Consider the following 115,343-nt stretch of genomic DNA (forward strand, 5'->3'; position numbering starts at 1 on the left):
GGCAGGTCGAAGCTCTGGCCGAGCAGCGCGGAGCCGACGACCCGGCCGTCCGCGCGCACGGGCGAGCCGTTGGCCCCGGAGTGGAACGCGGTCTGCGCCACGCCGAAGACGGCCAGCGGGTAGATCACGCCGGTGACCACCGTCAGCACCAGCAGCGCCCGGAAGGCCGCCCAGGTGACGCGCAGCGTGCCGCGCAGGGACTGCGAGGAGAGGGACATCGTTCGGTCACCGGATTCCGGGGATGAGGGTGATCAGCAGGTCGATCAGCTTGATGCCGAGGAACGGGGCGATCAGGCCGCCGACGCCGTAGATCGCGAGGTTGCGGCGGAGCATCCGGTCGGCGCTCATCGGGCGGTAGCGCACGCCGCGCAGCGCCAGCGGCACCAGGGCGACGATGATCAGCGCGTTGAAGATGATCGCCGACAGGATCGCGGACTGCGGGCTGTGCAGGTGCATGACGTTGAGCTTGTCCAGCCCCGGGTAGGCCACCGCGAACATCGCGGGGATGATCGCGAAGTACTTGGCCACGTCGTTGGCGATCGAGAACGTGGTCAGCGCGCCCCGGGTGATCAGCAACTGCTTGCCGATCTCGACGATCTCGATGAGCTTCGTCGGGTTGGAGTCCAGGTCGACCATGTTCCCGGCCTCCTTGGCGGCGGAGGTGCCGGTGTTCATCGCGACGCCGACGTCGGCCTGGGCCAGCGCGGGGGCGTCGTTGGTGCCGTCGCCGGTCATCGCGACCAGCTTGCCGCCCGCCTGCTCGCGCCGGATCAGCGCCATCTTGTCCTCGGGCGTGGCCTCGGCGAGGAAGTCGTCCACCCCGGCCTCGTCGGCGATGGCCTTGGCGGTGAGCGGGTTGTCACCGGTGATCATGACCGTGCGGATGCCCATCCTGCGCAGCTCGTCGAAGCGCTCGCGCATGCCCTCCTTGACCACGTCCTTGAGGTGGATCACGCCGAGCACCCGGGCACCGGAGGCGTCCTCGACGGCGACCAGCAGCGGGGTGCCGCCGGCCTGCGATATCTCGTCGGTGAGCCGCTGGGCGTCGGCCGGGACGGTGCCGCCGCGCTCGTGGACCCAGGCCACCACCGAGCCGGTGGCGCCCTTGCGGACCTTGCGGCCGTCCACGTCGACGCCGGACATCCGGGTCTGCGCGGTGAACGGCACCCACTCGGCGCCGGCCAGTTCGCCCTGGTGGCGCTCGCGCAGGCCGAACTTCTCCTTGGCCAGCACGACCACCGAGCGGCCCTCGGGCGTCTCGTCGGCGAGCGACGACATCTGCGCGGCGTCGGCCAGTTCCGCCGCCGTGGTGCCGGGCACCGGCACGAACGCGGCGGCCTGGCGGTTGCCGAGGGTGATGGTGCCGGTCTTGTCCAGCAGCAGCGTGGAGACGTCACCGGCGGCCTCGACCGCGCGGCCCGACATCGCCAGCACGTTGCGCTGCACCAGCCGGTCCATGCCCGCGATGCCGATCGCCGACAGCAGCGCGCCGATGGTGGTCGGGATCAGGCAGACCAGCAGCGCGACCAGCACGATCATCGTCTGCTCGGCGTGCGCGTAGATCGCGAACGGCTGGAGGGTGACCACGGCCAGCAGGAAGACCACGGTCAGCGAGGCCAGCAGGATGTTCAGCGCGATCTCGTTGGGCGTCTTCTGCCGGGCGGCGCCCTCCACCAGGCCGATCATGCGGTCGATGAAGGTCTCGCCGGGCCGGGTGGTGATCTTCACGACGATGCGGTCGGACAGCACCTTGGTGCCGCCGGTCACCGCCGAGCGGTCACCGCCCGACTCCCGGATGACCGGGGCGGACTCGCCGGTGATCGCCGACTCGTCGACGCTGGCGACGCCCTCGACGACGTCGCCGTCGCCCGGGATGACGTCGCCCGCCTCGCAGACGACCAGGTCGCCGATGCGCAGGTCGGTGCCGGGGACCTGCTCCTCCGCGTCGCCGACGAGGCGGCGGGCGACGGTGTCCGTCTTCGCCTTGCGCAGGGTGTCCGCCTGCGCCTTGCCGCGGCCCTCGGCGACCGCCTCGGCGAGGTTGGCGAAGATCACGGTGAGCCACAGCCAGACGGCGATGGCCCAGCCGAACCACTGGCCGGGAGTGTCGAAGGCGAAGACCGTGGTGAGGACCGAGCCGATCTCGACCACGAACATCACCGGGGACTTGACCATCACCCGGGGATCGAGCTTGCGCAGCGCGTCGGGCAGCGACCGCCACAGCTGGACGGGGTCGAACACCCCGGCGCCGACCCGGCCGGGCCCCTGGCCCTGGCCCGGGTTCCCGTCGCCTTGCGGGAGCTGGCTGCGTATCGGTGTCGCGGTTGTCATGACAGCCCCTCGGCAATCGGTCCGAGCGCCAACGCGGGGAAGTACGTCAGGCCGGTGATGATCAGGACCGCGCCCACCAGCAGTGCGGCGAACAGCGGCTTTTCGGTGCGCAGGGTGCCCGCGCCGACGGGCACCGGCTGCTGTTGGCCGAGCGAGCCGGCCAGCGCGAGGACGAACACCATGGGCAGGAAGCGCCCGAGCAGGGTCGCGATACCGGTCGTGGTGTTGAACCAGTCGGTGTTCGCGTTCAGCCCGGCGAAGGCGGATCCGTTGTTGTTGGCGGCCGAGGTGTACGCGTACAGCACCTCGGAGAAGCCGTGCGCGCCCGGGTTGAGCGCGGAGTGGACCGGCGTGGGCAGCGCCATCGCGATCGCGGTGAACACCAGCGCCACGGCAGGGGTGATGAGGATGTAGCAGGCCGCGAACTTGATCTCCCGGCCGCCGATCTTCTTGCCCAGGTACTCCGGCGTGCGGCCGACCATCAGGCCCGCGATGAACACCGCGATGACGGCCATGATCAGCATGCCGTACAGGCCGGAACCGGTGCCGCCGGGCGCGATCTCGCCCAGCATCATGCTCAGCAGCGTCAGCCCGCCGCCGAACGCGGTGAACGAGGAGTGGAAGGCGTCCACCGCGCCGGTCGACGTCAGCGTCGTACTCGTGGCGAACAACGAGGACGAACCGACGCCGAAGCGCTGCTCCTTGCCCTCCATCGCGGCGTGCGCGGCCTGGAGCGCGGCGCCCGGGTGGGCGTACTCCGTCCAGGACATCAGCACCACGAAGCCCAGCCAGATGATGCCCATCGCGGCGAGGATCGCGTAGCCCTGCTTGATGCTGCCGACCATCCGGCCGAAGGTGCGGGTCAGCGAGAACGGGATCACCAGGATCAGGAAGATCTCGAAGAGGTTGGTGAACGCGCTCGGGTTCTCGAACGGATGGGCCGAGTTGGCGTTGAAGAAGCCGCCGCCGTTGGTGCCCAGTTCCTTGATGGACTCCTGCGAGGCGACGCCGCCGACCGGCATGCCCTGGTGGGCGCCGGACAAGGTGGTGACGTCGTGCCAGTTGCCGAAGTTCTCGATCGCGCCGCACGCGACCAGCACGATCGCGGCGAGGAACGCCAGCGGCAACAGGATGCGGACCGTGGTGCGCACCAGGTCGGCCCAGAAGTTGCCCAGTTCACCGGTGCGGGAGCGGGCGAAGCCGCGGACCAGCGCGATGGCGACGGCGATGCCGACCGCGGCGGACACGAAGTTCTGCACGGCCAGGCCGCCGGTCTGCACGACGTGGCCCATCGTCGACTCACCCGAGTACGACTGCCAGTTGGTGTTCGTGACGAACGACGCGGCGGTGTTGAACGCCTGCTGCGGGGTGACGGCCGCGAAGCCGAGCGAGCCGGGCAGGTGGTTCTGCACCCGCTGCAACAGGTAGAGGAAGAGCACGCTCACCAGCGAGAAGGCGAGCACCCCGCGCAGGTAGGCGGGCCAGCGCATCTCGCGGTCCGGATCGGCACCGACGCAGCGGTAGATCCAGCGCTCGGCGCGCAGGTGCTCCTTGGACGAGTAGACGGCGGCCATGTAGTCGCCGAGCGGGCGGTACGCCAGGGCGAGCGCCACGATCAGCGCGAGGACCTGGAGGGCGTCTGCGGATATCGAGCTCATGCCGGCGCTCAGAACCTCTCCGGGAAGAGGAGGGCCAGCACCAGGTAGCCCAGCAGTGCGACGGCCACGATCAGGCCGACGAGGTTCTCCACGCTCACAGCCTGGTCACCCCCTTCGCGACGAGGGCCACGAGCGCGAAGACCGCGAGCGTGGTGAGGACGAAGGCCACATCGGCCATCTCGTGCTCCTGGATGGGTCGGGTTTCGGACACCATCGAGTGAAGCCGCCGCCGCGCGTCCCGCCGCCCGCGTTGACGCCTCCCTGACGGCCGGAGACGCGGCGTTGACGTGGCCCTTACGCGTCCGCCCCGAACGGCGCGCGAGCACGCGAAAAGGCCGGTGGCCGGAACCACGTTCGTGGTTCCGGCCACCGGCCTGAGAACTGAGTCGTACGGGGGCGTCGCCCCGAAGCCCGTTAGCGGACCTCGGTGATCTCCGGCCCCCGCCGCATCGGGTCGATGCCGTCGCTGAACTTGCCCGGGGCCTGCTGTTCCTGGGTCATGCCCTCGGGCATCATCTGCGCGTCGTCCGGCAGCTTGAGGACGACCGGGTCGCGCGGGGCCATCGGGGAGTCGCCCCGGGTGACCACGGTGTCGCGGAAGATCTGCTCCAGCACGCCCGCGGCCTGCGGCTGCACCGCGCCCTGGCCGGAGATCACCCCGCGCAGGAACCAGCGCGGCCCGTCGCAGCCCACGAAGCGGACCAGCTGGACCCCGCTGGAGCCGTCCGGCAGCTGCACCGGCACCTGGGCGCGCAGCTCCCAGCCGAGCGGGCCCTCGACCTCGTCGATCACGCCGCCCTGCTGGGTGATCCCGGTGGCGATCTCGTCGCGCACCTCGCCCCAGATGCCTTCGGACTTCGGCGCGGCGAACGCCTGCAGCTGGATCGCGCTGTCGCGCAGCACCACGGTCGCGGCGACGATCGCGTCACCGGCGACCTCGACCCGCAGCTCCATGCCCTCGACCCCGGGCACGTGCAGACCGCCGAGGTCCACACGGCCCTCGGCCGGGTCCTTCACCTCGCTGATGTCCCAGGGACCGTCGGGGCGCGGCGCGGGCGGGAGGTTGTAGCGGCGGGACTCGGTCCCGTCCGACTCGTCCGACGCTGCGTCGACGTCCTCAATCGTCTCGTCCGGGCCCGCGTCTTCGGCGAGCTCGTCGAGTGCGTCTTCGCGCTCCTTGCGACGACGGAACACGGTCACTGTCCTTCCCGGTCTGAGGCGACCGAAGCGTAGCCCTGCGTAGAACCGCTCGTACCGGCCGGCCGGCCGGTGACCGCGGCATGTCCCCCAGTGGAGCCGAAACCCCCCGTGGCCCTGGCGGAACCGGGCAGTTCCGCGACCTCGTGGAAACGGACCTTCTCGACCTGCTGGACGACCAGCTGGGCGATCCGGTCGAACCGCTCGAACCGCACGCTCTCGCGCGGATCCAGGTTGACCACAATCACCTTGATCTCTCCACGGTACCCGGCATCGACCGTCCCGGGCGTATTCACCATCGAGACGCCGCAGCGGGCGGCGAGGCCGGAGCGCGGGTGCACGAACGCCGCGTAGCCGTCCGGCAGCGCGATGGAGATGCCGGTGGGCAGCACGGTGCGCTCCCCCGGCGCGAGGTCGGCGGCCTCGGTGGTCACCAGGTCGAGTCCGGCGTCGCCGGGGTGCCCGTAGGAGGGGATCGGCACCTCGGGGTCGACCCGGTGGATCAGGACGTCGAGCGGGGCACGGGTCACGGGTTCACCTCGAAGGCGCGGGCCACCTTGACCTGGTCGGGGTCGGCGAGGGCGGCCTTGATCTCGTCGGGGCGGCCGTTCTTGGTGAAGTGCTCCAGCTTGACCTCGACGAACACCGCGTCGGCGCGCACCGCGACCGGCCCGTCGGGGCTGCCGATGCGGCCCTCGGCGGTGCAGTAGGCCTTGCGGCCCGCGACGGCCGTGCAGCGGGCCGCGAGGTGGAGCGTGGTGCCGACCGGGACCGGGCGTACGAAGTCGGTCTCCAGGCGGCCGGTGACGGCGATGATGCGCAGCAGCCAGTTGAGCGAGCCGAGCGTCTCGTCCAGCGCGGTGGCCAGCACGCCGCCGTGCGCGAGTCCCGGGGCACCCTGGTGGGCGGGCTGCACGGTGAACTCGGCGGTGACGGTGACGCCTTCCCCGGCGCGGGCCGCGAGGTGCAGGCCGTGCGGCTGGGTCTCGCCGCACCCGAAACACTGGTCGTAGTGCGCGCCGAGCAGCGTGCCCGGTGCGGGGGCCTCGGGATGACGCACGGGTGGGGCGGCGTCGGGGGGCGGCGTCAACGCCGGGCGTCCGGTGCCGCCGGATGCGGTAGCTCCACTCACGGCCCGAACCCTACCCTCCTGGGGATGCCCAACCCTTACCGTCCGTTCAGGGGATCGATTCCGGAGCGGCAGGCGTTGCCATCGCGGATCCTCGAACCGCCCGACCGGAGCGCGCCCATGAGCCCACAGTCCGTCGTCGTCACCGGTGCCAGCGGCACCACCGGGCAGGCCATCACCCTCGAACTGGCGCACGCCGGTTTCGACGTGATCGCCACCACCCGCACCGAGGAGAAGGCCGCGGCGCTGCGGCAGCGGGTCGCCGACACGGGTGCCTCGGTGCGCACCGTGCTGCTGGACGTGGCCGACCCGGTCTCCGCGGTGCGGGCGTTCACCGAGATCGCGACGTGGACGGACGGCGGGCCGTGGGCGGTCGTCAACAACGCGGGCTTCCCGCAGCCCGGGGCCGTCGAGGACGTCGACGACGAGCAGGTGCGGCGGCAGCTGGAGACCAACCTGGTGGCCCCGGCGCGGATCGCGCGGCTGGTGCTGCCGGCGATGCGCGAGCGGCGCGACGGCCGGATCGTCAACGTCTCGTCGGTGGCCGGGCGGGTGTCGATGCCGATGCTCGGCTGGTACTGCGCGAGCGAACGGGCGCTGGAGACGGTCACCGACGCGCTGCGGATGGAGTCGGCGCCGTTCGGCGTGAAGGTGTCGCTGGTCGAGCCGGGGTCGTACGGGTCGCTGCTGCGGCGCGGTTGCGCCCGGCTGCTGCCGGAGCTGCGGGGGTCCGCCTACCGGGCGCAGTACTCCGCGGTCGGCGAGGCCGCGCGGCGGTGCTCACGGCAGGCGGGGCCGCGTCCGGTGGCCCGTGCGGTGCTGCGGGCGCTCTCCGCCGCCCGGCCGATGCCGCGTTACCTGGTGGGCGGCGGCGCCCGGTCGACGGCCGCGCTGGACGCGGTGGCGCCGACGGTGGCGTCGGACTGGGCCAAGCAGCTGCTGACCGGGCTGCGCGAGGCACCGCCCCGGGTGGCCCGGGCGATGCGGCTGCCGACGCCCTGACGGGCCTCCACCGGAGGGTACGGCCCCGGACCGGGCGGCACAGGATGGCGTGCCAAGCTTGGAGCCATGGTTTCCTCGCAGCCTTACGACGAACGCCTCACCGTGCCCGGCTACTGGTGGGCGATGGCCGTGCTGTCGGGCTTCGGGTGCGCGCTGGTGGCCCTGCCGTTCGGCACGCTGCCGATCCTGGGCACGCTGGCGGGCTCGGTCGCCGTCTTCGGCGTGGTGCTCAGCTCGTACGGCTCCGAGCGCATCCGGGTCGTGCAGGGCTCGCTGGTCGCGGGCGACGCGAAGATCCCGCTGACGGCGCTGGGCGAGGCGGTCGTGCTGGACAAGTCCGAGGCGCAGGCCTGGCGCACCTACAAGGCGGACACCCGGGCGTTCATGCTGCTGCGCTCGTACGTGCCGACCGCGCTGAAGGTCGAGGTCGTCGATCCGCAGGACCCGACCCCGTACCTGTACCTGTCGACCCGCTCCCCCGAGCGGCTGGCGGCGGCGCTGGGCCGCGCGGCGGTCAAGGCGGCCTAGCGCCCGTGCGCGGGGCCGACAGGGCCTCGGGCGGTCAGGCGGAGGGCGGCAGCGCGTCCCAGGGGACGCGGCGGGTGCGCAGGTCCTCGCGGACCCGGCGGGCCAGCCGTCTGGTGTCGCGCCGGTTGAGGGCGGCGCCGACGCCGGCGCCGATCATGAACGGGGTGAGGGTCGGCAGGCTGCGCACGGTGCGGCGCAGCAGCCGCTGTCTGAGGCGTCGTTTCATCTGGCCGCTCAGTGCGGCGTCGACGCTGGACGGGCGGGTCACCTCGATCCCGCGTTCCTGGGTCCAGGCGCCGAGGTAGGCCACCGCCCGCGCTCTCGCGGTGCCCGGGGCGCGGACCCCGTAGACCTCGTGCAGCTCGGCGATGAGTTTGTACTCCACGGCGGCCACGGCGAGCGTCTCGGCGGCCAGCTCCGCCGTCATGGCCGGGGGGACCGGCAGCATCGCGGCGGCGCCGACGCCCGCGCCGACGGCGGCGGTGCCCGCCGTCGCGCCCGACACCAGCTTGTCCGCCAGTTCCTCCGGGTCGAGGCCGGGGAAGTGGCGGCGCAGCGTCTCCAGGTCGCGGACCGGGATACGCGGCGCCAGGTCGATCAGACGCTCGCTGACGGCCAGCAGACCGCCCAGAGCGCCGCCGGCCACCCTTCCGGCGCCGCCCTTGATCCTGCGCGCGAGCGAGGCCCACCGTTGCTGCTCCGTGGAGCCTCGCCCGTCGTCACGTACCTCTGGATCCGCCACAGCAGCCCACGGCGAGACAGTCAGGCCGCGCAGTCGCGGCAGATGGGCTGACCGTTCTTCTCCGCGGCCAGCTGGCTGCGGTGGTGCACCAGGAAGCAGCTCATGCAGGTGAACTCGTCGGCCTGGCGGGGCAGCACCCGTACCGACAGCTCCTCGTTGGAGAGGTCGGCGCCCGGCAGCTCCAGGCCCTCGGCCTGCTCGAACTCGTCGACGTCCACCGAGGAGGTGGACTTCTCGTTCCGCCGGGCCTTCAGTTCCTCGATGCTGTCTTCGTTGATGTCGTCATCGGTCTTGCGTGGCGTGTCGTAATCCGTTGCCATTGCCTCTCCCCCTCTGGGTGTCTGCGGTGTCTCCAGCGCACGTAACGCGCGAGGGGCCGGTCTTGTGCCCGACCCGAGGCGGAGATTTTGCCTCACATCAAGGCCTGTTACTCAATCGACACCCAACCGCACCCCCGAAGAGGTGATGGTGTCGGCCGTCCACCGGGGCTCTCGCGGGCCCCGATGGCACGCTTCAGTAGTGCCGTCCCCTGTACTTCCCGTGATCATGACCTGCGGAAACATGGATTTTTCGGCTTTTTCCGCAAGGGTCGCGATCACCGAGCGTACCCATGACCCAAATCGCATGTGCGATCGGTCACAGCACGGGAAATCCGGGGACACATCCTTCCTTTTCGCTCGAAGCGAACGTTTCTCCGAGTGCCCTCCGCACGCTTCGCGACGGTGAAGCGGCCCGGGTCGTGAGGCGTCTCACAGCGGGATGGCGACCCGCATGACGAGGCCGCCGCCCTCGCGCGGCTCGGCGGTGATCTGGCCGCCGTGCGCCCGGGCGACCGACCGCACGATGGACAGGCCCAGGCCCACGCCCTTGTCGCTGTTGGTGCGCTCGGTGCGCAGCCTGCGGAACGGTTCGAAGATGTTGTCCAGCTCGTACGCGGGCACCACCGGTCCGGTGTTGGACACCGTCAGCAGCGCCTGGCCGTCACCGGTGCCGGTGGAGACCTCCACCCAGCCGTCGGGGACGTTGTAGCGCACCGCGTTCTGCACGAGGTTGAGCGCGATCCGCTCCAGCAGCACGCCACTGCCCTGCACGACCGCCTCGCCGAGCCGGTCGTGGCGCAGCTCGACGCCCTTGGCCTGCGCCTCGGACCGCGTCTGGTCGACCGCCTGGGCGGCCGCCTCGGCCAGGTCGACCGGCTTGCGCTCGATCACCTCGTTGTCGCTGCGGGCCAGCAGCAGCAGGCCCTCCACCAGCTGCTCGCTGCGCAGGTTGGTCGCGAGCAGCGTCTTGCCGAGCTGCTGGAGGTCGGGCGAGGCCTCGGGGTCGGCGAGCTGGACCTCCAGCAGGGTGCGGTTGATCGCCAGCGGGGTGCGCAGCTCGTGCGAGGCGTTGGCGACGAACCGGCGCTGCGACTCGAACGACCGGTCGAGCCGGTCGAGCATGTCGTCGAAGGTGTCGGCCAGCTCCTTCAGCTCGTCGTCGGGCCCGTCCAGCTCGATGCGGCGGGACAGGTCGGAGCCGGCGACCGCGCGGGCGGTGCGGGTGATGCGCCCCAGCGGAGCGAGCACCCGCCCGGCCATCACGTAGCCGAAGGCGAACGCGACCACGGTCAGGCCGAGCAGCGCCAGCAGCGAGCGGCGCAGCAGTCCGTTGAGGGCGAGTTCGCGCTCCTGCTGCATGCAGGAGTTGAGCGCGTTGGTGAACGCGTCGGCGCTGCCCTGGACCGGCAGGTTGGGGCAGGCGTCGCTGGTCGCGGTGATCTGGCCTGCCTCCAGCCGGAACGGCAGCTGGGTGCCCTGGTGCATGGCCTCGGCGGCCAGCAGGTAGATGATCAGCAGCAGCACGACGCCCGCGATCAGGAACATGCCGCCGTACAGCACGGTCAGCCGGATGCGGATCGTCGGCCGCAGCCAGGGCACCGTCGGCTCGGGGGCGCGCGGGTCCCAGGTCGGCTTGGGCGGGGCGGCCGGCGCGTGGCCGGAGGAGTGGGAGACGGTCATCCGCGATCAGATCCGGTAACCCGAGCCGGGCACGGTCACGATGACCGCGGGCTCGCCGAGCTTGCGCCGCAGCGTCATGACGGTGACCCGCACGACGTTGGTGAACGGGTCGGTGTTCTCGTCCCAGGCCTTCTCCAGCAGCTGCTCGGCGGAGACCACCGACCCCTCGCTGCGCAGCAGCACCTCCAGCACCGCGAACTCCTTGGGCGCGAGGTGGATCTCCCGGCCGTCGCGGAAGACCTCGCGGCGGTTCGGGTCGAGCCGGATACCGGCCCGCTCCAGCACCGGGGGCAGCGGCGTGCTGGTGCGACGGCCCAGGGCGCGCACCCGGGCGGTCAGCTCGCTGAAGGCGAAGGGCTTGGGCAGGTAGTCGTCCGCGCCCAGCTCCAGGCCCTCGACGCGGTCGCTGACGTCGCCCGCGGCGGTCAACATCAGCACGCGGGTCGGCAGAGCGAGGCCGACGAGCTTGCGGCAGACCTCGTCGCCGTGCACCACGGGCAGGTCGCGGTCGAGGACGACGACGTCGTAGTCGTTGACCCCGATCCGCTCCAGGGCGGCGCCGCCGTCGTAGACGACATCGACGGCCATGGCCTCCCGGCGCAGGCCGGTGGCCACGGCATCGGCGAGCAGCTGCTCGTCCTCGACGACGAGTACGCGCACGTAGGTGGTCCTTCCACGAAAAATGCAGGCAGGTAGGTCTCCATCCTGCCTCGGATGCCCATAAAACACCGGTAAGCCCTTGTCCCGTACGCGAGGAACGACGGCCGGGGGAATCCGTCCCGTGAGATTTTTCGGTGTCCCGAGGTTTCCGCGTCCATGGGGTGGGGGAAGACGACTGCAACCCCGCGATCGCGCCTCATCTGCCGCGTGCTCCACACGCGTTCGCCGTGATCGCCCAGGACCCGCAGATCATCGACACCACCTTGTGCACCCGACGACGACGAGGGGGCGCCTCATGGACGCGTTCACAACCGGAATCATGCAGCGCATACGGAACGCTGAGTCGGACCTCAGCCGTGCCCGGGAGACGGGCGACGACTTCCTCGCCGAGGTCGAGCAGTCCGAGCTGGACGACCTGCGCCGCCTCGCCGCGGAGCACGGCGTCGAGGTCGCTCCCCGCGTCGCCTGACGCGGTTGCCTGAGGGGCGCGTACGCGCCCTTTCGCGTTTCCGGGCGGCCCCGGCTCGACGCCGGTTCGCGAACGCGGCAGCGCACGACAGGACAGCGCACGACGCACGCAGCACGGCGCCCCGGTCACCACTAGGTGACCGGGGCGCCGTGCTGCGTGCGCGGGACCGTTCGGACCGTTCAGTCGTGCCAGGCACCGAGGTCCTCCAGGAGGGCCTGGAGGGGCTCGAACAGGCCCGGGGAGCCGGCGACGGTCAGGTCGTCCCCGGCCGGGCTCCCGGGCCGTCCACCGGCCAGCGCGCCCGCCTCACGGGCGAAGAGCACGCCGGCCGCCCGGTCCCAGGGGTTGAGCCCGCGCTCGTAGTAGCCGTCCAGCCGTCCGCAGCCCACGTCGCACAGGTCGATCGCGGCCGAGCCCGCCCGCCGGATGTCGCGCACCTGCGGCAGCAGCTGCCGGGCCACCTCGGCCTGCGCCGCGCGCCGCTCGGTGAGGTAGCCGAAGCCGGTGCCGATCAGTGCCTGCGAGAAGTCCTGGGGCGCGGGACGGCACCGCGCGGCGCGATCGTTGACGAACGCGCCCCCGCCGCGCACCGCGTGGTACGTCTCCCCGCGCATCGGCGCCTCGACGACACCGGCCACCGCCACGCCGTCGCGTTCCGCGGCGATGCTCACCGACCAGGACGGCAGGCCGTAGAGGTAGTTGACGGTGCCGTCCAGCGGGTCGATCACCCAGCGCACGCCCGAGGTGCCCTCCCGGCTGGCGCCCTCCTCGCCGAGCAGGCCGTCGTCGGGGCGCACCTCGGCCAGGTAGCCGGTGATCAGCTTCTCGGCGGCGAGGTCCATCTCGGTCACCACGTCGATCGGGCTGGTCTTGGTGGCGGCCACCGTGAGGTCCTCGGGGCGGCCGTCGCGCAGCAGGGCGCCGGCGCGGCGGGCGGCCTCCAGCGCGACGTCGAGCAGCCGGCGGTCCAGTGCGTCGGTGTCGGTCACGGCGTCTCTCCTGGGTCGGTGTCGTACGGCATCGGGCGGGCCGAGGTCAGTCCCGGCCCGCGGCGGCCGGGCGGGGCGTGCGGGCCGGGCAGCAGCCGACCGGGCACACGTCGTGGCTGGGGCCCAGCGCGCCGAGCGCGCACCGGGCGACCGGCTCGCCGCGTTCGGCGGCGGCGCGCTCGGCGACCAGCTCGCGCACCGCGGCGGCGAACCGCGGGTCGGCGCCGACCGTGCCCGCGCGGGCGACCGGCAGGCCCAGCTCCGCGGCCTTGGCGGCGGCCTCGGTGTCGAGGTCGTACTTGACCTCCATGTGGTCGGAGACGAAGCCGATGGGCGCCATCACCACCGCGGGCGTCCCGGCGGCGTGTTCGGCCTCCAGGTGGTCGCAGATGTCCGGCTCCAGCCACGGGATGTGCGGGGCGCCGCTGCGGGACTGGTAGACGAGCTTCCACGGGTGGTCCACGCCGGTCGCCTCGCGCACCGCCTCCGCGATCACGGCGGCCACGTCCAGGTGCTCCGCGACGTAGGCGCCGCCGTCGCCGTGGCCCTCGACCGGCCCGGAGGTGTCGGCGGCGGAGGTCGGGATGGAGTGCGTGGTGAACGCGATGTGGGCACCGTCGCGCACGTCGGCGGGCAGCTCGGCGAGCGCGGCCAGCACCGTGTCGACCATCGGCAGCACGAAGCCGGGGTGGTTGAAGTAGTGCCGCAGCTTGTCGACTCGGGGCACCGGCAGGCCCTCGTCGGCCAGCGCGGCCAGCGCGTCGGCGAGGTTCTCGCGGTACTGGCGGCAGCCCGAGTAGGAGGCGTACGCGCTGGTGGCCAGGGTGAGCACCCGGCGGTGGCCGTCGCGCGCGACGGCGCGCAGGGTGTCGGTCAGGTAGGGCGCCCAGTTGCGGTTGCCCCAGTAGACCGGCAGGTCGAGCCCGTGCTTGGCGAAATCCTCGCGCAGCGCGTCCAGCAGCTCGCGGTTCTGCGCGTTGATCGGGCTGACGCCGCCGAACAGGAAGTAGTGCCGGCCGACCTCCTTGAGCCGCTCCCGCGGGATGCCGCGTCCGGCGGTGACGTTCTCCAGGAAGGGGACGACGTCGTCCGGGCCCTCGGGGCCGCCGAAGGAGAGCAGCAGCAGGGCGTCGTACGGGGTGGCGTCCACGGGGGCATCGAGCGCATCGGGCATGCCACCGATCCTGCCACCTGGCGCCCGGCCCCTCGCGCCGCCCTCCGCCGCGCGCCGCACCGGCCCGCCCGCGGCCCCCGCGGCGAAGGCCCGCGCGCCTGCGTGGCACCTCCGTCGTCGGGGCCCGTGCGCGTCCGTGGCGTGAACGGGCGCCGCCCGCGCGCAAATCGCTTGCCGCCCGACGACCGTAAGGTGTATCCAGCACGTACACGCCTTACGGCGTCGGTTCGTCGCCATCACCCCACCGCCTGAGCAGCTCACCCCTGCCCTGAAACCTGGAGCGCCCCGTGCTCGCCCCGTACCGCGCGATCTTCGCCGTCCCCGGCACCCGGGGGTTCTCGACGGCCGGACTGATCGGGCGGATGCCGCTGTCGATGCTGGGCATCGGGATCGTCACGATGATCTCCCAGGTCACCGGCCGCTACGAGCTGGCGGGCGGCCTGACCGCGACCCTGGCGCTCGCGGCCGCGGCGATCGGGCCGCAGGTCTCCCGGCTGGTCGACCGGTACGGGCAGCGGCGGGTGCTGCGCCCGGCCGCCGCGCTCACCGTGGCCGCGGTGGCCGCGCTGCTGGTGTGCGTGCGGCTCGGGGCGCCGGACTGGACGCTGTTCGGCTGCGCGGTGCTGGCCGGTGCGACGCCGAGCATGGGCTCGATGGTGCGCGCGCGTTGGGCCGTCCTCTACCAGGGCTCCCCCGCGCTGCACGCCGCGTACTCCTACGAGTCGGTGATGGACGAGGTCTGCTTCATCGTCGGCCCGATCGTCTCCATAGGCCTGAGCACCGCGTGGTTCCCCGAGGCCGGGCCGCTGCTGGCGGCCCTGTGCCTGGCCGTCGGCGTCTTCTGGCTCACCGCCCAGCGGGCCACCGAACCGGTGCCCCATTCCCTTGAGCACCACACCGGCGGCTCGGTGCTGCGCTCGGCGGGCCTGCGGGTGCTGGTCACCACGTTCACCTGCACCGGCGCCATCTTCGGCGGGGTCGACGTGGTGACAGTGGCGTTCGCGCAGGAACGCGGCCACAAGGCGGCGGCCAGCGTGGTGCTGGCGGTCTACGCGCTGGGCTCGTGCGCCGCCGGGATGGTCTTCGGGCTGGTCCGGCTGCGCGGCAGCGCACCGCGGCGCTTCGTGGTGGGGGTGTGCGCGATGGCCGTGAGTATGATCCCCCTCCAACTGGTCGGGAACCTGCCCGTCCTGGCCGTGGCGCTGTTCGTCGCGGGGCTGTCCGTGGCTCCCACGATGGTCACCACCATGGCGCTGGTCGAGCAGCTGGTGCCGCGCGCGAAGCTGACCGAGGGCATGACCTGGACGAGCACCGGGCTCGCGGTCGGCGTCGCCCTCGGGTCCTCCGCCGCCGGGTCGGTCGTGGACGCGGCCGGGGCGGCCGCGGGGTACGTGGTACCGGGCGCCGCCGGGGCTGCGGCCGCGGTGGTGGCGTTCCTCGGGTACCGCCGGCTGCGTCCGGCGCCTGAGCGGGAGGGACCGCAGGCAGATGAGCGCGACGAGCACGACCGGCGGGACGACTACGTGGCGTAACTGGGCGGGCAACGTGGCCGCCACGCCCCGGCGGGTGGTCACGCCCGCGTCGGTGGACGAACTGGCCGACGCGGTGCGCCGGGCCGCCGAGGACGGGCTGACCGCCAAGGCGGTGGGCACCGGCCACTCCTTCACGGCCGCCGCCGCGACCGAGGGGGTGCTGATACGTCCCGAGCGGCTGACCGCGATACGCGGGATCGACGCGGACGCGGGCACCGTCACCGTCGAGGCGGGCCTGCCGCTGCACCGGCTGAACCGGGCGCTGCACGCGGCGGGCCTGTCGCTCACCAACATGGGCGACATCATGGAGCAGACGGTGGCGGGCGCGACCAGCACCGGCACCCACGGCACCGGCCGTGACTCCGGTTCGCTCAGCGCCCAGATCACCGCGCTCGAACTCGTCACCGCCGACGGCTCGGTGCTCACCTGCTCCGCGCACGAGAACGCGGACGTCTTCGCCGCCGCCCGGCTCGGCATCGGCGCGCTCGGCGTGGTCGCCTCGCTCACCCTCGCCGTCGAGCCCGCGTTCCTGCTGACCGCGCGGGAGGAGCCGATGCCGTTCGCACGCGTCACCGAGGAGTTCGGCCGACTCGTCGCGGACAACGAGCACTTCGAGTTCTACTGGTTCCCGCACACCGGCAACTGCAACACCAAGCGCAACAACCGCAGCGCAGGCCCGGCGGCCCCGCTGCCCGCGCTGCGCGGCTGGCTCGACGACGAGCTGCTGTCCAACGGGGTCTTCCAGGCGGTCTGCGCGCTCGGCAAGGCGGTCCCCGCGGCCATCCCCGGCATCGCCCGGGTCTCCAGCCGCGCGCTGTCCGCCCGCACCTACACCGACACCGCCTACAAGGTCTTCACCAGCCCGCGCCGGGTGCGCTTCGTGGAGATGGAGTACGCGGTGCCGCGCGAGGCGGCGGTCCCCGCGCTGCGCGAGCTCAAGGCGATGGTCGAGCGGTCGGACCTGCGCATCAGCTTCCCCGTGGAGGTGCGCGTGGCGCCCGCGGACGACCTCACGCTGTCCACCGCCTCCGGCCGCGACTCGGCGTACATCGCGGTGCACATGTACCGCGGCTCGCGCTACCAGGAGTACTTCACCGCGGTCGAGCGGATCATGACCGCCCACCAGGGGCGGCCGCACTGGGGCAAGCTGCACACCCGCGACGCGGCGTACCTGGCCGGGGTCTACCCGCGCTTCGGCGAGTTCACCGCGCTGCGCGACCGGCTGGACCCGGCGCGGGTGTTCGGCAACGACTACCTGCGCCGGATCCTGGGCGACTGATCCGGGGTCCCGGGGGGGGCGGCCCGGCGTCAGTCCTGCGCGGACGCGGACGGGCCGCCCGCGGCTCCACCACCGGCCGCGCCCTGGCCCTGGGTCTGTCCCTTGCTCTGCCCCTGCCCCTGCCCCTGGTCCTGTCCCGATCCCTGGCTGCCCGAGGGGTCGGGTGACGGGCTCGGGCCGGTGCTTGCGCCGGTGGACGGACTCGGGTCCGGGCTCGGGTCGGAGGAGGACCCGCCGCGGCCGCCGCCGGAGCCGTCCGGTCCGTGCGACGCGCCGCCGTCCGTGCCGCCGCTGCCGCCGTCGTCCGTGCCGCCGCCGGTGGAGTCCTGGGACGGCTGGTGGCGCGGCGTGGTGTGCGAGGAGCCGCCGCCGTCGACCGCGCGGCTGAAGGTGGTGCCGCCCTTGCCGCCGTTCCCCCACCAGCTGGCCATCGAGCTTCCCGCGGCCAGCTCGATGCCGGTGACCAGCACCATGACGGCCACGAACAGCGTGCCCGCCGCCAGCAGGGGGCGCCGCCAGCCGCGCACCCGGGTGCCGTGCGTGGTCGCCTCGCCGTACTCGCCCAGGGTGGACGGCACGGCGGCGGCCGCCGGGTCGGGGGCGGGACCGGCGCCGCGCTGCGGGGCGCGGTCGTACGGGCGGGCGAGGGTGGACTCGCGCAGCTGCTCGCCGGTGCGGTGGAAGAAGTGCTGGAAGATCGCGCCGCCGGTGGTGGCCAGCACACTGACCACGGCGGCGCCCATGATGGTGCCGTAGACCCCCAGGAAGGAGGCGAGGTAGGCGGCCACCAGAGCGGCGGCGCCGCTGCCCGCGACCTGCGGCAGGCTCAGGTCGATACGCTTCTTGTCTGATTTGACCTCGTCACTCCGTTTACTCGACTGGGTACCCATTTCGGGCTTGCCATCCATCTCCGTCCCCCGGTAGGCGTACTTCTCCATCTTGCACAGAGATAAGACAGATGACCGAACGCGTCAGTTCCGGTTCTGGACGTTCTGTGAACATCGCCACCCGCGCGGGCGGTCACGGCCCGTGTCCGGCCGCCCAACTCCGCTGACGTCCCGCGACTTGGGCGGCGCGGTGCTCCACCCGAGTGGTCCGAATGGAGTACTGTGGCCAGCCCGGGCATCGGGTTTCCCGTCCGGCTGCCCGGAACCTGCCGGAGGGATCGAGACGGTGCCATGCGGCCCAACGCCGCCCAGCAGGACCGGAATTGGCAACATGCGTGACAGGGAGTGATGACTTTCGTCACTTTGAGTCGCGAAACAGGTAACCGTGCCATAACGGCGGGTCGGAGAAGGTCCCCGACACGCCGGGGAAGTCGGCAAGGTTGTGGCAGGCAGCAGTCGGGCAGGCCACACTCGTTCTTCGGGAGCAGCGACGCACGTGACGTCGGCAGGCACCACCCGGGAGGTCCCCATGCCCGATCTGCGTGTCGTGGCCGTCAGCAACGACGGCACACGACTGGTGCTCAAGGCTGCGGACAGCACGGAGTACACGCTTCCGATCGACGAACGCCTGCGTGCCGCCGTGCGCAACGACAGGGCGCGCCTCGGGCAGATCGAGATCGAGGTGGAGAGCCACCTCCGCCCCAGGGACATCCAGGCCCGGATACGAGCGGGTGCCTCCGCGGAAGAAGTAGCCCAGCTCGCCGGAATCCCGGTGGAGCGGGTGCGCCGGTTCGAGGGACCGGTGCTGGCCGAGCGGGCGTTCATGGCCGAGCGGGCCCGCAAGACGCCGGTACGGCGGCAGGGCGAGAGCACCGGACCGCAGCTGGGCGAGGCGGTGGCCGAGCGGCTGCTGCTGCGCGGCGCCGAGAAGGACAGCGCGCAGTGGGACTCCTGGCGGCGCGACGACGGCACCTGGGAGGTGCTGCTGGTCTACCGGGTCGCGGGCGAGCCGCACTCGGCGAGCTGGACCTACGACCCGCCGCGCCGTCTGGTGCAGGCGGTGGACGACGAGGCCCGCGCGCTGATCGGCGAGACCGCGCCGGAACAGCCCGAGCCCAGCTTCCCGTTCGTGCCGCGGATCGCCAGGCTGCCCAGGGACCGGCCGCTGGACCGTGCGATGGACCGCCAGCTGGACCGCCCGGAGCGGGTCGAACGCGGTGAGCGGACCGATGAGCGCGCCGAGCGCGTGGAGCGTGCCGAGGAGGACCGCGACTCGCTGACCAGCCTGCTGGAGGCGGTGCCGAGCTTCCGCGGCGACATGGTGGTGCCGTCGGCGCCCGCCCCCGAGCGGGAGACCCCGGCGGTGGCGGAGGACGACGAGGAGACCGAGGCCCAGGAAGCGGCGCCGCCCGCCCCGGCGGCCAGCGCGGGTGCCGGTTCCGCCTACGCGGACGTGCTGATGCCGCGTTCGGTGGCGGGCCACCGCGACCGCCTGGTCGGCACCACGGACCGGCAGGCCGAGGCGGACGGCGTCCGGCCGGGCCGCCGCGCCACGGTGCCGAGTTGGGACGAGATCGTCTTCGGCAGCAGGCGCAAGAAGGAGTAGCGCTCCGGCAGCGCTCCGCGAGGGGCGCTGACGACGGCGTTCCAGGAGGGGCGGGTCCGCACGGGTGCGGGCCCGCCCCTCCTGCCGTCAGCCCCGCGCCGCGCCGGTGGCGACCGGACGCGTGCCGCCGTGGGTCCACTCGCTCCACGAGCCCGCGTACAGCGCCGCCGGGACGCCCGCGATCGCCAGGGCCAGCACCTGCTGGGCCGCCGAGACGCCGGAGCCGCAGTAGACGCCGACCTCCGCGTCGGGGGTGGCGCCCAACGCCGTGAAGCGCTCGGTGAGTTCGGCGGCGGGCCGGAAGCGACCGTCGGCCGCCAGGTTCTCCGAGGTGGGCGCGCTGACCGCGCCGGGGATGTGGCCGGCGACCGGGTCGATGGGCTCCACCTCGCCCCGGTAGCGCTCCCCCGCGCGCGCGTCCAGCAGGAGCCCGCGCCGGGCGAGCGCGGCGGCCTGGTCGGCGTCGAGCAGCGGCACGGCGCCCGGCCGCGGGGTGAAGTCGCCGGGCTCGGCGGTCCGTTCGCCGGTCTCCGACTCGCCGTCCCAGGCGGCGAGTCCGCCGTCCAGCACCCGTACGTCCTCGTGCCCGGCCCAGCGCAGCATCCACCAGGCGCGGGCCGCCGCCCACCCCTTGTCGCCGTCGTAGACGACGACCGGCCGGTCGTCGCTCACTCCGGCCCGGCGCATCGCCTCGGCGAACACGGCGAGTTCGGGCAGCGGGTGGCGGCCCGAGGCGCCGGGCTCGCCCGCGAGTTCGGTGTCCAGGTCCACGTAGACCGCGCCGGGGATGTGCCCCGCCTCGTACTGCGGTCGTCCCGGAGGGCCGCCGAGCTGGTAGCGCACGTCGAGGACGGCGGGCCGCAGCGTCCGGAAAGCGTCGCTGCGGAACTCCGTTACGGAGATGATGGGATCCATGGCACTCATTGTGTCCCCAGTGCGCCCTACGGATCACGCCGTACGAGCAGGCACGGGAAAACCGGCTGTCCGGCTGATCGTCATCCCCCGTCAACGGCCGTGATGCGGACAGGACATGCCCAATCGGGCATTCTCCTTCCCTGGTGAGGCGAATCCGGCGCGGCCGGGGTCCGCCCCGCTCCCGGCGGTGCCACCATCGTCTCGGCCCGTCCGCCGCTCCATCCGTCGTGCCCCATCCGTCGTGCGAGGAGAGACAACCGACATGACCGAGGTTCCGGCCCGGCGTTCCCCGGGAGCGCCATGCTGGGTCAGTCTGCTGACGCGCAGCCTGCCGGTGGCGCAGGAGTTCTACAGCGGCCTGTTCGGCTGGGAGTTCCAGCACGGCCCGATGCACTTCGGGCCGTACGTACGTGCCGTGCTGGACGGCGAACTGGTCGCCGGGATCGGCGAGAACCCGGGGGGCCGCGCGCTGCCGGTGTCCTGGACGACGTACCTGTCCACCCTCGACGCCGACCACACCGCCGAGCTGGTCCGCGACTGCGGCGGCACGGTGGCCGTGGGTCCGCTGGACGCGGACGACGAGGCGGGCCGGATGGCGATCGCCATGGACCCCGAGGGCGCGGTGTTCGGCGTCTGGCAGCCGCTGACCCATCTCGGGGTGGGCGTGTGCGGCCGGCCGGGCACGCTGGGCTGGAACGAGCTGGTGACCCGGGAGACCACGGGCCTGGGCAAGTTCTACGCGGCGGTCTTCGGCTTCGAGCCGCAGCGGGCGGACGGCGTGGACGTCGACCACCTCACGCTGCGGCTCCAGGGCGTGCCGGTGGCCGGGGTGCGGGGTCTCGGCCGGGCGCTGCCGCGCGATCTGGGGGCGCACTGGATGACGTACTTCGAGGTGGACGACCCCGACGCGGCGGCGCGCCGGGCGGCGGAGCTGGGCGGGCGGGTGCTGAGCGGGCCCGAGGAGTCGGTGCGCGGCCGCACGGCCGTGGTCCGCGACCCGGAGGGCGCGGTCTTCGCGCTGCTGAGAACCAGACGCTGACGCGCGCGGCCCTCGGGTCCGCGGCCCGTCGCGGCGTTCACTTCTCCGGCAGGCCCGACACCGCGCTCACTTCTCCGGCAGCCCCGGCACCGCGTTCACTCCACCGGCAGGACGTCCGGGGAGAGCGCGGCGGCGCGGGCCGCGGCGGCGGTCATGCGGCGGGTGTGGTGGCGGCGGCACAGCACCTCGTAACCCACCTCGTGCTCGGCCTGGTTGACGTCCCCGACGACCACCTGGGCGCCCTCGACGACCATCCGGCCGCCGACCGTGCGGGCGTTGTGCGTGGCGCGGGCCCCGCACCAGCACAAGGCCTCGACCTGCAACACCTCGATGCGGTCGGCGAGTTCGACCAGGCGCTGCGAGCCGGGGAACAGCCGGGTGCGGAAGTCGGTGGTGATCCCGAACGCGAAGACGTCGATCTCCAGGTCGTCCACCACCCGGGCCAGCTGGTCGACCTGGTCGGGGGTGAAGAACTGCGCCTCGTCGGCGATGACGTAGTCGGCCCGGCCGCCGCCGGACAGGTGGGCCACCAGGTGGGCGTAGAAGTCGAAGCCGTCGGCCGCCTCGACGGCTTTGGTGAACAGGCCGAGCCGGGAGGACAGCACGCCCGAGCCCGCCCGGTCGTCGCGGGTGAAGATCATGCCGCGCAGGCCGCGCGCCGAGCGGTTGTGCTCGATCTGGAGCGCGAGGGTGCTCTTGCCGCAGTCCATGGTTCCGCAGAAGTAGACCAACTCGGACATGGGGCAGCCACGAGCCTTTCTGGACAGGGGAGTTGACGTGGGTCGCGCGGGCCGGGCGGCGGCCGTTGGCGTCAGGTGCGGACTTCCAGCAGCGGGACCAGCTGCTCGACCGGGGCGAGCGAACCGTGCAGGCCGACCATCGCGGACTCCCCCGGCTCACTGCGGGAGGCGATCACCGCGACCTCGTCGTGGGCGACGGCGACCACGTCGCCGATCCGGCCGAGCACCCGCTCGTCCACCCGCGGCCCGAACCACCCCGCGTCCACCGCCTGTTGACGGGTGGCGACCCACATCCGGTCGCCCAGCACCTCGCTCCACACCGCGTGCACGTCGGCCGCGGCGCCGGGCACCGCGTAGACGTGCCGGGCTCTCGCCTCGCCGCCGAGCAGCGCGACGCCCGCGCCCAGCTCCCAGTCGTCGTCGAAGTCGATCCGGTCCTCGGGCGCGATGTCGATCATGCCGTGGTCGGCGGTGACGTACAGGGCGGAACGCGGCGGCAGTTGCTCGGCCAGCCGCTCGGCGAACCGGTCCACCCGCATCAGCTGCCCGCGCCAGGCGTCGGAGTCCACTCCGTAGCGGTGGCCCATGCCGTCGAGTTCGCTGTAGTACGTGTAGACCAGCGCGCGGTCGTCCGCGCCGAGGCGCTCGGCGGCCAGGTCCATCCGCTCCTCGCCCGACAGCCTGCCGAAGAACGTGCCGCCGGACAGGGCGATCTTGGTGAGCGGGGTGTGCTCGAAGGCGGGCGCGGAGACCTGGCAGGTGGCCACGCCCGCCGCGTCGGCCAGCTGGAAGACGGTCGGGTAGGGCTGCCAGGCGTACGGGTCGGTGTACGGCTGCCAGCGCAGCTGGTTCATCAGCCGCCCCTCCCCCGGCACCGCGACCGTGTACCCGGCCAGGCCGTGCGCGCCGGGCGGCAGGCCGGTGCCGACCGAGGCGAGCGAGGTGGCGGTGGTGGACGGGAAGCCCGCGGTGAGCGGCTGCCCGGTGCCGCCCAGCGACCCGGCCAGCAGCGAGGTGAGGAACGGCGCCTCGTCGGGGTGGGCGCGCAGCAGCTCCCAGCCCATGCCGTCCACCAGGAAGACGCAGACCCGGTCGGCAGGCTCCAGGGCGAGCGCGGTGTCCGGCACGCCCGGCACGCCGAGACCGGCGGCGACCGAGGGCAGCAGGTCGGCGAGGGCGGCGGCGCCGTAGCGCGGAGCGGGCGCGGTGCGGATGTCCAGGGGCTCGGGGTCCTGGCCGTACCCGTGCCCGGCCGGGGCGGACGGACGGGTCATCAGCGCTGCGCCGGGGCGCTGGTGGTCGCCTCGGAGAGCGCCTGGGCGAACGCCAGCGTCTGGCGGACCGCCTCCTGGCCGTCGCCCGCCTCGCTGACCCGCAGCGACAGGTCGTCGGCGGTGGAGGAGCCGGTGTAGCCGTGGTCCGCCTCGCAGTTGGGGTCGCCGCAGGCGGCGGGCTCCAAGTCGAGGCGGCTGACGGCGCCCCAGCCGATGGTCAGCACGACCTCGCGGGGCAGCGTTCCCGGGGTGTACGCCTCCGGGTTGGCGACCACCCGGCTCACGACCACCGACGAGATCCGGCCGATCTTCACCGACTCGGTCGAGGTGGTGGCGTACGGGGTGGGCGAGGTGTCGTCGGCGCCCTGCTCGTCGGTGTGGCTGACGAGGAAGCGGGTCGGGGTGAGGACCAGCACGGTCACGTGCCGCCGGACCTCGTTGGCGTCGAAGGTGGTCTCCTGGTTGACGAGGTACGCCACCACCGCTTCCCCGCCGACCGAGGCCTCCACGGCCTCCGCCACGAGGGCCGGGTAGTAGCCGCTGCGCTCGATGGCCGCGCGCAGCCCCTGGGTCGTCGTACCGGTCTTCGCCATACGCACCATCTTAGTGTCGGACCGCCCGCTGCCGGTCCGGCGCGTCACAGCTCAGAGCGACGACAGCGCGCGGGGGCCGAGGTCGCTGCGGGCCGGGGGGTGCGCCAGCCGGACGGTGGCGCCGAGCACGGTGACCCCCTCGCGGGCCACCACCACGGGTTCCAGGGCGAGCGAGACGACCTCGGGCAGGTCGTCCACCAGCCGGGAGACCCGCAGCAGCAGGTCCTGCAGGGCGTCGGTGTCGGTGGGTTCCGAGCCACGCCAGCCGAACAGCAGCGGCGCCGCCTTGATCGAACGGATCAGCTCGGCGGCGTCCTTGTCGGTCGCGGGCACCAGCCGGTGCGCCACGTCGCCCAGCAGTTCGGAGGCGGCGCCGGCCAGGCCGAAGGAGAGCACGGCGCCCGCGCCCGGGTCGACCGCGGCGCGCACCACGGTGTCCACGCCGCGCGGCGCCATCGCCTGCACCACCGGCAGCACCTCCCGCGCCGGGCCCAGCCGCCGCGTCAACTCCTCGTACGCGCGCCGCAGTTCGGCCTCCGAGGCCAGGTCGAGGCGGACGCCGCCGAGATCGGCGCGGTGCCGCAGGTGCGGGGCGGTCGCCTTGAGCGCGACCGGGTAGCCCAGCCGTCCCGCGGCGTCGACGGCGGCGTCGGCGTCGGAGGCGGGCAGCGCGGTCAGCACCTCGACGCCGTACCGGCCGAGCAGCGCGCGGGCCGCCTCGTCGTCGAGGGTGACGCCCTGCCCGACCCCGTCGTGGCCCGCGTCCAGCAGCCGTTCCACGTCCTCGCGGGCGGCGTCGGGGTCGATGGGGTCGACGCCTTCGAACTCCGGCAGCAGTCCCGGCTCCCGGGCCGCCTCGCGCCAGGCCGCGTACCGCACCGCCTCCGCCAGCGCCTGCACCGCGCGTTCGGCGGCCGGGTAGGCGGGCAGCCGCACGGAGGCGCCCGCGTCCGCGTCGCCCGCCAGGCGGTGGGCGAGGCCGTCCAGGGTGAGGTGGACCACGACGACCGGCTTGGCGGCGCCCTCGGCGGCGGTCAGCAGCGCCCGCGCCAGCTGCGGGTCGTCGGCGGCGTCCGGGTCGGCGGCCGGGTCGCGGGCGGCCGACGCGCCGACCCGGGGGATGGCGGTGACCAGGACGGCGTCGACCTCGTCGTCGGCCAGCGCCGCGGTGAGGGCGGCGTGGAAGTCGGCCGGGGAGGCGGCGGTGGTCAGGTCGCGCGGCGGGGCGGGGCGCAGGCCCGCGGTGAGGGCGACGTCGTAGGCGATCAGGCCGAGCGACTCGGAGTTGCCGAGGATGGCGACCCGGCCGCCGGCCGGCAGCGGCTGGTGGGCCAGCAGCAGCCCGACGTCCAGCAGTTCGGTGACCGCGCCGACCCGGATGACGCCCGCCTGCCGGAACAGCGCGGAGACGGTGGCGTCCGGGATGCGGCTGATCGGCACGGTGTGGCCGGGCGGCAGGCTGCCGGAGTGCCGGGCGCCCTTGACCACGACGACGGGCTTCGCGGCGGCGGTGCGGCGGGCGAGCCGGGTGAACTTGCGCGGGTTGCCGATCGATTCGAGGTACATCAGCACGACGTCGGTGTGCGGGTCGTCGTGCCAGTACTGGAGGAGGTCGTTGCCGGAGACGTCGGCGCGGTTGCCCGCGGAGACGAAGGTGGAGACCCCGGCCAGGCCCGCGCCCCTGCGGTGCAGTCCGGACAGCAGGGCGATGCCGATCGCGCCGGACTGGGTGAACAGCCCGAGCCGTCCCGGGGCGGGTGTCTCCGGTGCCAGCGAGGCGTTCAGCCGCACGTCGGCGGCGGTGTTGAGGACGCCGAACGCGTTGGGGCCGAACACCCGCATCCCGTACGACCTGGCCTGGCGGACCAGGGCGCGCTGGCGGTCGCGGCCCTCGGGCCCGGACTCCGCGTAGCCGCTGGCGATCACCAGCAGGCCCTGGACGCCGTGCGTGCCGCAGTCCGCGACCGCGTCCGGCACCCGGTCGGCGGGGACGCACAGCACGGCGAGGTCGACCGGTTCACCGATCTCGCCGACCGAACGGCAGGCGGGCACCCCTTCGGGCTCCAGGCGGGCGGGCGGCGGGCCGAAGTGCGGGTTGACGGCGTGCACGGTGCCGGTGAACCCGGCGTCCAGCAGGTTGCGCAGGACGGTCCGGCCGACGCCGCCCTCGGCGCGGCCGGTACCGATGACGGCGACCGACCGCGGGGCGAGCAGCCGTTGCACTGAGCGGGCCTCGGCGCGCTGTTCGCGGGCACGCATCACGGCGACGGACGCCTCGGTGGGCTCCAGGTCGAGTTCGAGCCGCACGACGCCGTCGGTGAAGCTGCGGTGCGCGGTGTACCCGGCGTCGGTGAAGACCTTGATCATCTTGCGGTTGGCGGGCAGCACCTCGGCGTCGAAGTGCCGGATGCCGCGTTCGCGGGCGACGGCCGCGATGTGCTCCAGCAGGGTGGAGGCGACGCCCCGGCCCTGGTGGGCGTCCTGGACCAGGAACGCGACCTCGGCCCGGCCGCCCTCCTCGGTGGCAGGCGCGCCCCGCTCGTCGAGGCGGTCGTAGCGGACGGTGGCGATGAACTCCCCGCCCACGGTGGCCGCGAGCCCCACCCGGTCGACGTAGTCGTGGTGCGTGAAGCGGTGCACGTCGCGGTCGGACAGTCGCGGGTAGGGCGCGAAGAAGCGGTAGTACTTCGACTCGTCGGAGACCTGTTCGTAGAAGCTGACCAGGCGCCCCGCGTCGTCGGGGGTGATGGGACGGATGTGCGCGATGCCTCCGTCGCGCAGCACCACGTCGGCTTCCCAGTGGACCGGGTAGCTCACGGAGGTCTCCATGAGCGCAAGGGTAGGCCGCGCTCCCGGCCCCCGCCCCCACCGGCCGGTCGGGACGCGGCCCGTGCCGTGCGGCCGACCTACGCTGGGTGGACGGAGCGCTTCCGCGACCGTGATATGACTGGTCTAGACAACGTAAGGCATCGCAGAACTTCCAGAAGGGTCACCACCATGGCTGAGCGCCGCGTCAACGTCGGCTGGGCCGAGGGCCTGCACGCCCGCCCCGCGTCGATCTTCGTCCGCGCCGCGACCGCCGCCGGTGTGCCGGTGACGATCGCGAAGGCCGACGGGAACCCGGTCAACGCCGCCTCGATGCTGGCCGTGCTCAGCCTGGGCGCGACGGGCGGCGAGGAGATCGTGCTCGCCACGGACAGCGACGCCCCCGAGGCCGACGTGGCGCTCGACCGGCTGGCGAAGCTGGTGGCCGAGGGCCTGGAAGAGCTGCCCGAGACGGTCTGACCGGCACGCGGCCGACCGGCCCCTTCAGAAGCGCGAAGGCGGCGCCCCCTGGACGTGGGGGCGCCGCCTTCGTCCTTGTTCTGCCGGGCGGTCAGCCCTTGACGACGCTCACCGGGCCGATGCCCAGCGCCTCGACCGGCTCGCGGATCGCCGACGCGTCGCCGACCAGCACCACCACCAGCCGCTCCGGCGCGAAGGCGTTGACCACCGCGGCCGTCGCCTCGACGGTGCCGGTCGCCGCCAGCCGCTCGTACAGCCGCGCCTGGAAGTCGTCGGGCAGGTGCTGTTCGACCTGCTCGGCGAAGGTCGCCGCGACCGCGGCGGCCGTCTCGTACTTCAGCGGCGCGACGCCGACGAGGTTCTGCACCGCGACGTCGCGCTCCTCGTCGGTGAGCCCGCCCTCGGCGAGGGTGCGCAGCACCTTCCAGGCGTCCTCCAGCGCGGGCCCGGTGACCTCGGTGGCCACCGAACCGCTGATCGCCAGCAGCGACGCCCCCGTGCCGTCCGGCGCCGAGCGCAGCACCTGCGCGAAGGCCCGCACGCCGTACGTGTAGCCCTTCTCCTCGCGCAGCACCCGGTCGAGCCGCGAGGTGAGCGTGCCGCCCAGGCAGTAGGTGCCGAGCACCTGCGCGGGCCAGGCCGCGTCGTGCCGGTCGGGCCCGGTGCGGCCGATCAGCAGCTGGGTCTGCACCGCGCCCGGGCGGTCCACGATCACCACGCGCGCGGTGTCGTCGGCCACGATCGCCGGCACCGGCCGGGCCGCGCCCGCCTCGGCGGTCCAGGCGCCGAGCGTCTCGCCCAGCACCGCGGCCAGGTCGATCCCGGTCAGGTCGCCGACCACGACGACGGTGCCGGTGGAGGGCCGCACGTGGGCCTCGTAGAACGCGCGGACGGCGGCGGCGTCGATGCGGGCGACGGTCTCCTCGGTGCCCTGCCGGGGCCGCGACATGCGCGAGTCGGCCGGGAACAGCTCCTTCGACAGGGTGACGGCGGCCCGGCGCGCGGGGTTGGCCATCTCGTGCGGGATCTCGTCCAGCCGGTTGTTGACCAGCCGTTCGACCTCGTCGTCGGGGAACGCGGGGGCGCGCAGCGCGTCGGCGAGCAGCCCGAGCGCCTTGCCCAGCCGGGAGGCGGGCACCTCGAGCGACACCTCGACGCCCGGGTGGTCGGCGTGCGCGTCGAGCGTGGCGCCGCAGCGCTCCAGCTCGGCGGCGAACTCCTCGGCGGTCAGCGTGTCGGTGCCCTCGGAGAACGCCCGGGACATGATGGTGGCCACGCCGTCCAGGCCCTCGGGCTCGGCGTCCAGCGGCACGTCGAGCAGCACCTCGACGGCGACGACCTGCTGGCCGGGCCGGTGGCAGTGCAGCACGGTCAGGCCGTTGGCCAGGGTGGCGCGCTCGGGGGCGGGGAAGGCCCAGGGCTTGGGCTGCCCGGCCTGCGGACGCGGGTGCAGCGTCATCTCGGTGGCGGTCTCGGTCATCAGGCGTCCTCGCCCTCTTCCTCGATGGGGTCCACGACCGGCGCGTCCGGTTCCTCGCCCGCGGCGTCGCCGCCGGTCGGCTCGTAGACCAGCACGGCGCGGTTGTCGGGACGCAGCCGCCGCGCGGCCACCTCCCGTACCTCCTCGGGCGTGACCTTCAGGACCCGCTGGACGGCGGTGAGCGCCAGCTGCGGGTCGCCGAACAGCACGGCGAACCGGCACAGTTCGTCCGCCCGGCCGCCGACAGTCGCCAGCCGGTCGAGCCACTCGCGTTCCAACTGCGCCTGGGCGCGCTCCATTTCGGCGGGGGTCGGGCCCTGTTCGGCGAAGCGGGCCAGCTCCTCGTCGACCGCCGCCTCGATGGCCGTCACCTCGGCGCCGGAGGACGCCTTGACGTCCAGCCAGCCCATCGACGGCGCGCCCGTCAGCCGCAGCATGCCGAAGCCCGCGCCGACGGCCGTGCGGTCGCGCCGGACCAGGCGGTTGTGCAGCCGGGACGACTCGCCGCCGCCCAGCACCGTCAGCGCCAGGTCGGCGGCGTCGGCCTCGCGGGTGCCGTCCTGCGGCAGCCGGTAGGCGGCCATCAGCGCGCGCGAGGGCACGTCCTCCTCGACGACCTGGCGCAGTTCGCCGCCGATCACCTCGGGCAGCGAGCCGTCGCGCGGCGCGGGCTTGCCGTCGTGCCCGGGGATCGAGCCGAAGTACCGCTCCACCCACTCCAGCGTCCGCCGCGGGTCGATGTCGCCGACGACCGACAGCACCGCGTTGTTGGGCGCGTAGTACGTGCGGAAGAACGCCCGCGCGTCCTCCAGCGAGGCCGCGTCCAGGTCGGCCATCGAGCCGATCGGGGTGTGGTGGTACGGGTGGCCCTCGGGGTAGGCCATGGCGGTCAGCCGCTCGAACGCGGTGCCGTAGGGAACGTTGTCGTAGCGCTGGCGGCGCTCGTTCTTGACGACGTCGCGCTGGTTGTCCAGGCTCTCCAGGTCGAGCGCGGTGAGCAGGCTGCCCATCCGGTCGGCCTCCAGCCACAGGGCCAGTTCCAGCTGGTGGGCGGGCATGGTCTCGAAGTAGTTGGTGCGCTCGAAGCTCGTGGTGCCGTTGAGCGAGCCGCCCGCGCCCTGCACCAGCTCGAAGTGGCCGTTGCCGGACACCTGGGCGGAGCCCTGGAACATCAAGTGCTCGAAGAGGTGGGCGAGTCCGGTGCGGCCCGCCACCTCGTGGCGCGAGCCGACGTCGTACCAGAGGCATACCGCGGCGACCGGGGTCAGGTGATCCTCGGAGAGCACCACCCGCAGCCCGTTGGCGAGACGGTGCTCTGTCGCTGTCAGGCCGCCGGATCGTGCCTCCGGCGTGGCCGTGTGACCCATGGGCAAGCTGTCCTTCCGGTCGCGAAGTCGGTAGAAGGCCCACTCTAGGCAAGCGGAGGGCCACCTTGCGAAGTTCCTCCCCGCGGACACGGGTACGACGGGTCGAGGTCGGCACTGTCGGTGCGGCGGTCCACAATGGAGCCGGTCGGATCCCGGCGCCCGATCCGCGTCCCGTCCGGCCCCGCCCGCACCGCCGGTACTGTCCGTACTGTCCGCACCCCACGGTCCGTACCGCCCGTACCGCCCGTACTGTCCGCACCCTGTCCGTACCGTTCGTCCAAGGAGCAGCCGCGCGATGCCCCGCCGCAGCACGAAGACCCCGCCTCCCGACGACTTCGAGGAGCGCATCCTCGACATCGACGTCGTCGACGAGATGCAGCGCTCCTACCTGGAGTACGCCTACTCGGTCATCTACTCGCGCGCGCTGCCCGACGCCCGTGACGGCCTCAAGCCGGTGCAGCGCCGGATCATCTACCAGATGAACGAGATGGGCCTGCGCCCCGACCGCGGCTACGTCAAGTGCGCCCGCGTCGTCGGCGAGGTGATGGGCAAGCTGCACCCGCACGGCGACGCCTCGATCTACGACGCGCTGGTGCGCATGGCGCAGGGCTTCTCCATGCGCATCCCGATGGTCGACGGCCACGGCAACTTCGGCTCGCTGGGCAACGACGACCCGCCGGCGGCGATGCGGTACACCGAGTCGCGGATGGCGCCCGCCGCCATGCTGATGACCGACTCCATCGACGAGGACACCGTCGACTTCGCGCCGAACTACGACGGCCAGGAGCGCGAGCCGATCACGCTGCCCGCCGCGTTCCCCAACCTGCTGGTCAACGGCGCCTCCGGGATCGCGGTCGGCATGGCGACCAACATGGCGCCGCACAACCTCGGCGAGGTGATCGCGGCCGCCCGCCACCTGATCCGGTACCCCAACGCGGACCTCGACGCGCTGATGCGGCACATCCCCGGCCCCGACCTGCCCACCGGCGGCCGGATCGTCGGCCTGTCCGGCATCCGGGACGCCTACGAGACCGGGCGCGGCTCGTTCAAGATCCGCTCCACCGCGGTGATCGAGAACGTGACCGCCCGCCGCAAGGGCATCGTGGTCACCGAACTGCCCTTCACGGTCGGCCCGGAGAAGGTCATCTCCAAGATCAAGGACCTGGTCGGCGCCAAGAAGCTCCAGGGCATCGCGGACGTCAAGGACCTCACCGACCGCCAGCACGGCCTGCGCCTGGTCGTCGAGGTCAAGAACGGCTTCAACCCCGAAGCGGTCCTGGAGCAGTTGTACAAGCTGACGCCGATGGAGGAGTCCTTCGGCATCAACAACGTGGCGCTGGTGGACGGCCAGCCGCTCACGCTGGGGCTGAAGGAGCTGCTGGAGGTCTACGTCGACCACCGCTTCGACGTGGTGCGGCGGCGCAGCGAGTTCCGGCGGACCAAGCGCAGCGACCGGCTCCACCTGGTCGAGGGCCTGCTCGTGGCCCTGGTCGACATCGACGAGGTCATCCGCCTGATCCGCTCCAGCGAGAACTCCGCGCAGGCCAAGGAGCGCCTGATCGAACACTTCTCGCTGTCGGAGACGCAGACGCAGTACATCCTCGACACGCCGCTGCGCCGGCTGACGAAGTTCGACCGGCTGGAGCTGGAGTCCGAGCGCGACCGGCTGAACGCGGAGATCGCCGAGTTGACGCGGATCCTGGAATCGGACGCGGAGCTGCGCAAGCTGGTCTCCGGCGAACTGGCCGACGTGGCCAAGAAGTACGCGACGCCGCGACGCACCGTCCTGCTGGAGGCCGCGGGCACCCCGGTCGCCGCCGTGCCGCTGGAGGTCTCCGACGACCCGTGCCGGGTCCTGCTGTCGGCGACCGGGCTGCTGGCGCGCACCGTCACCGCGGAACTGCCGGACCCCGGCGCGGACGGCAAGCGCAGGAAGCACGACGTCGTGGTCTCGGCGGTGCCCGCGACCACCCGGGGTGACGTGGGCGTGGTGACGTCGGCGGGACGGCTGCTGCGGGTGACGGTGATCGACCTGCCCGCGCTGCCCGACACCGCCGCGGCGCCGAACCTCGCGGGCGGCGCGGCCGTCACCGAGTTCGTCTCGCTCGCCGACGACGAACGCGTGCTGGGCCTGTCGACGCTCGACGAGTCCTCGCCGGGCCTCGCGCTCGGCACCGAGCAGGGCGTGGTCAAGCGCGTGGTGCCCGACTTCCCGGCCAACAAGGACGAGTTCGAGGTCGTCTCGCTGCGCGAGGGCGACCAGGTGGTCGGCGCGGTCGAACTGCGCACCGGCGAGGAGGACCTCGTCTTCATCACCGACGACGCGCAACTGCTGCGCTACCCGGCGGGCCAGGTGCGGCCGCAGGGCCGTCCGGCGGGCGGCATGGCGGGCATCAAGCTCGCGGAGGGCGCCAAGGTGATCTCGTTCACCGCGGTCGACCCGGCGGCCGACGCGGTGGTGTTCACGGTGGCCCGCTCCGAGGAGACGCTGGACGGCGCGGCGCAGGCCGGGGCGAAGCTGACCCCGTTCGACCAGTACCCGCGCAAGGGCCGGGCCACCGGCGGCGTGCGCTGCCAGCGGTTCCTGCGCGGGGAAGCGGGGCTGGCGCTGGCCTGGGCGGGCGCGACTCCGGCACGGGCCTGCGACGCGAGCGGCTCCCCGGTGGAGCTGCCGGAGGCCGACCCGCGCCGCGACGGCTCGGGCCTGCCGCTGCCGAAGCCGGTCGCGACGGTCGCGGGACCCGCGTAGGGAGCGGTCGGCTTCGAGGAGCGGGGCGCGGTCGGGGCGGGTCGTCGGGGGGGCGGGTCATCCGGGCGGGCGGGTCGTCGGTGGGCGAGGCGGGCGCGACCGCCGGTCGGGTGACGCGAGGGGCGGGCGGGGCGCAGGTGAGATTAGGCTCACCTGTGTGAGCACGTGCGCAGCCTTCTCCCGCGACCTGGCGGAACCGCCTGCCGCGACCGCGTCCCCGGCCCGCACCTGGCTGCTGGTCGAGCAGCCGGGACCGTGGGGCGCGAAGGCGCTCACCGCCAGCCACCTGGGTCGACGGCTGGGCCGCGCCCTGGAGGACGCCGCGTCCGGCACCGGGGTGCGCGTCGCGCTGATCCGCCGCCCCGGGCCGCACGCCGACCACCACCGCCCGCGCCGCCGGGTCTACGCCTGCCACACCGTGCCCGGCGCGGGCTGGCTGCGCTCGGCGGAGCTCGCCGAGCCCGGTGAGCTGCTCGACCTGGACCTGACGCGGCTCGGCGCCGGTGCGCACGACGGCTTCGGCACGCCGTACGACGGGGAGCCGCTGGCCGCGGTGTGCACCAACGGCAAGCGCGACCGCTGCTGCGCGCTGCTCGGCCGCCCGCTCGCCGCCGAACTGGCCGCCGCCGGGCTCGGCGACATCTGGGAGGTCACCCACCTCGGCGGCCACCGCTTCTCGCCGACGATGCTGGTGCTGCCGTACGGGTACGCCTGGGCGCGGCAGGACGCGGCGTCCGCGAAGGGCGTACTGGAGGCGGTCCGCGACGGCCGGGTCGTGACCGACCGCTGCCGGGGCCGCTCCGCCTGGGAACGGCCGGGCCAGGCGGCCGAGTTGGCGGTGCGCGAGCTGACCGGCGAGGACCGCGCCGAGGCGCTGGACGTGCGGCGCTGCGTGGAGACGGCGTACGGGTGGAGCGCGTCGGTGGCCCACGTCGACGGACGCGTGTGGACCGCCGAGGTCGAGCGCCGGGCGGCCGGGTCCGCGCGCCCGGAGAGCTGCGGCGCGGTGCCCGGCAACCCGGCGCTGATGGCGGTGCGTTCGCTGCGCGCCGCCGACGTGCGGGTTCCCCCGCGTTAACGCGTCGGCGTCGCGGCCTTCGTGGACGTGCCGGCCTTCGTGGACGCCCCGGCCTTCGTGGCCTTCCTGACGAACGCGTCGGTGTAGGTCTTCGACACGTCGACGCTGTGTCCCTTGACCGTGGGGTCCCAGGCGGACAGCACGCCCAGCACGGTCCTCGGCCCGTCGGCGGGCATCAGGCCGGTCGGCGAGTACATGCCCTTCTCCTCGGCGAGCGCGGCGGTGTAGACGGCCTTGCCGACGCCCGCGTAGTAGGCGGCGGGCATCTTGTCGGTGATCTGCGCCGCGCTGTGCGACCGGATCCAGTGCAACGTGTCCACCAGGGCGTCGACGAGCTTCTGCACGACCTGCGGGTTCTTCTGCACGTACGCCGTCGTCAGGTACAGGCAGGACGCCGGGTAGGTGCCGCCGAGCGCGGCCCTGGTGCCCTGTGCGGTGCGCAGGTCCACCAGCGGCTTCGCCAGGCCCTCGCTCTCCAGCACGGAGATGGTCGGTTCCGTCGTCATGCCCGCGTCGATCTGCTTGTTGCGCATGGCGGCGACGAAGGTGGAACCGGCGCCGACGGCGACCGAGGTGGTGTCGGAGGGCTTCACGCCGTCCTTGGCGGCCAGGTACTCGGTGAGGAAGTTGGTGGACGAGCCGAGTCCGGTCACCCCGAGTTTCCTGCCCTTGAAGTCGGCGGGCGACCTGACGTCGGACGCCTCGTCGGAACGCACCATCTCCACCTCGCCGGGCGCCTGGAGCAGTTGCACCACGGACTCGATCGACTTGCCCTTGGACCGCAGGTCGATGGTGTGGTCGTAGAAGCCGACCACCGCGTCCTGCTGCCCGGCGAGCATGTCGGTCTCGGCGTCCACGCCGGCCGGTTCGTCGGACAGCACCGCGTCGATGCCCTGCGCCGTGAAGTAGCCCAGCCGCTGGGCCAGCATGAGCGGCAGGTAGATCTGCTTGTCGATACCGCCGACCATGATGCGCACGGTCGCCTCGCCCGAGGCGTTCTCGGGCGCGGTGCGCGCGCCGCCCCCGGCGCAGCCGGACAGACACAGGGCGAGAGCCGTACAACAGGCGGCGGCGAGACGGGACGTGCGGGCCACGGTGGGCCTCCTCGGAGGGTGGGCGGAGTGAACGGGGTTGTGGTGAGGGCACGTTCGCCGTACGCGGTCGGGCGCGCGGCGGGCGGTCACAGTCCGGTCGAGCCGGACAGCGCGGTGGGGCGCCAGCGCAGGACGCGCCGTTCGAAGCGGGTGATGAGGAACTCGGCGGCCAGCGCGAGGACGGCGATGACGAGGATGCCCGCGTAGACGCCGTCGGCGTTGAACTGGCCCTGCGCCTGCTGGATGAGCTGTCCGAGCCCGGCCTGTGCGCCCAGCACCTCGCCGACGATCGCGCCGATCAGGGCGAACCCGAACGCCGCGTGGAGCGAGGCGACGATCCAGGTCATCGCGGACGGCACCACGACCCGGCAGGTCACCTGCCACTCGGAGGCGCCCAGCACGCGGGCGTTGTCGATCAGGTTGCCGTCGACCTCGCGGGTGCCCTGGAAGGCGTTGAAGAAGACCGAGAAGAAGACCAGGACGACGGCGAGCGCGACCTTGCCGGAGGGCCCGAGGCCGAACCAGATGATGAACATCGACCCGAGCACGACCCGCGGCACGGCGTTGCCCGCCTTGATGAACGGCGCCATCACCTCGGCCAGCGCCCGCACCCGGCCGAGCGCCACGCCGAGCACCACGCCCGCGACCACGCCGATCACGAAGCCGAGGACCGTCTCCTGCATGGTGACGGCGATGTTGTGCCAGATCGATCCGGACGCCGTGCCGTGCTCGAACCAGGTCCTCAGCTGGCCGACGACGCCGGATGGCGATCCGTAGGTGAAGCTGTCCAACACCCCGCGTGAGGCGCCCAGTTGCCAGCCGCCGAGGACCAGGGCGACCAGGACGAACTGGACGCACAGCACGAGCAGCCCGCGCAGGCGGCGCCGGGACCTGGCGGCCCGCAGCAGTTCCGCCTCGGAGGGTTCGTCTGCGGGGACCTCGGCGGGCGCGGTGGCGAGTTCGGACATCAGTGCACCTCGGCGTCGTCGGAGGGAGTGGTGGCGGGCTCGGAAGGGGCGCTGAAACCGGTGGCGGTGGTGGCGGTCGCCGGGGAGGGAGTCGCGTCCTTCGTGGGTGCGCCCGGGTCCGCGCCCGCGCTGCGCGCGTAGGCGAGCCGCACCTCGTCGCGCAGGCTCGTCCAGATCCGCTCGTACAACGCGACGAAGCGCGCGTCGAAGCGGATCTCCTGGACCCGGCGCGGGCGGGGCAGATCGATGGTGAAGGTGTCCTTGACGGTGCCGGGGCCGACCGTGAGCACGACGACCTTGTCGGCGAGCGCGATCGCCTCCTCCAGGTCGTGGGTGACGAAGACGACCGCGGGGCGGGTCAGTTCCCACAGGCCGAGCAGCTCGTCCTGGACGATCTGCCGGGTCTGCACGTCCAGCGCCGAGAACGGCTCGTCCATGAGCAGGATCTCCGGCTCGTTGATCAGCGTCTGGGCGAGCGCGACGCGTTTGCGCATGCCGCCGGAGAGCTGGTGCGGCAGCCGGTCCTCGAAGCCGGACAGCCCGACGCGCCGCAGCCAGTCGCGGGCCCCGGCCACCGCGTCGCGCCGGGACACGCCCCGGAAGCGCGGCCCGGCGGCGACGTTGTCGAGCACCGTCCGCCACGGGAAGGCCGCGTCGGTCTGGAACATGAAGCCGACCCGCCGGTCCAGCGAGGTCACCGGCTCACCGTGCAGCAGCGTCCGTCCCGCGGAGGCCGCCTTCAGACCGGAGATGAGGGAGAGGGTGGTGGACTTGCCGCAGCCGGTCGGCCCGACGACGGCGCAGAACTCCCCCGGGGCGACCGTCATGTCCAGGTCGTGCAAGGCGGTGTGGACGCCGCCGGACGGCGTGCGGAACCGCTGGGTCACCCCTCGCAGCTCGATCGCGGGAACCGCGTCGGTCGTTGTCGCGTTCACTTGGGTAGCCGCCTCACGTCGTTCCTGTGTCGCCGTCGCCCCGCCGGTGGTCGTGACCGTTCCGGTGGTCGTGGCGAGTGACCGTAGGCGGCGGGGGCCGGGCCGACGAGGCTTGCGCGCGTTGCGCGGGTTCACCGCGTTCCCGCGGGTTCTGCTCGTTCTGCTCCCGGTCGCGGGGGTGGGCACGGCGGGCGCGGCCGTGCACAATCTGCCAATGCCCCTGCGCACCCCGGGCCGCGCGATGCCCTGGTCACGCGGCCGCAACCGCAAACCGTCGGGCGGCCGCAACCGCAAGCTGTCGGCCCGCATCCTCGCGGCCCAGCTGGCCATCCTCGGCCTGACGGGCGCGGTCGGCTTCGTCCTGCTCGCGTTGGCCCAACGCGCCCAGCTCGACCGGCAGTACGAGAACGAGGCGCTGGCCATCGCGTGGAGCACGGCCGCCGAGCCGCAGATCCGCGACGCGATGGAGTACGGCGGCGGAGGCGACGTGGTGCAGAGCGTGGCGGAACGCATCCGCAGGACCTCCGGCGCGTCCTACGTGGTGGTCACCGACCTCGACGGCATCCGCTACTCGCACCCGAATCCCCGGCTGCTGGGCAAGTCCGTCGGCACGCCGCTGGCCATCCTGGACGGCAAGCCGCACGTCGGCATCGACCACGGCACCCTGGGCCACGCCGCCAACGGCAAGGTCCCGCTGTACGGCCCGACGAACACCCTGGTCGGCGAGGTGTCCGTGGGCATCGAGGAGAGCCGGGTCTTCGGCCAACTGCGGAGCGAGCTCCCCGTTTTCGCCCTGTATGTGGGCATCTCCCTGGCGGTCGGCGTGGCCGCCTCCTCCTTGCTGGCGCGGCGGCTGAAGCGCTCCACGTTCGGCCTGGAGCTGGAGGAGATCACCGGGCTGCTCCAGGACCGCGAGGCGATGCTGCACGGCATCCGGGAAGGGGTGATCGGCTTCGACCGGCAGGAGCGGATCACCGTGATCAACGACGAGGCCCGGCGGCTGCTGAGCCTGGGCACCGCGCTGGGCACCCGGCTCGACGAGGCGCTGCCGGACGGACGGCTGCGGCGGGCGCTGGGCGGCCAACTGGCCGACGGCAGCGAGACCGGTGCCGACCTGACCGTGCTGACCGACCGCCACTGCCTGGCAGTCAACCGCCGCCCGGTGACCCTGCGCGGCCAGGAGCTGGGCGCGGTGGTGACCGTTCGCGACCGCACCGAACTGGTCGGCCTGCTGCGGGAGCTGGACTCGGTACGCGGCCTGACCGACGCCCTGCGCTCGCAGCAGCACGAGTTCTCCAACCGCATGCACACCCTGGCCGGGCTGCTGGAACTGGGCGAGTACGCGTCGGCCCTGGAGTTCGCGGTGGAATCGGCGGGCGCCGAACCCTCGCTGGCGGAGTCGGTGCGCGAACGCATCGGCAACCCGCTGATGGTCGGCCTGGTGATGGCCAAGACCACGGTGGCGGCGGAACGCGGCGTCCGGCTGGAGCTGACCGAGGACTCCCGGCTGAGCGAGGAACCGCCGCACCTGAACCGGCTGTTGACCATCGTCGGCAACCTGGTGGACAACGCGGTGGAGGCGGTCGCGTCGGGCGGCTCCACGGGCGCGTCGGCGGGCTCGGGTCCTGGCGGCGGCGCCTCGGGCGCCTCGGCGGGCGGTTCCGGTCCGGGTGAGGTGCGGCTGTCGTTGGTCGAGTCGGCCGCAGACGTGACGCTGACGGTCGCCGACAGCGGCCCCGGCGTTGCCGAGGCGGCGCGGGAGCGGATCTTCGAGGACGGCTGGTCGACGAGCCCCGATCGCGGGACCGTGCGGCGCGGCCTCGGGCTGGCCCTGGTGCACCGGCTGGTCCAACGGCACGGCGGCACGATCACGGTGAGCGAGGGGGCAGGAGCGGTGTTCACGGTGAGGCTGCCGGTGGCGGAGGGGGAGGCGGGGTCGCGGTCGGAGTCGGCGGGACCGGGGGCAGCGCGGTCGGAGGCGGCGGGGCCCCCGTCCGCGCGGGGCATGGTCGGGTCGGGGAGAGGGGCTGACCGATGACGACGGACGACGCGGCGCCGATCAGGACGCTGGTCGTCGAGGACGACTTCCGGGTGAGCGGCATCCACGCCGCGTATGTCAGCCGGGTCGCCGGTTTCGAGGTCGCCGGGCAGGCCGCGTCGGTCGCCGCCGCGCTCGCCGCGGTCCGCGAACTGAGCCCCGACCTGCTGCTGCTCGACGTCTACCTGCCGGACGGCTCCGGCCTGGACGTACTGCGGCGGCTGACCGACGAGGCGGGCGGAGGGCGTCCCGACGCCGTCATGACCACGGCCGCCCGGGACGTGGCCTCGGTCCGCTCGGCGATGCGGCTGGGCGCGGTCGGCTACCTGGTCAAGCCGTTCGGCTCGGCCGCCCTCGCCGAACGCCTGGGCGCCTACCGGGATCTGCGCCGCCGGATGGACGCGCTGGAACCGGGGGCGGAGGCCGACCAGGCGGACGTGGACGCGCTGTTCAGCGCGGCGCGACCGGCCCCGCTGCCCGCGGTCCCGGCCAAGGGGCACTCCGCGCCGACCCTGGCACTGGTACGGGACGCGGTGCGGGCGGCGCGACGTGACCTGTCGGCGGCTGAGGTGGCCGAGGCGACCGGCGTCTCCCGGGCGACCGCGCAACGCTATCTGTCCTACCTGGTACGCGAGGGCCTGGCCCGCCTGGAACTGCGCTACGGCACGACCGGCCGCCCCGAACACCGGTACCGCGCCGGGGCCTGACCACCCTCGGCGCGCGGCGGTGCGTCACACCGCGCCCGCGCCGGTCAGCGACCGCACCTCCAGCTCCGCGTACCGCCCGGCGTCGGCCCGCTCACCGGGCAGCACGGTGCCCAGCCAGCCCGCCAGGAAGCCCAGCGGGATGGAGACGACGCCCGGGTTCTGCAACGGGAACCAGTGGAAGTCCGCGCCGGGGAAGATCGCCCCCGGCGTCCCCGACACGACCGGCGAGAAGACCACCAACACGACTGCGGGGACCAGTCCTCCATAGATCGCCCAGACCGTGCCCCGGGTGGTGAACCGGCGCCAGAAGAGGGTGAACAGCAGAGCGGGCACGTTCGCCGAGGCGGCCACTGCGAAGGCCACGCCGACCACGACCGCGGTGTTCAGCCCCTGGGCGAACAGCGTCAGCACGATCGCGACCGCGCCGATCCCGACCGCCGCGAACCGTGCCACCCTGACCTCCTCGCGTCCGCCCGGCTCCGCCTCGCGACGCCGCAGCCCCGCGTAGAGGTCGTGCGCCACGAAGGCCGAGGAGGTCAGCGTCAGCCCGGCGACGACGGCGAGGATGGTGGCGAAGGCGATCGCCCCGACCACGGCGAACAGCACGGTGCCGCCGGTCGACCCGGACCCGCCGCCCAGGTCGAGGGCGAGCAGCGGTACGGCGGTGTTGCCCGCCGGATCCGACTCGCGCACCGCGTCCGAGCCGACGACGGCCGAAGCGCCCAGCCCCAGCACCATCGTCATCAGGTAGAACACCCCGATCAGCCCGACCGCCCACACCGCCGACCGGCGTGCCGCTCGCGCGGTCGGCACCGTGTAGAACCGCGCCAGGATGTGCGGCAGCCCCGCCGTCCCCAGCACCAGCGCGAGTCCGAGACTGACGAAGTCCAGCCGGTTGGTCCACGACCCGCCGTACTTCAACCCCGGCCGCAGATAGGCCGATCCGTGCCCGCTGCCGTCGGCCGCCGCGCGCAGCAGGTCGTTGACGTCACCGTGGAAGCGGAGCAACACCAGCACGGTGAGCGCCACGGTCCCGCCGAGCAGCAGCACCGCCTTCACGATCTGGATCCAGGTGGTGGCCCGCATCCCGCCGAACGCCACGTACACCACCATCAACGCGCCGACCCCGACCACGCTCCACGCCCTGGCGTATCCGCCCTGGTCGCCGAGGAGCAACGAGACCAGGCTGCCGGCGCCGACCATCTGCGCCACCAGGTAGAGCACCGCCACCGTGATCGACGAGGTCCCCGCCGCGATCCGCACCGGCCGCTCGCGCATCCGCGCCGACAGCACGTCGGCCAGCGTGAACCGACCGCAGTTGCGCACGAGTTCGGCCACCAGCATCAGCACCCCGAGCCAGGCGACCAGGAACCCGATCAGGTAGAGGATGCCGTCGTAGCCGTAGAGCGCGATGAGCCCGGAGACGCCCAGGAACGATCCCGCGGAGAGGTAGTCCCCGGAGATGGCGAAACCGTTCTCCATGGGCGAGAACATCCGTCCCCCGGAGAAGAACTCCTCCGAGTCGCTCCTACGGCGCCCCACCCACACCGTGATCGCCAACGTCACCACGACGAACACCGTGAACAGCGTCATCGCCAGCCCCTGGTGCTCCGTCGCCGACGCGGCCAACGGGTGTGCCGCGACCGCGCCGCCGCGCCCTGTCATCGGCGCGCCGCTCACCGGACCCGCTCCTGGGTGTCCCACCGCAGCTCCAGCGCCGCCCGGTCCCGCCGCAACCGCGCATGCCGCGCGTACGCCCACGTCAGCAGGAACGTCGTGCCGAACTGCGCCAGCCCCGCCACCATCGCCACGTTGACCGCGCCGTCCACCCGCCGCGCCATCAGCCCCGGCGCCATGGTCGCCGTCAACAGATACGCCAGGTACCAGACGAGGAACGCCGCCGACGCCGGGAACGCGAACCGCCGGTACCGCCTGCGCACCTCCCGGAACGCCTCCCCCGCCTGCACCTCCTGATAGACCCCGGTACGCTCCGGCGGTTCGGGACGCGGCGGTTCCTGCCACGGACCGACGTCGAGAGCCGCCGCCCAGGGGTCCTCCACCCCGAGCCGGGTCCCCCGCGCGCCGTCGTGAACGTCCACAGTGAATCTCCTTGAGCCGCACGCCGATCGGCCACTGGCCATGGGTTGGCCAGTGGCCATGTGCGCCCAAGAATGGACAGAACGGAACTGGCGTCTCACGCGGTTGCCGAAACGTTCACCCCATCAGGTGACGCCCTCCCGGAACCGGCCCGCCGCCGAGCCCGAGTCACTCCCCGCCGCTGCCCCGCGCCGGGTTGATCCCCTGCAGATAGGCGTACCGCACCGCCTGCGCCCGGTCCCGCACCCCGGTCTTCGCGAACAGGTTGTTGATGTGCGTCTTGACCGTCGCCCGGCTGACGTAGAGCCGCGCCGCGATCTCCGTGTTGGACAGCCCGTCCGCCACCAGCCCCAGCACTTCGGCCTCCCGCGCGGTCAGCCCGTCCGGCAACTCCGCCGCGTCAGGCTGCGGTTGGGCACCGGCCCCCGGCTCGGCAACGGCGCTCGCGTCGGCACGGACGCGCTCGGCGTCGGCACTCGCGGAGTCGGCGCTCCCGGAGTCGGCGGGGTCGGCCGCGCCCGTAGTGCCGGAGCCGCCGAACTGGCGCGCCTTCCGCCCGGTCGAGCCTCCGGCGTCCGCCGCGGACTCTGTCCAGCCGCCACCGCCGGGGTCGACGGACGCCGCGGTACCGAAGGACGCCCCCTGCTGCGACAACCGCTCCAGCAACCGCCGCTGCACCTGCGGCGAGAGCCCCGCCTGCCCGGCCACCACGTCCTCGATCGCCCGGAGGATCTCGTCGCTGCTCGCGTCCTTCGTCAGATAGCCGCGCGCCCCCGCCTGCAACGCCGGGAAGAGCGAGTCGTCGTCTCCGAACGTCGTCAGCACCACCACCTGCGTCCCAGGATGGTCCCTGCGAATCCGCCGGGTCGCCTCCGCCCCGTCGCACCTGGGCATCCGCAGGTCCATCAGCACCACGTCCGGCGCCGTCTCCGCCACCAGCCGCACCGCCTCCTCCCCGTCTCCCGCCGCCCCGACCACCTCCAGCCCGGGCAACAGCCCCAGCAGCGTCACGATGCCCTCGCGGACCACCGTCTGGTCGTCCGCCACCACCACCCGCACGACTCGCCCGCTCATCACGCCGGCACCCGCAGACGCACCACGAACCCCTCCTCGGCCGGTCCCGCCTCCAGCGTCCCGCCGAGCAACTCGGCGCGTTCACGCATTCCGAGCAGACCGTAACCCGCTCCGGAGGCGCTCAGTCCGTTATCCACAGGCTGACCGCCGAAGTCCCTCACCTCCAATTCCACCTCCCCCGGCAGATAGTCGAGCCGCACCGCCACCGTCGCTCCCGGCGCGTGCTTGCGCGCGTTGGTCATCGCCTCCTGCGCCACCCGTCGCACCGCGAACCCGGCCTCGGCGGGCAACTCCCTTCGCTCACCGTCGACACTCAGCCGCGCCCCTTCGGACTCCACCAGCTCCCGCAGGAACTCCTCCGCCGGCGTCATCTCCCCGCGCAGGGCGGACAGTGCCTGCCGCGTCTCGGCCAGCCCCTGCCGTGCCATCCGGCGGGCCGCGACCACCCGGTCGAGGACCTCCTCACGCTCTCCGCCGCGCTCGATGAGCAGTCGCGCGGCCTCCAGATGCACCATCTGCGCCGACAGGCTGTGCGCCAGCACGTCGTGGATCTCCCGCGCGATCCGTCCGCGCTCGCGCAACGCCGCCGACTCCGCCTCGGCGGCCCGCGCCGCCCGCTCCTGCGCCAGCATCCGCTGGGTGTTGCCCCGGGCCTCCGCGTCGAGCCGCATCACGTAGCCGACCAGGCAGATCCCCACGACGGACAGCCCCTTGTTGAGCCCGCTGTCCGTGTTTCCGACGATCACATAGGAGCCAAGGGTGCCCGCGGTGACCAGCGCGGCCGCGGCCAGGGGCAGTCGCTCGATCGCTATCACCGCGCAACCGCACCACAGCACCGTCGCCACGACCTCCGCCTGGGCAGACTTGGCCAGGTAGGCGGCGCCGATGAGCAGCGCCGCCATGGCGACCGACTGCCAGAGCCGATGCCCCAGCGTGTAGTGGATCAGCCCGTAGACGATGATTCCGGTGAGGAGCACGGCGGCGACCAGCATCAGCATCGACCACGTACCGGCCGTCTGCCGTTGGGTGACGGCGTCCCACACGAGGGCCGCCAGCACCGCCAACCGCATCAGCCAGGCCAGGCCGCGCTGCGTCGCGGACCGGCCCTGCTTCTCCAGCGCCTCCCGCGAGGGCCACTGCGTCCAGAAGCTCAGCCCCACGTAGGCACCCTTCGCTCCGACCATCGTCACGGTGCGGCCGTCGCACCGAACCCGACCGGCTCCAGCTCACGCGCCCGCCAGACGACCAGCCCGGTGCGTATCAGCAACGTCCCCGCCAGGGCGAGCATGGTCGCTCCCTCGCCCTGGTGCACCCCCATCATCGCGCCGACGGCCGCGAGACCGATGCGCAACGCGATGCCTCCGGCCCAGGCGGCGGCCGTGGCCTTGGTGCCCTTCGTCCACACCACGCCGTCCTGGTCGCGCCATATGCGGCTGGTGAACGCCCAGACGACACCCATGCCCACGCCTATCAGCAGCTCTCCGGCGAGCAGCCCCACGGAGACCGCCTGGTGGTGGGCGTCGACGATCCCGTGCTCCCGCAGCGCCAGATAGAGCAGCACGGCCGGGAGGATCCACAAGCTCCTACCGTCCTTGACGCGGCGGGGCCGGATCTGGCGCACGATCACCAGGGCGACGACCGCCACGATCACGACGATGTTGGCCAGACCGGACATGGGAGATGCCTCCGAACCGCGAAGAAGACCGATGGATCAAGAACCGATGGATCAAGGACCGTTGGGCGGCCGGCCCGTTGGCCCACCGAGACTGCTGGACCGTTGGCCCGCTGACCCATTGGACTGCCGACCCATTGGGCTGCCGACCCATTGGGCTGTCGGCCCGTTGGACTGCTGAGCCGTGGTGCCGCTGGGTCGCTGAACCACCGGACCACCGAACCGTGCTGCTGTCTTCGAAGCTACGGGCGCCGAGTCCCGGCCGGATCGGCGCCAGGGTGGAGCTTCGGGTGGAGATCCGTCTCCACCCTGGGGTGGAGAAGCCTGGCGATACGCGGACGTTCGAGCGGTCGACGTCCGGCGGGGGCAGGCGAGGGCTATGGCCTGTGACAGGGGCCATGGTCGGCGGGGGTGGCCTGCGGGTTGGAGGGCGCGGGCTGCAATCAGGCGGGCACGCGCCGCCACTGGGCGAGCGGCCGCCACGGGGCGGGCGGGGACGGATTTGTGATCCGTCGACGAGGAACGGGGGCCGCTCGGCGGCCGGGGCGCAGCCTTTCAGGCATCCCCCAGGCACCGCCCCCCGCCCTCGCGGACTCTCATGGGCACCGCCCTGCGGCTGTCCGGCTCCGTTCAGCCTCTCGCCCCCGGGAGCCGGCGCCCCGGAGCCGGACAGCCGCGAGGGCCGGGCGCCCCCCAAGGTCACGCGCCCTCGCCCCGTGGGACTGCTCCCCGGGGTCCGGCCGACGCCGGACCCCGGCTCTCACGCGTCGATGCGGGACCTGTCCAGCGTGGCCGCCGCGTTGGTGATGAACTCCTTGCGCGGGGCGACCTCGTTGCCCATCAGCAGGTCGAAGACGCGCTCCGCCGACTCCAGGTCGCTGATGTTGATCCGGCGCAGGGTGCGGTGCCTGGGGTCCATCGTGGTCTCCGCGAGCTGGTCGGCATCCATCTCACCGAGACCCTTGTAGCGCTGGATGCTGTCCTTGTAGCGGACGTTGCGGCGCTGGAGATCCAGCAGCGTCTGGCGCAGCTCGTTGTCGGAGTAGGTGTAGATGTACTTGTCCTGCCCCTTCTTGGGGTTGGTCAGCTCGATGCGGTGCAGCGGCGGCACCGCGGAGAAGACCCGCCCCTCCTCGACCATCGGCCGCATGTAGCGCTGGAAGAGGGTGAGCAGCAGGGTGCGGATGTGGGCGCCGTCCACATCCGCGTCGGCGAGGAAGATGACCTTGCCGTAGCGCGCCGCGTCGATGTCGAAGGTCCGGCCGGACCCGGCTCCTATGACCTGGATGATCGCACCGCACTCGGCGTTCTTGAGCATGTCCGAGATGGACGACTTCTGGACGTTGAGGATCTTGCCACGGATCGGCAGCAGCGCCTGGAACTCGGAGTTGCGGGCCACCTTCGCGGTGCCGAGCGCCGAGTCGCCCTCGACGATGAACAGCTCCGTGCGGTCGACGTCGTCGCTGCGGCAGTCGGCGAGCTTCGCCGGCAGCGACGACGACTCCAGGGCCGTCTTACGGCGCTGCGCCTCCTTGTGCTGCCGGGCGGCGATACGGGTGCGGGCGGCGGCGACGACCTTCTCCAGGACCGCGCGGGCCTGCTGCTTCTGGTCGCGCTTGGACGAGGTCAGGAACGCCTTCAGCTCCTTGGCCACCACGTTCGCCACGATCCGGGAGGCGGCCGAGGTGCCGAGGACCTCCTTGGTCTGGCCCTCGAACTGCGGCTCCGCGAGCCGCACGGTGACGACCGCCGTCAGTCCCTCGGTCGCGTCGTCCTTGGCGATGTCGTCCTCGGCGACGCGCAGCAGCTTGGTGGAGCGCAACACCTCGTTGAGGGTGCGGGTGAGGGAGCGCTCGAACCCGGCCACGTGGGTGCCGCCCTTGGGGGTGGCGATGATGTTCACGAAGGAGCGCAGGGTGGTGTCGTAGCCCGCGCCCCAGCGCAGCGCGATGTCGACGCCGAGGTCACGGGTGACCTCGGTCGGCGTCATGTGGCCACGCTCGTCGAGCACCGGCACGGTCTCCTTGAAGGTCCCCTCGCCCTGCAGCCGCACCACGTCGCTGAGCGGCTTGTCCGGCGCGAGGTACTCACAGAACTCGCCGATGCCGCCGTCGTAGTGGAAGACCTCCTCGGCGGGGCCCTCCTCGCCCACGGCCGCCCGCTCGTCGCGGACGACGATGGTCAGGCCCGGCACCAGGAAGGCGGTCTGGCGGGCCCGCTGGTGGAGGTTGTCCAGGGAGAGTCTGGCGTCCTTGAGGAAGATCTGCCGGTCGGCCCAGAAGCGCACCCGGGTGCCAGTGCGGGTCTTCGGCACCTTCTTGGCCTTGCGCAGCCCGCTCGTCGGGTCGAACGGCGCGTCCGGCCCCTGCTCGGTGAAGATCCCGGGCACCCCGCGCCGGAAGCTGATCGCGTGGGTGTGGCCGCCGCGGTCGACCTCGACGTCCAGGCGGGCGGAGAGCGCGTTGACGACGGAGGCGCCCACGCCGTGCAGACCGCCGGAGGCCGCGTACGAGCCGCCGCCGAACTTGCCGCCCGCGTGCAGCTTGGTCATCACGACCTCGACGCCGGACAGCCCGGTCTTCGGCTCCACGTCGACCGGGATGCCGCGGCCGTTGTCGCGGACCTCGACCGAGCTGTCGTCGTGCAGCAGCACCTCGATGCGGTCGCAGTAGCCGCCGAGGGCCTCGTCGACCGCGTTGTCGATGATCTCCCACACGCAGTGCATCAGGCCGCGGCTGTCGGTCGAGCCGATGTACATGCCGGGGCGCTTGCGGACCGCCTCCAGGCCTTCGAGGACGAGGAGGTGCCGCGCGGTGTAGTTGGAACCGTCGCGATCCGCGCCACTCAGCAGGGCGGTGGACGGCGCTGAAGTGTCGGCGGTCACGCGGGCGGCTCCTCGTACATCTCGTGCGGCGCGGTGCGTCTCGTGCATCGCGCCGTGCATCGCGGCAAGTCCTGGGTCCGGCCTGGGGTCGGCCGGGGGTCGGCGGCTGGCGGATCCGGGTCGTGCGTGCCGAAGTTCGCCGAGGAGAGGGTACCGATGCGTACGGCGGCGGCTTCGCCACGACCCGGTTTCGCCTCTCATGCTAGCCCCGACCGGACAGGTGTTCGATCCCTCGTCCGAGTGATAGCCACATCACGTTCCCAAAGAGGCATGAACCATTTAGGCTCCGGGCACGTCCTCACCAACAACCGGCAGCCAGCCGGGAGGCGGAAAATGGACGAAGTCCTACATAGACCCCCGAAAGCCACATCGAGACCTATTCGCCGCCAACCGGTAGCATCCGGCCTCCTCGGGCAGATTCTTCGAGGAAAAGCCACGAGCGGGAACGTTTTCGGCCTGGTTGGATGTTGACCCTGGTACGACAGCTCGTCGAGCTAGAGAAGAGGCGACGTGACTACTGTTCTGACCCCCGCAAGCCCGCTGACCGCGGCAGACCGCTGCGACCGCTGCGGCGCCCAGGCCTACCTGCGCGTCGTTCTCATCAGTGGTGGCGAGCTTCTCTTCTGCGCCCACCACGGGCGCAAGTTCGAGCCTGAACTGAAGAAGATCGCCGCGGAAATACAGGACGAGACCGGACGACTCACCGCCGCCCCTGCGGCAGTGGTCGAGGACTGATCCCGACACATCGCGAACAACGACGAGCTCGGACCGGCACCAGGCCGGAACGGAGCGGCCACCCCGCCGAGGGGTGGCCGTTTCGCGTTCCGCGTAATCACCTGGGGTGCATCGCCGAGCACGCAGGGTTTTTGTGACGTGCGGGACCAGCGGGAGCGAAGTGGGCGCTGATACGCGCCGGATGCCCGGCCCGCCCGGGCCTGCGCATGTGCGACCGCCGGGCCCGTCCGGGCGCGCCCACGTGTGATCGCCCGGCCCTCCCGAGCCTGCCGGTGTGCGGCCGCCCGCCGCTGTCGGCGCGCGCCCGCAGCCCACTGTCGGGGCGCCCACGCAGCTCGTTCCCGCGCGGCCGTGCCTGCCGGCCGCGGCGGACGCCGCTCCGCTCCCGGGAGCGTTCCCACGACACGCGGCGGAGCTGGTCTTCTCATCACGCGCGTCTACAGGAAGTGCGCGACCGAGCGCGCCATGGCCGAGACCCTGGTGTAGACGCCGGGATGCTGGGCCTCCCCGCATCCCGTTCCCCAGGACACCAGGCCGATGAGCCGGCCGTCGGCCACGAGCGGGCCGCCGCTGTCACCCTGGCAGGCGTCCCGGCCGCCTTGGTCGGCGCCCGCGCACACCATGGACGCGGGAACGTAGGTGCCCGCCGCGCTGCCCGGGTAGGCCTGGCGGCAACGGCTGTCGGGCAGCAACGTGACGTCGGCCTCCCGCAGCGTGCTCGCGTAGGCACCGTTGCCGGTCGTGTCGCCCCAGCCGTAGACCCGCGCGGTCTCCCCCTCGCGGTAGTCGGCCGTGTCGTCGGCGGCCGCGAGCGGGATCACGGGGTTGCCGGGCAGGGGCTGGGCGAGCTTGATCACGGCGATGTCCCCGGCGTTGGTCTCCGGGTCGTACGACGGGTTGATCCACACGTCCCGGATCGACACCTCGCGGCCCTCGTGGGTGCTCAGATCGGTCCGCCCGAACAGTACGCGCAAATCCTTCACGTCCCGCCAGTCCGTGCCCAGGACGTCGCGGCCGAAGCAGTGCGCCGCGGTGAGCACGACGTCCGGGGCCACCACGGCGCCGCCGCAGAACTGCCCCGAGCGGTCCGCGCCGAACCGTTCCTGGCTGGCCAGCGCCACCACGTAGGGGTGTTCCGCGGTACCGGTGGGACCGCCGCCGATGATGCCTTCGTGCGCGCCCCCTGACTGCTTGGCGACGGCGGGAGCTGCGGGCAGGGTGAGCGGCGCGGTCGCCGTCAGCAGCGCCAGCCCGCCCAGCAGTACGGCGGTCGCCCGAATTCGGGGTCTGATGCGCATACGGTCTCCTGACCTTCCGGAGCGGCTGGAACACTCAGCGTGGTCCACCCCGGCCGTACGCGCATCCGGAAGCCGGTCCCGTGCGGCAGCCGCGCACGCGACGGGCCCGGAACCCCACGAAGGAGGTTCCGGGCCCGAAGGACGGCACGTCGTCCGGCACCCGGCCGGCGTGCGCCGGACCGGGAAAGGCGCCGGTCAGTCCAGGTAGTCGCGCAGCACCTGGGAGCGGGACGGGTGGCGCAGCTTCGACATCGTCTTGGACTCGATCTGCCGGATGCGCTCACGGGTGACCCCGTAGACCTTGCCGATCTCGTCCAGCGTCTTGGGCTGGCCGTCGGTGAGGCCGAAGCGCATGGAGACCACGCCCGCCTCGCGCTCGGAGAGCGTGTCGAGGACGGAGTGCAGCTGCTCCTGCAACAGGGTGAAGCTGACCGCGTCGGCCGGGACGACCGCCTCGGAGTCCTCGATCAGGTCACCGAACTCGCTGTCGCCGTCCTCGCCGAGCGGGGTGTGCAGCGAGATCGGCTCGCGGCCGTACTTCTGGACCTCGATGACCTTCTCGGGGGTCATGTCGAGTTCCTTGGCCAGCTCCTCCGGGGTGGGCTCGCGGCCCAGGTCCTGGAGCATCTGACGCTGGACGCGGGCCAGCTTGTTGATGACCTCGACCATGTGCACCGGGATGCGGATGGTGCGGGCCTGGTCGGCCATGGCGCGGGTGATCGCCTGCCGGATCCACCAGGTGGCGTACGTGGAGAACTTGTAGCCCTTGGTGTAGTCGAACTTCTCGACCGCCCGGATCAGACCGAGGTTGCCCTCCTGGATCAGGTCCAGGAAAAGCATGCCGCGGCCGGTGTAGCGCTTGGCCAGCGAGACCACGAGGCGGAGGTTGGCCTCCAGCAGGTGGTTCTTGGCGCGGCGGCCGTCCTCGGCGATGATCTCCAGCTCGCGCTGGAGCTTGGGGGCGAGCTTCTCGGCGGCGGAGAGCTTGTCCTCGGCGAACAGACCGGCCTCGATGCGCTTGGCCAGCTCCACCTCCTGCTCGGCGTTGAGCAGGGGGACCTTGCCGATCTGCTTGAGGTAGTCCTTGACCGGGTCGGCGGTGGCGCCGGCCGCCGCGACCTGCTGCGCGGGGGCGTCGTCCTCGTCGTCGTCGGAGAGCACGAAGCCCTCGGACTCCGGCTGGTCGGGACCGGCCTCGCCGGGCTTGCCGGGAACCGCTGCCTCGTCGGCCAGCTCCTCGCCCTCGACGAGCTCGTCGTCGGACTTCTTGGCCGCGGTCTTCTTCGCCGCCGTCTTCTTGGCAACGGTCTTCTTGGCCACCGCCTTCTTCGCGGGAGCCTTCTTCACGGCCGCCTTGGTGACGGCCTCGTCAGCGCTGTCGGCTTCGATGGCGACCTCCGCGGGGGCCGGGGCGGCCGCGGTCTTGACGGTGGCGGTCTTCTTGATCGCGGTCGTCGAGGTGGCGACGGTCTTGGTGGCAGCACGCTTCGCCGGACTCTTGGCTGCGACGCTCTTACGGGTGCGCTTCGGCGCCTCAGCGGCACTGACCATCAGCGTCACACCCTCCTCGTCGAGGACCTGGTTGAGGCTGCGCAGGACGTTCTTCCACTGGGTTGCCGGAATCTGGTCCGCCTCGAAGGCCCGACGTACGTCGTCACCTGCGATCTGGCCCTGTGCCTTACCCCGCTCAATGAGCGCCATCAGAGACTCGGATTCGGTGATCTCCGGCGGGAGCGTACGGGATGTGCTGGCCGACACGAACAACCTCTCGGAACGATGGGAACGACTTCCGACCGCGCCTGCACTCGGCAAGGGCCGCCGGCCGCCGGCGGGGATGGACCGGCGGTAAGGGGCGGAATCGCTTGGCAACACAGCGACGGGGATGTCGTCCGTATTCCTTCTGCGGTACCACCGCTTAGGTCATCGCGCTCCCCCTGTCAGCGTTACGCGGGTCTTGCGTGGCCCGCGTCACACCGTAATCCAGCGTAAACCAGGCCCGTGGCTCCACCGCCCGGAAGCCCCCAACCGGCGCCGCACGGCGACGCCTTCCGCACCGCCGCCGACACGGCCCCGCCCCAACGCGACCGCCGCCGGGCCCCTGCGTCTCGTGGGCCCGGCGGCGGAACGGTACGTCGGGGCCGGATCCGCAGGGGCTCCGACCAGGAGGAGGGGCGGGGGGAGACGACGCCGAACGGAACCGAACGGAGTCGAACAGGTTGAACGGGTTGAACCATCCGAACAGGACCGAAACGGCACCGAAGGCAGACGAGCGGGTCCCACGCGTCGAACGCGGTCGGTCGACGAGCGGTCGACCGGGCGACGAACGAGGGCGCGGCGAGGCGGTGGTCAGTGCTCGCGGGGCGCGGGGACCACGTGGTCGACCTCGGGGTGCGCGGTGAGCAGCTGCCGCATCGCGGCCTCCGCCCCCGCGCCGTCCCCCGTGGCGAGCGCCTCGACGATGGACGCGTGCAGGCCGACCGCCGCCTCGGTCGGCCGGTCGCAGCCGGTGACCGGCCCGCCGGACACGTGGAGGGCGGAGGAGACGATGCCGGACAGGTGCTCCAGCATGCGGTTGCCGGTGACCTGGAGGACGATCGCGTGGAACTCGGCGTCCGCCCGCGAGAACGTCAGGGAGTCTCCCTGGGCGACGGCGTGCGCCATGATCTCCGCCATGTCGGCGAGACGCTGCTGCACGTCCTCGCGTCCGTGTCCGGCCGCGAGCCGGGCGGCCAGCGGCTCGATCGTCCAGCGCAGTTCGCACAGTTCGCGGCGCTGGTCGTCACGCTGCGGCCCGAACGCCCGCCACTCGATGATGTCGGGGTCGAGCAGGTTCCAGTCGCTCACCGGCCGGACCCTGGTGCCGACGTTGGGCCGGGCGCTGACCAGGCCCTTGGCCTCCAGCACCCGCAACGACTCCCGCACCACGGTACGGGAGACCTCGAAGCGCTGACCGATCTCCTCGGGAACGAGCGGGCGGTCGGCCCCGAGGTCACCGGAGACGATCATCTGGCCGAGCTGCTGGACGAGTTGGCCGTGCAGGCCACGGCCTCGGCTGCCGCTCGCGCGGCGGCCGACCCGGCCCATCTCCGTGTCCACTCCGTCCCAGTTGGGGGTTCCGGCGCGTTCGCTGCCAGGGGCGTCCGCGTACGGGTAGCGGTCGAGGTCGCCGGGCCCGGCGACGCCGGTGTCGGCGGAGCGGGCCGCGGTCATCATGGTGTGCGCAAGGGTACTCACGCATCATTTGTCGGCGATCCATCCGGCAGCCTTGAGGGCTTTGCTGAAAAGCACACGAAAGGGTGATCGCCCCTTCCTGCACAATTGACGCTTTATCGTAAGGAATCGTGCGAACTCAGGGGAGTTACGAACATCCGCAGCGCAACTTCGCACTCATGCGGTACTCAACGTCCGCGCAGCTCAAGGCCGACCTGACCGCTCGTCACCTCAACGCCCTTACGTGCGGCCGTTGTTGGCGATCGGACTCATTACTCACACCTCGGGACGCAGCATCGGCGGGTTGAGCAACGTCGCTCCGCCCGCCCGGAACAACTGTGCGGGACGCCCGCCTTGCCGCGTCGTCGTGCCGCCCGTCGGCACCAGGAAGCCGGGCGTCCCGGTCACCTTCCGATGGAAGTTGCGCGGATCCAGAGCGACTCCCCACACCGCCTCGTACACCCTGCGCAGCTCCCCCACGGTGAACTCCGCCGGGCAGAAGGCTGTTGCCAGCGACGAGTACTCGATCTTGGACCGGGCGCGCTCCACGCCGTCGGCGAGGATGCGCGCGTGGTCGAAGGCGAGCGGCGCCGACTGCTCGGGCTGCAACAGGTCGTCGATGGGCGCCCATCGCGCGCCACTCGCGTCTCCCCCGGCCCGCGGCGCGGGCAGGTCGGGCGCGAGCACCAGGTGCGCGACGCTGACCACCCTCATCCTCGGATCACGATCCGGGTCGCCGTAGGTGGCGAGCTGTTCGAGGTGCGCGCCGTTGCTGCCGCCGTACGGGCCCGGCGTCCCGGCGGGGGACGTCCCCGCGGACTGCTGGGCGCGCAGCCCGGTCTCCTCCGCCAACTCCCGTGCGGCGGCCTCCGCGAGATTCTCGTCGGTCCTGACGAACCCGCCCGGCAGCGCCCACTGCCCCTGGTACGGGGACTCCCCTCGGCGAACGGCGAGCGCGCACAGCGCGTGCCTGCGCACGGTGAGCACGACCAGGTCGACGGTGACAGCGAAGGGGGGATGGGCCGACGGGTCGTAGGGCGACATGGCGTGATCATAGTCGTCTGCCTGACGATAAACAGCGTGTTCCCCAGCACGTGCGGCGTGGCGATGCTCGCATGGTCGGCCTGGGTCTGGCGGCGGTCCCCGGAGGGGGCGCGGGGTGAGGCCGGGGTGGTGTCGAGGTGGGTGCAGGCGTGCGGCCGAGGTGGGGTCGGCGTGCGGCGAGGTGGGCATGACGGGGGCCGGGGGTAGGCGGCCGGAAGTAGGCGAGGTGGGTCCGGAGGCAGGCAGGCCGGACCCTGGGGCGGGCTGGTGGGAGGTAGGGCGGGGCGGAGGGGGAGGCAAAGGCCGGCCGGGGCGGACAGGGCGGAGCCGCATGCAGGCTGACTGAGGCGGACGGGGTCGCGCGGGCATCGGAGCGGGCGATTACGGTGCCAGGGCGCGTGTCGCCGCCGACGCACGCCCGACACGACCGTTCGGCACCAGGCCCAGAAGGAGATCGATGGCCGTCCACCGCCAGCCGGGAACCGTCCTGACCGACCACACCTTCAGCGTTCCGCTCGACCACCGCGATCCCGCCGGGGAACACATCGAGGTCTACGCCCGCGAGGTGGTCGCCACGGGCCGCGAACACGACGAGCTGCCTTGGCTCCTGTACCTGCAAGGCGGCCCGGGCGGGCGGTCTCCCCGACCGGTGGGACGTGACTCCTGGCTGCGCCGAGCGCTCGACGACTACCGCGTGCTCCTGCTCGACCAGCGCGGCACCGGGCGCTCCGCCCCGGCGAACCGGCAGACGCTGCCCCGGCGAGGTGACGTCGCCGCGCAGGCTGCGTACCTCGCGCACTTCAGAGCCGACTCCATCGTCGCCGACTGCGAGCTGATCAGGCGTCAACTCCTCGGCGAGGAGGGCCGCTGGTCGGTGCTCGGGCAGAGCTTCGGCGGCTTCTGCTCCCTGACCTACCTGTCGTTCGCCCCGCAAGGGCTGCGCGAGGTGTTCATCACCGGCGGCCTCGCCGGACTGGACCGGGACGCGGAGCAGGTGTACCGGGCGGCCTACCCGCGCGTGGAATGCAAGAACCGCCGCCACTACGAACGCTACCCCGAGGACATCGCGACCGCTCGGGCGGTCACCGAGCATCTTCGCAAGCGCGAAGTGCGTTTGCCGAACGGCGGCTTGCTCACCCCGGCCGCCGTCCAGTCGCTCGGCATGCTGCTGGGACGCGGCAGCGGTTCGCACACCCTGCACTATCTGCTGGAGGACGCCTTCCTCCGTGGACCGGGTGGCCGCGAACTCTCCGACACCTTCCTGGCCGACGTCCACAACCACCTGTCGTTCGCCTCCAACCCCCTCTACGCGGTCCTGCACGAGTCGATCTACGGGCAGCGTTCGGTCTCCACCCGTGGCACGGGGTGGTCCGCCGATACCGTGCGCGCCGAATTCCCTCGCTTCGACGCGGACGAGGCCTTGTCCAGCGGCGAACCGGTGCTCTTCACCGGGGAGATGATCTACCCCTGGATGTTCACCACCGACCCCGCGCTCGAACCCCTGCGGGAGGTGGCTCACGCGCTGGCCGAGCGGGAGGAGTGGCCCGACCTGTACGACGTCGGTCAGTTGGGGCGCAACGAGGTCCCGGTGGCCGCTGCCGTCTACCACGACGACATGTACGTCGACACCGCGCACTCGCTCGAAACGGCCGCCTCGGTCCGGGGTCTGCGGACGTGGGTGACGGACGAGTTCGAGCACGACGGCCTGCACGTCAGCGACGGCCGCGTCCTGGATCGGCTGATCCGGCTGGCGCGGGGAGAGGCGTAGGCACGGCGGCCTCAGGCACCCGAGGAGTCGGCGCAGGCACGATCGCCTCGGATGTCTGAGAAGCCGGTGCTGGCGATGTTCCCTGCCCGTACGGCGTCCGCGGCTTTCGGATGCCCGATGGTCCCTGACCGAACGGCGTCCACGGCCGTCGGATGCCGTAGGGGCGGGTCGGCTCGGATTCATTCGCGATCGCCTCCTGTCGGTGGCACCGGGGAACGGCGCGTGCGGATCCGGCTGCGGGAGCGCGCCGTCGCCGCAGGCCGCGTCGCGCTGTCCGGCCTGCCCTTCGGGGCTGTGCCCGCACCGCCCCCACGCCGCTGGACGACGATGCGCTCGAGACGCTTGCCGCGTTCCTCACGCAGGCACCGGCGCAGCGGTTCGGGGTCGAGGCCTCGGTTGCAGGCCTGGTGGAGCAGCCGGGCGAAGGTGTAGTCCGGGTCGGCGTCGAGTGCCCGCCCGAACGCGAGACGGGCGGCGGGCTGGTCGCCGGTCGCCCACGAGACCCAGCCCGCAAGGGTCAGCGGCGCGGCGGCGTGACCGTCGTAGGGTGCGACGCAACGGCGTGCCAGGGCCCGCCAAAGGCGCAGCGCGGGGACCGCTTCCGTGCCCTCCATCCACTCCGCCGCCCGGTCACGGGTATCGCGGTCCTGCAAACCGACGATGATCGTCGCGGCCTCGTCGTCGCCGAGCAGTGCGTCGTCCTCGGTGTCGCTGGTCGCGTCCTCTCCGCGGGCCGGCGCAGCACGGAAGCGCTCCAGCGCCGCGCCGGCCAAGGCCAGCGTCTCGTCACGCACCGTCTCGCAGTCGGCGTCCCGCAGCATCCTGGGCACCAGATGGGAGTACGAGTCGTCGAACGCGCGCACCTGCGCGACCGCCCTCGTGCCGTCGAGTGGCGCGAGGCGGGCTGTCATCTCCCGGAGCGAACCACGCACCGTGATACCCGCGTACGCCGCGGCCGCCGCCAGCACCGAGGTGCCGCCCCGGCTGATCGGGGTGCCCTCCGGCGGACAGCACGTCTCGTCCGGGCAGCAGTAGGACCACCACCGGCCCGCCGAGACGCACAGCGCCTCGAGCACCGGCACGTCGAGTGCGCCACACGCCACCCGTAGATGCTGGGCCAGGGGGCGCAGCCGTTCCATGGCGGCGTGCGGGGCCTCGCCGTTCCTCGGATCCTGGCAGAGGAAGACGGCGATGCCTTCGGGGCGGCCCCGACGCGCACCGCTGTGCAGCGCGCTGTCCGCGAGTTGGGCCGCCAGATGCGGCCACTCCCCCTCCTGCGCCGGGATGCCCACCCTCAACCGGTCGCCGAATCGCCCCTGCGAACCGTGCAGAGCGACCAGCACGATGCTGTCGTCCGGGTGGAAGCCCAGAAGAAAGGGCAACGCCTCCGCGAGATCCGCCGGGCCGCGCAGGGTGACGCGTGGTTCCTCGCGAGGGACGACGGCCGCTTCCCGCAGGCGTCGGGGGGACTTGCCGGAGGAGCCTACGGGGTCCGGGGAGACGGAGTTCGGTGAGACGGAGTTCGGGGAGGGGGAATCCGTGACTCCTTGTGCCGCGTGCGGGTCGGTGTCTTCGGTGGGCACGCCCGGCTGCTCGGCGTGTGCGTCCTTGGCACCCGGCGGTCCGCCGGAGCCCACAGCGCTGTCGCCTTGGGCGGAGCCCAAAGCACTGTTGCCTTGGACGGAGCCCACGGCATTGTCGCCTTGCGTGGAGCCCACAGTCCTCTCACCTCGACCTGAGCCCACGACCCTGTTGCCTTCCTGCGACAAGACCGCGGCGGTCGTCCGGTCAGGCGCGGCGGCCGGGGGCAGGGAGACGGGCGCGCTGTTGCCCGAGGCCCGTCCTTCCGCCCGCGCCCCCGACCCCGCCCTGCGCTTCGGGGAATCGGAGATGGAGTCGGAGGGTTCGGGGCTGGAGAGGGACTTCGCCGCCGTCCGGTCGACCGCCTGCGCGGCTGCGCGGCCGGGAGGACCGGACTCGGTTGCGGGGACGTCGTCTGCGGGCCGCACGGCCGGGAGCGGGCTCCCGGTGGAGTGCGGACGGTGCAGGGGACTGGGGATCGAGGGTTCGATGTGCTGTGTCATGGGGCGAAGATCTCGTGCCTGGCCGCACCGCACCAGCCCTGTGGATAACTCGGGCATTTTCATAGGATGAGCTGGTTGCAAGCCTGTCACCAGTTCGGGGGACGAGTTATCCACAGCCCTGGACCCGGGGCTCGCCGATGTCAGTGGCATCGGGTTGCATGGAGCCATGAGCGAATCACTGCGGACCGCCGCCGATGCCGTCCTGCGCCGCCTCGTCGGCGACACGACCGGCACCGCGCGGCTGCGCGAGGACCAGTGGCGGGCCATCGAGGCACTCGTGGCCGAGCGCCGCAGAGCCCTGGTCGTCCAGCGGACCGGCTGGGGCAAGTCGGCGGTCTACTTCGTCGCGACCGCGTTGCTCCGCGAGCGCGGCAGCGGGCCCACGGTGATCGTCTCCCCCCTGCTCGCCCTGATGCGCAACCAGATCGAGGCGGCGACCCGGGCCGGGATCCGCGCGCACACCATCAACTCGGCCAACGTCGAGGAGTGGGACGACGTGCAGGCGCAGGTCGCGGCGGGCGAGGTGGACGTCCTGCTGGTGAGTCCTGAGCGCCTGAACAACCCGGACTTCCGCGACGAGATCCTGCCCAAACTCGCCTCGACCACGGGCTTGTTGGTGGTGGACGAAGCCCACTGCATCTCGGACTGGGGACACGACTTCCGCCCCGACTACCGTCGGTTGCGGACCATGCTCGCCGAACTCCCGCCCGGTACGCCTGTGTTGGCCACTACCGCGACGGCGAATGCCCGGGTCACCGCGGACGTGGCCGAGCAACTCGGCACGGGCGGTCCGTCAGGTGGCTCGGACGAAGGGGCGTTGGTACTGCGGGGACCGCTGGAGCGCGAGAGTCTGGCACTGGGTGTGCTGCGGCTCCCCGACGCGGCGCGGCGCCTGGCCTGGCTGGCCGACCACCTCGACGAGCTGCCGGGATCAGGCATCGTCTACACCCTGACGGTGGCCGCGGCGGAGGAGGTCACCGCGTTCCTCAGGCAGCGCGGATACTCTGTCGCCTCCTATTCGGGACGCACGGAAGACGCCGACCGACGAGCCGCCGAGGCGGATCTCCAAGCCAACCGGGTCAAGGCGCTGGTCGCGACGTCGGCGCTGGGCATGGGGTTCGACAAGCCGGACCTCGGGTTCGTCGTGCACCTCGGTTCGCCCTCCTCCCCCATCGCCTACTACCAGCAGGTGGGCCGGGCGGGCCGTGGCGTCGAGCACGCGGACGTGTTGCTGCTGCCGGGGCTCGAGGACGAGGCGATCTGGCGGTACTTCGCCTCGCTGGCCTTCCCCGGCGAGGAGCAGGTGCGCCGGACGCTGGAGGTGCTGGCGGCCGCCGACCGGCCGCTGTCGCTGCCGGCACTCGAGGCACGGGTGGACCTGCGCCGCTCCCGGCTGGAGATCATGCTCAAGGTGCTGGACGTCGACGGCGCGGTACGCCGGGTGCGCGGCGGCTGGACGGCCACCGGGCAGCCATGGACGTACGACGCCGAGCGGTACGCCTGGGTGGCCCGGCAACGGGCGGCCGAACAGCAGGCGATGCGGGACTACACCACGACGACCGAGTGCCGGATGGAGTATCTGAGGCGGCAGTTGGACGACGAGGAGGCCGCGCCGTGCGGTCGTTGTGACAACTGCGTGGGAGCCCGCTTCTCCGCGGAGGTCTCGGCGGACGCTCTGGACGCCGCCCGGGCGGCGCTCGGCCGACCGGGAGTGGAGATCGAGCCGCGCCGTATGTGGCCGACCGGCATGCCCGCGGTGGGCGTCGAGTTGAAGGGGCGCATCCCGGCGAGCGAGCAGGCGTCGAGCGGCCGGGCGCTCGGCAGGCTCTCGGACATCGGGTGGGGCAACCGGCTGCGCCCGCTGTTCGCCGAGGGCACCGCGGACGAGCCGGTGCGGGACGACGTGGTGGACGCGGTGGTGCGGGTCCTGGCGGACTGGGCCAAGGGTCCCGGCGGGTGGGCGAGTGGCGCGCCCGACGCCCCGCCGCGTCCGGTCGGCGTCGTGACGGTGGACTCGCGCACCCGGCCGGGTCTGATCGAGTCGCTGGGCGTAAGGATCGCGGAGGTGGGCCGGATGCCGCTGCTCGGCCGGGTCGAGTACGCCGACGACGTCGCCCCGGAACGCATATCGCGCAGCAACAGCGCCCAGCGGCTGCGGGCTCTGCACGGTGCCTTCAGTGTCCCCGCCGAACTGGCGGACCACCTGCGGCAGTTGGGTGGGCCGGTGCTGCTGGTCGACGACATGACGGAGACCGGCTGGACCCTCGCCGTCGCCGCCCGCATGCTGTTGCGGTCCGGTGCGAGCGCGGTACTGCCGCTGGTCCTGGCCGCCCAGGGCTGACGGAGCCAGCTGTCGGGCGGAGCCACGGGGAGACGTAGGCGCCACCGCGCCCGCGCGACGAAAGGCCGACGGCGGGGAGCGGGCGTCGACCGTGGCCGCCGCCAAAGGTGCGACCGCTCGCCACTCGCCACCCCGCCGCCCGCCGCCCGCCGCCCGCCGCCCGCCGCCCGCCGCGAACGACCCTGTGAACTCGGTGTTAAGAACAGGAGGTGATTGAGCCATGCCGAACGACACTCCGGCCCGGCCCCGCTCACGCCAAACGCCGGAGGCCCCCTCCGTCAGCCGCGTCACACGAGGCGCGTCGATACTCAACTGCCTCTGTGACCAGGGGTTTCACTCAGCGCATCGGTTGTCCGTCGTGATGCGGAGTACGGCCCGGCGTGCGGCCGTCGGGAGCAGTGTGCCGCCTGACGGAAGTCCCCAGGTGTGCTGTCAGGCGGTAATTGCTCATTGCCGCCCGTCCGTACGGAAGGAAGAATTGGACGGGACCCCCACGTGGCTCACCGAGCCTCAGCAGCGGCGTGCGCCCAGGCCCGGCCGCAGGGCGCGCGTACGCGGACGAAGGGAGGACCGTGGCTTTCGGTTTCGCTCCAAAGACACGTCTCGACACCGTTCCCTCCCTGACCCGCACGCTCGATCCCGACGAGTGGGAGGACTCCGCGGTCCCCCTGCTGGGCAACCCTCGTGAGGTCGTCAAGGAGCTGTGCGACCGGCATCTCCCGTCACCGGGTTCAGCCGTCGTGGCGGTCTTCGATCCTGACGGTCGCGCGTGCGCCAGCGCGTCGTTCACCCAGCGCGCCACACGCAGGGACGGCTGGGAGCACCGCAACGCGATCCTGGCGAACCTGCGCCGCGTCATCCCGCACGACCTGCGGCTGCGGGCTCCGGTGCGCACCACCGTGCTGCTGGTGTGCCGGGACGGCACGCCGGGCTGGACGGAGGCGGACGGCGCCTGGATGTGGGGACTGCGTGACGCGTGCACGTTGCACGGGCTGCGGTGCGGCGCCTACGTCACGTTGACCCGGGACGGCTGGCAGGTGCTGGGGGACGGACGAGGTGGCCGTACCCCCCACTCAGGGTCCTGGGCCGAGCGGGCCTCGGGCCACGGCACGTTGCGCTCCCCGGTGGGGGCGCCGGAGGGAGTGCGACGGCAGGTGGCCCGCTGACCCGGGGAGCCGCCCCGGCCGCGGACCGGTCGCATGCCACGGCGGTGGGCGCCGGACAGCGAGGGCCCGCGGTCAGAGCAGGGTGCGAAGGCGCTCCGGGTCGCCGCAGACGACCAGGAGTTCGGTGGCGTGGGCCATGGCGGCCGGAAGCGCGGCGGCGGACTCCTCGTCGGTGCCTCCGTTGACGGCGAGCACCACGGCGAGCCGCTTGCGGACGCGTTCGGCGGTGGCCTGGGCGTAGAAGACGTCGTCGCCCTCGTCCTGCTGACGCCAGTAGGAGTCCTCGCCGAAGGACAGCTCGTGCTGCGCCCACGGGTGCGGCTCACCCGAGGTCAGCACGAGGATGTCGGCCGGTGGGCGTCCGGCGTCCAGCAGTACGTCGACCGCGTCGTCGGCGGCCGACACGGCGGTGGCGTCGGTGGCCGGCACCAGCTGGACCTGCGCCGAGGTGCCGCCCTCCCGTGCCGGGGCAGCGGGCGCCGTGGGGCGGGCCGTGCCGGGGTGGCCGGGAGCGGGGTGGGTGCGGGCGGCGCGCGGAGGTGCCGGACGCGGAGCGGGACGGGGGCCGGGAACCGGAACGGGCCGGGGGGCCTGCGGAGTACGGGTACCTCCCGCTACGGCGCGGGGGCCCGGAACACTCTCGTGAATCTGTGGCTCCTCAGGGAAGAGAGGCATGGTGAGTTGTTTATCAAACGCACTGCGATTGCACAGCGGCGGGTGGGTCAGAAACCGAGGTCCAACTGCTCGACCCCGTCGGCCTTGTCCAGTTCGTCCAGGACGCGGACCTTCTTCAGGTGCCGCCAGCGGGGCAGCCCGTCCATGAAAGCCCAGGAGACGCGGTGGTGCCGAGTGGGACCCCACTCCTCAAGGGCTGCGCGATGCACCGGCGAAGGGTACCCCGCGTTCTCGGCGAAACCGAACGGAATATGGTCCGGGGCCAGTTCGGCCATCCGCGCGTCTCGGAACACCTTGGCGAGGACCGACGCGGCGGCCACCGGAACGCAGGACTGGTCGCCCTTGATCACGGTGCGGACCTGCCAGGCGTCGCCCAGGTAGTTGTGCTTGCCGTCGAGGATGATCGCGTCGGGCCGGACAGCCAGGCCGTCCAGCGCGCGGGTGGCGGCGAGCCGCAGGGCCGCGGTCATGCCGAGTTCGTCGATCTCCTCGGAGGAGGCGTGGCCGAGGGCGTGGTCGGTGACCCAGTCGGCCAGCAGGCCGGCGAGCGCGGTGCGGCGCTTGACCGTGAGGAGCTTGGAGTCGGTGAGGCCCTCGGGTGCCCGGCGCAGTCCGGTGACGGCGGCGCACACGGTGACCGGTCCCGCCCACGCGCCGCGGCCGACCTCGTCGATGCCGGCGACGACCTTGACGCCGAGGGTGGCGCGCATCGAGCGTTCGACGGTGTGGGTGGGTGGTTCGTAGGCCATGACAGTGCTCAGCCTACGCCCGGCGGTCGGGGCGGCGGCAGGGGGATGGCGGTCCGGCGGGCGGGAGTGCAGTTGACGGGTCGTCAGTCGCGTGGGTGGGATGCGGGGAGCCAGTCGGGCAGGGGCTCGGTGTGGCGCTGCCAGACGTCAGGAGCGGCGCCGCCCGGCCGGGAGCCGAGGACGCCGCCGACGATGGCGCAGGTGGTGTCGACGTCGCCGCCGGCCCGCGCGGTCGTCCACAGCGCGGTCTCGAAGTCGTCGAGGTGCCGGGCGGCAGCCCACAGGGCGAACGGCACGGTGTCGTGCGCGCTGGTGCGACGGCCGCAGCCCAGCACGGCCGCGACGGTGGCCACGTCCGCGTAGTCGAGCATGTCGCGGGCGCGCCGCAGTCCGGCGTGCACGGCGCTGCGCGGTACGAGGTCGAGTACGGCGCCGAGCAGGTCGGCCGGGTCCTCGGGGCCGTTGGGGGAGGCGACGAGTGCGGCGGCGGCCGCGACCGCCATCGCGCCGACGACCGCCTCGCGGTGCTGGTGCGTGGTGTACGCGGAGATCTCCGCCTGGTGGGTGGCCTGCTCGGGGTCGTCCGCGTACCAGGCGCCGACCGGGGCGATGCGCATGGCGGCGCCGTTGCCCCAGGAGCCCTGACCGTTGAAGAGGGCGGCGGCGAGCTCGCGCCAGTCGGCGCCTTCCTGCCGGATCTGCCGCAGCATGCGGTTGACGGCCGGGCCGTAGCCGCGGTCGACGTCGTGGTGCTCGGCGAAGGAACGGGCCAGGGCGTCCTGGTCGATCCGGCCGTGTTCCGCCAGTACGGCCACGACCGAGCAGGTCATCTCCGTGTCGTCGGTCCACTGCCAGGGGCCGGGCGGCAGTTCGCCCTTCTGCAGCCTGCGGTAGTTGGACGGTACGAAGAACTGCGAGCCCAGCGCGTCGCCCACGGACAGGCAGCGCAGGCTGGCGAGGGCTCGCTCGAAACGGGGAGAAAGAAGGGGGTCAACGGTCATGGCGACGGAAACTCTGACATCACGCCCCATCCTGGTCAATCGTTCTGTGCGCAAACTCACCGTGTGACGTGCGACGACGCGCCCCGCGGGGCCGCGGACGCCCAGAACGCCCCGGAGACCCCGCACCCCGCCCGCGCCGACCCCCGCCCTGCCCCGATTCCGTCCACCTGCCGATTCCGGCCCCCCTGCCGACCCCGCCCTGCCGACGCCGACCCTCCGCCCCCTCACCCCGCCCGCCGCAGACGGCACCCCTTCATCGCCGTGCCGCCCCGTACCGGCGGTCGTCCAACGGAGCGTGGCGGAGGAAGTCCGCGAAGCTGCCGCCTGCCCGTCGGCCGGGGGCCAGCAGTCCGCCCCGCCGCACCGCGCGCATCGTCTTGCCCGGCAGGGGCACGGAGACCACCGGGCGGCGGTGGCCGGTCGCCCGCAGCAGCGCCCGCACCGCGTCGGCGGCGGTCAGCGCCTCGGGTCCGCCCAGATCGCGAACGCGTCCGGCGGGGGCGTGCCGCGCGAGGTCGGCCAGGCGGTCGGCGACCTCGGCGACGTCCACCGGCTGGGTCCGCACGCCCGCCGGGACCAGGACGACGGGCAGCCGCGCCAGCCACTGGGTGACCACGAGCACCAGGTCATGGAACTGCGTCGCCCGCAGCACCGTCCAGGGCAGGCCCGACGCCTCCAGCAGGCGTTCGACCTCCAGCTTGGCGCGGTAGTAGCCGTACGGGACGCGGTCGACGCCCACGATCGAGACGTAGACCAGGTGCGGTGAGCCGGCTGCCCGCGCCGCGTCGGTCAGCCGCCGGGCCGCGGCGACGTCGGACTTCCAGTGCCTCGAGTCGCTGGCGCAGTGCACCACCGCCGTGACGCCGTCGAGTGCCTCGGGGAGTCCCGCTCCGGTCGCCAGGTCGCCGACCGCCCACTCCACCTGCTCGGGCAACGACTCGGACCGCTGAGCCCTGCGGCTCAGCACCCGCACCGGCACCCCGTCGTCGAGCAGCCGCCGGACCACCGCCGCTCCCAGGACGCCCGTGCCGCCGGTCACCAGAATCATGTCGGTCACCGTCACCGCTCCTCTCGCGCCGGATCCCGCAGGATCCCGCCGCATCCGCCGACAGCCCCCTCGGTCCCGGAGGCACGGAAAGAGGACGACACAGCCCGGCAGAACGTGACAACGGTCGCCGTGGGGCTCGGCCGGAAGGGATCAGGCCGGAGAGCCCGGGCCCCGGGAGGCTCAGGGCTCAGACCGTCCAGTCCCGCACCACGTCCACGATCTCACCCGTCACCGACAACACGTCCTCGTCCAGCCCGGCGCGTTCCTCCAGTCGGCCGACCGCCGCGTCGCGGTACTTGCCGCGTTCGGTCGCCGAGTCCCACATCGACAGCACCAGGAACTCGCTCCCCGCGCCCTCCGCGAAGATCCCCCGCAGCATGCCGGGCGACCCGGCCATCGCCGGGTTCCACACCTTCTCCTGCATGAGCATGAAGTGCTCGACCTGCGCCGGGCGCACCCGGCAGTGCGCGGCCCTCAGCACGTCGGCGTCCGCGAAGTCGGCGCGGAAGCCGACCTTCACCTCCTGCCGCTGCTCGAAGAGCCGCACGTCGATGCGGTCGTACGACGCGGCCTGCTCACGCGCGAACCCGTCGTGCGGACCGGCCATGAACCTGTCGTAGTACTCGCGGCTCTCCCAGAAGCAGAAGACATGGGCCTCCTCACGCTGTCCGCGCGCCCATCCGCCGCCCTGGCCCCGGAACCCCGGTTCGCCGCGCAACCCCGCCCACTGACGCTGCCCCTGGTCGAACCCCACCCGGTCCACGACACGGCAGCGAATCCACTTCACCAACACCGCGCCATCCTAAGACCGCCCGCCGGACCCGGTGCCCGGCGCGAACGGCGCACAACTCCCCCGCACGCACGCCGGACTGCCCCGCGCGGACCACGCCGCCGTACGAATGATCACCTCACGGACGGTCGTACGATCACCGCATGGACGCCCTTTATCCCCGCCTCCTGGTGGGCGACTTCGAGACCGCCTCCCGTTTCTGGACCGGCGCGCTGCGCGATCTGCTCGGCGTGGAACCGGTGAAGTGCCTGCCCGAGGCGGGTTACGCCAACTGGGACCTCGACGGCCAGGCGGTCCTCGTCCTCTACTCGCGCGCGACGATCGCCGAGGCCGTCGGCACCGACGCGTTGCCCGAGGCGCCCGCGGCACAGGACCGGGGGATGCTCGTGATGCGGGTCGCGGACACGGACGAGGCGGCGGACACGCTCGTCGCCCATGGCGCGACCGTCGTGGCCGAGCCGCAGGATCGCCCGGATTGGGGACCCGGACTGCGCACGGCGCACCTGCGTGACCCGGACGGCAACCTGGTCGAGTTGCAGTCCTACTGACCGCGGCGACGGCCGACCGCCGAACGCGGTCGCCCAGGACCGTCCGCTCCACGGTGCGAACCCGTGCACGTAGGCTGACGACGGCGCGCAGGACATGGACTCCGACCCTGGGAAACCCATGCCCTCCGACCGCCGCCGCCTCCTCCGCCCGACCCGCCCGACCCACCCGTCCCGCGCCGAGCAGCTCCCCGGGAACACGGCGTCGCCCGGTCCGGTCCCGCTGCTCGTCGCCTGCCTCGGGTTCTTCGTCGCGACGCTCGACGTCAACGTGGTCAACGTCGCGCTGCCGCGCATCGCCCACGATCTCGGTGGAGGTGTCGCCGGGGCGCAGTGGGTGGCGGACGGCTACACGCTGCCGTTCGCGGCGCTACTGCTGTCCGCGGGCGCGCTCGCCGACCGGGTCGGGGCGAGCCGCGCCTTCGGTGCCGGGCTCGCGGCGTTCACCGTGCTGTCGGCTGTCTGCGGGCTCGCGCCCGGGGCCGGGACGCTGATCGCCGCGCGGGCCGCACAGGGCTGCGGGGCGGCGCTGATGCTGCCCGCGTCGCTGGCCCTCATCCGCCGGACGTACACGGACCCGGCCGCGCGGGCCCGGGGGGTGGCGTGGTGGGTGGCGGCCAGCGGTGTCGGGGTCGCCGCCGGTCCGGTGACCGGAGGTCTGCTCACCCAGGGGCTGGGGTGGCGCTGGGTCTTCTTCCTCAACGTGCCGCTGGGGGTGGCGGGGCTCGCCGGGCTGCGGGTCGTGCGGCGGTCGGCGCCGCGTCCCGCGCCGCTGGACCCCGCCGGGCAGACGGCGGCCGTGGTCGCGTCGGCCGGGCTGGTCTTCGCGATGATCGAGGGCGGCGCGCACGGGTTCCGCGCCCCGGGGGTCGTCGCGGGTCTCGTGGCGTTCGCCGTGGCGGGCGGGGTGTTCCTGGCCGTCGAGGCACGCGGACGGCATCCCGTGGTGCCGCTCGGGCTCTTCAGGACACCGGCGGTCGCGGTCTGCACGGCGGCGGGCTTCGCGCTGAACCTGGGGTTCTACGGCTCGGTCTTCGTGCTGGGCCTGTTCTTCCAGACGCAACGGGGCGACTCGCCCGTGGTCAGCGGATTGATGTTCCTCCCGATGACCGGTCTGATCGCCGTGGTCAACGTCCTGGCCGGACGCCTGACCGCTCGGCACGGTCCGCGCCGGCCCCTCGTCGGCGGCCAACTCCTGCTCGTGGCAGGACTGTTGGCGGTCTCCGCCGTCGGGCCGGGCACGGCGACGGCCTGGGTCCTGGCCGCGCTGGTGCCGTTGGGCGTGGGCGCCGCGTTCTGCGCGCCCGCGCTCACCGGTGCGATCCTGGAGGCCATTCCGCCGGAGCGGGCCGGACTGGCCTCCGGGATCGTCAACTCCGCACGGCAGTCGGGCGGGGCGGTCGGCGTCGCCCTGTCCGGAGCGTGCGCCGGAGCGCACGCACTGCGCGCGGACCCCGGGTTCGTGCCGGGGATGCGGCGGTTCCTGCTCGTCGCCGCCTGCCTGTCGGCACTGACGGCGACCGCAGCCGCCCTCGCCCTTCGGGACGGCGATCACCGCCGCCCTCGCGATGCGGGAGACGCGAGCGACACCGTGAGGCTGCCACACCCTGTAAGGCGCCCACGGTGCCGGCCGCGCCGCGGGCCGCTCGGCGGGGGCCGGAGCACGTGACGCCACGACCGTCGTACGGCTCCGGCCCGCGACCCGCAGTCGGTGGGCGCCTCAGGACCTGGGCAGTTCCCGCACCAGGCGGGACGTCCAGGGGCACCAGTACAGGCCGGGCAGGAAGGCGCCGCCCGCCTCGTCCAGATGGTCCTCCACGTACGGGGTGGTGGCGTCGCAGACCTCGATCGACACCTCGAAGAACGAGACGGTGTCCGGGTTCAGGGCGAAGTCCCAGCGAGGGTTGTACGGCTCCCGCCGCTTGACGATGCGCCCGATGACGTGGAGGCGGTCCCGTTCCTCGCCCGAGAGGATCCTGCGGGCCTCCTCGATCCTGGCGCTGTCGGTCAGCTTGATGACGAACGGCTCACCCGTGATGTCCGTCATCTCGAAGTACGCGGGTTCCTCGGCGGCCGCCGCCGCCCGGGGAGCCGCGCTCGGGGCCGCACTGCTCTGCGCGATGCCGCCGGCCGTACAGGCCAGCATGACCGCCGCCGCGAGGACGCCGATCCTGGTGGTGAAGCGTCGCATGGAACACCTCCGGTGCCTGGGCGGCCGACTGCACGACCGCACCCCACGCGACCGAGGGTAATCGGGCGGTCACACCTCGCGTCCAGAGCTATCGGCGGCACTCCACCCCGCCGAGCGAAGCGACGTCCGCAAACCCACGACACGCACGGAACCCGAAGCTCGGGGTGGCAGACCGCAGGCGCGCGCAGCGCACGCCCCGAGTCCCCAACCCCAGGCCATCCCCACACGCCACCGCAACGCCCGACGGGGTGCCGGCGCGAACGCCGGCACCCCGCCCGAGCTGGTTCACCCCCGCCGGGGGCGCACGGTCAGCTGCAACCGCTGGTCGAGCCGCAGCCCTCGCAGACGTAGCAGCTGCCCGCGCGGCGCATCTTCGTGCCGCAGGAGAAGCAGAGCGGGGCGTCCGCGTTCAGGCCCTGCTGGATCTCCAGCAGCTCCGTGGAGTTGTGCGCCTGCTTCGGCGCGGGCGCGGGGTCGGCCTTGGCGGTCGCGGCCTGCGGCGCGCTGAGCTGGCGCGGCGCCGACTGCGCCAGGCCCTCCACGTCGACGTCCTCGCCCTCCGGCTCGTACGAACCGGTGTCGAGGTGCCGCTGGCGCTCCTCGGCGGAGTGGATGCCGAGCGCGGAGCGGGTCTCGAAGGGCAGGAAGTCCAGCGCCAGGCGGCGGAAGATGTAGTCGACGATCGACTGCGCCATCCGCACGTCCGGGTCGTCGGTCAGACCGGCCGGCTCGAAGCGCATGTTGGTGAACTTCGAGACGTAGGTCTCCAGCGGCACGCCGTACTGCAGGCCGACGGAGACGGCGATGGAGAAGGCGTCCATCATGCCCGCGAGGGTCGAGCCCTGCTTGGACATCTTCAGGAAGACCTCGCCGAGGCCGTCGTCCGGGTAGGAGTTGGCGGTCATGTAGCCCTCGGCGCCGCCGACCGTGAAGGACGTCGTGATGCCGGGGCGGCCCTTGGGCAGGCGCTTGCGGACCGGGCGGTACTCGATGACCTTCTCGACCGCGGCGGCCGGGGCCTCGGTCGCGGCGGTCGCGGTCGCCGCCGCGTCGTCCTTCTTCTTCGCCGACAGCGGCTGGCCGACCTTGCAGTTGTCGCGGTAGATGGCCAGCGCCTTCAGGCCGAGCTTCCAGCCCTCGTAGTAGATCTCCTCGATCTCCTCGACGGTGGCCGACTCCGGCATGTTGACGGTCTTGCTGATCGCGCCGGACAGGAACGGCTGGGCCGCCGCCATCATGCGCACGTGGCCCATCGGCGAGATGGCCCGGTCGCCCATGGCGCAGTCGAAGACCTCGTAGTGCGCGGGCTTGAGGCCGGGGGCGTCCACCACGTTGCCGTGCTCGGCGATGTGGGCGACGATCGCCTCGACCTGCTCGGGCTGGTAGCCGAGCCGCTTGAGCGCCTTCGGCACGGTGTTGTTGACGATCTGCATCGAACCGCCGCCGACCAGCTTCTTGAACTTGACCAGGGCCAGGTCCGGTTCGACGCCGGTGGTGTCGCAGTCCATCATCAGGCCGATGGTGCCGGTCGGGGCCAGCACGCTCGCCTGCGCGTTGCGGAAACCGTTCTTCTCGCCCAGCCGCAGCACGTCCTGCCACGACTCGGTGGCCGCCGCCCAGACCGGGGTGTCCAGGTCGTCCATGCGGCGGGCGACCGCGTTGGCGTCCGAGTGCTGCTTCATGACGCGCTGGTGGGCGTCCGCGTTGCGGGCGTAGCCGTCGTACGCGCCGACCACGGCGGCCAGTTCGGCGGAGCGCTTGTACGACGTACCGGTCATCAGGGAGGTGATGGCGCCGGCGAGCGCGCGGCCGCCGTCGGAGTCGTAGGCGTGGCCGGTGGCCATCAGCAGGGCGCCGAGGTTGGCGTAGCCGATGCCCAGCTGGCGGAAGGCGCGGGTGGTCTCGCCGATCTTCTGGGTCGGGAAGTCCGCGAAGCAGATGGAGATGTCCATGGCGGTGATGACCAGTTCCACGACCTTGGCGAAGCGCTCGGCCTCGAAGGTCTGGTGGCCCTGGTCGTCGTCGCGCAGGAACTTCATCAGGTTGAGCGAGGCGAGGTTGCACGAGGAGTTGTCCAGGTGCATGTACTCGCTGCACGGGTTGGAGGCGGTGATGCGGCCCGACTCCGGCGAGGTGTGCCAGTGGTTGATCGTGTCGTCGTACTGGATGCCCGGGTCGGCGCACGCCCAGGCGGCCTCGGCCAGCTTGCGGAACAGCGCGCGGGCGTCGACCTCCTCGATGACCTCGTTGGTCAGGCGGCCGCGCAGCCCGAACTTCTCGCCGTTCTCGTACGCCTTCATGAACGTGTCGTTGACACGCACGGAGTTGTTGGCGTTCTGGTACTGGACGGACGTGATGTCGTCGCCGCCCAGGTCCATGTCGAAGCCCGCGTCACGCAGCGCGCGGATCTTCTCCTCCTCCTTCACCTTGGTCTCGATGAAGGCCTCGACGTCCGGGTGGTCCACGTCGAGCACGACCATCTTGGCCGCGCGGCGGGTGGCGCCGCCCGACTTGATCGTCCCCGCGGAGGCGTCCGCGCCGCGCATGAAGGAGACCGGTCCCGAGGCGTTGCCGCCGGAGGAGAGCAGTTCCTTGGAGGAACGGATGCGCGAGAGGTTCAGGCCGGCGCCGGAGCCGCCCTTGAAGATCATGCCCTCTTCCTTGTACCAGCCGAGGATCGACTCCATGGAGTCCTCGACGGACAGGATGAAGCAGGCGCTGACCTGCTGCGGCTGCTTGGTGCCGACGTTGAACCAGACCGGCGAGTTGAAGCTGAAGACCTGGTGCAGCAGGGCGTACGCGAGCTCGTGCTCGAAGATCTCCGCGTCGGCCGGGGAGGCGAAGTAGCCGTACTTCTCGCCCGCCTCGCGGTAGGTCTTCACCACGCGGTCGATCAGCTGCTTGAGGCTGTTCTCGCGCTGCGGGGTGCCGACCGCGCCACGGAAGTACTTGCTGGTGACGATGTTGACCGCGTTCACCGACCAGAAGTCGGGGAACTCCACGCCGCGCTGCTCGAAGTTGACCGAACCGTCGCGCCAGTTCGTCATGACGACGTCGCGCCGCTCCCACACCACCTCGTCGTACGGGTGAGTGCCGGGCGTGGTGTGGATGCGCTCGACGCGCAGACCCTTCGCCGCCTTGTCGGCCGTCGCCTTGCCGCCCTTGGCGCGAGAGCGTGCCGAACCGCTCGCCGTGTCTGTCATGCCGCCTCCCTATACGGGCAAAACGCCCAGAAGTGCCGCGGTTCTTCCCGCGTCACGATGTTCTCTGCAGCCTCGGCACGCCCGGCGCCTCGGCACGTCTGTGTCGGTGTCCTGCCGGCCTACGCGGGGCGGGCGCCGCAGCGGGCGCGCCGGGCCGCGTGGTCGTCAGCCGGCGACCGGACCGCCGGGGGCGGGAACCGCCGCACCCCCGTCGCCGCCGCGCCGGCCGGTGGGTGGCCGTTCCCTGGCCTGCTCCGGGCACCGGCCGTCGTCGGCACGGGTACCCGTGGGGGTGCGGGCCGGCTCGGCCGCACTCGTGTCCTTCGCGGTGTTTCCGCCGCGGCTCGCGTCGCACCGGGCGCCCGTGTCGTTCCGGGGGCCCCCGGCGCTCGCCGGGTTCTCGCCGTCCGCCGCTTCCGGGGCGTCCGTGTCACCGGCGGGCCCGGCGTCCGCCGCGTTCCGCTCGCGCAGCTCGCCGACGGCCGCCTCGAAGTCCTCGAGGGAGTCGAAGGCGCGGTAGACCGAGGCGAACCGCAGGTAGGCGACGAGATCGAGGTCCTGGAGGGGGCCGAGTATGGCGAGACCGACGTCGTGGGTGGACAGCTCCGCGCTGCCGGTCGCCCGTACGGCCTCCTCGACGCGCTGGCCGAGCTGGGCGAGCGCGTCCTCGGTGACCGGGCGGCCCTGGCAGGCCTTGCGGACACCGGCGATGACCTTGTCGCGGCTGAAGGGCTCGGTGACCCCGCTGCGCTTGATCACCATGAGTGACGCGGTCTCGACGGTCGTGAAGCGCCGGCCGCAGTCGGGACACTGGCGACGACGCCGGATCGAGGTGCCGTCGTCGGTGGTGCGGCTGTCGACCACACGGCTGTCGGAGTGCCTGCAGAAGGGGCAGTGCATCTGATTCCCTCCTCACCCTCCGGCCGCACGCGTCACCGTCGCACGGTATGGACCAAGCGTCACAGGGACCTCAGGGGCCCCCGCGAACACATCCCCAAGCATAGGCGATCCCTTGGGCGATGACGCCCCCGGGACCACAACCTGTAGGCCGACGCCGGACATCAAACCACTAGATGTGGGGTGTACAAGCGAGGAGCACCTGCGCGTGTCGCCCCGGCGCGGCGCCTGTGAGCCTACGCGAGGCGGGCGTACGGTGTGCGGGCGGCCCACGCGGCGACGGGCTCGCGGCGACGCGCGTACGGCGCGCCCAAGGTCGGGAGTGCGGGGCTTCGCGCTCCGGCGCGACGGCGGCCCGGCCGCACGGCGTACGCGAACGGGAGCGTCGCCGCTGCGGCCGACGCCGACGCGGCCTCGAACGCCCCGGGTCCGCCGCTCGCGGCGTCGGCTACGCGCAGTGGCGACGGGGGTGTCGCACCCGCGTACCGGGGGGCCGGGGATGATGTACGGGGTGCGGGTGCGGGGGTCGCGCCGGGGACGACCACGGGAGCGTCAACGGCGAATCTCGGTGCAATCACGGAATTCCCCGAAGGGCAATTCGGCGAGCTACACCCAGTAGCTTGATCGTGTCAGTGGATTCGTGAATTTTCACTCGAACGTGTGTTTGGCGCAACCTTTCGAAACCAACTACCGTTGTCTCACTAGGGAGAACACCAGAGAGGGGCCGCCGTGACCACCACCGCAGACAGTGCCACCATCACCGCCCAGGACCGCTCCCAGGACCGGCTCGACGCCATGACACAGATGACTTCCGTTACCTCAGTGAGCCCAGTGAATCCGATGAGCCCGGTGAATGACGAAACCTCCAAGCCGGCACGCGCGTTGCCCGGTCGTCCACCCGGGATCCGCGCCGACAGCTCGGGGCTCACCGACCGTCAGCGCAGGGTCATCGAGGTCATCCGGGATTCGGTGCAGCGTCGCGGCTATCCCCCCTCCATGCGTGAGATCGGCCAGGCGGTGGGCCTGTCCAGCACCTCGTCGGTGGCGCACCAGCTGATGGCGCTGGAGCGCAAGGGCTTCCTGCGGCGCGACCCGCACCGGCCGCGCGCCTACGAGGTCCGCGGCTCCGACACCGCGCACTCCCAGCCCACGGACACCACGGGCAAGCCGTCCGCGTCCTACGTGCCGCTGGTCGGGCGGATCGCGGCGGGCGGCCCGATCCTGGCCGAGGAGTCCGTCGAGGACGTCTTCCCGCTGCCGCGTCAACTGGTGGGCGACGGCGAGCTGTTCGTGCTCAAGGTGGTCGGCGACTCGATGATCGAGGCGGCCATCTGCGACGGCGACTGGGTGACGGTCCGCCGCCAGCCGGTCGCGGAGAACGGCGACATCGTGGCCGCGATGATCGACGGCGAGGCCACCGTCAAGCGCTTCAAGCGGGAGAACGGCCATGTGTGGCTGCTCCCGCACAACTCCGCGTACCAGCCCATCCCCGGTGACGACGCCACCATCCTGGGCAAGGTCGTCGCGGTGCTGCGGCGGATCTGACCGCACCGCGCCTCCACGGGACCCCGGAACCTCGCGTCGGTTCCGGGGTCCTGTCGTGTGCGGGGGCGCCGGTCTTTCCGGGTGCGGAGGGCGCCGCGCGCCCTACGACGCGTCCGCCTCCGCCGCGCCCGCGGTCTCCGCCGCCTCGGCAGTCCCGGTGGCCTCCGCGGTCCCGGCTGCCCCCGGCGCCGCGGCCCCGGTCGCCCCCGGCGCGTCCGCCGCCGCGGCGATGGCCGCCAGGGAGCGGCGGACCTGGGCGCGGTCCGTCGTGTACCAGAACTCCGGCATCGACGTGCGCAGGAATCCGCCGTACCGCGCGTTGGCCAGCCGGGGGTCGAGGACGGCGACCACGCCGCGGTCGCCGGTGGCCCGCACCAGCCGTCCCGCGCCCTGCGCCATCAGCAGCGCGGCGTGGGTGGCGGCGACCGCCATGAAACCGTTGCCGCCCTTCTCCTCCACCGCCTTCTGCCGCGCGCTCATCAGCGGGTCGTCCGGCCGGGGGAACGGAATGCGGTCCATCACCACCAACTGGCAGTTGGGGCCCGGCACATCGACGCCCTGCCAGAGCGACAGCGTGCCGAACAGGCAGGTGGCCGCGTCGCCCGCGAACGTCTTGATCAGCTCGCCGAGCGTCTCCTCGCCCTGGAGCAGGATCGGGAAGTCCAGCCGCCCGCGCAGCGCCTCGGCCGCCGCCTGCGCGGCCCGCATCGAGGAGAAGAGCCCGAGGGTGCGGCCGCCCGCGGCTTGGATCAACTCGGCCAGCTCGTCCAGCATGTCGGTCCGGCCGCCCTCGCGTCCGGGCTGCGAGAGATGGCGGGCGACGTAGAGGATGCCCTGCTTGCGGTAGTCGAACGGCGAGCCGACGTCCGTACCGCGCCAGACCGGCAGGTCCTCCCCCTCGGTGCCCTCCGGCGCCAGCCCCAGCGAGGCCGCGAGCCCGTTGAAGTCGCCGCCGAGCTTCAGGGTCGCCGAGGTCAGCACCACCGACCGCTCGGTGAACAGCTTCTCGCGCAGCAGCCCGGCCACGGTGAGCGGCGCGATCCGCAGCGAGGCGCCGAAGCGGTCGTGCCGCTCGCACCACACCACGTCGTACTCCGAGCCCGCGAGCAGCCGTTCGGCGACGCCGTGCACGTTCTCGACGGCGGCCAGGGCCTGCTTGCGCACCGCGTCCTCGTCCTGCACGGACTTGTCGCGTACGTCGCCGAGCGCGGTGATCACCAGGCGGCAGGCGTCCCGCAACGAGGCCAGTACGTAGCCGAGATCCTCCGGGATCTCCTCCAGGCGGCCGGGCAGCGCCAGCTCCATGAGCCGTTCGAAGCCCTCGGAGGCGGTCTGGAGCGCGTCGGCGGCCTTCTCGTTGACCAGCCGGGCCGAGCGCTTCACCGCACGGTTGACGCCGCCGGGGGTCAGCTCGCCGGTGGCCACGCCGGTCACCCGGGAGACCAGTTCGTGGGCCTCGTCGACGATCAGCACCTCGTGCGGCGGCAGGACGGGGGCGCCCTCGATGGCGTCGATGGCGAGCAGCGCGTGGTTGGTGACCACGACGTCGGCGAGCTTGGCCCGTTCGCGGGCCGCCTCGGCGAAGCACTCGGCCCCGTACGCGCACTTGCTCGCGCCCAGGCACTCGCGCGAGGTCACCGACACCTGCGACCAGGCCCGGTCGGAGACGCCCGGGGTGAGCGCGTCGCGGTCGCCGGTCTCGGTCTCGTCGGCCCAGTCCCGCAGCCGCACGAGGTCCTTGCCGAGCTTGCTGGTCGGCCCGCCCATCTGCTCCATCGGGTCGAACAGCCCGTCGTCCTCGTCGCTGGGCACGCCTTCGTGGAGGCGGTGCAGGCAGAGGTAGTTGGAGCGGCCCTTGAGCATCGCGTACTGCGGCTCCCGGCGCAGCAGCGGCTTGAGCGCCTCGACGGTGCGCGGCAGGTCGCGTTCCACCAGCTGGCGCTGGAGGGCGAGGGTCGCGGTGGCGATGACGACGCGTTCGCCGTGCGCCAGCGCGGGCACGAGGTAGCCGAGCGACTTGCCGGTGCCGGTGCCGGCCTGGACCAGCAGGTGGGAGCCGTCGTCCACGGCGGTCTCGACGGCCTCGGCCATCGTGACCTGGCCGGGGCGTTCCACGCCGCCGACCGCGGTGACGGCGGCGTGGAGGAGTTCGGTGAGGGCGGGCTTGGTCATAGGCCTCCCAGCCTACGCGGAGCCACTGACAGCGCCCGCCGCGTTCGAACGAGGAGCGACCGCCGCGTTCGAAGGGTGACGGTCACGCCTGCCGCGGCGACCGGTCCGCGCCCATCGGCGACCGGCCCCGCGCCCGCCCTCAGAGCCGATCGCGCAGCGCCCGCTCGCGGATCATGAGGGCGGCGCGTTTGTCCGGCAGGTCGGTCTCCAGGGCGAAGCGGAAGCCTCCGGCGAGGAAGGCGGCCACCGACGCGGTGTTGCGCAGGTCGGGCTCGGCGATCACGCGGGCGCAGGCCGGTCGGCGGTCCAGCACGTGGTCGGCGACCGCCCGCAGCAGCGCGGCGCCGGTCCCCCGGCCGCGGTCGGCGATCCGGCCGATCAGCACGTGCAGGCCGGTGTCGTGGGGGCGGGCCGGGTAGTAGCGGGCGAGCGGGTCGAGGTCGGCGCGGTAGACCTCCCAGTAGCTCATCGGCGTCCCGTCGAGCACGCCCAGGCACGGGACGCTGCGGCCGTCGCCGTCCAGCTGGGCGCGCAGGTGCTCCTCGGTGGTCCGGGGCGGGCCCGCGAGGTGCCAGTACTCCGCGACGGCCGGATCGTTCATCCACCCGGTCAGCAGCGTGAGGTCACGTTCCACCTCGACCGGGACGAGGTGGAAGGCGCCCAGCGGCGTGGCCACGGGCCCCCAGCCGGCGAGGCCGTCCAGCGGATCGTCGCCGCCGGGGCCGGGAGGCCCCGGCGGAGCGGCGGCGGAGGGCACGGGGACGGACGGGAGCGGGACGGGGGCGTGCAGGTCGAGGTCGAGCGTGTCCTCGCACCCGCCCGCGCCGGTGCGTGCGACGGCCGGCTCGCCCGCGCCCGCCTCGTCTCCCGAGGCGGTCCGCGCGCCCCCGCCCGCGTCCGTTCGCGCGCCGGGCTCCCCGCTTTCCGTCCCCCGGTCCTCGGTCCTTGCGTCAGTGGGCGGCATCGTCGGCGCCCTCCTCGTGGTTCACGCCGCCGCGGTGGCGGCCAGTGGGTTGGGAATGGTGACGTAGACGGACTGGGTGGCCACCGGGCCCACGAGTTCGTCGAGGCCGCGGACTCTCGTCAGGAGGTTGGCCTTGCAGCCCAGCACCGGGCTGTGCAGCAGGAGTTCGGGCAGCGACGAGGTCCCGGTGCGGGCGCGTTCGGCCAGGAAGCGGCGGAACGCGGCCAGCAGCACGCGTTCGTCCGCGAGCCCCTGCGCGCCGAAGGCGCCGATCAGGCCGAGCACGTTGTTGACGCCCAGGTAGTACGCGAAGCGCTCGTCGGCGACCGCGTCGGGCACGAAGGTGTCGCTGACCTCGCCGATGCCGGGCAGCCGGGCGGCCAGCGCCGCGCGGTGCGACTCGCGGAAGTAGTAGCCCTGGTTGTCGCGGTAGCGCCCGCCCACCGGCCAGCCCTCGCCGTCGAGCACGACGAGCGTGTTCTGCTGGTGGGCCTCCAGCGCCACGCCCGCCTCGCCGTCCAGCCACAGCACCGGCCGGACCACGGCGTCCAGGTAGCGCAGGAACCATTCGGTGGCCACCGCGGCGCCGGGACGGCCGGTGCGCGCGGCGAGCCGGGCGGTCAACTCGGCCAGCCGGGACCGCAGTTCGGTCGCGGGACGGTCGGGGCGGGGCCGGGGCGAGGTGAGCCCGGCCAGGCAGCACACGTCGTCCTCGTCACCGAACGGCGCGTGCCGCAGCACCACGTCCAGGCCCGGCACCGGTTCGCCGTCCGGGGTGTCGACGGCGAGCCACGCGGGGTCGCGCACGACGTCGAAGCGCGGGTGGACGGCGTGCCACTGGGCGGCGAGGCCGCTGCGCAGCAGCCGGTGCACCTCGACTCCGCGCACGAGTTCCTTGCGCAGGTTCTCCCGGCGGGAGTTGGTGACCCGTACCGCGAGCGACAGCTTGAGCATCGCCGGGGCGCCGGGCCGGTGCACGGTGCGCAGTGAGGAGGTGGGGAACCACGGGTCGCCGTGCGGACCGAGGTCGTGCAGCAGCCCGGCTTCCACCAGGGCCCGCACCTGGGGCCGGTGGCGCAGCTCGCGGGCCTGCCAGGGGTGCACCGGCAACGCCACGGTCCCCTCGGGCAACCGGGGCCCGCAGCCCGCGAGTTGGGCGGTGATCCGGGCGGCGGGCACCGGTCTGCCGCGCTGCGTCCACGCGGAGTCGGTGGCCAGCACGGAGCGGTCGACGGCCATCCAGTGCAGGGCGAACGACCCGCGGGTCTCCGGGGACCAGTCACGGGCCTCGGCGTCGGTGAAGCCCTCGCGGCTCTTGGGCGTCGGGTGCAGCGGGTGTCCGAGCAGCAGCGCCTGTTCGCCGTCGAGGAACGCGGTCGTGTCCGCCGGGGGCGCGGGCCGGGCCCTGCGCTCCTCCAGGAACAGCGCGGTGCGGCGCACCGAGTCGGCGATCCGTCCGGCCAGGTCGGCGCTGTCGGCCGGTGCGGCGCCGGACTCGCGGGCGAGCAGCGCGCCGAGGGTGACCGCGTCCAGGCAGGCGTCGGCGGCGACGCCCTCGACGGTGGGCGGGCCGAAGCGGTGGGCGCCGGCGAGCGACCAGTGGCGCACCGGCACCCGCAGCACGATGCCGGTCGCCGCCAGCGGGACGCGCAGCACGCGGCCGGTGGCGGAGGCGGTCGAGCCGATCGCGGAGGCGGTCGAGCCGTCGCCGTCCTCGGGTGTCAGGCCGGTCTCGCGCGCCCAGCAGCGCAGCAGGTTCTCGGTGGTGGCCGCGTCGGCCGCCGCGTGGGCGCCGGACTGCTCCAGCGGGTCGTCCCCGGCGGCCCGGGGCGCGGGCACCGTCGGGGTGGGCGGGGTGCGGGTGGCGCCGTTCGGCGACGCCGACGAGGAGTGGGAGGTCATCGCTGGGCTCCGTCGCAGGGGGTGGGGTCCGCCGCGCGGCGGTCGCGCCGGGCGGTCCGTTCGGCCGCGTCGATGGCGTCGGCCAGCCGGTCCAGGACCGCTTCGGCCTGTTCGTCGGTGATGGTGAGCGGGGGCAGCAGGCGTACGACGGCGCCGTGCCTGCCGCCGAGTTCGACGATGAGTCCGCGGCGCAGCGCCTCGGCCCGCACCGCGGCGGCGAGTCCCGGGGCCGCGGGCAGCGCGCCGTACTCGTCGCGTTCGGCCTCGGCATCGACGAGTTCCACGCCGATCATCAGCCCGCGGCCGCGGACGTCGCCGACGCAGGAGTGGTGGGCGGCGAGCGAGCGCAGCCGGGTGAGCATCACGGCGCCGACCGCGCCGGCGCGCTCGGCGAGGCGGTTGGCGGTGACGTACCGCAGCGTGGCCGTGCCCGCCGCCATCGCCAGCTGGTTGCCGCGGAAGGTGCCCGCGTGGGCGCCCGGTTCCCAGACGTCGAGGTCGTCGCGGTAGACGATGACGGCGAGCGGCAGGCTGCCGCCGATCGCCTTGGACATCACCATCACGTCGGGCACGACACCGCTGTGGTCGGTGCCCCAGAAGGCGCCGGTGCGGCCGACGCCGGTCTGCACCTCGTCGGCGACGAGCGGGATGCCGCGCGCGGCGGTGATCTCCCGCATCCGGCGCAGCCACTCGTCCGGCGCGGGCACCACGCCGCCCTCGCCCTGCACCGGCTCGACCAGCATCGCGGCCGGGGGTTCGACGCCGCCCGCGGGATCGTCCAGCAGGTTGGCGGTGAGCCGCGCGGACAACTCGGCGGCCTGCCGACCCCCGACGCCGAACGGGCAGCGGTAGTCGTACGGGTACGGCAGCCGCGTCACGCCGGGCACGGCGGCGGGCGGGCGCGCCGGGGTGCCGCCGCTCGCCGCGTGCGCGCCGTCGGTCATGCCGTGGTAGGCGCCGGAGAAGGCGAGCAGGCCGTGGCGGCCGGTCGCGGCGCGGGTCAGCTTCAGCGCGGCCTCGACCGCGTCGGTGCCCGCGGGGCCGCAGAACTGCACCTTCGCGCGGTCGGCCAGCGCGGGCGGCAGGGTCTCGAACAGGGCGGTGGTGAAGGCGTCCTTGACCGGCGTCGCGAGGTCGAGCACGTGCAGCGGGGCGCCGGAGTCGAGGACCGAGCGGATCGCCTCCAGCGCGACCGGGTGGTTGTGGCCGAGGGCCAGCGACCCGGCGCCGGACAGGCAGTCGAGGTAGCGGCGGCCGTCGGCGCCCTCCACGGTCATCCCGCGGGCGCGCACCGGGACGATGGGGAGCGAGCGAGCGTAGGTGCGGGCGGCGGACTCGCGCGCGGCCTGTCGGCGCAGGATGCCCTCGCCCGAGACCTCGTCCCCCGGGGCCTGCGGCGCGCCCGAGACCTCGTCCCCGGAGGCCGACGGGGCGTCCACGGCGTCCCCGTCCGGGGCGGACGCGCCGCCGGTGGCGCCCGGGTGCGGGGGCGGAGCGCCGCCGGTGTCGTCCCCGTGGGCGGACGGTCCGCCGTGCGGCGGTGACGGGGCGATGGATGGCGGTCCGGCCACGAGGCGCTACCTCCCGGGTGGGGTCGGCGTACTGACGACGCTGATCACGCTGATGACACTGACGAGGGAGTGCCCACGGACCGGACCCGTGCCGACCGGGACTCCCCCTCGGTATCAACGCGACGGCGCTTGATCGGCAACGGGCGGGATTCCGTTTCGTCCGGGGCGCGCACGCGAGTTCGTCCGAGGCGCGCACGCGAGTGCGCGGCGCGCGCGACGCGTACGCCCGACGCGGCGTGCGCCCCTGTGCGCACCCATGCGCACCCACCCGCCGCCCGGCCATCCTTCACACGGGAACCACAGCCCCGCCCCGATCCGTCCTCAACCGCACCGGCATCATGGGAACGCCCCAGCCGGGGCCATGACAACGAGCAGCGAGCGGCGGCCACCGCCCAGCGTGCGCCGCCGCACACAGGGGGACAGACCCAATGCCACGCATCCGGCCGCGAATTCGCCGGTCGGCGTTCGCGGCGGTGGCCGTCACGGCGCTCGTCGCCGCGTCGGCCACCGCCTGCGGGCCCGACGGCGACAGCGCCGACGCCAAGCCGAGTCAGGCCGCCACGGCCGCCTCATCCACCTCGTCCGCCACCGCGGGCCCGCATCTGCCCGGTGATCTGCCCACCAGCTTGCAGGAGTTGCGCAAGTGGAAGCAGGGCGACTGGAAGAAGTGGGACCACTGGGCGCGCCAGGCGGCCGACTTCGCCAACCCGGTCATCAAGGACCTGTGGAAGCCGTCGCGCATGAGTGAGGCCAAGGACAGCCCCGACCAGGTGCCCACGGGCGTCGGCCAGGACCAGGGCATCACGGACCCGGCGCCGGCCAGGAAGCAGGCTCAGGCGGTGCCGACGCCGTACCACGCCGACGCGGCCCCGGTCGGCAAGGTCTTCTTCGACAGCCCCAGCGGCCCGATGGTCTGCTCCGGCACGGTCGTCGAGGACCCGGCGCACCCCGGCAAGTCCGATCTGGTGTGGACGGCGGGGCACTGCGTGCACTCCGGCGCCAAGGGCGGCTGGTACCGCAACATCGCCTTCGTGCCGTCCTACAACGACGACGGCCTGTCCGCCGCGCAGACGCAGAACGCGCCGGAGTCCGAGGTGGCCCCGTACGGCGTGTGGTGGGCGGACTGGGCGCAGACCTCCAGCCAGTGGATCTCCACCGGCGCGGAGACCGGCGGCAGCGGGTCCCCGTACGACTTCGCGATCCTGCACGTGAAGCCGGAGAACGGCGGCGGCAAGTCGCTCCAGGAGACGGTCGGCGCGGCGCTTCCGGTGTGGTTCGACGCGCCGTCGGCGACCGCCATGTCGTCGCTGGGCGCCTGGGGTTACCCGGCCGCGCCGCCGTACGACGGGCAGCGGATGTTCGACTGCGTCGACAAGCCGGGGCGGCTGTCGCTCGACCCGGCGGCGCCCACCGAATACCGCATCGGCTGCTCGATGACCGGTGGTTCGTCGGGCGGCGGCTGGTTCACCAAGGAACCGAACGGGCAGCTGGCGCTGGTGTCGAACACCTCGATCGGCCCGTCGGACAACTCCTGGCTGGCGGGCCCGCACCTGGGCTCGGTCGCGCAGGGTGTCTTCGACTCGATCAGCGAGAAGTTCGCCAACCAGTAGGCGCACGGCCGCCGTTGGACCGACGCGACGGGCCCGCACCCCGGAGAGGGTGCGGGCCCGTCGCGTTCGGGACGTCCGCCTGCTTCGGCCTGCCTCCCGCTTCCGGGGCGGCCGTCGCCTGCGGGGCCGGTCAGTGCCGGGCGGCCAGTGCGTACGGCTCCAGCTCGGCCGCCAGGTCGTCGTGGACCCGCGCGGCCAGCAGGGTGCCCTCGGCGGTGTGCTCCTCGCGCAGCACCTCGCCCGCCGCGTGCACCCGGGAGACCAGCGCCCCCTGGGTGTACGGCACGAGCGCCTCGATCTCGACCGCCGGGCGCGGCAGTTCGTCGTCGATCAGGGTGAGCAGGTCGGCGACGCCCTCGCCGGTGCGCGCGGAGACCGCGATCGCGTGCTTCTCGTGGCGCAGCAGCCGCTGGAGGACCAGCGGGTCGGCCGCGTCGGCCTTGTTGACCACCACGATCTCCGGCACGTCCAGCGCGCCGACGTCGCGGAACACCTCGCGGACGGCGGCCAGTTGCTCCTCGGGCACCGGGTGCGAGCCGTCGACCACGTGCAGGATCAGGTCGGCGTCGGCGACCTCCTCCATCGTGGAACGGAACGCCTCCACCAGGTGGTGCGGCAGGTGGCGGACGAAGCCCACGGTGTCGGCCAGGGTGTAGAGGCGGCCGCTGGGGGTCTCCGCCCGGCGCACGGTCGGGTCCAGGGTGGCGAACAGCGCGTTCTCCACCAGCACGCCCGCGCCGGTGAGGCGGTTGAGCAGGGAGGACTTGCCCGCGTTGGTGTATCCGGCGATGGCGACCGACGGGACCTGGTGGCGCTTGCGTTCCTTGCGCTTCAGGTCGCGGCTGGTCTTCATCTCCGCGATCTCCCGGCGCATCTTCGCCATCTTCTCGCGGATGCGGCGCCGGTCGGTCTCGATCTTGGTCTCACCAGGGCCACGGGTGGCCATGCCGCCGCCGGACGAGCCGGAGCCACCGCCACCCATCTGCCGGGACAGCGACTGGCCCCAGCCGCGCAGCCTGGGCAGCATGTACTGCATCTGGGCCAGCGAGACCTGCGCCTTGCCCTCCCGGGACTTGGCGTGCTGGGCGAAGATGTCGAGGATCAGGGCGGTGCGGTCGACCACCTTGACCTTGACGACGTCCTCCAGGTGGATCAGCTGGCCGGGGCTCAGCTCACCGTCGCAGACCACGGTGTCGGCGCCGGTCTCCACGACGATGTCGCGCAGCTCGTTCGCCTTGCCGGAGCCGATGTAGGTGGCCGGGTCGGGCTTGTCACGGCGCTGGATCACGCCGTCGAGGACGAGGGCGCCGGCGGTCTCGGCGAGCGCGGCCAGCTCCGCGAGGGAGTTGTCGGCATCGTCCGCGGTGCCGTCCGTCCAGACGCCGACCAGCACGACGCGCTCCAGGCGCAGCTGCCGGTACTCGACCTCGGTGACGTCTTCGAGCTCGGTGGAGAGCCCGGCGACCCGGCGCAGCGAGGCGCGCTCGGAACGGTCGAACTGGTCGCCGTCGCGCCCGCCGTCGTTCTCAAGGCTCCACGCGACGTCCTCCTCCATGAGGGCGTTCGCCCGGGTGTTCGCCTGAAGACGCCGGCGGTCGGCGGATGCGGAAGAGGCGGAAGAGGAGGAAGGGGTGGAGTGGGTCATTGGATCCTTCGGTCAGCGGGAACTGCGGAACGGGACGGAACGCGGCGGCGTGGGCCGACAGGTCCCGTCGAGGGGAACAACGTACGGCGGGCCCGGTGGATTCCCGGGCCTGCCCCGCGTCGTCGCCCGCACGATGGTCGCACGGTGCGTCGGGCCCGTCACCCGGGTTTGCTAGCGGGCCGGGTCGGTGCGCCAGTCCGGGTGCCCGGGCATCGGCGGGGTGCGGTCGCCGTAGAGCCAGGGGTCGAGGAATCCGCGCAGGTCACGGCCGCTGACCCGGGAGGCGAGGGCGATGAGGTCGGCCGTGGTGGCGTTGGCGTCGCGGTAGCGGGTGACCCAGGCGCGCTCCAGAGCACGGAAAGCGCGGTCGCCGATCTCCTGGTGCAACGCGTACAGCACCAGGCCGCCGCCGTCGTAGACGTTGTCGCGGAAGATGCCCAGCTGGCCGGAGCCGGGGCGCTTGGGGCGGGCGGGCGGTCCGTCGTCGGCGCGGTTGGCGGCGTCGCGGCGGTAGGCGGTGCGGGCCTGCTGTTCCAGGGAGGGGCCGTGTTCGACCTCGGCGCGGTAGCGCCACTCGTACCAGGTGGCGTGTCCCTCGTTGAGCCACAGGTCGGACCAGTCGGCGGGGGTGACACTGTCGCCGAACCACTGGTGGGACAGCTCGTGCACCATCAGCGGTGCCGCGAAGGACGCCGGGGCGAGCAGGACGCGGCGTTCGAAGAGCGAGAGCGTCTGGGTCTCCAGCTCGAAGCCGGTGGAGGTGTCGACGCTGAGGATCCCGTACGTCTCGAACGGGTAGCGGCCGACCTGCCGCTCCATCCAGGCGATCTGCCCGGGCACCAGCGCGGCGCGGGCCGCCAGCCGGATGCGGTCGGCCGCGCCGACCACGTCGCGCACCGGCAGCCCCTCGGGGCCGGTGGCGCGCAGGACGGCGGAGTGTCCGATGGAGATCTGGGCCAGTTCGGTGGCCATCGGGTGCGCGGTGCGGTACGTCCAGGTGACGCCGCCCGCGGTGGCGTGCGGCCGTCCGACGGGCAGTCCGTTCGCCACCACCGTGTAGCCGCGCGGCGCGGTGACGTGGAAGGTGAAGCGGGCCTTGTCGGAGGGGTGGTCGTCGCAGGGGAAGACCCGGCGGGCCGCCTCCGCCTGGTCGGCCAGGGCCAGGCCGTCCGGGGTGCGCACCCAGCCCCCGTCGTCGGCGGGCCCGCCCGGGTCGCTGGTGTGCCGGACGATGACGTCCAGTGGGCCACCGCGCGGCACCCGGTGCGCGGGCGTGACCAGCAGCCGCCCGCCGGACAGCCGGAAGCGCGCGGGCGCGCCGTCCACGCCGACCGAGCGCACGGTGCCGCGGGTGAAGTCCAGGTGGAAGCCGGTCAGCGCGGTCCTGGCGCGGGCGCGGATCCGGGTCACCGCGTCCAGCGGACGACCCGCGCCGCGGTAGTCGAAGGTCAGGTCGTACGCGGTGACGTCGTAGCGGGGGTCGCCGACCTTCGGGTAGAGCCGGTCGCCGATCCCGGGCTGCGGGGGCTGCGGCAGCTGGGCGGCGGTCAGGACGGCGGCGGCGAGGAACGCGGTGGCGGTGGCGGCGGCCCGGCGTGCGGCGGATCGGGTCATGCGTCCACGGCTATCAGCGGGGCGCGCGATGCGCGGGCGTGACGCGCCTGGGGCGCGGCCGCCCGCATCCGATCGGATCAGGCGGGGTCCGGCAGGTGGCGGTGGGCGGCGGCGGATCGCGGAGGGCGGGAGCCCGGCGGAGGCCGGGGAAGCGGCTCAGGCGGTCGCGGCCTGGCGCTGGGTGCGGTAGACGTCGTAGACCCCGGGGACCCGGCGCATCGCGCGCATCAGGTCGGGAAGGGAGCCCGGCTCGGGCAGTTCGACCGTGTACGTGTGCCGGACCCGCTGTTCCTGCGGGGGTTCGACGGCGGCGGAGACGATGCCCACGCCCTCGGCGGAGATGGCCTCGGTCAGGTCGGCGAGCAGCCGGGGGCGGCCCAGCGCCTCGGCGCGCAGCGTGACCCGGTATCCGGCGGCGGGCGCTCCCCCGCGCCAGCTGACCGCCTGCGGGACGCGGCCCGCCGAGCGCATCCGGGCCACGGCCGGGCACTCGTCGCGGTGCACGGCCACGGCGCCGCCGCGAATGACGAAGCCGGTGACCGCGTCGGGCGGCACCGGCGTGCAACAGCGGGCGAGGCGTACCGCCGCGCCGGGTACGTCGGTCACCGCGACCGGCTCCGCGATCCCTCCGGCGTCCCCGTGGGGTACCGCGGCGGCGTGCGCGGGCGCGGCGTGGGCGCCGTCGGCCTCGGCGGCCTCGACGGCTTCCGCGGCTTCCTGAGCTTCGGGGCCGGTCGCCCCCAGTGGCGGATGGGCGGTCAGCCAGCGGGTGATGGCGATGCGGGCGGCGGGGGTGCGCACGTGGTCGAGCCAGTCGGCGGACGGCGTGGAGCCCGCCGCCATCAGCAGGTGGAGGGTGTCGCCGTCGCGCAGCGCGGTGGCGAGCGAGACCAGGCGTCCGTTGACCCGGGCGCCGACACAGGAGTGGGCGGCCTCGCCGTGCAGCGCGTAGGCGGCGTCCACGCAGGTCGCGGCGGCGGGCAGGCCGATGGTGCCGCCGTCGGCGGAGAAGACGGTGATCTCGCGGTCCTGGGCGAGTTCGTCGTGCAGCGCGTTCCAGAAGGTGTCCGGGTCGGAGGCGTCGCGCTGCCACTCCAGCAGCCGTGAGAGCCAGCCGGGCCGAGTGGGGTCGTCGCGCTCGCCCTCGGGCACGGCGCGGTCGTCGGAGGGAACGGCGACCGCCGACTCCTCCGGCTCGCCCTGCCCGGGCTGCTGCGCGTACGGGTTGCCCAGCGCGATGACGCCTGCCTCGGCGACCCGGTGCATCTGCCGGGTGCGGACCAGGACTTCGGTGATCGCGCCGTCGCGGTCGGCGACCGCGGTGTGCAGCGACTGGTAGAGGTTGAACTTCGGCGCGGCGATGAAATCCTTGAACTCCGAGATCACCGGGGTGAAGCAGGTGTGCAACTCGCCCAGCACCGCGTAACAGTCGGCGTCCTCGCCGACCAGCACCAGCAGCCGTCCGAAGTCGCTGCCGCCCGGCTCCCCGCCGCGCTTGATCCGTACCCGGTGCACCGACAGCACATGCCGGGCGCGGATGACCACCTCGGCCGCGATTCCCGCCTCCCGCAGCACGGCGCGCACCTGGTCGGCGACCCGCTCCAGCGGATCGGGGAGCGCGGCGTGGGCGGCCGTCAACTCCTTGGCGCGGGCGTAGTCCTCGGGGTGGAGGATGGCGAAGACCAGGTCCTCCAGCTCGGTCTTGAGGGCCTGGACGCCCAGGCGTTCGGCGAGCGGGATCAGCACGTCGCGGGTGACCTTGGCGATGCGCGCCTGTTTCTCCGGGCGCATGACGCCGAGGGTGCGCATGTTGTGCAGCCGGTCGGCGAGTTTGATGGACATCACGCGCACGTCGTTGCCGGTGGCCACCAGCATCTTGCGGAAGGTCTCCGGCTCGGCCGCGGCGCCGTAGTCGACCTTCTCCAGCTTCGTGACGCCGTCGACGAGGTAGCGCACCTCGGCCCCGAACTCCGCGCCGACCTGATCGAGTGTCACCTCGGTGTCCTCGACCGTGTCGTGCAGCAGAGAGGCCGTCAACGTCGTTGTCTCGGCGCCGAGTTCGGCCAGGATCAGGGTGACGGCGAGCGGGTGGGTGATGTACGGCTCGCCGCTCTTGCGCGTCTGGCCGCGGTGCGAGGACTCCGCGAGCACGTAGGCGCGGCGCAGGATGTCGAGATCGGCGCGCGGATGGTGGCCGCGGTGCACCTTGGCGACGTGCTCGATGGCGTCGGGCAGGCGGTCCCGGGTGGCGGTCGCCCCGAGCAGGGCGGCCCGGCCGAGCCGGCGCAGGTCCATGCGGGACAGCCCGCGCCTGCGCTCGTTCCCCCGGGTGACGGCGGCGGCGGACACGGCGTCGGTCGCGTTGTCTGCGCTCATCGGGCACCTCCGGCAGCGTTCACCGGCGGCGGGCTGGATGCCGCGCCGGTGCTTGATGCTATCGAGCCCACCACGCGCCGCTGTCGGCCTCTCGCCGAGCGTGAGATGGATCACCCGTTGGAGGGAACCTGTCCCCTTGGGACCCGAACACCGCCGGCGTCCGGCGGAACGTCATCCGCGCAGCCACGCGGTGTCGACGGTGCCCTCGGCCACGATCACCGCGGGACCGGTCATCTCCACCCGGCCGTCCGGCCGTTCGGTGATCGCCAGGCGGCCGCCGGGCACGTCCACGACGTACGTGACGGGTTCGCCGGTGACCGCCGGGTCCAGTCCGTCGCGCCGGGCCGCGGCGACCATCACGGCGCAGGCGCCGGTGCCGCAGGAACGCGTCTCGCCCGAGCCGCGCTCGTGCACCCGCAGGGCGACGTGGCGCGGGCCGCGGTCGACCACGAACTCCACGTTGACGCCCTCCGGATAAGCGGTCGCCGGGGCCACGCCGGGGGCGTCCAGCAGGTGTCCCGCCTCGTCCAGGGCGGCGACGAAGGCCACCGCGTGCGGGTTGCCCATGTTGACGTTGCGCGCGGGCCAGGAGCGCTCGCCGACGCTCACGGTGACGTCGCCGCCGGGCAGCGCCGCGGTACCCATGTCGACGGTGATGTCGCCGGGCGCGCCGGGCGCGGCGGGCTTGGCGATGTGGACGCGGCGCACCCCGGCCCGGGTGGCGATCACCAGGTCACCGGCGTCCACGAGGCCCGCGCGTTCCAGGTGGCGGGCGAAGACCCGCACCCCGTTGCCGCACATCTCGGCGACGCTGCCGTCGCTGTTGCGGTAGTCCATGAACCACTCGGCCTCGTCCGCGTACCGGGCGGCCTCCGGGTGCGCGGCGGAGCGCACGACGCGCAGCACCCCGTCGGCCCCGAGACCGGCCCGGCGGTCGCAGAGCCGGGCGACGTCGGACGCGGTCAGCTCCACGCGTCCGTACGGGTCGGGAATGATCACGAAGTCGTTCTCGGTGCCGTGTCCCTTGAGGAAGGGCAGGCCCTGCGCTGCGTCGTTCACGCGTCCGATCGTACGGGCCCGGGCGCGCGGATGTCGTACGGCGGGTATGGAGAGGATCGGTGGGCGCGGGTGGGGGGCGCTACCGCAGCCGGGCGACCCGCCACACGGCGAGCAGCGCGACGAGCGCGACCAGGGCGGTGTACCCGGCGACGAAGCGCCAGTCGGGCCGCTCCCCCGAGCCGCGCGCGGGCAGTCCCGGCCAGGTGTAACCGACGCGGCGGGCGGCCATGATCGCCCACCCCGCCGAGCAGCAGCTCAGCAGCAGTCCGAGCATGGCGACGACCGGGCCGCCGTCACCGAACTCGAAGGCGAGCGGGAAGGCGAACATCAGCGACCCGAGCGCGCCGAGCGCCACGATGGGGATGAGCTGCCAGATGCGCAGCCGCCGCTGGGGCCGCAGTTCGAGGAAGGACTGCGCGGTGGGCGGGACGTCCTCGCCCGGCACGTCGTCGGAGAGTCCGCCGTCGCCGAGCGGGTCGCCGTCGAGGGGGCCGTCGTCAAGTGCGCTGTCGTCGAGCGGGTCCTGAGCGAGTGCGTCGGCGTCCGGTCCCCCGCTGTCGAGGGCGTCGAGTACGTCGTCGTCCGGCGCGCCCGAGCCGTCCAGGCCGTCGAGTTCCCGGTCGTCGCGGGCGGCTTCCGTTTCGGCCTGGCGTTCCGGGTAAGGAGACAGGTCGGTACGTGCGCCGTCGAGGCGGTCGCGCTGGTCCTGATGCGATCGGTTGCGAGGGCCGGCCTCCATCGCCACACGCCCTCCCACCTCGTCCGACACGGTGACTCGCTGGTCGATGATGGCACGGCGCCGGGGCCGTCAAGCCCCGGCGAGGCGTCCCGTGGCCATCACGTGATCAGGCTGTGACCGCTCGTTCGAGCAACGTCAGTGCCTGCTCTGCGAGTTCCGCTCCGCTGGCTGTCAGCCAGTGAACGCGAGGGTCGCGGCGGAACCACGAATCCTGCCGTCGCGCGAAGCGCTTGGTGGCGCGTACGGTCTCGGCGCGCGCCGCGTCCAGCGTGCAGTCCCCGGCGAACGCGGCCAGCACCTGCTGGTAGCCGAGCGCCCGCGAGGCGGTCCTGCCCTCGCGCAGTCCGGCCTTCTCCAGCGTGCGGACCTCCTCCACGAGACCGGCGTCCCACATCCGGTCCACCCGCAGGGCGATCCGTTCGTCGAGCTGCGGACGCGGCACGTCGACGCCGATCTGCACGGTGTTGTAGACCGACTCGTGGCCGGGGAGGTTGGCGGTGAACGGGCGCCCGGTGATCTCGACGACCTCCAGGGCGCGCACGATGCGGCGGCCGTTGCCGGGCAGGATCGTCTCGGCGGCCTTCGGGTCGACGGCGGCCAGCCGGGCGTGCAGCGCTCCGCTGCCGTGCTCGGCCAGTTCGTCCTCCAGCCGCGCGCGCACCTCGGGGTCGGTGCCGGGGAACTCCAGGACGTCGATCGCGCCGCGCACGTAGAGCCCGGAGCCGCCGACCAGGACCGGGGTGCGGCCCTCGGCCAGCAGGCGGTCGATGTGGGCGCGGGCCAGCCGCTGGTACTCGGCGACGCTGGCCGCCTCGGTGACGTCCCAGATGTCCAGCAGACGGTGCGGGACTCCGTCGCGCTCCTCGACGGTGAGCTTCGCGGTACCGATGTCCATGCCGCGGTACAGCTGCATGGAGTCCGCGTTGATCACTTCGCCGCCGAGGACGCGGGCGATCGCGGTGCCCAGATCGGACTTGCCGGCCGCGGTCGGGCCCACGACGGCGATGACGCGGGGGGCGCTGGAGGGAGGGACGACCTTGTTCACCTGCCCAGTCTCCCAAATATCGGGTCGCACTCCGATCGAGCGGCGTTACGGGGCACACGTTCGGTCGTTGCCTCGGGAGGAGATACGGATTCTCCCCCCGCACGAGCACGGTCTGGAGTAGGTACATGGGTGTTTTGGGATGGTTCCGTCGTGGAGCACGGCAGCAGGGCGCGCAGGCGCAGGCCGTGACCGCCGAGCCGGAGGAGTCCGCGGCGGTCGCCGCCGCCGGTGAGGAGGCTCCGGCCGGGACCGGGGCCACCGAGGCCGTCGCGGCCGAGAAGGAGGAGGCGGCGGCCCCGGTCACGGAGGAGTCGGTGGCCGAGCCGGAGCCGGAGGACGACGAGGACGAGGAAGCGGCTGCGGCCTCGACGTCGACGAAGACGGGCGGGACGGAGGGCGAAGGGGCCGGTGAGGCGGCCGGGATCCCCAAGCAGCAGTCCGCGCGGGAGGCGGCGGACAGCGACGCGGGCGAGGGCGCACGCCAGTAGGCTCCGGGCGGACACCCTGGCGGCGGCGTGCCGCCCCGCCACGGGTTCCGTCCCGGCACGGGTTCCGTCCCCCGCTCCGGCCGGCGCCCGGATCGCGCCGCCCCTGGTGTCGCGCCGCCGCGCCTCAGGACCAGGCGGCCACGAAGTACCCCACCCCGTAGGGCGCGTCGTCGTACAGCAGCCGCCCACTGAGCCCCGCGTCCTCGGCGGCACCGGCCAGCACCTGCCAGGGCGCCCGGCCCGACGCGAGCAGTTCAGCGGCCAGATCGGCCTCCAGGGCGGCGAGGGCGGCGGTGTCGGCCTCGCCCAGCGCCTTGGCCGCACGGGCGTCGAAGGCGCCCGCCCGTTCGTCGTAGTAGCCGGGGGCCTTCAGGCCGCGCCGGGCGCTTCCGTCCCCCGCGATCAGCAGCGCGACGCGTTCCGCTGACGTCGCCAGCTCGCGGCCGACCTGCGCGCACTGCTCCTGGGGCAGCGGTTCGCCGACGCCGAGCCCCTCGACCGGCGCGGCCTGCCAGCGGTGCCGGGCCAGCAGCCAGGCGGCGACCGCGAGCGACGGCGGCAGGGAGCGGCCGGGCACGGCGGACCCGCGCTGCTCGCCGAGCGTCACGTCCAGGTGGACCCCGAAGGCGCGGAACGACCCGGTGGCGCCCTGCGGATGCGGACCGCGCCCGCAGCGCTCGGCCGGGCCCAGCACGATCAGGCGGTCGGGCGCGGCGGCGGCCAGCACGCCCAGCGCGTCCCCGCAGGCGGCGCGCAGGCCGTCCAGCTCGTGCGCGGCGCCCGCCGCGACCTCGGACACCAGCAGGGGCGGACACGGCACTACGGCGGCGGCGACGAGCATGCGGGCCAGCCTATCGGGACCCCCGCGAGGCCCGGCGCGTACGACGTCGCCTCTCGGGCCGCGCCCGGTCCCGGCCTCCCGCTACCGCCGCCCTTGGCCGCTACTCGCAGCCGCAGCCGCCCGCCGGAGCCGGGGCCTGCTGCGGCACGCCGATCGTGGGCAGCCCGAGCATCACGCCCTGCGGCGCGGCCGGAGCCGCCGTGCGGCGCTCCCACGCGTCGCCCGCCGGGGTACGGCGGACGCCGTACGCGGGCCGCTCGGCCAGCAGGTGGTGCGGGGCGGCGTAGGTGATGTCGGCCAGCACCATGTCGCCGGGGCGCACCGGGTCGGCGGGGGGCGCGAAGTGGACCAGGCGGTTGTCGGGGGCGCGGCCGGACAGCCGCCGGGTCGCGTCGTCCTTGCGGCCCTCACCCTCGGCGACCAGGACTTCGAGGGTGCGTCCGACCTGCTTCTTGTTCTCCGCCCAGGAGATCTCCTCCTGGAGGGCGACCAGCCGCTCGTACCGCTCCTGGACGACCTCCTTGGGGATCTGGCCGTCCATGGTGGCCGCCGGGGTGCCGGGCCGCTTGGAGTACTGGAAGGTGAACGCCTGCGCGAACCGCGCCTCACGCACCACGTGCAGCGTCTGCTCGAAGTCCTCCTCGGTCTCGCCGGGGAAGCCCACGATGATGTCGGTGGAGATGGCGGCGTCCGGCATGGCGGCGCGCACCTTCTCGATGATGCCGAGGAAGCGCTCCTGCCGGTACGAGCGCCGCATCGCCTTCAGCACGGTGTCGGAACCGGACTGCAGCGGCATGTGGAGCTGGTGCATGACGTTGGGCGTCTCGGCCATCGCCGCGATCACGTCGTCGGTGAAGTCGCGCGGGTGCGGCGAGGTGAACCGCACCCGCTCCAGCCCCTCGACGTCGCCGCAGGCGCGCAGCAGCTTGCCGAACGCCTCACGGTCGCCGATGTCGGAGCCGTAGGCGTTGACGTTCTGGCCGAGCAGGGTGATCTCCACGACGCCGTCGGCGACCAGCGCCTCGACCTCGGCGAGGATGTCGCCGGGGCGGCGGTCCTTCTCCTTGCCGCGCAGCGCCGGGACGATGCAGAACGTGCAGGTGTTGTTGCAGCCCACCGAGATGGCGACCCAGGCGGCGTAGGCGGACTCGCGCCGGGTCGGCAGCGTGGAGGGGAACGCCTCCAGCGACTCGGCGATCTCGACCTGCGCCTCCTCGGCGATCCGGGCGCGCTCAAGCAGCACGGGCAGCTGCCCGATGTTGTGCGTGCCGAAGACGACGTCCACCCAGGGCGCCTTCTTGACGATCGTGTCGCGGTCCTTCTGCGCCAGGCAGCCGCCGACCGCGATCTGCATCCCGGGGCGGGCGGCCTTCCTGGGCGCGAGCTGCCCGAGGTTGCCGTAGAGCCGGTTGTCGGCGTTCTCCCGCACCGCGCAGGTGTTGAACACGACGACGTCGGCGCCGTCCGCGTCCTTGGGTGCCCGCACGTACCCGGCGTCCTCCAGCAGGCCCGACAGCCGCTCGGAGTCGTGGACGTTCATCTGGCACCCGTAGGTGCGCACCTCATATGTCTTCGCGCTCATCTCAATGCACCAGGGTACGTGCTGTCGGCCTTCCCCCGTCCAGGTGACGGCTGGCAGGATCGCGGCCCATGAGGTTCTCCGGGAGGTTCACCAGGCGGCGCGCGGTGCGGGCCGGGCTCGCCGGCGCGATCGCGCTCGGCCTGCTGCTGTGGTGGCTGCTGCCGACCGGCCGTCCCGCCTTCCACCAGTCCTCGGTCACGGTGGCCACGGGCGTGAAGAGCGGGGTCTACGACAAGTACGGCCAACTGCTCGGCCCGGTGCTGGCGAAGTACCTGCCGGGCGTCTCGGTGCACCTGCTGCCCTCGCAGGGGTCGGTGCAGAACATCGACTACGTGGCCTCGGGGCGGGCCGACTTCACGTTCGCGCAGGCCGACGCGGTCGCCGACTACCACGGGCCGCAACGCTCCCGGCTGCGCGCGGTGGCGCGGCTTTACGACGACTACATGCAGCTGATCGTGCCGGCGGACTCGAAGGTGACCTCGGCGCGCGACCTGCGCGGGCTGCGGGTCGGCATGGGGCAGCCCGGTTCCGGGGTGAACCTGATCGCCCAGCGGCTGGTGCGCGCCGCCGGGCTGACCCCGGGCAAGGACTTCACCGCGGTGCCCGCGGGCATCGACACCGCGCCGGAGCTGCTGGAGCAGGGCAAGCTGGACGCGTTCTTCTGGTCGGGCGGCATCCCGACCGGTGCGGTGCAGGAACTCGCCGCGCACTACCCGGTCAAACTCGTGCAGCTCGGCGACCTGGTGCAGTCGCTGCACAAACTGGGCGCCGCGGCCGACTACTACCGGGCGGCCGTGATGCCCGTCGACGCCTACGCCCACCTGCACAACACCGAGGCGGTGCCGACCATCGCGGTGGCGAATTTACTCATCACCACCGACCGCGCCGACGCCGCGCTGGTGGAACGCGTCACCGAGGCCGTCATCGACAGCCGCGACCGCATCGGCGCGGTGGTGCACTCCGCCCAGCAGGTCGACCTGCGCACCGCGATCTACACCGACCCGCTGCCCCTGCACGAGGGCGCCAGGCGCTACTACCTGTCGGTGAAGCCGTAGCGGCCGCCGGTTGTCCGCGCTCCGGCGTCGGCCCCCTCACGCCTCGTCCGGTGCCGTACGCGGCAGGCTCACCGTCACGCGCAGCCCGTGCGGCGCGTTGGGCGCGTACGCGATCGAGCCGCCGCCCTGCGCGAGCAGCACCCGGGCGATGGACAGGCCCAGCCCCGAACCGTCGACGTTCTGGTGGCGGGTGCTGCGCCAGAATCGGTCGCCGATACGGCTGAGCTCGTCGTCGGTGAGGCCGGGGCCCTCGTCGACGACGGTGACCGCGAGCGTGTCGCCGTCCCCGGTCACCGTCACCCGCACCCCGCCGCCGGAGGGCGTGAACTTCACCGCGTTGTCGACCACCGCGTCCAGGGCGCTGGACAGCGCGACCGGGTCGGCCCACGCGGTCGCCGCGGGCTCGCCCTCCTGGACGAGGCCGACGCCCGCGCGCTCGGCGGCCGGACGCCAGGCCGTCACGCGTTCCGCGACCAGTGCCACGACGTCCGTCGCCTCCGGCTCCGCGGCGGTGTGCTCGGCCAGCGCCAGGCCCAGCAGGTCGTCCAGCACGGTGGCGAGCCGCTTGCCCTCGTCGCGTACGGAGGCCATCTCGGCGTTGTCCGGCGGCAGTTCGAGGCCGAGCAGCTCGATGCGCAGCAGCAGCGCGGACAGCGGGTTGCGCAGCTGGTGGGAGGCGTCGGCGACGAAGGCCCGTTGCTGTTCGAGGACGTCCTCGACGTTGTCGGCCATCTCGTTGAACGAGCGCGCCAGCCGCCGCAGTTCCGGCGGCCCGCCGGCCACCGCGACCCGGGAGGCCAGCCGGCCGGTGGCGATGTCGTGGGTGGCCCGGTCCAGTACCCGCACCGGCCGCAGCACCCAGGCGGTCAGCCGGATCGCGGCCAGCACGGCGACGGCGGTCGCGGCCAGCTCTCCGCCCGCGATCAGCAGCCAGCCGTGCAGGATCCGCGAGCGCATGGCTCCGGTCGGCGAGTCGGTGAGCACGACCGCGACCACGTCGCCGTCCTGCACGATCGGGGAGGCGACGGTGATCCGGCTGTGCTGCCAGGGCCACACCTGCGGCGGGTTGTGGCTGCGGCGCCCGGCCAGCGCCTCCTGGAACTGCTCCTCGTCGAGGACCTGGCGCGGGGAGCGCCAGTCGCGGGGGGCGGCGGCCATCGCGGTGCCGTCGCGGTAGAAGACGCCGACCCTGATGCCGTACAGGTCCTCGTAGCGGGCGAGTTCCGAGCGCAGGGTGTCGAGCCGTTCGCCCTCGTCGGTGACGACCGTCCCGTCCGCGTCGTCGCCGCGCGTGGTCACGTACTGCGCGATCGCGCCGAACCGGGCGGTGTCGTCGATCCGGTCGATGATCAGGTCCTGCTGCTGGGCGGCGGCCAGGCTCGCGGCGAGCGGGAAGCCGAGGGCGAGCAGCACGGCGGCCATCAGGACCAGCAGCAGCGGCAGCAGACGCGAGCGCACGGCGGGGCGGGCCGGTCAGTCGGTGGGCACGACGAGCCGGTAACCGACCCCTCGTACCGTCTCTATCAGCGCGGGCAGCCCGAGCTTGGCGCGCAGCGACGCGACGTGCACCTCCAGGGTGCGGCCGGTGCCCTCCCAGTTGGTACGCCACACCTCGCTGATGATCTGCTCGCGCCGGAAGACCACGCCGGGCCGCTGGGCGAGCAGCGCCAGCAGGTCGAACTCCTTGCGGGTCAGCGCCACCTGCGCGCCGCCCACCACGACCTGCCGCGTGGCGGTCTCGATGGCGACCGGCCCGAAACGCACGGTGCGCCGCGCGGGCTCCGTCTCGCCCGTGCCTGCCGCCGGGTCGCGGTCCTCGGCCGCCCTGCGACGGCTGACGGCGTGGATACGGGCCAGCAGCTCGCCGGTGTCGTACGGCTTGACCACGTAGTCGTCCGCGCCGAGGTTGAGCCCGTGGATGCGGGAGCGCACGTCGGCCCGCGCGGTCACCATGATCACCGGAGTGCGGCTGCCGCGCCGGATGCGGCTGCACACCTCGAAGCCGTCCTGGTCCGGCAGGCCGAGGTCGAGCAGGACCACGTCGAAGGGCGGCCCGTCGTCCGGCAGCAGGGCCCGCAGCGCCTCCTCGCCACCCCGCGCGTGGGCGACGTCGATGCCGTGCTTGGCGAGTACGGCCGACAGCGCCGCGGCGACCCTGTCGTCGTCCTCGACCAGCAACAGCCGCATGGGCTCTCCTCCCGTGAGGGCGTTCGTCTTACGTCCACTTCTTACAGTCCATGTCTTACGGCCCATGTCCTGCGGTCCACGTCCTGCGGTCCACGTCGTCGTCCGGTCCACGTCGTCGTCCGGCGCGCGTCCGTCGTGCGGCCGGGTCCGGCGTGGGCGACCCCGGCGGTTGCGACGCTTCCAGGGCCTCGGCGGTTCCGGTGCTCCGGCCACTCCGGTGCTCCGGCCACTCCGGTGCTCCGGCCACTCCGGCGCTCCGGCCACTCCGGCGCCGCGACGACGGCGGACCCGGGTACGGTACGGTCACCGCGCCGTCCGCGCGACGCCCCCGCGGCAACGAATACACCCCGATTCCGGGGCGCCGCGTCAAGAGGGCCCCGGGAGCGGGTACGCCAGGTGCGCGCAGCGTAGCGCAGAGTCGCCGGGGCACGGGAGCGGCGCGTTCAAGCCATGGCCAGCGCTTTCGCGAGCCGCCGGGGTCGGCGCTTTGCGAGCCACTGCGGCCGGTGCTTCGCGAGCCAGCGGGGTCGCGCGTCCAGCCGCACCTGGACACCGTCACACATGTGACGCAGCGTCACCAATGGTGTCCGCAGGGCGAACTGATCACTGGTCAGCGACAGCCGGACCGGGCGGCTCTCCCGCGTCAGGTGACGACGGCACGTGACGGTGTACGACCTCGCGTCGCTTGACGCACGCACCGGCAGTGGGTTGCATACGCTATGTGACCGAATGCCGGGCAGCCTCCACCACCGCATCCTCGCGTGCCCGCACGCGTCCGCAGACCCGCGCCGAGGACGTGGCATGGACCCGGTGATCGTCGCGGGGGCGGGGCCGACCGGCCTCTCGCTCGCGCTCTGCCTCGCCCGGCACAACGTTCCCGTCGTCCTGCTCGATGAGGAGGGCCCGGGCTCCGAACCGCGCGCGGAACGCACCGCCGTCCTGCGCCCGCGCACCGCCGACCTGCTCGCCCGCCTCGGCTACACCGCCGTGCACGCCGACGCCGCGCGCTGGACGGCGTGGCGGACGCTGCGCCGACGTCAGGTCATCGGCACGGCGGTCTTCTCGTCCGGTCCCGATACCGCGGGACCGGTGGCGGGTGTGGAGGGCGTGGCGGACTTGGCGCACGGCTCCGGCGAGGAGGCCGAGGTCGTCGACGCCGGGCCCTCGCCCCTGCACCTGGCGCAGGACCGGCTGCGTCACGGACTGCGCGAGGCGCTCTCCGGCCAGGAACTGATCACGGTGGCGCACGGCTGCCGCCTGACCGCGATCGAACAGGACGACCACGGGGTCAGCGTCCACACCCGGGGCACCGGGGGCGGTCCCGAGACCTGGTGGCGCGGCTCGTTCCTGGTCGGCTGCGACGGCCCGCGCTCCACCGTCCGCAAACTGCTCGACGTCCGGTTCCCCGGCCGCACCGCCGTCGACCGCTACGCCGTCGCCGCCCTGCGCGTCGCCCTGCCCGAGCCCGGCAGCGCGTTGCTGCACCGCGACCCGCCCGGCGGACGCGGCACCGAGGCCCTCGCCCGTCCGCTGCCCGACGGCGTCTGGCGGCTCGACTGGTCCCTGCCGACCGGCATGGCGCCGCTGACCCCCGACGGCCTGGTGGCCCGCATCCGCGCGACCCTGTCCGCCTGGTGCGACGGCACGATCCCGGCGTACGAACTGCTGGGCTGGTCCGAGTACCCGGTCCACCAGCGGCTGGCCCGGCGGTGGCGCACCGGCCGGGCGTTCCTGGCCGGCGACGCCGCCCACCTGCTGGGCGCGCTGGGCACCCAGGGCTTGGAGGAGGGCCTGCGCGACGCCGACAACCTCGCCTGGAAACTCGCTCTGGCCTGGCACCACGGCGCCTCCGACGTCCTGCTCGACAGCTACCAGGCGGAACGTCGCGGCGCGGTCGGCACCCGGCTGCGCGCCGCCGACCAGGCCCTGCCCCCGCTGCGGGCCAACGGCGCCTGGCACACCCTGCGCCACTCGCTGCTGTCGGGCCCGGCGAACCGCCATGCCCAACTCCTCACCGACGCGCCCTTCGGTCGCGGACTGCTCGGCGCTCCCCCGGTCTACGACCGCTCCCCGCTGGTCCTGCCCGCGCCGCGCGGCGGCAAGTCGGCGCCCTCGCCGCTGGTCGCACCCGGTGCCGGGGTGCCCGGGGAGATGGTGGACGACGTGCCGGTCATCGATCTGGACGGCGTGCGCGGGCGCCTTCGCGACCGCCTCGGCCGCGACCTGCTGGCCGTGCTGGTCGCTCCCGGCACCGGCGTCTGGGAGAGCCGCCACTGGCTCACCGCCGGACTGATGCCCCAGCTGTCGGCCGCCGTCGCCGCCCTGCCGACCCGCACCGAACTGCTGGTCACGGAGTCCTACCCGGGCGCCACCGCGCACACCGTGCTGCTGGTGCGGCCCGACGGCCACCTCGTCGGCGCGATGACCGGCTGCCGCCCGGCGGAGCTGTACGCCTACGCCGACCTGGCCCGCGGCGGGCCCCCGCAGCACAGGGCGCCGGAGGGCGGCGACGGGGAGGCGGCCGCCGGTGCGGCGGGTGGTGCGGCGTCCGCCGACGCGGGCATGGCCGGGGCGAGCGGCAGCGGCGGGGAGCGACGCGGGGGCGCGTGAGGCGGGGGCGCCTGGGGGGCGTGCGCGGGGACGCGTTGGCACCAGGGGGGCTTCTAGGCGGCTCCGAGGCGGCTCCTGCGCCGGGGCCGGGGTTGTTGTGCCCGAAATGCGTGTCAGTGACAAGGATTCGCCCGTGGCGGCTCCTGGTTGACCCTGCGGCGAAGCCCGTGGTTCACTCCGAAACGTGACCGGCACCGAACTGCGCCTCGTGCGGAGGGTCCACCTGGACCTCGTCCGCTACGCGGGCTGCGTGTGTCGTCCGTCCTGTTGATGCGCCAGTTCTCCTGAACCCTTGCCGCGCGGTCTCTGCCGCGCGCTTTCGCGATCACCGGGACGGTCCCCCTTGCCGCACACTCTTTCCGCGTCCGCGCAGTCGTCCGGGCAGAAGTCCACGCCCTCGTCCGCGCCGACCGTCGACGAACTCCTCGACTTCGCCCGCCGCGCCGCCGCCGACCCCGACGTCGTCGGCCGGCTGCCGCTCGATCCCGAGGGCCGTACCTGGCTGCGGCTGGAGGGTCCCGGCGGCAGCGAGGCCTGGCTCATCGGCTGGCCTCCGGGGGCCGAGACGGGCTGGCACGACCACGGCGGCTCCCGCGGCGCGTTCGTCACCGCCGCGGGCGAACTCGCCGAGCAGTCCGTCTCCGTACCGCTGCCCGGCGCGGGCTGGCTCTCCCTCGAACTCGCCACCGACGTCGACCGCGTCCGCAGCCTCCCGCCCGGCCAGGGCCGCGCCTTCGGCCCGCACCACGTCCACCAGGTCGTCAACGCCTCCGACGACCATCACGCGATCTCGGTCCACGCCTACTACCCGCCCCTCCCCCTGATGCGCCGCTACAGCAGGCGCGGCCAGGTCCTGCGCCTCGAACTCGTCGAACGCCCGGAGGAGTGGTGAGCCTCCCCCGCCCCCACGGCATCGACGAACTGCTGGCCCGGGCTCGCGAGGGCCTGACCCGCCTGACGGCACATCAGGCACAGGCCGCCGCCGCGAAGGGCGCCCTGCTGGTCGACATCCGCTACGCGGCCCTGCGGGACCGTGACGGCACGATCCCCGGCGCCCTGGTCGTCGAACGCAACGAGCTGGAATGGCGTCTCGACCCGCAATGCCCGCACCGCCTCCCCGAGGCGGTGGACCACGACATCACGCCCATCGTCATCTGCAACGAGGGCTACGCCTCAAGCCTCGCGGCGGTCTCCCTCCAGGCACTCGGCCTGCACCGGGCCACCGACCTCGCTGGCGGCTTCCAGTCCTGGCGCGCGGCGGGCCTCCCCGTCACCGCACCGAGCGAGCTCCGAGGCGAAGTTCACGGAGGCAGCTGAGCTCACAGTCGGCTCCGGCCTACTCGGGCAGGTGCCCCTCGAGGAATTCCGCGTCCTCGCCTTCCTCCTCCAGCGCCCGGCGGACCACCCTCAGGGCCAGCCCCTCCCCGTAGCCCTTGCGGGCGAGCATGCCCGCGAGGCGACGTATGCGCCGGTCACGGTCGAGGCCTCGGGTGGCGCGCAGCTTGCGGTCGACCAGGGCGCGGGCCGTCGCCTCCTCCTGGTCGGCGTCGAGCTGCTCCACCGCGCGCTCGATCACGCCCGACTCGACCCCCCGGGTGCGCAGTTCCCGGGCGAGCGCGCGCCGGGCGAGGCCCCGGCTGTAGTGACGGGACTCCACCCACGCGTCCGCGAAGGCCGTGTCGTCGATCAGTCCGACGTCCTCGAAGCGGGACAGCACATGGTCCGCCACTTCTTCGGGGATCTCCCGGCGGCGCAGGGCGTCGGCGAGTTGCTTGCGGGTCCGGGGCGTCCCGGTGAGCAGGCGGAGGCACACCGCCCGGGCCCGCTCCTCGGGATCACGTGGCGGTCCCTGCTCCGCCTCCGAGGAGGAGGGCCCGCCGCCGTTCTCAGCCCGCCGGGTCATGGCTTACGCCTTGGCCGCGGCGGCCTTGGTCGCCTTGCTCGTCTTCGCGGGGGCCGGGACGGCCGCTGCCGGAGCGGTGGCCGCGGTCGCCGCGTCCGCGCCGGGCTCCGTGCCCGGGGCGTCGGTCCTGGCGCCGATACCCAGCTTCTCCTTGATCTTCTTCTCGATCTCGTCGGCGAGGTCGGGGTTGTCCTTGAGGAAGTTGCGGGCGTTCTCCTTGCCCTGGCCGAGCTGGTCGCCCTCGTAGGTGTACCAGGCACCGGACTTGCGGACGAAGCCGTGCTCGACGCCCATGTCGATCAGGCCGCCCTCACGGCTGATGCCCTGGCCGTAGAGGATGTCGAACTCGGCCTGCTTGAAGGGCGGGGCGACCTTGTTCTTGACCACCTTGACGCGCGTGCGGTTGCCGACCGCCTCGGTGCCGTCCTTGAGGGTCTCGATACGGCGGATGTCGAGACGCACGGAGGCGTAGAACTTCAGCGCGCGGCCACCGGTCGTGGTCTCCGGCGAACCGAACATCACGCCGATCTTCTCGCGGAGCTGGTTGATGAAGATCGCGGTGGTCTTCGACTGGTTGAGAGCGCTGGTGATCTTTCGCAGCGCCTGGCTCATCAGGCGGGCCTGAAGGCCCACGTGCGAGTCACCCATCTCGCCCTCGATCTCGGCCCTGGGCACGAGGGCGGCGACGGAGTCGATGACGATGAGGTCGAGCGCGCCAGAGCGGACCAGCATGTCCACGATCTCCAGCGCCTGTTCGCCGTTGTCCGGCTGGGACAGGATCAGGGAGTCGATGTCGACGCCGAGCTTCTTCGCGTACTCGGGGTCGAGCGCGTGCTCGGCGTCCACGAAGGCGACCGCTCCGCCGGCCCGCTGGGCGTTGGCCACGGCGTGCAGCGTGAGGGTGGTCTTGCCGGAGGACTCCGGCCCGTAGACCTCCACCACGCGGCCGCGCGGCAGACCGCCCACGCCCAGGGCCACGTCGAGGCTGGTCGACCCGGTCGGGATGACCTCGATGGGTTCGTTGGGCCGCTCGCCGAGGCGCATGACGGCACCCTTGCCGAATTGTCGTTCAATCTGCGCGAGCGCGGCGTCGAGCGCCTTCTCGCGGTCGGTCCCTGCCATGGCTTCCACCCGGTTTGCTTGAGTCGATCGCTTCACGTCCACCGACGCTAGCGCCTGCCACTGACAATGCGCCCCGACGGCGGTCCCGACCGGCACGACCGGCCTGGCACAGACCATGAGAATGGATGTTCGAATTCCGTGTCAAGCGACCCGCCGAACCCTGTGGATAACTCGATAACCGCAGGTCAGGGGGGCGCAGGAGTGGCGGGCGGACTGGTGGACCGAGGGGCGAGGAGGCAGGAAGAGAAAGAAGGACGAGGGCGGACGAAGACGGACGAGGGCTCTCCCCGCGGGCCACGCCCGCGGGGCTGGCCCGCGGGCCATGGGTCCAAGGGCCTGTCGAGCGGTCGGGCGGCCTGACCGGCGCCTTGAGGGCCGCGCGTCCAACCCACGCGTTCAGCCTGCTCGCCCAGTCCGCCTCAGCCAAGGAGCCCCGACCAAGGGGGCACTCCCGACCCGGACCACACGGACCCGGACCACCCCGACCCTGGCCCCCAGGCCCCATCCCATCAAGCCCCCGCAACACCCCGCGGGAGTCAGCGGCGGTCGGCCGGGATGTCGACCGCCGCGCAGACCGCCCGCCACACGTTCTTCGCTTCCCAGCCCGCCTCGAACGCCTGCATCACGGTCCGGCCGCCGAGTTCCGACATCACGTGGTCGCGGGCGAAGGAATCCGCGTACGCCTCGCCGAAGTGTGTGTGCATCCGCTGCCAGAAGACCGTCAACTTCATAGCCCCAGTATCGCGCCCCCGAGCAGGGCCCACGCCGGACCCCGAGGCCGGCGGACCCCGTCCGCGCTCACCCCGCCCTCCGGCCCGCACGGTCCGCCCATTGGGATGAACTCTGTGAAACGCACCACCTCGATCCGACGCGATCCACCCAGGTCAGCGGCGTTCTCTGCGTCTTCGGAGCTGTTCCGCCGGGAGATTTTCCGTCCGCCGAGTCTTTAGTCAGAGCTAAAGGTGGCATGCTGTCATCAAGGCAACCTGGGCTGTGGAACGGTGAGTTGGGAGAGGTTGGGGGGTTCGGGCATGAACTGGTTCGCCAAGGACGAAGGCTGCGCCGAGTTGCCGGGAGGTGGGCTGGCGCGGCAGGCCACGGCGGAGCTCGCGGGGCTCCTCGCGGCACGCGGGATGACGAGGGCGGACCTCGCCAAGGCCATGGGGGTCAGCCCCGGGCGCGTCAGCCAGATCCTGTCCGGTGACGCGAATCTCACCGTGCGCACCCTGGCCTCCGTGGCGGAGGCGCTGGGCGCGTGTGTGGAGATCAAGTTCTTCGACCCACCGCGGGCCGCCGGCCGCCCCGTGTCGGACGCCATGGCCGACGCCATGACGGGTTCCTGACCGCTTCACGCCTGACTTCCCGGCCGCCTCGCGTCTATTTCCCGGCCGCTTCGGCGCCCGACTTCCCGGCCCGGACCGCTCCTACTCCTGGCCGCTTCGGCGCCCGACTTCCTGGCCGGACCGCTCCTACTCCTGGCCGCTTCGGCGCCCGACTTCCTGGCCGGAGCGCTGCTTCTCCTGTCCGCCCGCTTAGGGGCCGTCGCTTCGGCGCCCCGCTTAGGAGGCCGTCGCTTCGGCGCCGCCCGGGCGACGGTGACCGACCGCCGCGGCCCTATGGCTGGAAACCGACGCCCGAGAGCCTGCCCCCGCTCCCGCCCCCAAAAAGCGGAAACGCGCCGCCTACCCCCGCTCTCCCCTGACCAGCCCGAAGAGCCCCCGCTGCACGGGAACGGACGACGAACCGAAACCGTCCGAAGGGACCACCCTGTCGCGGAGCGCCTCCAGCGTCGCCATGTCGGAGCGACGGCCGTGCACGTGGGCCAGGGCCAGCAGTTGCTTGCAGCGTTCGAGCGCGACGCCGAACGCCCTCAGGTACTCGATCTCCTCATGCTGGCCGCCCGGCCATTCCTGGTCCACGTCGAGCGCGGTCAGCACCCCGCCGCCGGCCCGCCGCACCCGGGCGTCGAGCAGGGCGAAGACCGCGCCGACCGCCCCGTCCACCTCCGTGTGGCGTTCGTTGACCACTTTGGTCAACGCCTTGTTGCCCTCATGGCGGGAGAGCAGGTGCAGCTTGAGGTCGTGGGCGAAGACGCGCAGTTGCCGTGGTTCCTTGAAGCCGCTCATGAACGAGTCGGCCCACGTCATGTAGTCGGTGATCAGCCGGTATTCGAGCCGTTCGAGCAGGGAGGCGACGCCGAGGGTGAGGACCTTCACGACCGGCTGGGTGACGTCGCCGTCCCGGCGTCCTCGCGGCGCCACGCCCGCGCCCGCGACCAGGCCCACCGCGACCGGAGGCAGTCGCGCCACGTGCGGCAGCAGCAGGCCGGTTCCCAGCGCGATCACACAGGTCATCCCGGTCACCGACAGCGCGAGTCCGACCGCTTGGCGACTGCCGAACAGACGCCCCTTGCCGGTGAACCGCCGCACCAGGCTGATCCAGGTGACGACCGCGCAGGAAGCGGCGGGTAACGCGAGCTGCGCGATCCAAGGCTCCTGATACCAACGCAAGGTGACCGTCCCACTAACCGCGCGAACAACGACAGGACCGTCGTTCACCGACGAGGCGACCCCCCGCTCGCGTTCGGCGGCGTACGCCCGTCCAGCGCCACGACGCGTCACCCGCCTCGACGACTCCTCGCGCGCGGGCGCACCGTGGCACGGTCCGATCCTCCCATTCAGCCACACGAGGCAGTGACGGTTTCAGCGACTCCCGGCCATCGGCACATCACGCTTCGGACACGCGTCCACCGCCGCGGCACCGCACCGTCTCGTACGAGTGCACCCTTGCCGCAGCCGTAGGCAGCGCGACGCGGGCGCCCTACTGTGCGCGCATGGCAGGACGCGCGGCAGGACGTGACGAGACGGCGGAACGGCCCGTGGGATCCGCGCTCGAGCGCGCCGGGCACTTCGTGTGGCTGACCGCGCGCGTGCTCGAACAGCGGCGTTTCGCGCTGCACTTCCTGGACGGCGACGCGGACGCGGTGGAGACCGCACTGCTCGCCTACCGCAACGACGACGACGGCTACGGACACGCGCTCGATCCCGACCTGCGCGGCCCGTCGAGTCAACCCCTGCACGCCGCTCACGCGTTGCGGCTCCTGGACGAGACCGGGCGGTGCTCCGGGCAGCGGGTGGAGCGCTTGTGCCGCTATCTGACCGCGGTCTCGACCGCGGACGGTGCGCTGCCCACGGTGAGTCCGACACCGCCCGGGCACCCGCGCGCGCCGTGGTTCCCGGCGACGGACCGGTCGCCGGGAAGTCTGCTCGCCACCGGCCCGGTCGTCGGCACGCTGCACGCCAACGGTGTGTGGCACGCATGGCTCTTCAGGGCGACGGACTTCTGCTGGGCGGCAGTCGACGCGCTGGAGAAGCCGCATCCGGGCGAGGCGCTGGCGGCACTCGCGTTCCTCGACTCGGCCCCGGATCGCGCGCGTGCCGAGGCGGCGGCGGCCAGGCTGGGGCGGCTGGTGCGCGATCAGCACCTCGTCGCACTCGACCCGGAACGCGGCGGCACCAGGGGCACCAGGGACGTGGACGCCCCCTGGGAGGGGGCGGACGAGGCTCGTTTCGCCTACGACTTCGCGCGTTCGCCGGAGTCGCTGGGCCGCCGGTGGTTCTCCGACGCGGAGATCGACCGGTCGCTCGACTTCCTGGAGCACGCCCAGCAGCCGGACGGCGGCTGGCCCTTGCGGCGGCGGCCGTGGGCTCCCGCACCGCGCCTGGAGTGGCGCCCCGTCATCACCATCGAGGCGTTGCTGACGCTGCGAGCTTACGGACGTCCCGTCACGTGACGCATACGGGCCGTTTTCAGCACGTAGGAGGCGGATTTCGGTACGTCAGGAGGCGGGTTTCCGCCCGTAGGAGGCGGATTTCGGCACGTACGACCTGACCGGGAACAGCGGCTGCGGCAGCCCGGTTCTCAGTGGTCCTCCTTGAGCAGCAGCGCGGCGAGCGCCAGCGCGGTGCCGCGCGGGGAGGCGAGGTCGAGCGACGTGAGAGCGGTGACGCGGGCGAGCCGGTTGTCGACCGTGTTGGGGTGAAGGCCGAGCAGCCGGGCGGTGGCGCGGCGGTCCTGCTGGTGTTCCAGGTAGGCGCGGAGCGTCTCCGTCAGTTCGGGGCGGTCCGCGATCGGGTCGAGCAGCGCCGCGATCAGGCCGCTGCTCTCGTCGCGCCGCGAGAGGTGGAACTCCAGCAGCACGTCGCCGAGTCGGTGCAGTCCCGGGGGTCTGCCGCCCGCGCGCGCCACCCGTACGACCTCCGCGGCGGTCCGCGCGGCCTCCGACACCCCCGCCGCGCCGCCCGCCGTGACGGCCGCGACACGCACCTCGCCCCCGCAGGCCCTGCCCAGCGCTTCGGCGAGTCCGTCCGGCGCTTCGGGCGGACCGTCGGCGCCGGAAGGGGCGGCAACGACCGCGTACCCGCCCTCGTCGTCGAGCAGGGTGAGCACGTCCGCCCCGAACGCCCGGTCCAACGCGGTCTGTACGCGCCTTCCACGCCGCCGTACGGCGATCGGAGGGGGCGTGGTGGAGCCAGGGGCGGGCGCGAGGCGCGGGGCGCGCAGGCAGAGCACGAGGGCGCCTCGGTCCAGTCCGAGGGCGCGCCGCGTCGCGTCGTCCGGCAGCGGCGAGCCGTCGAGCAGACCGCGCACCAGCAGGCGGCGGTGTTCCCGTCGCTCGGCCAGCAGGGCGGCCTGTTCGTCGAGGTACGTCTCGGCGACCGCGGCCGCGATGCCCTCCTGCGCCCTCAGCAGGAAGCCGGACAGCTCGACGAGGGCCGTCTCCTCGCCCGGCCGAGCGGTCTCGCGCAGCGTCCGCCACAGCACGTAGACGCCGAGTGCGTGGGCGCGCAGCAGCAGGTGCAACGGCATGCCCTCCTCGGCGCGCTGGGCGGCGCGTTCGCGGAAGAGCCCGTAGTCGCCGAAGCGGCCGTGCTGGTCGTGCACCCGCCGCAGGAACAGGCGCAGACCGTGCCGTGCGGTGGCGGCGACCTCGATGTCCTTCACGTCGGCGGGCAGTTCCGGATAGCCGGGTATCTCCTCGAACGAGACGCGGGACATGCGGCGGGCGACCTCGTTGACGCGCGGTTCGCAACGGGCCGCGAGGGCGCGGGCCGCGGCGGACAGCTCATGGGTGAACGCCACACCGTCCTGTGGGGGGACCGTCGTCATCGCGCCTCCTCGACGGAGCGGGTTCGCGACGGGAGCCTCGCTCCGGTGGTTGTGAGGCGTCACAGTAGTCCGCCCCGCGAGGTGTGACGAGATCTTCTGTCGACGCCCGGGCGGCGGGCGGAGGATCGGCGGCGGGAGCGGTCGGCCCGCCCACCGGGGGCCATGGTCGGCGGCGTCCAGGAGGAGTACTTATGACGCGGCACAACGAAGGCCGCCCCGACGGCGCCCCCACCACGGAGGGGGCCGCCGACGACCTGTCCGGCGCCTACCTCGCGTACACCGAACGTGTTTGGCGGGGCGAGGAGAACCTCTCGGCGCAGATGGCGGGCGTCTACACCCGTCACGAACTGGTCAGGATGGGTGACCGGACGGGCTTCTTCCCCGCCTTCGCGAACGTGTGCGTCTTCGACACCGGCGACGGGATCGTGCTCGTCGACTCCGGTGACTTCCGCACAGGGGCCCAACTGTGCGCGGCGGTGGGCGCGTTCTCGCCCGGTGACGTGCGGTCCGTCGTGTACACGCACGGGCACGTGGACCACACCTTCGGGGTCTTCGCCGTCGACGCGGCCGCGAAGGAGCGGGGAGCCGCCGCGCCGGAGGTGATCGCGCACGAAGCGGTCGCCGCGCGCTTCGACCGCTATGTGGAGACCGCCGGGTACAACGCGTGGATCAACCGGCGGCAGTTCGGCGTCCCGGCCCTGGAGTGGCCGACCACCTACCGCTATCCGGACATCTCGTACCGCGACCGCTTCACGTTGCGTCAGGGCGAGTTGACGTTCGAGCTGACGCACGCACGCGGGGAGACCGACGACCACACCTACGTGTGGATTCCCGAACTGCGCACCTTGTGCACGGGCGACCTGTTCATCTGGAACGCGCCGAACGCGGGCAACCCGCAGAAGGTGCAGCGCTATCCGGTGGAATGGGCGCGGGCGTTGCGCGCGATGCGGGAGCTGGGCGCCGAGATTCTGCTGCCCGGGCACGGCGTGCCGATCCTCGGCGCCGACCGCGTACGGCAGGCACTCGGTGAGACCGCCGAGCTCCTGGAGTCGCTGTGCCGTCAGACGCGCGACCTGATGAACGAGGGCCGCCGCCTCGACGAGGTGCTGCACGCGGTGCGCGTGCCGGAAGGGCTGCTGAACAGGCCGTACCTGCGTCCCGCCTACGACGAGCCGGAGTTCGTGGTGCGCAACCTGTGGCGGTTGTGGGGCGGCTGGTACGACCAGAATCCCGCGCATCTCAAGCCCGCTCCCGAGGCCGAGGTCGCCGCCGAACTGGCCGGCGCGGCGGGCGGTGCGGCGCGCCTGGCCGGGCGGGCCGCCGCGTTGCTGGAGGCGGGGAGGCTGCGGCTGGCCTGCCACCTGGCGGAGGCCGCCGCCCTGGCCGCGCCCGAGGACCGGGACATCGCGAGGGTGAGGGCCACGGTGTACGCGAAGCGGGCGGCGGCGGAGTCGTCCACCATGGCGCGCGGAGTCTTCTCGTGGGCGGCGGCCGAGTCGGCGGCGGTGGCCGAGGGGACCGACGTGACCACCGAACTCACCCGCACCGAGGACGGCCGCAGGCGTGCCGCGGGCGCCATCAGCGTGGGAGCGTTCGACGACGCCCACTCCGGCGAGGAAGCGTCCTAGGACGAGTGGGCGCCGTCGCGCGACGGGCCGTGCGCCCGCCCGCTACGTGCCGCACGAGGCGTGCGTCAGCCCGCTACGTGCCGCACGAGCGCCGTCACCACGACGGCGGCCCCGACGATGACCAGGAACGGCGCGCGCAGCAGCAGGGCGACGAGCGCCGCCGCGAGTCCGGCAGCCCGCGCGTCGACCACCAGGTGGCGGCCGGTGGAGAAGGTCTGCACGGCGGTCAGCGCGGCGAGCAGGGCGACCGGCACCAGTGCGGCCAGCCGCCGCACCGTGGGGCGCTCCAGCAGCCCGGCGGGAACGGACAGGCCGAGCAGTTTCACCACGTACGCGCCGATCGCCGTCAGTGCGATGGCGATCCAGGTGGTCATCGTGCATCCCCCCGTTCGCGGCGGTCACGTCGTACGAGCAGCACGGCGGGCGCGGCCAGCGCGGCGACCAGGATCGGCACACCGGCGGGCAGCAGCGGCACGCAGACCAGCACCGCGACGACCGCCACGGCGGCCGTGGCGCGCTCCCGGCCGCCCACGCGCACCATGGGCGCGAGCAGGGCGAGGAAGACCGCGGGGCCCGCCGCGTCCAGCCCCCAGGCGGCGGGGTCGCCGAGCGCGGAGGCCCCGAGTGCGCCCAGCAGCGTCGTCGCGTTCCACAGCACGTACAACGTCGCACCGGTCACCGTGAAGCCGAGCCGGGCGGTCGCGGTGTCGGGCTGGGCGAGGGTGACGGCCGTCGTCTCGTCGATCACCCACTGCGCGGCCAGCGGCCGCACGGTCGTCGGCAACCGCAGCAGTTGCGACAGCCGCAGCCCGTAGAACGCGTTGCGCACGGACAGGAAGAACGCTCCGGTCGCGGCGGCGAGCGGCGCGGCCCCCACGCCGAGCGCACCGACCAGCGCGAACTGGGACGCGCCGGTGAAGACCAGCAGGCTGAGCACGCAGGCCTGCGGCACGCTGATGCCGTCCCCGGCGGCGGTGGCGCCGAAGGCGAAGCCGGACAGGCCGACGGCGATCCCGACGCCGAGGGCGTCGCGGACGACGGCGGAGCGGGGCTTGGCCGCCGCGGCGGCCGGTGGATCGTCGAGAGGGGGAGCTGGTGCGTTCACCGGACCGACGTTAGGCGGGAGCCGGGCGCCCGGTCTTGTACGTTCTTGCGGCCGGTCCCGCAGGTTCCCGCGACCAGGCTTGTGCGTTCTCGCGGGCGGGTCGACCCCGGCGTTCCCGCTGGTAGGCGCCGGGCGGCACGCCGACGATCCGGGTGAAGTGCCGGTTGAGGTGCGGCTGGTCGGTGAAGCCGACCTCGACCGCGGCACTGGCGGGAGGCTCACCCGCGTCGAGCAGCGTGCGGGCGCGGCGCACCCGGGCGTCGGTGAGCCAGGTGTGCGGTGGCATGCCGTACGTCTCGCGGAACGCTCTCAGTAGGGCGAAGGGGCTGGTCCCGAGGTCGCCGGCGAGATTCCGCAGCGAGGGCGGGTCGGCCATGCGGTCCCGCAGTACGTCACGGGCCCGGGCCGCGACGCGGGCGCCGGCGCTCAGCGGCGCGCGGGGAGGAACGGGGGCGCCGTAGCGGCGCAGTAGGTGGGCGACGGCGGTGCGCAGCAGGGTGTCGGCGGCGAGCGCGTTGTCCGCCTCGGCGGCCCCGTGGAGCTCGGTGACCAGGTGGGAGGCGTACGGGTCGAGGGCCACCGGCGAGGTGAAGGCGGGGGTGCCGCGGATGGTGGTGGTCTCGGCGGCGATGGCGGCGACGACACCGGGATCCGGGTACACGACGCTGTAGGTCCAGCCGGAGGGCACGCCCGCGAAGCCGGTGTGCGGGACGTCGGGGTTGAGCAGCGCCAGCCCTCCGGGCGGCACCCGTTCCAGGCTCCCGGCGTGGTCGAAGGCCTCGACGCCCTCGGTGACAGCGGCGATCACGTAGCTGTCGTGGGTGTGGCGGGCGAAGGTCTTGCTGACGTAGCGGGCCCGCAGCAGATCGACCCCGGGCAGCTCGGCGTGCTGCCAGTGCCGCGCCTGTTCCGCCGATCCCATGAGTCCATTGTGCGACTACCGGACTACCGGACTACCGGACAGCTGGCCTGTCGGAATACCAGACGGCCGGCCCGTCGGACTACCGGACGACTACCGGGCCACCCGACCGCTGGGCCACTGGGCCGCCGGACCACCCGACCGCTTGACCCGATGATCGCATGATCATTTCCGCGCGGGTTGTCCACAGGCCGGGCGGTGGCGCGGGCCGATGTCAGTGGTCCGAGGCACGATGGGTGGCATGTCGAACGGGAAGCGGCCGAAGGCACCGGATCCGGGGCGGGAGCAGGATCCGGTGTCGGCCCTGGACTCCTTCTCCCCCGCCACCCGCGCCTGGTTCAAGGGTGCCTTCAGCGCGCCCACCGCCGCTCAGGCGGGGGCCTGGCGGGCCATCGCCGAGGCGTCCGACGTGCTGGTCGTCGCGCCCACCGGCTCGGGCAAGACGCTGGCCGCCTTCCTCGCCGCCCTCGACCGCCTCGCCCACACCCCGCCTCCGGCCGAGGCGCGACGCCGCTGCCGGGTGCTCTACGTCTCCCCCCTCAAGGCCCTGGCCGTGGACGTGGAGCGCAACCTGCGCAGTCCGCTGACCGGCCTGCGGCACGAGGCGGTGCGCCTCGGGCTCCCGGAGCCCGAGGTCAAGGTCGCGATCCGGTCCGGCGACACCCCGGCCACCGAGCGCCGCGCGATCGCCACCAAGCCCCCGGACATCCTGATCACCACCCCCGAGTCGCTGTTCCTGATGCTCACCTCCTCCACGCGGGAGGCGCTGCGCGGGGTCGAGACGGTCATCCTGGACGAGGTGCACGCGGTGGCGGGCACCAAGCGCGGCGCCCACCTGGCGCTCTCCCTGGAGCGGCTGGACGAGTTGCTGGACCGCCCGGCGCGCCGCATCGGCCTGTCGGCGACCGTGCGGCCCGTGGACGAGGTCGCCCGCTTCCTGTCACCGGGCCGCAAGGTCACCGTGGTCCAGCCGCCGTCGCAGAAGGACTTCGACCTGTCGGTCGTCGTGCCCGTGGAGGACCTGGGCGAGCTGGGTGGCTCCCCGGTCTCCGACAGCGGCGCACCCGGCTCGGACCCCGGGGAGCGCCCCTCCATCTGGCCCCACGTGGAGGAGCGCATCGCCGACCTGGTGCAGGCCCATCGCTCCACCATCGTCTTCGCCAACTCCCGGCGTCTCGCGGAGCGGTTGTGCAACCGGCTCAACGAGATCGCCTACGAGCGGGCCACCGGCGAGGCGATGCCGGAACACCACTCCCCCGCCGAGCTGATGGGCGAGGCGGGGGCCGCCAAGGGCGCCCCGGCGCTGCTGGCCCGGGCCCACCACGGCTCGGTCTCCAAAGAGCAGCGGGCCCTGGTCGAGGAGGACCTCAAGGCCGGGCGGCTGCCCGCGGTGGTCGCCACCTCCAGCCTCGAACTCGGCATCGACATGGGCGCGGTGGACCTGGTCGTGCAGGTCGAGTCGCCGCCTTCGGTCGCCTCCGGGCTGCAACGCGTCGGTCGCGCCGGACACCAGGTGGGCGCGGTCTCCACCGGCGTGGTCTTCCCCAAGTACCGCGGCGACCTGGTGCAGTCGGCGGTCGTCACCGAACGCATGCGGCAGGGCGCCATCGAGGCCCTGCGGGTCCCGGCCAATCCGCTGGACGTGCTGGCCCAGCAGATCGTCGCCATGGTGGCGGTCGACACCTGGGACGTGGACGAGCTGCTCGCGCTGGTGCGCCGGGCAGCGCCGTTCGCCGCGTTGCCGGAGTCGGCGTACACCGCCGTGCTCGACATGCTGGCGGGCCGCTATCCGTCCGACGCCTTCGCCGAGTTGCGCCCGCGCCTGGTGTGGGACCGCGTGGCGGGCACGCTCAGCGGGCGGCCGGGCGCGCAGCGGCTGGCGGTGACGTCCGGTGGGACGATCCCGGACCGCGGGTTGTTCGGGGTGTTCCTCGCGGGCTCCGATCCGAAGAAGGGCGGCGGCCGGGTCGGGGAGCTGGACGAGGAGATGGTCTACGAGTCCAGGGTGGGCGACGTGTTCACCCTGGGCACCACGTCCTGGCGCATCGAGGACATCACCCGCGACCGGGTGCTGGTCTCACCCGCTCCCGGGGTACCGGGCAGGCTGCCGTTCTGGAAGGGCGACCAGCTCGGGCGTCCCCTCGAACTCGGCCGCGCGCTGGGCGCGTTCCTGCGCGAGATCGGCGGGCTGTCGCCCGAGGCGGCCCGCGAGCGGCTGGCGGCGGCCGGCCTCGACGAGTGGGCCGCGGACAACGTGCTGGCCTACCTGGACGAGCAGCGCCGCGCCTGCGGTCACGTGCCGGACGACCGCACGATCGTCGTCGAGCGCTTCCGGGACGAGCTGGGCGACTGGCGGATCGTGGTCCACTCCCCCTTCGGCGCGCAGGTGCACGCCCCCTGGGCGCTGGCGCTCGGGGCCCGGCTGTCCGAGCGGTACGGCTTCGACGCCCAGGTCATGCACGCCGACGACGGGATCGTCCTGCGGCTGCCCGACGCCGACCTGCTGGGCCTGGACCTGCTGGACGTCGACCCGTTCCGCAAGGGCACGGAGTACGACGCGCAGCAGAGTCCGGTGGGCGCCGCCGACGTCGTCTTCGAACACGGCGAGGTCGAGCAGGTGGTGACCGACCAGGTCGGCGGCTCGGCGCTGTTCGCCTCACGGTTCCGCGAGTGCGCCGCCCGCGCGCTGCTGCTGCCGCGCCGCAATCCGGCCAAGCGCACCCCGCTGTGGCAGCAACGGCAGCGCGCGGCCCAACTCCTCCAGGTGGCATCGGAGTTCGGGTCGTTCCCCATCGTGCTCGAAGCGGTCCGCGAGTGCCTCCAGGACGTGTTCGACGTGCCGGGGCTGGTCGAGCTGATGGGAGACATCGACAGCCGTGCGGTGCGGCTGGTGGAGGTGACGACGCCGGAGCCGTCGCCGTTCGCCCGCTCGTTGCTGTTCGGCTACGTCGCGCAGTTCCTCTACGAGGGCGACTCGCCGCTGGCCGAACGGAGGGCCGCCGCGCTGTCGCTGGACTCCCGGCTGCTGTCCGAGCTCCTCGGCCAGGCGGAGCTGCGCGAGTTGCTCGACGCCGACGTGATGACGGAGCTCGAGGCCGAGCTGCAGTGGCTCACCGAGGACCGGCGGGTCAAGGACGCGGAGGGCGTCGCGGACGTGCTGCGGGTGCTCGGCCCGCTGACCGACACCGAACTGGGCGCCCGGGGCGCGGAGTCCGGGTGGGCGCGGGAGCTGGAGACGGCGCGGCGCGCGATCCGGGTGCGGGTCGCCGGGGCGGAGCACTGGGCGGCCGTCGAGGACGCCGGACGGTTGCGGGACGCGCTGGGCACCGCGCTGCCGGTGGGCGTGCCCGAGGCGTTCACGGAGCCGGTGAAGGATCCGCTGGGCGATCTGCTGTCCCGGTTCGCCCGCACGCACGGCCCGTTCACCGCGGCCGACGCCGCCGCCCGGTTCGGCCTGGGCACGGCGGTGGTGGACGGGGCGCTGCACCGGCTGGCGGCCGACGGGCGGGTGGTGCAGGGCGAGTTCAGGCCGGAGGGCGCGGGCCACGAGTGGTGCGACGCGGGCGTGTTGCGGCGGCTGCGGCGGCGTTCACTGGCCGCGCTGCGGCACGAGCTGGAGCCGGTGCCGCCGGCCGCGCTCGGTGCCTTCCTGCCGCAGTGGCAGCACGTCGGCACGCGGGCGCTGCGCGGCGTGGACGGACTGGTGCGGGCCGTCGAGCAGTTGCAGGGCGCCGCGGTGCCGGCTTCCGCGCTGGAGCGGCTGGTCCTGCCGTCCCGCATGGCCGACTACAGCCCCGCGCTGCTGGACGAGTTGACCTCGTCCGGGGAGCTGGTGTGGGCCGGGTCCGGCGCGCTGCCGGGGAAGGACGGCTGGGTCGCGCTCTACCCCGCCGACACCGCGCCTCTGCTGCTGCCGGAGCCGCAGCCGCTGGAGCTCTCCTCGCTGCACCGGGCGGTGCTCGACGCGCTGGCGAGCGGCTACGGGCTGTACTTCCGGCAGATATCGGAAGCCGTGCGGCCCGTGCTCCCTGAGGCGACCGATCCCGAACTCGCCAACGCGGTCTGGGACTTGACGTGGTCGGGGCGGCTGACCAACGACACCATGGCACCGCTGCGGGCGCTGCTGGGATCGGGCCGGACGGCGGGCTCGACCGCGCACCGGGCGCCCAGAGCCGTGCCGAGGGCCCGCTACGGCACGCGCATACCGCGACCGACGGCCTCCCGCAGCGGGCCGCCGACCGTGGCCGGGCGCTGGTCGCTGGTCCCCGGGCGGGAGCCGGACGCGACCGTGCGGGCGCACGCGCTGGGCCACACCCTGCTGGACCGGCACGGGGTCGTGACCAGGGGCGCGGTGGCGGCCGAGGGCGTCGCGGGCGGGTTCTCCGCGGTCTACCGGGTGCTGTCCGCCTTCGAGGAGACCGGGCAGGCGCGCCGGGGCTACGTGGTCGAGGGGCTGGGAGCGGCGCAGTTCGCGATGGACGGCGCGGTGGACCGGCTGCGGGCGGTCAACACCGCGCGCGAGCGGGCCGAGGAGCACCCCGCGGCACCCCGTGCGGTGGTGCTGGCCGCCGCCGA

Annotated in this window: 93 protein-coding genes and 1 pseudogene (2 of these 94 running past the window's edge); 29 read left to right on the top strand and 65 right to left on the bottom strand. The window is 73.2% G+C overall.

Going from position 1 to position 115,343, the window contains the following annotated elements:
- From kdpC to K7472_RS20045, 7 genes are all read right to left on the bottom strand, one after another.
- Window positions 1–218: the start of a potassium-transporting ATPase subunit KdpC gene (kdpC, locus tag K7472_RS20015; protein WP_222979872.1), read on the bottom strand. 409 nt of this gene lie to the left of the window's left edge; only the first 218 of its 627 coding nucleotides appear in the window; its start codon is at window positions 216–218; its stop codon lies beyond the left edge, outside the window.
- A 7-nt stretch (window positions 219–225) separates the two neighbouring features.
- Window positions 226–2,331 carry a potassium-transporting ATPase subunit KdpB gene (gene kdpB, locus K7472_RS20020; RefSeq protein WP_222979873.1) on the bottom strand — a complete coding sequence of 702 codons (2,106 nt, stop codon included), beginning with the start codon at window positions 2,329–2,331 and terminating at the stop codon, window positions 226–228.
- The gene (kdpA, locus tag K7472_RS20025; RefSeq protein ID WP_222979874.1) at window positions 2,328–3,989 is read right to left on the bottom strand and encodes a potassium-transporting ATPase subunit KdpA; all 1,662 of its coding nucleotides are present in this window, start codon (window positions 3,987–3,989) and stop codon (window positions 2,328–2,330) included. Before kdpA ends, kdpB begins: the two co-directional genes overlap by 4 nt.
- A gap of 8 nt (window positions 3,990–3,997) precedes the next feature.
- On the bottom strand, window positions 3,998–4,087 hold the full coding sequence (kdpF, locus tag K7472_RS20030; RefSeq protein WP_109446821.1) for a K(+)-transporting ATPase subunit F: 90 nt from the start codon (window positions 4,085–4,087) through the stop codon (window positions 3,998–4,000).
- Window positions 4,088–4,403: 316 nt separating this feature from the next.
- On the bottom strand, window positions 4,404–5,183 hold the full coding sequence (locus K7472_RS20035; RefSeq protein WP_222979875.1) for a DUF3710 domain-containing protein: 780 nt from the start codon (window positions 5,181–5,183) through the stop codon (window positions 4,404–4,406).
- Between the two features lie 2 nt (window positions 5,184–5,185).
- Complete coding sequence (dut, locus tag K7472_RS20040) at window positions 5,186–5,716, bottom strand: dUTP diphosphatase (protein WP_222979876.1); 531 nt, start codon at window positions 5,714–5,716, stop codon at window positions 5,186–5,188.
- On the bottom strand, window positions 5,713–6,318 hold the full coding sequence (locus K7472_RS20045) for a PaaI family thioesterase (RefSeq protein ID WP_222979877.1): 606 nt from the start codon (window positions 6,316–6,318) through the stop codon (window positions 5,713–5,715). Before K7472_RS20045 ends, dut begins: the two co-directional genes overlap by 4 nt.
- A gap of 117 nt (window positions 6,319–6,435) precedes the next feature.
- On the opposite strand from K7472_RS20045, the gene K7472_RS20050 reads away from it, so the two are divergent.
- Both K7472_RS20050 and K7472_RS20055 read left to right on the top strand, forming a co-directional pair.
- Window positions 6,436–7,317: an SDR family NAD(P)-dependent oxidoreductase gene (locus K7472_RS20050; protein ID WP_222979878.1), complete on the top strand. Its 882-nt coding sequence runs from the start codon at window positions 6,436–6,438 to the stop codon at window positions 7,315–7,317.
- 66 nt (window positions 7,318–7,383) lie between these two features.
- The gene (locus K7472_RS20055) at window positions 7,384–7,845 is read left to right on the top strand and encodes a DUF3093 domain-containing protein (protein ID WP_222979879.1); all 462 of its coding nucleotides are present in this window, start codon (window positions 7,384–7,386) and stop codon (window positions 7,843–7,845) included.
- Between the two features lie 34 nt (window positions 7,846–7,879).
- Here the strand turns inward: K7472_RS20055 and K7472_RS20060 are convergent, their stop codons facing one another.
- The 4 genes from K7472_RS20060 to K7472_RS20075 all read right to left on the bottom strand — a co-directional run bounded on the left by K7472_RS20060 (window position 7,880) and on the right by K7472_RS20075 (window position 11,247).
- Window positions 7,880–8,686, bottom strand: coding sequence for a hypothetical protein (locus K7472_RS20060; RefSeq protein ID WP_252395937.1), 807 nt, complete (start codon window positions 8,684–8,686; stop codon window positions 7,880–7,882).
- Complete coding sequence (locus K7472_RS20065) at window positions 8,608–8,907, bottom strand: DUF4193 domain-containing protein (RefSeq protein WP_109446800.1); 300 nt, start codon at window positions 8,905–8,907, stop codon at window positions 8,608–8,610. The genes K7472_RS20060 and K7472_RS20065 overlap by 79 nt, the downstream gene beginning before the upstream one ends.
- 429 nt (window positions 8,908–9,336) lie before the next feature.
- A complete protein-coding gene (locus K7472_RS20070; RefSeq protein WP_222979881.1) occupies window positions 9,337–10,587 on the bottom strand; it encodes a sensor histidine kinase in 1,251 nt (416 codons plus the stop codon).
- Between the two features lie 6 nt (window positions 10,588–10,593).
- Window positions 10,594–11,247, bottom strand: coding sequence for a response regulator transcription factor (locus tag K7472_RS20075; RefSeq protein WP_222979882.1), 654 nt, complete (start codon window positions 11,245–11,247; stop codon window positions 10,594–10,596).
- A gap of 319 nt (window positions 11,248–11,566) precedes the next feature.
- On the opposite strand from K7472_RS20075, the gene K7472_RS20080 reads away from it, so the two are divergent.
- Window positions 11,567–11,716: a hypothetical protein gene (locus K7472_RS20080; RefSeq protein WP_199239244.1), complete on the top strand. Its 150-nt coding sequence runs from the start codon at window positions 11,567–11,569 to the stop codon at window positions 11,714–11,716.
- A gap of 179 nt (window positions 11,717–11,895) precedes the next feature.
- Here K7472_RS20080 and K7472_RS20085 read toward each other — a convergent pair whose 3' ends face one another.
- Window positions 11,896–12,705 carry an inositol monophosphatase family protein gene (locus K7472_RS20085; protein ID WP_222979883.1) on the bottom strand — a complete coding sequence of 270 codons (810 nt, stop codon included), beginning with the start codon at window positions 12,703–12,705 and terminating at the stop codon, window positions 11,896–11,898.
- 46 nt (window positions 12,706–12,751) lie between these two features.
- The gene (locus tag K7472_RS20090) at window positions 12,752–13,879 is read right to left on the bottom strand and encodes a ferrochelatase (protein WP_222979884.1); all 1,128 of its coding nucleotides are present in this window, start codon (window positions 13,877–13,879) and stop codon (window positions 12,752–12,754) included.
- A gap of 287 nt (window positions 13,880–14,166) precedes the next feature.
- Between K7472_RS20090 and K7472_RS20095 the strand changes: the two genes are divergently transcribed.
- Both K7472_RS20095 and K7472_RS20100 read left to right on the top strand, forming a co-directional pair.
- Complete coding sequence (locus K7472_RS20095; RefSeq protein WP_222979885.1) at window positions 14,167–15,411, top strand: MFS transporter; 1,245 nt, start codon at window positions 14,167–14,169, stop codon at window positions 15,409–15,411.
- Window positions 15,368–16,690 (top strand): D-arabinono-1,4-lactone oxidase, encoded by a 1,323-nt coding sequence (locus tag K7472_RS20100; protein WP_222979886.1) that lies wholly within the window; start codon window positions 15,368–15,370, stop codon window positions 16,688–16,690. The genes K7472_RS20095 and K7472_RS20100 overlap by 44 nt, the downstream gene beginning before the upstream one ends.
- Before the next feature lie 29 nt (window positions 16,691–16,719).
- Here the strand turns inward: K7472_RS20100 and K7472_RS20105 are convergent, their stop codons facing one another.
- Entirely contained in the window at window positions 16,720–17,628 is a 909-nt protein-coding gene (locus K7472_RS20105; RefSeq protein WP_222979887.1) for a hypothetical protein, read from the bottom strand.
- Between the two features lie 445 nt (window positions 17,629–18,073).
- On the opposite strand from K7472_RS20105, the gene sepH reads away from it, so the two are divergent.
- Complete coding sequence (gene sepH, locus K7472_RS20110; protein ID WP_222979888.1) at window positions 18,074–19,183, top strand: septation protein SepH; 1,110 nt, start codon at window positions 18,074–18,076, stop codon at window positions 19,181–19,183.
- 87 nt (window positions 19,184–19,270) lie between these two features.
- On the opposite strand, the gene K7472_RS20115 is transcribed toward sepH, so the two are convergent.
- Entirely contained in the window at window positions 19,271–20,098 is an 828-nt protein-coding gene (locus K7472_RS20115) for a sulfurtransferase (protein WP_222979889.1), read from the bottom strand.
- A gap of 262 nt (window positions 20,099–20,360) precedes the next feature.
- On the opposite strand from K7472_RS20115, the gene K7472_RS20120 reads away from it, so the two are divergent.
- The gene (locus K7472_RS20120) at window positions 20,361–21,137 is read left to right on the top strand and encodes a VOC family protein (RefSeq protein WP_222979890.1); all 777 of its coding nucleotides are present in this window, start codon (window positions 20,361–20,363) and stop codon (window positions 21,135–21,137) included.
- Window positions 21,138–21,232: 95 nt separating this feature from the next.
- On the opposite strand, the gene K7472_RS20125 is transcribed toward K7472_RS20120, so the two are convergent.
- The 4 genes from K7472_RS20125 to K7472_RS20140 form a co-directional block, all read right to left on the bottom strand.
- Window positions 21,233–21,877, bottom strand: a complete 645-nt coding sequence (locus tag K7472_RS20125) for a thymidine kinase (protein WP_222979891.1) — start codon at window positions 21,875–21,877, stop codon at window positions 21,233–21,235.
- Between the two features lie 71 nt (window positions 21,878–21,948).
- Entirely contained in the window at window positions 21,949–23,151 is a 1,203-nt protein-coding gene (locus K7472_RS20130; RefSeq protein ID WP_222979892.1) for an alkaline phosphatase family protein, read from the bottom strand.
- Window positions 23,151–23,744, bottom strand: coding sequence for a DUF5998 family protein (locus K7472_RS20135; RefSeq protein WP_109446778.1), 594 nt, complete (start codon window positions 23,742–23,744; stop codon window positions 23,151–23,153). The genes K7472_RS20130 and K7472_RS20135 overlap by 1 nt, the downstream gene beginning before the upstream one ends.
- A gap of 51 nt (window positions 23,745–23,795) precedes the next feature.
- Window positions 23,796–26,573: a bifunctional acetate--CoA ligase family protein/GNAT family N-acetyltransferase gene (locus K7472_RS20140; protein WP_222979893.1), complete on the bottom strand. Its 2,778-nt coding sequence runs from the start codon at window positions 26,571–26,573 to the stop codon at window positions 23,796–23,798.
- 168 nt (window positions 26,574–26,741) lie between these two features.
- On the opposite strand from K7472_RS20140, the gene K7472_RS20145 reads away from it, so the two are divergent.
- Complete coding sequence (locus K7472_RS20145; RefSeq protein ID WP_222979894.1) at window positions 26,742–27,029, top strand: HPr family phosphocarrier protein; 288 nt, start codon at window positions 26,742–26,744, stop codon at window positions 27,027–27,029.
- 91 nt (window positions 27,030–27,120) lie between these two features.
- Here the strand turns inward: K7472_RS20145 and K7472_RS20150 are convergent, their stop codons facing one another.
- Window positions 27,121–28,509: a M16 family metallopeptidase gene (locus tag K7472_RS20150; protein WP_222979895.1), complete on the bottom strand. Its 1,389-nt coding sequence runs from the start codon at window positions 28,507–28,509 to the stop codon at window positions 27,121–27,123.
- Window positions 28,509–29,876 carry a M16 family metallopeptidase gene (locus K7472_RS20155; protein WP_222979896.1) on the bottom strand — a complete coding sequence of 456 codons (1,368 nt, stop codon included), beginning with the start codon at window positions 29,874–29,876 and terminating at the stop codon, window positions 28,509–28,511. Before K7472_RS20155 ends, K7472_RS20150 begins: the two co-directional genes overlap by 1 nt.
- Before the next feature lie 295 nt (window positions 29,877–30,171).
- On the opposite strand from K7472_RS20155, the gene K7472_RS20160 reads away from it, so the two are divergent.
- Entirely contained in the window at window positions 30,172–32,625 is a 2,454-nt protein-coding gene (locus K7472_RS20160) for a DNA gyrase/topoisomerase IV subunit A (protein ID WP_222979897.1), read from the top strand.
- A 157-nt stretch (window positions 32,626–32,782) separates the two neighbouring features.
- Window positions 32,783–33,703, top strand: coding sequence for a ferredoxin family protein (locus tag K7472_RS20165; RefSeq protein ID WP_222979898.1), 921 nt, complete (start codon window positions 32,783–32,785; stop codon window positions 33,701–33,703).
- On the opposite strand, the gene K7472_RS20170 is transcribed toward K7472_RS20165, so the two are convergent.
- The 3 genes from K7472_RS20170 to K7472_RS20180 form a co-directional block, all read right to left on the bottom strand.
- A complete protein-coding gene (locus K7472_RS20170) occupies window positions 33,700–34,797 on the bottom strand; it encodes an ABC transporter substrate-binding protein (protein ID WP_222979899.1) in 1,098 nt (365 codons plus the stop codon). The genes K7472_RS20165 and K7472_RS20170 overlap by 4 nt on opposite strands.
- An 86-nt stretch (window positions 34,798–34,883) precedes the next feature.
- Window positions 34,884–35,765 (bottom strand): ABC transporter permease, encoded by an 882-nt coding sequence (locus K7472_RS20175; RefSeq protein WP_222979900.1) that lies wholly within the window; start codon window positions 35,763–35,765, stop codon window positions 34,884–34,886.
- Entirely contained in the window at window positions 35,765–36,700 is a 936-nt protein-coding gene (locus K7472_RS20180; protein WP_222979901.1) for an ABC transporter ATP-binding protein, read from the bottom strand. The genes K7472_RS20175 and K7472_RS20180 overlap by 1 nt, the downstream gene beginning before the upstream one ends.
- A 214-nt stretch (window positions 36,701–36,914) precedes the next feature.
- Between K7472_RS20180 and K7472_RS20185 the strand changes: the two genes are divergently transcribed.
- Both K7472_RS20185 and K7472_RS20190 read left to right on the top strand, forming a co-directional pair.
- Window positions 36,915–38,738, top strand: a complete 1,824-nt coding sequence (locus K7472_RS20185; RefSeq protein ID WP_222979902.1) for an ATP-binding protein — start codon at window positions 36,915–36,917, stop codon at window positions 38,736–38,738.
- A complete protein-coding gene (locus tag K7472_RS20190) occupies window positions 38,735–39,445 on the top strand; it encodes a response regulator (RefSeq protein WP_222979903.1) in 711 nt (236 codons plus the stop codon). The genes K7472_RS20185 and K7472_RS20190 overlap by 4 nt, the downstream gene beginning before the upstream one ends.
- Window positions 39,446–39,469: 24 nt before the next feature.
- On the opposite strand, the gene K7472_RS20195 is transcribed toward K7472_RS20190, so the two are convergent.
- The 6 genes from K7472_RS20195 to K7472_RS20220 form a co-directional block, all read right to left on the bottom strand.
- The gene (locus K7472_RS20195) at window positions 39,470–41,110 is read right to left on the bottom strand and encodes a monocarboxylic acid transporter (RefSeq protein ID WP_222979970.1); all 1,641 of its coding nucleotides are present in this window, start codon (window positions 41,108–41,110) and stop codon (window positions 39,470–39,472) included.
- 11 nt (window positions 41,111–41,121) lie between these two features.
- Window positions 41,122–41,544, bottom strand: coding sequence for a DUF485 domain-containing protein (locus tag K7472_RS20200; protein ID WP_372457998.1), 423 nt, complete (start codon window positions 41,542–41,544; stop codon window positions 41,122–41,124).
- Between the two features lie 166 nt (window positions 41,545–41,710).
- The gene (locus K7472_RS20205) at window positions 41,711–42,616 is read right to left on the bottom strand and encodes a response regulator (RefSeq protein ID WP_222979905.1); all 906 of its coding nucleotides are present in this window, start codon (window positions 42,614–42,616) and stop codon (window positions 41,711–41,713) included.
- Window positions 42,616–43,800 carry a sensor histidine kinase gene (locus K7472_RS20210; RefSeq protein WP_252395944.1) on the bottom strand — a complete coding sequence of 395 codons (1,185 nt, stop codon included), beginning with the start codon at window positions 43,798–43,800 and terminating at the stop codon, window positions 42,616–42,618. Before K7472_RS20210 ends, K7472_RS20205 begins: the two co-directional genes overlap by 1 nt.
- 2 nt (window positions 43,801–43,802) lie before the next feature.
- On the bottom strand, window positions 43,803–44,291 hold the full coding sequence (locus K7472_RS20215) for a CcdC protein domain-containing protein (protein ID WP_222979906.1): 489 nt from the start codon (window positions 44,289–44,291) through the stop codon (window positions 43,803–43,805).
- A 757-nt stretch (window positions 44,292–45,048) separates the two neighbouring features.
- The gene (locus tag K7472_RS20220) at window positions 45,049–47,172 is read right to left on the bottom strand and encodes a DNA gyrase/topoisomerase IV subunit B (RefSeq protein ID WP_222979907.1); all 2,124 of its coding nucleotides are present in this window, start codon (window positions 47,170–47,172) and stop codon (window positions 45,049–45,051) included.
- Between the two features lie 510 nt (window positions 47,173–47,682).
- Here K7472_RS20220 and K7472_RS20225 point away from each other — a divergent pair.
- Window positions 47,683–47,907 (top strand): DUF7455 domain-containing protein, encoded by a 225-nt coding sequence (locus K7472_RS20225; RefSeq protein WP_109446749.1) that lies wholly within the window; start codon window positions 47,683–47,685, stop codon window positions 47,905–47,907.
- Window positions 47,908–48,344: 437 nt separating this feature from the next.
- Here the strand turns inward: K7472_RS20225 and K7472_RS20230 are convergent, their stop codons facing one another.
- The 4 genes from K7472_RS20230 to K7472_RS20245 form a co-directional block, all read right to left on the bottom strand.
- The gene (locus K7472_RS20230; protein WP_222979908.1) at window positions 48,345–49,205 is read right to left on the bottom strand and encodes a S1 family serine peptidase; all 861 of its coding nucleotides are present in this window, start codon (window positions 49,203–49,205) and stop codon (window positions 48,345–48,347) included.
- Window positions 49,206–49,400: 195 nt separating this feature from the next.
- Window positions 49,401–50,969, bottom strand: a complete 1,569-nt coding sequence (locus K7472_RS20235; RefSeq protein WP_289679153.1) for an RNA polymerase sigma factor — start codon at window positions 50,967–50,969, stop codon at window positions 49,401–49,403.
- 582 nt (window positions 50,970–51,551) lie between these two features.
- Entirely contained in the window at window positions 51,552–52,439 is an 888-nt protein-coding gene (locus K7472_RS20240; protein ID WP_222979910.1) for a FadR/GntR family transcriptional regulator, read from the bottom strand.
- Between the two features lie 252 nt (window positions 52,440–52,691).
- On the bottom strand, window positions 52,692–53,459 hold the full coding sequence (locus tag K7472_RS20245; protein WP_222979911.1) for an NUDIX hydrolase: 768 nt from the start codon (window positions 53,457–53,459) through the stop codon (window positions 52,692–52,694).
- A 457-nt stretch (window positions 53,460–53,916) separates the two neighbouring features.
- Here K7472_RS20245 and K7472_RS20250 point away from each other — a divergent pair, with 457 nt between their 5' ends.
- Entirely contained in the window at window positions 53,917–55,227 is a 1,311-nt protein-coding gene (locus K7472_RS20250) for an alpha/beta fold hydrolase (protein ID WP_222979912.1), read from the top strand.
- A gap of 179 nt (window positions 55,228–55,406) precedes the next feature.
- Here the strand turns inward: K7472_RS20250 and K7472_RS20255 are convergent, their stop codons facing one another.
- Window positions 55,407–56,810, bottom strand: a complete 1,404-nt coding sequence (locus tag K7472_RS20255) for a DUF4192 domain-containing protein (RefSeq protein WP_372458000.1) — start codon at window positions 56,808–56,810, stop codon at window positions 55,407–55,409.
- Window positions 56,811–57,477: 667 nt separating this feature from the next.
- Between K7472_RS20255 and K7472_RS20260 the strand changes: the two genes are divergently transcribed.
- Together K7472_RS20260 and K7472_RS20265 are read left to right on the top strand one after the other, a co-directional pair.
- Window positions 57,478–59,652 carry a RecQ family ATP-dependent DNA helicase gene (locus tag K7472_RS20260; protein ID WP_222979914.1) on the top strand — a complete coding sequence of 725 codons (2,175 nt, stop codon included), beginning with the start codon at window positions 57,478–57,480 and terminating at the stop codon, window positions 59,650–59,652.
- A gap of 572 nt (window positions 59,653–60,224) precedes the next feature.
- Entirely contained in the window at window positions 60,225–60,818 is a 594-nt protein-coding gene (locus K7472_RS20265; RefSeq protein WP_222979915.1) for a hypothetical protein, read from the top strand.
- Between the two features lie 72 nt (window positions 60,819–60,890).
- Here K7472_RS20265 and K7472_RS33500 read toward each other — a convergent pair whose 3' ends face one another.
- The 5 genes from K7472_RS33500 to K7472_RS20290 form a co-directional block, all read right to left on the bottom strand.
- Window positions 60,891–61,247, bottom strand: coding sequence for a hypothetical protein (locus K7472_RS33500; protein ID WP_308013998.1), 357 nt, complete (start codon window positions 61,245–61,247; stop codon window positions 60,891–60,893).
- A 293-nt stretch (window positions 61,248–61,540) separates the two neighbouring features.
- Window positions 61,541–62,242, bottom strand: a complete 702-nt coding sequence (rnhB, locus tag K7472_RS20275; protein WP_222979917.1) for a ribonuclease HII — start codon at window positions 62,240–62,242, stop codon at window positions 61,541–61,543.
- Window positions 62,243–62,325: 83 nt separating this feature from the next.
- Window positions 62,326–63,243, bottom strand: a complete 918-nt coding sequence (locus K7472_RS20280; RefSeq protein ID WP_222979918.1) for an ADP-ribosylglycohydrolase family protein — start codon at window positions 63,241–63,243, stop codon at window positions 62,326–62,328.
- Between the two features lie 253 nt (window positions 63,244–63,496).
- Window positions 63,497–64,291 (bottom strand): SDR family oxidoreductase, encoded by a 795-nt coding sequence (locus K7472_RS20285; RefSeq protein WP_222979972.1) that lies wholly within the window; start codon window positions 64,289–64,291, stop codon window positions 63,497–63,499.
- Between the two features lie 187 nt (window positions 64,292–64,478).
- Window positions 64,479–65,084, bottom strand: coding sequence for a YdbC family protein (locus tag K7472_RS20290; protein WP_222979919.1), 606 nt, complete (start codon window positions 65,082–65,084; stop codon window positions 64,479–64,481).
- A gap of 140 nt (window positions 65,085–65,224) precedes the next feature.
- On the opposite strand from K7472_RS20290, the gene K7472_RS20295 reads away from it, so the two are divergent.
- Window positions 65,225–65,629 (top strand): VOC family protein, encoded by a 405-nt coding sequence (locus K7472_RS20295; RefSeq protein WP_222979920.1) that lies wholly within the window; start codon window positions 65,225–65,227, stop codon window positions 65,627–65,629.
- Window positions 65,630–65,747: 118 nt separating this feature from the next.
- Entirely contained in the window at window positions 65,748–67,295 is a 1,548-nt protein-coding gene (locus tag K7472_RS20300) for an MFS transporter (protein WP_222979921.1), read from the top strand.
- Window positions 67,296–67,346: 51 nt separating this feature from the next.
- Here the strand turns inward: K7472_RS20300 and K7472_RS20305 are convergent, their stop codons facing one another.
- From K7472_RS20305 to nrdR, 3 genes and pseudogenes are all read right to left on the bottom strand, one after another.
- A complete protein-coding gene (locus K7472_RS20305) occupies window positions 67,347–67,817 on the bottom strand; it encodes a BP74-related protein (protein WP_222979922.1) in 471 nt (156 codons plus the stop codon).
- Window positions 67,818–68,125: 308 nt separating this feature from the next.
- On the bottom strand, window positions 68,126–71,020 hold the full coding sequence (locus tag K7472_RS20310; protein WP_222979923.1) for a vitamin B12-dependent ribonucleotide reductase: 2,895 nt from the start codon (window positions 71,018–71,020) through the stop codon (window positions 68,126–68,128).
- 375 nt (window positions 71,021–71,395) lie between these two features.
- Window positions 71,396–71,920 (bottom strand): annotated as a pseudogene (gene nrdR, locus K7472_RS20315) (transcriptional regulator NrdR); the annotation flags it as partial.
- 726 nt (window positions 71,921–72,646) lie between these two features.
- Between nrdR and lexA the strand changes: the two are divergent.
- A complete protein-coding gene (gene lexA, locus K7472_RS20320) occupies window positions 72,647–73,462 on the top strand; it encodes a transcriptional repressor LexA (protein ID WP_222979924.1) in 816 nt (271 codons plus the stop codon).
- A gap of 102 nt (window positions 73,463–73,564) precedes the next feature.
- Here lexA and K7472_RS20325 read toward each other — a convergent pair whose 3' ends face one another.
- The 4 genes from K7472_RS20325 to K7472_RS20340 form a co-directional block, all read right to left on the bottom strand.
- The gene (locus K7472_RS20325; RefSeq protein ID WP_222979925.1) at window positions 73,565–75,634 is read right to left on the bottom strand and encodes an ATP-dependent DNA helicase; all 2,070 of its coding nucleotides are present in this window, start codon (window positions 75,632–75,634) and stop codon (window positions 73,565–73,567) included.
- A 139-nt stretch (window positions 75,635–75,773) separates the two neighbouring features.
- Window positions 75,774–76,598 carry a GNAT family N-acetyltransferase gene (locus tag K7472_RS20330; protein ID WP_222979926.1) on the bottom strand — a complete coding sequence of 275 codons (825 nt, stop codon included), beginning with the start codon at window positions 76,596–76,598 and terminating at the stop codon, window positions 75,774–75,776.
- Between the two features lie 21 nt (window positions 76,599–76,619).
- Window positions 76,620–78,500, bottom strand: coding sequence for an IucA/IucC family protein (locus K7472_RS20335; protein ID WP_222979927.1), 1,881 nt, complete (start codon window positions 78,498–78,500; stop codon window positions 76,620–76,622).
- Window positions 78,497–80,071, bottom strand: coding sequence for a diaminobutyrate--2-oxoglutarate transaminase family protein (locus K7472_RS20340; protein WP_372458001.1), 1,575 nt, complete (start codon window positions 80,069–80,071; stop codon window positions 78,497–78,499). The genes K7472_RS20335 and K7472_RS20340 overlap by 4 nt, the downstream gene beginning before the upstream one ends.
- Before the next feature lie 428 nt (window positions 80,072–80,499).
- On the opposite strand from K7472_RS20340, the gene K7472_RS20345 reads away from it, so the two are divergent.
- Window positions 80,500–81,681: a trypsin-like serine peptidase gene (locus K7472_RS20345; RefSeq protein ID WP_222979928.1), complete on the top strand. Its 1,182-nt coding sequence runs from the start codon at window positions 80,500–80,502 to the stop codon at window positions 81,679–81,681.
- A 130-nt stretch (window positions 81,682–81,811) separates the two neighbouring features.
- On the opposite strand, the gene hflX is transcribed toward K7472_RS20345, so the two are convergent.
- The 6 genes from hflX to miaA all read right to left on the bottom strand — a co-directional run bounded on the left by hflX (window position 81,812) and on the right by miaA (window position 90,159).
- Complete coding sequence (gene hflX, locus K7472_RS20350; protein ID WP_222979929.1) at window positions 81,812–83,326, bottom strand: GTPase HflX; 1,515 nt, start codon at window positions 83,324–83,326, stop codon at window positions 81,812–81,814.
- A 171-nt stretch (window positions 83,327–83,497) separates the two neighbouring features.
- Window positions 83,498–84,940, bottom strand: coding sequence for a M1 family metallopeptidase (locus K7472_RS20355; protein ID WP_222979930.1), 1,443 nt, complete (start codon window positions 84,938–84,940; stop codon window positions 83,498–83,500).
- 156 nt (window positions 84,941–85,096) lie between these two features.
- A complete protein-coding gene (locus K7472_RS20360) occupies window positions 85,097–87,316 on the bottom strand; it encodes a RelA/SpoT family protein (RefSeq protein WP_222979931.1) in 2,220 nt (739 codons plus the stop codon).
- A gap of 171 nt (window positions 87,317–87,487) precedes the next feature.
- Window positions 87,488–88,375, bottom strand: a complete 888-nt coding sequence (gene dapF / locus K7472_RS20365) for a diaminopimelate epimerase (RefSeq protein ID WP_222979932.1) — start codon at window positions 88,373–88,375, stop codon at window positions 87,488–87,490.
- 79 nt (window positions 88,376–88,454) lie between these two features.
- On the bottom strand, window positions 88,455–89,120 hold the full coding sequence (locus K7472_RS20370; RefSeq protein WP_372458003.1) for a hypothetical protein: 666 nt from the start codon (window positions 89,118–89,120) through the stop codon (window positions 88,455–88,457).
- Between the two features lie 100 nt (window positions 89,121–89,220).
- On the bottom strand, window positions 89,221–90,159 hold the full coding sequence (gene miaA, locus K7472_RS20375; RefSeq protein ID WP_222979933.1) for a tRNA (adenosine(37)-N6)-dimethylallyltransferase MiaA: 939 nt from the start codon (window positions 90,157–90,159) through the stop codon (window positions 89,221–89,223).
- Window positions 90,160–90,284: 125 nt separating this feature from the next.
- On the opposite strand from miaA, the gene K7472_RS20380 reads away from it, so the two are divergent.
- Window positions 90,285–90,647: a hypothetical protein gene (locus K7472_RS20380; protein ID WP_222979934.1), complete on the top strand. Its 363-nt coding sequence runs from the start codon at window positions 90,285–90,287 to the stop codon at window positions 90,645–90,647.
- A gap of 124 nt (window positions 90,648–90,771) precedes the next feature.
- On the opposite strand, the gene K7472_RS20385 is transcribed toward K7472_RS20380, so the two are convergent.
- Together K7472_RS20385 and miaB are read right to left on the bottom strand one after the other, a co-directional pair.
- Window positions 90,772–91,488, bottom strand: a complete 717-nt coding sequence (locus tag K7472_RS20385) for a class III extradiol dioxygenase subunit B-like domain-containing protein (protein ID WP_222979935.1) — start codon at window positions 91,486–91,488, stop codon at window positions 90,772–90,774.
- Window positions 91,489–91,588: 100 nt separating this feature from the next.
- The gene (gene miaB / locus K7472_RS20390) at window positions 91,589–93,070 is read right to left on the bottom strand and encodes a tRNA (N6-isopentenyl adenosine(37)-C2)-methylthiotransferase MiaB (RefSeq protein WP_222979936.1); all 1,482 of its coding nucleotides are present in this window, start codon (window positions 93,068–93,070) and stop codon (window positions 91,589–91,591) included.
- Window positions 93,071–93,138: 68 nt separating this feature from the next.
- Here miaB and K7472_RS20395 point away from each other — a divergent pair, with 68 nt between their 5' ends.
- The gene (locus K7472_RS20395) at window positions 93,139–94,125 is read left to right on the top strand and encodes a TAXI family TRAP transporter solute-binding subunit (RefSeq protein WP_222979937.1); all 987 of its coding nucleotides are present in this window, start codon (window positions 93,139–93,141) and stop codon (window positions 94,123–94,125) included.
- Window positions 94,126–94,161: 36 nt separating this feature from the next.
- On the opposite strand, the gene K7472_RS20400 is transcribed toward K7472_RS20395, so the two are convergent.
- Together K7472_RS20400 and K7472_RS20405 are read right to left on the bottom strand one after the other, a co-directional pair.
- The gene (locus K7472_RS20400; protein ID WP_222979938.1) at window positions 94,162–95,583 is read right to left on the bottom strand and encodes a sensor histidine kinase; all 1,422 of its coding nucleotides are present in this window, start codon (window positions 95,581–95,583) and stop codon (window positions 94,162–94,164) included.
- Window positions 95,584–95,598: 15 nt separating this feature from the next.
- Window positions 95,599–96,312 (bottom strand): response regulator transcription factor, encoded by a 714-nt coding sequence (locus tag K7472_RS20405; protein ID WP_222979939.1) that lies wholly within the window; start codon window positions 96,310–96,312, stop codon window positions 95,599–95,601.
- Between the two features lie 801 nt (window positions 96,313–97,113).
- On the opposite strand from K7472_RS20405, the gene K7472_RS20410 reads away from it, so the two are divergent.
- The 3 genes from K7472_RS20410 (at window position 97,114) to K7472_RS20420 (ending at window position 100,239) form a co-directional block, all read left to right on the top strand.
- Window positions 97,114–98,922: an FAD-dependent monooxygenase gene (locus tag K7472_RS20410; protein ID WP_222979940.1), complete on the top strand. Its 1,809-nt coding sequence runs from the start codon at window positions 97,114–97,116 to the stop codon at window positions 98,920–98,922.
- A gap of 343 nt (window positions 98,923–99,265) precedes the next feature.
- Window positions 99,266–99,814, top strand: coding sequence for a cupin domain-containing protein (locus K7472_RS20415; RefSeq protein WP_222979941.1), 549 nt, complete (start codon window positions 99,266–99,268; stop codon window positions 99,812–99,814).
- Window positions 99,811–100,239, top strand: coding sequence for a rhodanese-like domain-containing protein (locus tag K7472_RS20420; RefSeq protein WP_308013999.1), 429 nt, complete (start codon window positions 99,811–99,813; stop codon window positions 100,237–100,239). The genes K7472_RS20415 and K7472_RS20420 overlap by 4 nt, the downstream gene beginning before the upstream one ends.
- 19 nt (window positions 100,240–100,258) lie before the next feature.
- Here the strand turns inward: K7472_RS20420 and recX are convergent, their stop codons facing one another.
- The 3 genes from recX to K7472_RS20435 all read right to left on the bottom strand — a co-directional run bounded on the left by recX (window position 100,259) and on the right by K7472_RS20435 (window position 102,678).
- Window positions 100,259–100,825 (bottom strand): recombination regulator RecX, encoded by a 567-nt coding sequence (gene recX / locus K7472_RS20425; RefSeq protein ID WP_222979943.1) that lies wholly within the window; start codon window positions 100,823–100,825, stop codon window positions 100,259–100,261.
- A 3-nt stretch (window positions 100,826–100,828) separates the two neighbouring features.
- Window positions 100,829–101,947 (bottom strand): recombinase RecA, encoded by a 1,119-nt coding sequence (recA, locus tag K7472_RS20430; protein WP_222979944.1) that lies wholly within the window; start codon window positions 101,945–101,947, stop codon window positions 100,829–100,831.
- A gap of 536 nt (window positions 101,948–102,483) precedes the next feature.
- Window positions 102,484–102,678: a DUF3046 domain-containing protein gene (locus K7472_RS20435; protein ID WP_222979945.1), complete on the bottom strand. Its 195-nt coding sequence runs from the start codon at window positions 102,676–102,678 to the stop codon at window positions 102,484–102,486.
- 300 nt (window positions 102,679–102,978) lie between these two features.
- Between K7472_RS20435 and K7472_RS20440 the strand changes: the two genes are divergently transcribed.
- Window positions 102,979–103,290, top strand: coding sequence for a helix-turn-helix domain-containing protein (locus tag K7472_RS20440; protein ID WP_222979946.1), 312 nt, complete (start codon window positions 102,979–102,981; stop codon window positions 103,288–103,290).
- A 339-nt stretch (window positions 103,291–103,629) separates the two neighbouring features.
- Here K7472_RS20440 and K7472_RS20445 read toward each other — a convergent pair whose 3' ends face one another.
- On the bottom strand, window positions 103,630–104,457 hold the full coding sequence (locus tag K7472_RS20445) for a hypothetical protein (protein WP_222979947.1): 828 nt from the start codon (window positions 104,455–104,457) through the stop codon (window positions 103,630–103,632).
- A 323-nt stretch (window positions 104,458–104,780) separates the two neighbouring features.
- Between K7472_RS20445 and K7472_RS20450 the strand changes: the two genes are divergently transcribed.
- Window positions 104,781–105,740 carry a hypothetical protein gene (locus K7472_RS20450; RefSeq protein WP_222979948.1) on the top strand — a complete coding sequence of 320 codons (960 nt, stop codon included), beginning with the start codon at window positions 104,781–104,783 and terminating at the stop codon, window positions 105,738–105,740.
- 128 nt (window positions 105,741–105,868) lie between these two features.
- Here K7472_RS20450 and K7472_RS20455 read toward each other — a convergent pair whose 3' ends face one another.
- Window positions 105,869–107,116 (bottom strand): PucR family transcriptional regulator, encoded by a 1,248-nt coding sequence (locus K7472_RS20455; RefSeq protein ID WP_222979949.1) that lies wholly within the window; start codon window positions 107,114–107,116, stop codon window positions 105,869–105,871.
- 191 nt (window positions 107,117–107,307) lie between these two features.
- On the opposite strand from K7472_RS20455, the gene K7472_RS20460 reads away from it, so the two are divergent.
- Window positions 107,308–108,744: an alkyl sulfatase dimerization domain-containing protein gene (locus K7472_RS20460; RefSeq protein ID WP_222979950.1), complete on the top strand. Its 1,437-nt coding sequence runs from the start codon at window positions 107,308–107,310 to the stop codon at window positions 108,742–108,744.
- Between the two features lie 65 nt (window positions 108,745–108,809).
- Here the strand turns inward: K7472_RS20460 and K7472_RS20465 are convergent, their stop codons facing one another.
- The 3 genes from K7472_RS20465 to K7472_RS20475 are packed head-to-tail and all read right to left on the bottom strand — an operon-like array spanning window position 108,810 to window position 110,771.
- Window positions 108,810–109,118: an AzlD domain-containing protein gene (locus tag K7472_RS20465; RefSeq protein ID WP_222979951.1), complete on the bottom strand. Its 309-nt coding sequence runs from the start codon at window positions 109,116–109,118 to the stop codon at window positions 108,810–108,812.
- Window positions 109,115–109,849 (bottom strand): AzlC family ABC transporter permease, encoded by a 735-nt coding sequence (locus tag K7472_RS20470; RefSeq protein WP_222979952.1) that lies wholly within the window; start codon window positions 109,847–109,849, stop codon window positions 109,115–109,117. Before K7472_RS20470 ends, K7472_RS20465 begins: the two co-directional genes overlap by 4 nt.
- 10 nt (window positions 109,850–109,859) lie before the next feature.
- On the bottom strand, window positions 109,860–110,771 hold the full coding sequence (locus K7472_RS20475) for a helix-turn-helix transcriptional regulator (protein ID WP_222979953.1): 912 nt from the start codon (window positions 110,769–110,771) through the stop codon (window positions 109,860–109,862).
- Between the two features lie 238 nt (window positions 110,772–111,009).
- Between K7472_RS20475 and K7472_RS20480 the strand changes: the two genes are divergently transcribed.
- Window positions 111,010–115,343, top strand: the 5' portion of a protein-coding gene (locus K7472_RS20480) for an ATP-dependent helicase (protein ID WP_252395924.1). 343 nt of this gene lie beyond the right edge of the window; only the first 4,334 of its 4,677 coding nucleotides appear in the window; the start codon lies at window positions 111,010–111,012; its stop codon lies off the right edge, out of view.

Origin of the sequence: Streptantibioticus parmotrematis, from assembly GCF_019890615.1 — a bacterium.
GTDB classification, from domain to species: domain Bacteria; phylum Actinomycetota; class Actinomycetes; order Streptomycetales; family Streptomycetaceae; genus Streptantibioticus_D; species Streptantibioticus_D parmotrematis.

Excerpts from the sequence above, each read along its gene's own strand:
- rnhB (WP_222979917.1), bottom strand. The coding sequence starts at position 62,242 with ATGGCCTACGAACCACCCACCCACACCGTCGAACGCTCGATGCGCGCC.
- K7472_RS20210 (WP_252395944.1), bottom strand. The coding sequence starts at position 43,800 with ATGGTCGGAGCGAAGGGTGCCTACGTGGGGCTGAGCTTCTGGACGCAG.
- K7472_RS20455 (WP_222979949.1), bottom strand. The coding sequence starts at position 107,116 with ATGACGACGGTCCCCCCACAGGACGGTGTGGCGTTCACCCATGAGCTG.
- K7472_RS20460 (WP_222979950.1), top strand. The coding sequence starts at position 107,308 with ATGACGCGGCACAACGAAGGCCGCCCCGACGGCGCCCCCACCACGGAG.
- K7472_RS20090 (WP_222979884.1), bottom strand. The coding sequence starts at position 13,879 with ATGCCCGATGCGCTCGATGCCCCCGTGGACGCCACCCCGTACGACGCC.
- recX (WP_222979943.1), bottom strand. The coding sequence starts at position 100,825 with ATGACCCGGCGGGCTGAGAACGGCGGCGGGCCCTCCTCCTCGGAGGCG.
- K7472_RS20175 (WP_222979900.1), bottom strand. The coding sequence starts at position 35,765 with ATGTCCGAACTCGCCACCGCGCCCGCCGAGGTCCCCGCAGACGAACCC.
- K7472_RS20475 (WP_222979953.1), bottom strand. The coding sequence starts at position 110,771 with ATGGGATCGGCGGAACAGGCGCGGCACTGGCAGCACGCCGAGCTGCCC.
- K7472_RS20185 (WP_222979902.1), top strand. The coding sequence starts at position 36,915 with ATGCCCCTGCGCACCCCGGGCCGCGCGATGCCCTGGTCACGCGGCCGC.
- K7472_RS20295 (WP_222979920.1), top strand. The coding sequence starts at position 65,225 with ATGGACGCCCTTTATCCCCGCCTCCTGGTGGGCGACTTCGAGACCGCC.
- K7472_RS20215 (WP_222979906.1), bottom strand. The coding sequence starts at position 44,291 with ATGTCCGGTCTGGCCAACATCGTCGTGATCGTGGCGGTCGTCGCCCTG.
- K7472_RS20050 (WP_222979878.1), top strand. The coding sequence starts at position 6,436 with ATGAGCCCACAGTCCGTCGTCGTCACCGGTGCCAGCGGCACCACCGGG.
- K7472_RS20330 (WP_222979926.1), bottom strand. The coding sequence starts at position 76,598 with ATGCCGCCCACTGACGCAAGGACCGAGGACCGGGGGACGGAAAGCGGG.
- K7472_RS20150 (WP_222979895.1), bottom strand. The coding sequence starts at position 28,509 with ATGACCGAGACCGCCACCGAGATGACGCTGCACCCGCGTCCGCAGGCC.
- K7472_RS20285 (WP_222979972.1), bottom strand. The coding sequence starts at position 64,291 with ATGATTCTGGTGACCGGCGGCACGGGCGTCCTGGGAGCGGCGGTGGTC.
- K7472_RS20190 (WP_222979903.1), top strand. The coding sequence starts at position 38,735 with ATGACGACGGACGACGCGGCGCCGATCAGGACGCTGGTCGTCGAGGAC.
- recA (WP_222979944.1), bottom strand. The coding sequence starts at position 101,947 with ATGGCAGGGACCGACCGCGAGAAGGCGCTCGACGCCGCGCTCGCGCAG.
- K7472_RS20245 (WP_222979911.1), bottom strand. The coding sequence starts at position 53,459 with ATGTCGCCCTACGACCCGTCGGCCCATCCCCCCTTCGCTGTCACCGTC.
- K7472_RS20055 (WP_222979879.1), top strand. The coding sequence starts at position 7,384 with ATGGTTTCCTCGCAGCCTTACGACGAACGCCTCACCGTGCCCGGCTAC.
- K7472_RS20405 (WP_222979939.1), bottom strand. The coding sequence starts at position 96,312 with ATGCGGCTGTTGCTGGTCGAGGACGACGACAGGGTCGCCGCGGCGCTG.
- K7472_RS20305 (WP_222979922.1), bottom strand. The coding sequence starts at position 67,817 with ATGCGACGCTTCACCACCAGGATCGGCGTCCTCGCGGCGGCGGTCATG.
- K7472_RS20465 (WP_222979951.1), bottom strand. The coding sequence starts at position 109,118 with ATGACCACCTGGATCGCCATCGCACTGACGGCGATCGGCGCGTACGTG.
- K7472_RS20105 (WP_222979887.1), bottom strand. The coding sequence starts at position 17,628 with ATGGAGAAGTACGCCTACCGGGGGACGGAGATGGATGGCAAGCCCGAA.
- K7472_RS20380 (WP_222979934.1), top strand. The coding sequence starts at position 90,285 with ATGGGTGTTTTGGGATGGTTCCGTCGTGGAGCACGGCAGCAGGGCGCG.
- K7472_RS20250 (WP_222979912.1), top strand. The coding sequence starts at position 53,917 with ATGGCCGTCCACCGCCAGCCGGGAACCGTCCTGACCGACCACACCTTC.
- K7472_RS20345 (WP_222979928.1), top strand. The coding sequence starts at position 80,500 with ATGCCACGCATCCGGCCGCGAATTCGCCGGTCGGCGTTCGCGGCGGTG.
- K7472_RS20100 (WP_222979886.1), top strand. The coding sequence starts at position 15,368 with ATGAGCGCGACGAGCACGACCGGCGGGACGACTACGTGGCGTAACTGG.
- K7472_RS20395 (WP_222979937.1), top strand. The coding sequence starts at position 93,139 with ATGAGGTTCTCCGGGAGGTTCACCAGGCGGCGCGCGGTGCGGGCCGGG.
- hflX (WP_222979929.1), bottom strand. The coding sequence starts at position 83,326 with ATGACCCACTCCACCCCTTCCTCCTCTTCCGCCTCTTCCGCATCCGCC.
- K7472_RS20335 (WP_222979927.1), bottom strand. The coding sequence starts at position 78,500 with ATGACCTCCCACTCCTCGTCGGCGTCGCCGAACGGCGCCACCCGCACC.
- K7472_RS20125 (WP_222979891.1), bottom strand. The coding sequence starts at position 21,877 with ATGTCCGAGTTGGTCTACTTCTGCGGAACCATGGACTGCGGCAAGAGC.
- K7472_RS20310 (WP_222979923.1), bottom strand. The coding sequence starts at position 71,020 with ATGACAGACACGGCGAGCGGTTCGGCACGCTCTCGCGCCAAGGGCGGC.
- K7472_RS20355 (WP_222979930.1), bottom strand. The coding sequence starts at position 84,940 with ATGACCCGATCCGCCGCACGCCGGGCCGCCGCCACCGCCACCGCGTTC.
- K7472_RS20115 (WP_222979889.1), bottom strand. The coding sequence starts at position 20,098 with ATGGATCCCATCATCTCCGTAACGGAGTTCCGCAGCGACGCTTTCCGG.
- K7472_RS20435 (WP_222979945.1), bottom strand. The coding sequence starts at position 102,678 with ATGAAGTTGACGGTCTTCTGGCAGCGGATGCACACACACTTCGGCGAG.
- kdpB (WP_222979873.1), bottom strand. The coding sequence starts at position 2,331 with ATGACAACCGCGACACCGATACGCAGCCAGCTCCCGCAAGGCGACGGG.
- K7472_RS20280 (WP_222979918.1), bottom strand. The coding sequence starts at position 63,243 with ATGACCGTTGACCCCCTTCTTTCTCCCCGTTTCGAGCGAGCCCTCGCC.
- K7472_RS20140 (WP_222979893.1), bottom strand. The coding sequence starts at position 26,573 with ATGGAGACCTCCGTGAGCTACCCGGTCCACTGGGAAGCCGACGTGGTG.
- K7472_RS20155 (WP_222979896.1), bottom strand. The coding sequence starts at position 29,876 with ATGGGTCACACGGCCACGCCGGAGGCACGATCCGGCGGCCTGACAGCG.
- K7472_RS20450 (WP_222979948.1), top strand. The coding sequence starts at position 104,781 with ATGGCAGGACGCGCGGCAGGACGTGACGAGACGGCGGAACGGCCCGTG.
- K7472_RS20260 (WP_222979914.1), top strand. The coding sequence starts at position 57,478 with ATGAGCGAATCACTGCGGACCGCCGCCGATGCCGTCCTGCGCCGCCTC.
- K7472_RS20130 (WP_222979892.1), bottom strand. The coding sequence starts at position 23,151 with ATGACCCGTCCGTCCGCCCCGGCCGGGCACGGGTACGGCCAGGACCCC.
- K7472_RS20160 (WP_222979897.1), top strand. The coding sequence starts at position 30,172 with ATGCCCCGCCGCAGCACGAAGACCCCGCCTCCCGACGACTTCGAGGAG.
- K7472_RS20145 (WP_222979894.1), top strand. The coding sequence starts at position 26,742 with ATGGCTGAGCGCCGCGTCAACGTCGGCTGGGCCGAGGGCCTGCACGCC.
- K7472_RS20135 (WP_109446778.1), bottom strand. The coding sequence starts at position 23,744 with ATGGCGAAGACCGGTACGACGACCCAGGGGCTGCGCGCGGCCATCGAG.
- K7472_RS20410 (WP_222979940.1), top strand. The coding sequence starts at position 97,114 with ATGGACCCGGTGATCGTCGCGGGGGCGGGGCCGACCGGCCTCTCGCTC.
- K7472_RS20205 (WP_222979905.1), bottom strand. The coding sequence starts at position 42,616 with ATGAGCGGGCGAGTCGTGCGGGTGGTGGTGGCGGACGACCAGACGGTG.
- K7472_RS20065 (WP_109446800.1), bottom strand. The coding sequence starts at position 8,907 with ATGGCAACGGATTACGACACGCCACGCAAGACCGATGACGACATCAAC.
- K7472_RS20300 (WP_222979921.1), top strand. The coding sequence starts at position 65,748 with ATGCCCTCCGACCGCCGCCGCCTCCTCCGCCCGACCCGCCCGACCCAC.
- miaB (WP_222979936.1), bottom strand. The coding sequence starts at position 93,070 with ATGAGCGCGAAGACATATGAGGTGCGCACCTACGGGTGCCAGATGAAC.
- K7472_RS20385 (WP_222979935.1), bottom strand. The coding sequence starts at position 91,488 with ATGCTCGTCGCCGCCGCCGTAGTGCCGTGTCCGCCCCTGCTGGTGTCC.
- K7472_RS20440 (WP_222979946.1), top strand. The coding sequence starts at position 102,979 with ATGAACTGGTTCGCCAAGGACGAAGGCTGCGCCGAGTTGCCGGGAGGT.
- K7472_RS20360 (WP_222979931.1), bottom strand. The coding sequence starts at position 87,316 with ATGAGCGCAGACAACGCGACCGACGCCGTGTCCGCCGCCGCCGTCACC.
- kdpA (WP_222979874.1), bottom strand. The coding sequence starts at position 3,989 with ATGAGCTCGATATCCGCAGACGCCCTCCAGGTCCTCGCGCTGATCGTG.
- K7472_RS20325 (WP_222979925.1), bottom strand. The coding sequence starts at position 75,634 with ATGACCAAGCCCGCCCTCACCGAACTCCTCCACGCCGCCGTCACCGCG.
- K7472_RS20230 (WP_222979908.1), bottom strand. The coding sequence starts at position 49,205 with ATGCGCATCAGACCCCGAATTCGGGCGACCGCCGTACTGCTGGGCGGG.
- K7472_RS20195 (WP_222979970.1), bottom strand. The coding sequence starts at position 41,110 with ATGACAGGGCGCGGCGGCGCGGTCGCGGCACACCCGTTGGCCGCGTCG.
- K7472_RS20120 (WP_222979890.1), top strand. The coding sequence starts at position 20,361 with ATGACCGAGGTTCCGGCCCGGCGTTCCCCGGGAGCGCCATGCTGGGTC.
- K7472_RS20070 (WP_222979881.1), bottom strand. The coding sequence starts at position 10,587 with ATGACCGTCTCCCACTCCTCCGGCCACGCGCCGGCCGCCCCGCCCAAG.
- K7472_RS20080 (WP_199239244.1), top strand. The coding sequence starts at position 11,567 with ATGCAGCGCATACGGAACGCTGAGTCGGACCTCAGCCGTGCCCGGGAG.